Consider the following 111401-nt stretch of genomic DNA (forward strand, 5'->3'; position numbering starts at 1 on the left):
CGCCAGAAGCTCCGTGCGTCCATCCCGGAAGGCGTTGACCACCGCCGCCGGCTGGTTCTGGTCGGACAGAAGCACGGCCACCAGGACCGGGGCCTGCGCCGCCTTCTGGGCGACATACCCGATGCCTACCGACAGCAGCACGGTTGCGGCACAAGCGGCGAGGCCAACACCGCGCCAGAGAGGAAGGCTGTTCCACCAGGGCGCGCCTTGCTTGCGCTGCGTCGCGCGCGTGCCGGAAATCGGCCGCGTCGTCGGTTCGATGGCGCTCATAGCCCGCGCCGGCAATGAGGCCTCAATCCGCGACCATAGAGCCGGATCCGGACAGACGAAGGGCGCGGTCGCGTCGAGTTCGGCCACCCGCTCGCGCCATTCCTCCACCAGCGCGGCAAGGCGTTCATCGCCCGCAAGCCGCGCCTCGCAGTCCCGCGCCTCCTCGGGATCCAGAAGGCCCAGCACATATTCGCTGGCGAGACGCTCGCGCTCCTGCGGGCTCATGTCAGGCAGTCCTTGAGCGTGCGAAGGCTCCTGCGGATCCAGGCCTTGGCGGTGCCGAGCGGCACGCCGAGCCGGCCGGCCAGTTCGCCATGGGTCAGGCCCCGCAGATAGGCGAGAAGGATCGCCCGCCGCCTCATGGGCTCAAGTCGGTCAAGGCAGCGTTTCAAGGCGCTGGTTTCCGACAGCGCCACCAGAAGGCTCTCGGCGTCCGCCTCTTCCGAGGCGGGCTCAATGGCGTCGTAATCCTCCACCAGTTCGATGCGCCGCTCGCCCCTCAGCACGTTGAGCGCCGTGTTGCGCAACACGGTGAAAACCCAGGTGGAGGCCTTGCCGCGCGCCGGATCGAAGCTCCCGGCCTTTTCCCAGATGCGCAGGAATGTGTCGTGGACGACCTCGTCGGCAAGGTCGCGCCGGCGCAGCATGCGGAGCGCGACACCCGTCATCTTCGGCGCCAGATGCTCGTAAAGCCGGTGAAGGCTCGCCCGCTCGCCGCGCGCGCAGCCGCGCAACGCTTCGGCGAGTTCGTCTTCGACGCCGTCCGGGGCGATGCGCGTGAGGGTTGTCACCAGCGGGTTCCGCAAGGTTGCTCTGTTTGCGTTACGCCGGAGGAAGCGCCGCGGATGCAGCTGCGCGAATTTTTTCGCATCCCTCTGCGTCCGTGCCGGAGACCGGCGTGTAGCCGCTCTGTCTGCCGACCTCAGTTCGGCTTCAACGGAGTACGCCCCATGAACCGCACGATGATCGCCATCGCCGTCGCCGGACTGGCGATGACCACGACCGCCGCCAGCGCCCAGTCGGTCGCGGCCCTGCTTGATGGCAACAGCATCGCCATCGTGGATGTGAAGGCCGCCAAGGCGGGCGCGCCGATGAAGATCGCCGGGACGGGCAAGCTCGTCGGCATCGACGTGCGCCCGGCCGATGGCATGCTTTACGGCCTGTTCGACGACGGCACGCTCGTGACCATCAACCCCATGAGCGGCGCCACCAGCCCCAAGTCGAAGCTCGACACGATGCTGCCCGCCGGCACTGTGGCGACGGTCGACTTCAACCCGGTCGCCGACCGGCTGCGCGTCATTGGCAGCGACGGCACGAATCTTCGGGCCAATGTCGATGACGGCAAGGTGACCAAGGATGGCGCGCTGAAATACGCCGACGCTGACATGAACAAGGCAATGGCGCCCAAGGTCGTCGCCGGCGCCTATACCAACTCGGTGAAGGGCGCCAAGGAAACCGCGCTGTTCGATGTCGACGCGGCCGCCGGCACGCTGGTGAAGCAGGCGCCGCCCAATGATGGCCTGCTGAATTCCGTCGGCAAGCTGGGTGTCAGTGCCGGCTCCTATGCGTTCGACATCCCGGCCGGCAGCACGAGTGAGGGCTGGCTGATGGCCGACGGCACGCTCTACCGGGTCGATCTCGCCAGCGGCAAGGCGACAGTGGTCGGGATGATCGGCGGGGTGTCCGGCAAGGTGCACGACATCGCCATTCTGCCGGCCATGTGAGGCTCACACCGGACAGGGGGCCGCCGCGCGCGGGCTCCTCGCCCGAATGTCGCTTGCAGCAAAGCGGCTGTCGCATGCGTGAAAGTCTCGTCTCCCGTTCCGTCGAACAATTCCAGACGACAGCGGGGCTCACCCGCGAGGGAGAACAGACCGATGCTCGACAGCACGCAGACCCCGTTGAAAGCGCTCATCCGCCGCCGCAAACCCGGCTACAGCCTGGAAGCTCCGTTCTACACCAGCCCCGAAATCTTCGAGGCGGATATGGACGTGATCTTCGGCCGCCACTGGATCTTTGTCGGCGTCGAGCCGGACGTGCCGGAGCCGGGCGATGCCATGACGCTCGACATCGGCAAGACCGCCGTGGTCATCGTGCGCGACGACGACAATGAAGTCCGCGCCTTCCACAATGTCTGCCGCCACCGCGGCGCGCGCCTCGTTCTCGACTACAAGACCACGGTCGGCAATCTCGTCTGCCGCTATCACTCCTGGACCTACGGCCTCGATGGCAAGCTGCTCTTCGCCGAGCATATGGGCCAGGGCTTCGACATGGGCTGCCACAGCCTGAAGCCGATCCACTGCCGCTCGCTGGAAGGCCTGATCTTCATCTGCCTCTCCGAGGAGGCGCCGGCCGATTTCGATGTGATGGCCGCCAAGATGGCGCCCTATCTCGCCCCGCACGACCTGAAGAACGCCAAGGTCGCTTTCGAGAAGGACATCATCGAGCCAGGCAACTGGAAGCTCACCATGGAGAACAACCGCGAGTGCTACCACTGCTCCGGTAATCACCCCGAGCTGACCGTGCCGCTCTTCGCCTATGGCTTCGGCTTCGCGCCGGAGGAGCTCGATGAGCATGGCCGCAAGGAAGCCGAAGAGTACGCCAAGCTGGTCACCACCTCGCACCGCGAATGGGAGAGCTGCGGCTTCCCGTCAACCATGATGGAGCACCTCGACGACATGGTGACCGGCTTCCGCACCGAGCGTCTGCCGCTGGCGGGCGACGGCGAGAGCCACACCAACGACACCAAGGCCGCCTGCAAGAAGCTGCTCGGCAAGATCAACGATCCCAAGCACGGCGCGCTGCATTTCTGGACCCAGCCGAACTCCTGGCACCACTTCATGTCCGACCATGCCGTGGTGTTCTCCGTGCTGCCGCTCGACGCCGAGCGCTCACTGCTGCGCACCAAATGGCTTGTTCATAAGGACGCGGTCGAGGGTGTCGATTACGACATCGAGAATCTCACCGCCGTATGGGACGCCACCAATGACCAGGATTCGACGCTGGTCGGCTATTGCCAGGAAGGTGCCCGCAGCCCGGCCTATGAGCCCGGTCCGTACTCCCCGCACACCGAGATGCTCGTGGACAAGTTCTGCAACTGGTACATTGGCCGCATGGCCGAGCATGTCGGCCGCTGATGATGGACGCGCTGACACCCACGCCGTCGCCCGATCCGGCGGCGCTGCGCCTCGCCGGCAACCTGCCTGAGTGGAACCCGGAAGCGGACGATGTGCTCATCGTCCGCGAGATCCGCGACGAGACGGCGGATGTGAAGACCTTCGTGCTCGCGCCGAAGGAGCCCTGCATCTTCCGCTACGCGCCGGGCCAGTTCCTGACGCTCGACCTCTCGATCAATGGCGAGGCGATCAACCGCTGCTACACCATCGCCTCGGCGCCGACGCGCCCGCACACGCTCGCCATCACGGTGAAGCGCGTGCCGGGCGGGCCGGTGTCGAACTTCCTGCATGACCATGTGAAGGTGGGCGGCGAGCTGCGCGCCGTCGGGCCGATGGGCGATTTCTCCTGCTTCACGCAGGGCACGCCCTCGCCGACGCCGCGCTATCTGTTCCTGTCGGGCGGGTCCGGCATCACGCCGCTGATGTCGATGGCGCGCACCTTCCATGACCTTGGCGAACCGCGCGACCTCGTCTTCGTCCACGCGGCGCGCTCGCCCGATGACATCATCTTCCGCAGCGAGCTGGAGATGATGGCGCGCAACCAGCGCGGCAGCTTCCGTTTCGCGCCGGTCTGCGAGGCCGATGGGCCGTTCAATCCCTGGCACGGCCTGCGCGGCCGACTGAACCTCGGCCTGCTCAACCATATCGCGCCGGACTTCAAGGAGCGCGAAATCTTCGTCTGCGGCCCCTCGCCCTTCATGGCGGCGGTGCGGGAGATGCTGAAGGGCGCGGGATTCGACATGTCCCGCCACCATGAGGAAAGCTTCGACTTCGCCGAGCTGGCCAAGGCCGAACCCGATGTCGCGGCCGACGTCTCGATCGCCGAGGCGGTGGAAGCGGTGCAGGACGCGCTGGCGCCGCCAGTGGCGAGCTACACCATCGAGTTCGCCAAACAGAAGCGCACCATCGAGTGCCGCTCCGACATGTTCGTGCTTGATGCGGCGCGACGCGCGGGCGTGCGGCTGCCGTCCTCCTGCTCGAAGGGGCTGTGCGGCACCTGCAAGTCCAAGGTCGTCTCGGGCACTGTCGACATGAAGCATGGCGGCGGCATCCGCCAGCGCGAGATCGACGCCGGCATGGCGCTGCTCTGCTGCTCCAAGCCGACCAGCGATCTGGTGGTCGACCGCTGAAGTGTCAGGCGTCTCATCTGACGCGCTGAGGTCTCAGCGCGTCAGGCCGAAGGCCTCGCCAAGCGCGCCCTTCACCGTGTCATAGGTCGAGACGGCGCCATCCTTCACCGCGTCATAGGCGGCAGTGGTGCCCTTGACCGTGCGGTCGACGATCTCACCCGGACCCGGCAGTGGCGGCAAGCCAAGGATACCAGCCTCTTCCGGTTTGGGCGCCGGCTCGGCCGTGGGTGCCGCGACGAAGGGCGTTGCGGCGGGTCCCACCGGATAGGAGGTGCGCACGATCATCGGGTCGCGGGTCTCGCAGCCGGCCCCGCACTGGTCGAAGCGCTCGACACCCGCCGGAATTTCCGTCGCCGCCACCGACTTGGCCGGCTTGGCCGCCGCCGCATGCGCCTGCGGCGGCTTGTAGACCGCCTCCGGCTCGATCGCCCGCAGCAGCACGGGGATGTCCAGCCGATCGGTCTTGGCGAGGTTCGCGGCCGAGAGATCGTCGACGGGATCGGTTGTCACCACCTGCGCGGCATTCTTCGGCGCAACCGCCTCGCTGATCGCACGCTCATAGCCACGTCCATCGCCCACCAGATAGATGCTGACGGCGACGAGCACGGCAAATCCGGCCGGTAGCAGCACGCGGCCGGGCAACCAGGCCTGGAAGGCGGTGAGTGAAGACCAAGTGTGGCGCATGGGGATAGATCTCCCTGGTGAATCGCCCTCGCGGCGGATCGCCTTCATTTCGTCGGCGGGGCCGGACATTTTTGCGGCGGCATTCGTTCCCGGCCATGACCGTGCCGGGGTATTTCTGCGCGGTGCCTTGCTACAGTCACGCTCAGCAACCGGCGGCAACAGGACATGATCCGGTGATCGACCTCTCCGCCCTGACCCGCATCGGCTTCCTCACCTTGCCGAACCATTCGATGATCGCCTGCGCCAACGCGCTGGAGGCGTTGCGCATGGCGAATTACGTGGCCGAGAGCGACACCTATGCCTGGCGCATCGTGACGCTCGACGGAGCGCCGGCCGCCGCAAGCAACGGGTTGACGCTCTCGCCCACCGTGGCGCTGCACGAGGCCGGACCACTCGACCTGCTGCTGGTTTGCGGTGGCATTGATGTGCGTCATGCGGCGAGCCCCGCCGTGGCCGACACGCTGCGGCGCCTCGCCCGGCGCGGCGTGGCGCTCGGCGCGCTCTGCACCGGCAGCTTCGTGCTGGCGGAGGCGGGACTGCTCGATTTCTACCGCTGCGCCGTGCACTGGGAGAACCTCGCCGCCATTCGCGAGGAGTTCCCCGATGTCGGCTTCGTCGAGGACGCCTTCGTCATCGACCGCGACCGGTTGACCTGCACCGGTGGCATCGCACCTCTCGATATGATGCTGGCGCTGGTCGAGGCGCGGGGCGGGCGCGGTCTCGCGGATCGCGTCTCCGAGCAGTTCATCGTGCGGCGTGACGGCGCTCGCGCGGGCCGCAGCGAGGCGCGCCCGCGCCCGTCCCTGCCCGACCCGACGCTGGCCCGCGCCGTCCGGCTCATGCAGGGGGCGATCGAGCAGCCAAGCGACATCCGGCATATCGCCCAGCGACTCGATGTGTCGCCCCGCCATCTTGAGCGGCTGTTCAGCCGCCATCTCGGCACAAGCCCGGCGGCCTATTATCTCGGGCTGAGACTGGAGCGGGCGCGGGAATTGCTGCGCCTGTCGCCGCTGCCGGTGACCGATGTCGGCCTCGCCTGCGGCTTCCAGTCGGCGGCGCATTTCTCCACCGCCTATGCCCGCCGCTTCGGCCGCCCGCCGAGCGCGGAACGGCACGGCGAGAGGAAGACAAGCGCCGCCCCGGAGTAAGCGTTGCCGAGTAAGCGTTGCCTGTTATGGCGCGGCGCAGCATCTGGTATTACAAAGGAATTCGGGGAACTTCGCCCCGTCTCTGCCGAGGACGCGGTCTTGACCCGCGCTGCCCGCGATGAACATGCCCGTGAAGCCGACCGGCTATCGTCACCTCGCCGCCCGCTATTCCGACCTCGCCGCCGGCGTGCTGGCGCCTGAGCGCACCCCCGTGGCGGATGCGTGGCTCGGCCTCTCCATGACCTTCGTCGCCGGCGCCACCAATGCCGGTGGGTTGCTGGCGGTCGGGCAGTACACCTCGCACATGTCCGGCATCATCTCGGCGGCGGCGGATCATGCGGTGCTGGGCGCGACCGACCTTGTGCTGGCGGGCGGTGGGGCGCTGGCGGCTTTCCTGTTCGGCGCCGCGACGTCGGCCATCCTGGTCAATTGGGGTCGGCTGCATCACGCGGGGCGCGAATATGCGCTGCCACTGACGCTCGAAGCCTTGCTGCTGCTCGCTTTCGGCCTCCTCGGCAGCTACACGCGCCATTCCTCGCTGGCGCTCGGCGTCGAGGTGGCGGTGCTCTGCTTCATCATGGGGCTGCAGAACGCCACGGTGACCAAGCTGTCCGGCGCCAAGATCCGCACCACCCACATGACCGGCATCGTCACCGATATCGGCATCGAACTCGGCAAGCTCGTCTATTCCAACCACCGCCGGCGCGGCACGGAGCGCCCGCTGGTGCTGGCGGATCGCGAAAAGCTGAAACTTCTCAGCTACTTCCTCGGCTGCTTCTTCCTCGGCGGCATCGTCGGCGCGCTCGGCTTCAGCTATGCCGGCTTCATCTTCTCGGTGCCACTGGCGCTGCTGGTCTTCGCCCTGGCCGGCCCCTCCGCGCTGCGCATTGCCTTCCGCTAAGGGGACAGTCGCAACGCTACCGATGGCGTGGCGCAAATCTTCTGTTCGGCTGGGGCGAATGCGACGTATCGTTGATGATCGGGACCGGGAACCCGAGACTCTAGGAGCGCGCGCCCGCCATGATCGCCAATGCCGAGGCATTGCTGAAACCCTTGACCATCAAGGGCCTCACCATCCGCAACCGGGTGATGTCCACCTCGCACGCGCCGGGCTATGGCAAGGACGGCAAGCCGCAGGAGCGCTACCAGCTCTACCACATGGAAAAAGCCAAGGGCGGCATAGGCTTGACCATGTTCGGCGGCTCCTCTTCGGTCGCCATCGACAGCCCGGCGGCGCCCTGGGCGCAGATCTCCGTCGCCGATGACAGCGTCATCCCCTATTTCCAGCAATTCGCCGACCGGGTGCATGGCCACGGCGCCAAGCTGATGATCCAGCTCACCCATATGGGCCGGCGCACCAAGTGGGACACCGAGAACTGGTTCCCCACCATCTCCGCCTCGGCCCGCCGCGAGCCCGCCTCACGCACCGTGCCGCGGGCCATGGACAAGAACGATATTCGCCGTGTTATCAAGAGCTTCGCCGATGCGGCGCGGCGCTGCAAACAGGGCGGGCTGGACGGGTGCGAGATCTCCGCGGCGCATGGCCATCTGGTCGATCAGTTCTGGTCGCCCTCGATCAATGAGCGCACCGACGAATATGGCGGCAGCCTTGAGAACCGCATGCGCTTCGGCATCGAGGTGCTCTCAGCCATGCGCGAGGCGGTGGGCGATGATTACGTCATCGGCATGCGCATGTCGGGCGACGAGCTGATCGCCGACGGGCTGAGCCATGAGGACTGCGTCGCCATCGCCTCCGAATATGCCAGGCGCGGTCTCGTCGACTTCCTGAACATCGTCGGCGGGCAGGCGCGCGACCATATCGCCCACGCTATCTCCTTGCCGAATATGTCGTTTCCGGTCGCGCCCTTCCTCTATCTGCCGAGCGCGATCAAGCGCGAGGTGGAGGTGCCGATCTTCCACGCCCAGCGCGTGACCGACCTTGCGACCGGCGCCCGCGCCGTTGCGGAGGGGCATGTCGATATGATCGCCATGACGCGGGCGCATATCGCTGACCCCCATCTGGTGAAGAAGCTGATGGAAGGGCGGGACGACGACATCCGCCAATGCGTCGGCGCGGGCTATTGCATCGACCGCATCTATGTCGGCGGCGACGCGCTCTGCCTGCAGAATGCCGCCACGGGACGTGAGGCGACCATGCCTCATGTCATTGAAAAGGCTTCTGAATTCCGCAAGGTCGTGGTGGTTGGCGCAGGTCCCGGCGGGCTCGAGGCGGCCCGCGTCTGCGCCGAGCGCGGTCACTCGGTGGTGCTTTTCGAGAAGGAGAACGTGCCGGGCGGGCAGGTGAACATCGCCGCCAAGGCCGGCTGGCGCGAGGCGCTGTCGGGCATTCCGCGCTGGCTCTTTGCACAGGTGCAAAAGAAGGGCGTCGACATCCGGCTCGGCACCGAGGCCACCGAGGCGGCGATCCTGGCGGAGAACCCCGATGTCGTCATCATGGCCACGGGCGGCCTGCCCAATGCCGGCCACGCCAAGGGCCATGAGCATGTGGTCTCCACCTGGGACGTGCTGACCGGCAAGGTGGAGCCCACCGGCACGGTATTATTATACGACGAGATCGGCGGCCATAACGCCGCCTCCACGGCCGAGGCGCTGGCCAAGAAGGGCTGCCTGGTGGAGCTGGCGACGCATGATCTGCAGATCGCCCAGGAGGTCGGCACCACCAACCAACCCATTCATTTGCGTGAGCTTTACAAGCTCGGCGTGGTGATGACGCCGAATATGGAGCTGATCGAGGTCTACCCCGAAGGTAACCGGCTGATCGCCGCTTTGCGCAACACCATGACCGACGCGGAAGAAGAACGCGTCGTGGATCGGGTGGTCGTCGATTACGGCACGCTGCCGGTCGAGGGGCTGTTCCAGAGCCTGCGCAGCCGCTCGGTGAATGATGGCGAGACCGATCTAGACGCCCTCATCGCCGGCCGTCCGCAGCGTTGGACGGGGCAGGAAGGCTTCGCGCTCTACCGCGTGGGCGATGCCTGGACCGGGCGCAACATCCACGCCGCGCTCTATGATTCCTTGCGTCTGTGCAAAGATCTCTGACGAAGGACGCGCGGCATGATCCCCGCCGGGACCGCCTTTTCGCTGCTGATTCTGGCCCTCGCCGCCATTGCTGCGGGGCTGGTGGGGCGGCGCGTGCGGCTCTGGAAAAGCGGGTCTGAGGCGCGACTAGTCAGTGCAGTCGGGTGGACGATCAGTGCAGTCAGTGCAGTGAAGGTGATCGCCGGGCTGAAGGCTCTGCCCCGCCGCTACCTCGTCGATGTCCACCATGTCGTCGGCCGCGACCCCTATGCCGCGCGCATGCATGCGCTGGCCGCCGGCGGGCTGCTCGGCGGCTCGCTGCTCGCCCTTGCCGGCCTCATCCCGGCGCTCGGTGCCTCCCGCCTGTTCTGGGTCGTCGTCGCCCTCGCCTTCGCCGCCGCGCTGGCGGGCGGGTTCATGGTCGGGCGGCGCCGCCTGCCGAACAAGCCGGCACGGCTATCCGGCGGACGCTTCCAGCGCCTGCCGCTCTATCTCGCGGCCTATACGGGCGGCGGGCTCTTGGTGGCGCTCGCCGGCGTGCTCCCGCCGCTCGCCCCGCTCGGCTGGCTCGGATTCGTGTTTGCCACCGCCGGGGGAATTGGCCTCGTCCTGCAGATCGACCGGGGACCGATGCGCCATGCCTTTGCCGGCGCCGCCCATCTGGTGCTGCACCCCCGTCCCGGCCGCTTCGAGGGCGAGCGCGCCACCGCACTCGCCGCGCTCGATCTCGACGCGCCCCGGTTAGGTGCCGCCACCCCCGCCGATTTTCCGGTGAACCGGCTGATCGGCTTTGATGCCTGCATCCAGTGCGGGCGCTGCGAGACGGCGTGCCCGGCCTTCGCCGCCGGCCAGCCGCTTAACCCGAAGCGGCTCATTCAGGATCTCGCCACCGCCATCGAGCCGAACGCCAGCAACGCCGCCTATGCCGGCAGCCCTTATCCCAATGCGCGGCCTGTGGCGGGCGTCGGCGGGCCGGCACTGCCGCTGGTCGGCGCCGGGGCGATGATCCACCCGGATACGCTGTGGTCCTGCACCACCTGCCGCGCCTGCGTCGAGGAATGCCCGATGATGATCGAGCATGTCGATGCCATCGTGGATCTGCGCCGCTACCAGACGCTGGAGCTCGGCGCCCTCCCCCTCAAGGCCGCCCCGCCGCTGATGGAGCTGCGCTATGCCGATGAGACGGCGGGCCGCCCGCTCGCCGCGCGCACCGATTTCGCGGCCGGGCTGACCCTGCCGCTGATCGCCGCCCGCCCGGCGGAAAAGGGCCCGGCCGAGGTGCTGCTCTGGCTCGGCGAGGGCGCCTATGAGCTGCGCTATGGCCGCACGCTTCGCGCGCTGGTGACGCTGCTGCACAAGGCGGGCGTCGATTTCGCGGTGCTGGGCCCGGAGGAGCGCGATTGCGGCGACCTCGCGCGCCGGCTGGGGGACGAAGCCACCTTCCAGCGCCTCGCCCGCGCGAATATCGGCACGCTCGCGCGCTATGGCTTCACCCGCATCCTCACCGCCGACCCGCACGCGCTGCACGCGCTGCGCAACGAATACCGGGCCTTTGGCGGGGAATATGAGGTGGTGCACCACACCGCCTTCCTCGACGAGCTTGTGGCTGGCGGGCGGCTCACCGTGGGCGCGCTCACCGAGGCGCGCGTGACCTATCACGACCCCTGCTATCTCGGCCGCTACAATGGCGAGATCGACGCGCCGCGCCGGTTGCTCGACCGTCTCGGGCTCACGCGGCTGGAAATGGAACGTTCCGGCAAACGCTCCATGTGCTGCGGCGGCGGCGGCGGCGCGCCGGTCTCCGACATTGAGGGCGAACGCCGCATCCCGGATATTCGCATGGGTCAGGCGGCGGCGACGGGCGCGGCCATTGTCGCGGTGGCCTGCCCGCAATGCTCGGCCATGCTGGAAGGCGTGACCGGCGAGCGGCCGGACGTCGCTGACATTGCCGAGCTCGTGCTGCGGGCGGTCGAGGCCGCCCCTGTGAAGGCGCCCGACGCGACGGTGCGGGCCGCGCAGGTGCTCGCATGACGCGCCAGCGCCGCGACCCACGTGCGGAGCGCGCCGCCCATCGCCTGGGCGGTGCCGCCCGCCCGCGCTTCGACCTAGCCGCGACGCCCACGCTCTCCACCCGCCTGCACCGTGACCCGCGCGCGGAGACGAACCAGCAGCTCGTGCCGGGCACGCTGCGCCGCCGGCTCGACCGCACGCAGCGCGTCGCGAGTGTCATGCCGGCCGTGGCCGCTGCGCCGGTAGCCGTCGCCGAGGCGGCGCCGCGCCTGCGCCTCATTGCCGAGCCGGCTTTTCTCGTCGCCGTGGTGCCGGATGTGCCGGGCGGGCGGCTCACCCCGCATGACCGGCAGGTGATCGGCGCCGCGCGGCTGCTGGCGGATGACGGCGGCGGGGCGGTGATTGCTCTGGTGGAGGCACCCTCCGAGGAGTTCGGCGCCGCCGGCATCGACCGCGTGCTCGCTTTGCCCGTCGCGGGCTACGATCCCGAGGCGAAGGCCGAAGCGGTCGCCGCCGTGCTGGACGGGCTTTCGCTGCGCCATGCGCTGTTCCCCGACAGCGCGGATGGTGGCGATCTCGCCCGGCGCGTCGCCGCGCTCTCTGGCGCGGCGCTGTTCGCCGGGGCGGAGAGCCTGTCGACGAAAGCTGTGACCCGCGCCGCCCGCGCCCGCAAGGCCGAGCAGCGCCGGGCCCCGCCGCGGCTCATTGCGCTCGCCGCCGACGCGGTGGCGCCCCATGCCGGCACGCTGCATGAAGCAGCTACGCTCGATTTCACCTTTCCGCCGCGCGCCCCTAGCGCGGTGCTGGCGGCGGCGTTCATTCCCGCCGACCCGGCGACCGTGGCGCTGGCGGAGGCCGAATTCGTCGTCTCCGCCGGCAATGGCATCACCGATTTCGACGCCTTCCGCGCGCTGGTCACCGCGCTCCATGCCACGCCCGGCGCGAGCCGCATGGTGTGCGATGCCGGGCTGATGCCGCGCGCCGCGCAGGTCGGCGCCTCCGGCACGGTGCTGACGGCGAGCTGCTATTTCGCCCTCGGCATTGCCGGCGCGCCGCAGCACCTGCAGGGCATCACCGGCTGCGAGCATGTGGTGGCGGTGAACACCGATCTGCACGCCGCGATGATCGAGCGGGCCGGCCTCGCCATCGTCGCCGACGCGCAGCAGGTGATGCCGGCGCTGCTGCGGCTGCTCGCGGGAGAGGACGCATGAAGATCGTCGTCCTGCTCTCCGCCGGGCGCCACCGCGTCTCCGGCCAGCCCGCGCCGGTGCCGGTCGAATTGCAGGCGCTCCGCCTCGCGGTCGATCTTGGCGGCGAGGTGACAGCGCTTCATGCCGGGCCGGAGCTTGGCGCGCTCGCGGATGCGCTCGGCCATGGCGTCGGGCGGCTCGATCATCGGGTGATCGCGGACGGCGACGACCCGCTGCCGAGCCTTGTCGCGGCGCTCTCGGACAACCCGCCGGACCTCATTCTCGCCGGTCGCAGCGGCCAGGGCGGGGAGGATGCCGGGCTGCTGCCCTACGCGCTGGCCCGCGCGCTCGGCCGGCCGATCCTCGCCGATGCGGCGGGGCTGCAAGCGGGGCCGGAGGCGGGCACGCTCGCCGTCGAGCAGGCCTTGCCGCGCGGCGCCCGCCGGCGCGTGGTGCTGCGCCTGCCGGCTCTTCTCACCGTCCATCCCGCCGCGCCCGCGCCGCTACCCTTCGCCTTCGCCGCCCGCCGACGCGGGGTGATCGAGACGGCACCCGGTTTTCCCGCCCCGCAGGCGGTGGAAGTGGAGGAACGCCCCTATCGCCCCCGCCCGAAGCTGATCGCCAAGGCGGCGGCGGGCGCCTCCGCCGCCGAGCGGCTGAAGGCGGCGACGCAGGCGGCGGCCGGCGGCGGCAAGCTGCTCGTCGACCCCTCGCCCGAGGACGCCGCGCGGGAAATCCTCGCGCATCTCGCGAGCCTTGGCCTCAAGCGCAGCTGAAGCCTCCCCATAGATCGCCGCCTGTCACGCGGGCGACATGAGCCCGCGCCATCCGTGAGCGGCACGGGGGGCATGGGCGTGACGGATCGGTTGAGCGAAGGGACGGGAGAAAGCGCCGGGGCGTTCGCGCTGCCGGCCCGCTGGCGCCTGCCGCTGCTGGTGCTGTTCCTGCTCGCCTGCTTCGTGCCGGGCTTCTTCGCCCTGCCAGTGGTGGACCGCGACGAGGCGCGCTTCGCGCAGGCCTCGCGGCAAATGCTGGCGAGCGGCGACTATGTCGTGCCGCGCCTCGGCGCGGAGACGCGCTTCAAGAAGCCGATCGGCATTTACTGGCTGCAAAGCGCGGCGGCGCGCGCGCTCGGCTTTCACGGCGAGGCGCCGATCTGGGCGCTGCGCATCCCCTCCCTCATCGGCGCGCTGCTGGCGGCGCTCGGCACCTATGTGATCGGCCGGCGGCTGTTCGGCGAGGAGGCCGGGCTGATCGCGGCGGCGCTGCTCGGCGCCTCGCTGATCCTCAATGGCGAGGCGCGGCTCGCCAAGACCGACGCGATGCAGCTCGCCTGCGCGGTCGGGGTGCAGATGGTGCTGGCGCGGGCTTATCTGGCACGCCACCCGCTGGGGTTGGGCGAGATCCTGCTGTTCTGGGCGGCGCTGGGGCTTGCCGTCCTCATCAAGGGGCCGATCGTGCCGCTGCTGGCCGGCCTCACCGCGTGCGCGCTGGTGATCGCCGACCGGCGGGCGAACTGGCTGAGGCGCCTGCGCCCCGCGCTGGGCCTGCCCGTGACGGCGCTGATGGTGCTGCCCTGGCTGGTCGCGATCTATCTCCAGTCGGGCACCGACTTCTTCCACGAGGCAGTGGGCAATGACCTACTCGGCAAGGTGGCGACCGGCCAGGAATCCCACGGCGCCCCGCCCGGCGCGCATCTTGCCGCCTTCCTCGTCGCCTTCTGGCCCGGGGCGGCGCTGGCGATCCTCGCTCTGCCCTGGGTCTGGCGCCAGCGCGCCGAGCCGGCGGTACGCTTCTGCCTCGCCTGGGGGCTGCCCTTCTGGATCGTGTTCGAGCTGATCGCCACCAAGCTGCCGCACTACACGCTGCCGGCCTATCCCGCCATCGCGCTGCTGACCGGCGCGGCGCTGTGGGCGCGCCGCGACGCGCCCGCCCCGCTCTGGGGCCGGCTGCTCACCGCGAGTTCCGCCGTCGGCGGGATGGTCGGCGCGGTGGCGGTGCCGGCGCTGCTTTATGGGCTGGAGGGCCGTATCGACCCGCTGGTGCTGGCACTGGCGCTCGGGGTGTTCGCCATCGGCGCGCTGGCGCTGCTGCGGGCGCTCCGGCAAGGCCCACTGGCCGCGCTGCCGGTGCTGCTGGTACAGGCGGCGGCGAGCTATGGGCTGGCCTTCGGGCTGGTACTGCCGCAGCTCGACAGCGCCTTCATCAGCCCGCGCCTCGCCGCGGCGACCCATCTCGTGCCCTGCGCCGCCCCGCGACTGATGGTGGCGGGCTTTGGCGAGGCGAGCGTGCTGTTTCATCTCGGCGCCACGACGCAGATCGGCAGCGGCGCGCAGGCGGCGGATTTCCTGAAGGATACGCAAGGCTGCCGCGCGGTCTTCGTCGGGGCAAACCAGCAGGCCGCCTTCACCGCGCGGGCGGCGGCGCTCGGGCTGACGCCAGTGGCGCTGACCACGGTGGAGGGCCTCAACCTCGCCACCACGCGCCGGCTCGCGCTCACCCTTTATGCCACCGGCACCCCATGAGCGCGCTGATATGAGCCTTCTCGCCGCCGATCTCTCCGCTGGCCTTGCCACCGCCATCGCCAGCGTCGGCCGCATCGACCCGTGGCTGGTGGTGGGCTTCATCGGACAGGGGCTGTTCACGGCCCGCTTCCTCACCCAATGGATCGCCAGCGAGCGGGCGCGGCGCAGTATCGTGCCGGCGGCGTTCTGGCTGTTCTCGCTCGGCGGCGGGGTGACGCTGCTCGCCTATGCGCTCTACCGGCAAGACCCGGTGTTCATCGTCGGTCAGGCGGCCGGGTTGCTGATCTATGTCCGCAACCTCGTCTTCATCCGGCGCGAGCGGCGGCAGCGGGCGGCGGATGCGGCCTGACCCTGCGTCCCTCGCCGGCAATGCATCATCTTCACCTTTTCTTCACACCAGCTTCACGTTGCCGTGCTTTTCTAAAAATGTGACGTAGTTTTCTGTTCCCGGGGGCGGGTCAACATGAACAAGGCGGCGCCTAAAAGCCTGTGCGACTTATGCAAAGCGCACCCCATGGCCGCAAGCGCCGTGCTGACACTGTCGCTTTCTGCTGTTTTTTATCTTTTTCCAACAATCGACCGCAACTTTACCTATCTGTTCTACACGCCGGGCGAGGGCTTTGCCGCGGCGCGGATGCGCGGGTTGATCGACTTCCGCAACCTCGCCTCCAACCTTTCCGTCGCCCTGCCGGTGATGCTCGGGCTGTGCCTCGCCCTGAAGCTCATCTACCCGGCCAAGCCCTGCCTCGTCTCGCCGCGCTTTTCCTGCTTCTTCATCGCCCTGTTCCTGCTCGGCCCCGGCCTGTTGGTGAACGGTGTGCTGAAGACGCTGTGGGGCCGGCCGCGCCCGGTGAACACGGTGGATTTCGGCGGCCCTTACCCGTTTCAGGAAGCGTGGGTGATGGCCGAGCACGCCTTCTTCAACCGCTCCTTCAGCTCGGGCGAGGCGGCCACCGTCGCCTGCCTGCTGCCGCTCGCGCTGTTCGTGCCGCGCGAATGGCGCTGGCAGGTGACCGCGCTGGTGGCGGTGTTCGTTGCCGCCACCTCGCTGAACCGCATCGCCTTCGGCGCGCATTACCTCTCGGACGTGACGGTCTCCATCGCGCTGATGCTGACCATCGCCGCCGTGCTGCGCCATCTCATGTTCGTACGCCACGAGGCGCTGTGGCGCGACGAGGTGCTGGAAGCGCAGCTGACCAGCTTGGGCGAAGCCTGGGCCCGCCAACGGGCGGCGCATGCGGCGGCGCTCGGTGCCGGAATCGGGGCGATCCGCCAAAAGGCGGCGCTTCTCGCCGGCGCCGCCGCTGCCCGCCTGCGTCAGGCCGGGGCGCGGCTCACCGGCCCGCGGCTTCCCGCCGGCCAGCCCTCGACAGCCGGCTGATCCACGCCCGCCCGGCGGACCGGCGCTCTCTGTACTCTCGGGACATCGCTCAGGAGGCGGCGGATGCCGCCAGCCCGGCCTCATGCGCCAGCGGCGGCTCGCTCGCCGGCTCGGCCAGCCGCGACGGCGTAAGCCGCACCAAGGCCGCCCCGTCCTCGCTCACCGGCGGCAGCACGGTGCGCCGGCGCAGCCAGACCACGCCGAACAGATCATGCAGCCCGACCAGCGCCCGCCCGAGATTGGTGTATTTCGAGCGGCCGGCAAGGCGCGGGCGGTCATTCACCGGCACATAGGCCACCTTGTGGCCGTAACTCAGGAACAGCGCCGGCAGATAGCGGTGCATGGTGGCGAAATAGGGCAGCTCCAGAAAGGCGGCGCGGCGGAACGCCTTGATGCCGCAGCCCGTATCCGGGCACTCGTCCTTGAGGAGAGACCCGCGCAGCCCATTGGCGAAGCGCGAGGCGAAGCGGCGGGAGCCGGCGGCGCGGCGGTTCTGCCGGATGCCGCCGACCAGAGCGGGCGCACCGCCTTCGGCACTGCCGAGCCGGCGCAGCAAAGCGGGAATATCGGCCGGGTCGTTCTGCCCGTCGCCATCCAGCGTGACGATGACCGGGCAGGCGGCGGCGCGGATGCCGGAGCGCAGCGCCGCGCTCTGCCCGGCGCGGCGGCCATGGCAGAGAATGCGCAGGCGCGGCTCGCCCAGCGCGCGCAATTCCGCCAACGAGGCATCGTCGCTGGCGTCATCGACCACGATGATCTCGCCGAGCAGCGCCGCCGGCACCACCGTGCCCACCTCCGCCACCAGACGGGCTATGTTGCCGGCTTCATTATAGGCCGGAATCACCACCGAAACGCGCATGGCTCACCCTCTGTGCAGGTGAAGCCATCTGGCGCGCGCTCTGTGAAACCCGTGTGAAACCCGGAGCTTGTCGGCGCGAGCGCGCCGATTCAGCGCTGCGCGGTCTGCCAGTTCGGCGCGGTGTAGGTCGGCGCGTTGGAGGGGGCGAGCAGCGGACGGCCGAGAATATGGTCGGCCGCCTTCTCCGCCATCATGATGGTCGGCGCGTTGAGATTGGCGTTGGTGATGGAGGGCATGGTGGAGGAATCCACCACGCGCAGCCCCTCGACGCCGATCACCCGCATTTTCGGGTCGACCACCGCCATCGGGTCGGACGGCGCGCCCATCTTGGCTGAGCAGGAGGGGTGATAGGCGCTCTCCACATGCGCGCGCAGGAAGGCGTCGATCGCCTCGTCGCTGGTGACATCCGCCCCCGGCTGGATCTCGCGGCCGCGATAGGGCGCGAAGGCCGGCTGGTTGAAGATCTCGCGGGTGAGGCGCACGGCGGCGCGGAACTCCACGAGATCATCCGGGTGCGTGAGGTAGTTGAACTGCACGCGCGGCTTGTCGGCGGGATTAGCCGAGCGCAGGCGCACCCAGCCCCGGCTTTTCGAGCGCATCGGCCCGACATGGGCCTGATAGCCATGCTCGCTCGCCATGCCCTGCCCGTCATAGGTCACGGCCAGCGGCAGGAAATGATACTGGATGTCCGGCGAGGGGATGCCGGCGCGCGAGCGGATGAAGCCGCAGGCCTCGAAATGATTGGTGGCGCCGAGCCCCTTTCTGGTGAGCAGCCATTTCGCGCCGATGAGGCCCCGCGCGACGAGGCCCATCTGCGAGTAAAGGCTGACCGGCTGAGTGCAGGCCTGCTGGAAATAGATTTCCAGATGGTCCTGAAGGTTCTCGCCGACGCCGCGCCGATGGGAGATGACCTCAAGGCCATGGCTCTTCAGCTCATCGGCGTCGCCAATGCCGGAGAGTTTCAGCATTTGCGGCGACGCGATGGGGCCGGCGGAGAGGATGACCTCGCGCGCGGCGCGCAGCGTGTGGCTCTTTCCGCCGCGCGACCACTGCACGCCCACCGCCCGGCGCCCCTCGAACAGGATGCGCTCGACGCGGGCATGGGTTTCGACGCGCAGATTGGGGCGTTTCATAGCCGGCTTCAGATAGGCATTGGCGGCGGACCAGCGAACGCCGTCCTTAACCGTCATGTCCATCCGGCCGAAGCCTTCCTGCTGGTAGCCGTTCACGTCGTCGCTGGCCGGGTAGCCCGCCTGCTGCGCCGCCTCGATGAAGGCGCGGTACAGCGGGTTTTCCAGCGTGCCGTAGCGGGTGGCGAGCGGGCCGTCGCTGCCGCGATATTCGTCGCCGCCGTCGCGCCGGCCCTCGGCGCGGCGGAAATAGGGGAGCACGTCGGCATAGGACCAGCCGGCCGCGCCCTCGCTCGCCCAGCGGTCGAAATCCGCCGCCGCGCCGCGCATATAGACGAGGCCGTTGATCGAGGAGGAGCCGCCGAGCACCTTGCCGCGCGGGCAGTGCATGCGCCGCCCATCAAGGCCGGGCTCAGGCTCGCTCTCATACATCCAGTTGTACTTCGCCATGTTCATCGGAATGGACAAAGCGGTGGGCATCTGGATGAAGATCGAGCGGTCGGAGCCGCCGAATTCGAGCACGGCGACGCGGTTGGTGCCATCGGCGCTCAGCCGGTCGGCGAGCACGCAGCCGGCCGATCCGGCGCCGATGATGATGTAGTCGGCCATGTCCACGGGCGCGGCCATCAGTAGGGCGCCTCGACGCGGCCGAGATTGACGTAGACGCTCTTCAGCTGCGTGTAGTGCTCGATCGCCGCCTTGCCGTTCTCACGGCCCAAACCGGACTGCTTGGACCCGCCGAAGGGCAGCTCAATCGGCGTGATGTTGTAGGTGTTGATCCAGCAGGTGCCGGCCTCCAGCTGCGCGATGACGCGGTGGGCGCGGGCGAGGTCTTTGGTGAACACGCCGGCGGCGAGGCCGAAATCGGTGTCGTTGGCGCGGGCGATCACCTCCGCCTCGTCGGTGAAGGACAGCACCGCCATCACCGGGCCGAAGATTTCCTCGCGGACGATGCCCATGCCGTCGGCGCAGCCATCGAACACGGTGGGGGCGACGAAGGCGCCCTTGTCGAGCCCGCCCGTGGTGACGCGCGTGCCGCCGGTGAGGAGCTTGGCCCCCTCCGCCTTGCCGCGCTCGATATAGCCGAGCACTTTCTCCATGTGCTCGGGCGAGATGAGCGCGCCGACATGGGTCGCCGGGTCCAGCGGATCGCCGACCACCATTTTTTCCACGCGGGCGACGAGCTTGTCGAGGAAGACCGGGCGCACGCTCTCCTCGACGAAGACGCGGGTGCCGTTGGAGCAGACCTCGCCGGCCGAGTAGAAATTCGCCAGCAGCGCGGCCGAGACGGCGTCGTCGAGATCGGCATCGGCGAAGATGATGAGCGGGGATTTTCCGCCGAGTTCCAGCGTCACATATTTCAGCGTGCCGGCAGCATCGACCATCACCTTCTTGCCGGTGCCGACCTCGCCGGTGAGCGAGACCTTGGCGATAGCCGGGTGGCGGGTGAGCAGGCGACCGGTGTCGGCGAAGCCCTGCACAACGGAGAACACGCCCTCCGGCACGCCGGCTTCGACATAGATCTCCGCCAGCTTCAGCGCGGTGAGCGGGGTGAGCTCCGCCGGCTTGAAGATCATCGCGTTGCCGCAGGCGAGCGCGGGCGCCGATTTCCAGCAGGCGATCTGGACGGGGTAGTTCCACGCGCCGATGCCGGCGCAGATGCCGAGCGGCTCGCGGCGCGTATAGCCGAAAGCCGTGGGGCCGAGATCGACATGCTCGCCCGACAGGCCGGCGGCAAGGCCCGCGTAATACTCGATGCAGTCGGCGCCCGAGAGCACGTCGACGGCAATGGTTTCCTGGATCGGCTTGCCGGTGTCGAGCGTCTCCAGATGCGCGAGCTCGTCGTTGCGGGCGCGCAGCAGGTCGGCGGCGCGCTTGAGGATGCGCCCGCGCTCGGCCCCGGTCATCGCCGCCCAGCGCTTCTGCCCGGTGCGGGCAGCGGCGACGGCGGCCTCGACCTCCGCCTCGCCGGCGATCTCGATCTCGGCAAGCACCTCGCCCGTGGCGGGGTTGCGGGTCTCGAAAGTGGCGCCACCGGTCGGGTGGTAGCGCCCGGCAATGTGACTGGCGTGGCGGGGAAAGGGTGTGGTCATGGGAGCGGTTCCGATAGGGGGAGCGGCCGGCGTGGCGGCGGCGATCTGGGCATCGACGAAGGCGCTCGCGACCTGGCGGGCGCTCACCGAATCCGTCTCGCCGGCGGCGGAGAGGGAGGAGCGCAGCCACAGGCCGTCGATCACGGCGGCGATGGTGATGGCGAGGCGGTGGACCTCATGCGGGGCGACCAGCGCCCGCAGATCATGGCGCAGATTGGCGAGCATGCGCGCCTGATAGACCCGCTGCACCCGGCGCAGGCGCTCGGAATGCAGCACCTGGCCCCAGAAGGCGAGCCAGACGCTGGAGGTGCGCTGGTCGAATTCCTCGGGCGCGAGATTGGCGTCGATCAGCGCCTGAACGCGCGCCCGCGCCGAACGCGCCTCGCGCAGCCGCAGCGCCGTCGCTCGGTAGAGCCGAAGCGAGAGATGGCGGAGCGTGGCTTCTAAGAGGCCGTCCTTGTCGCCGAAATAATGCGCGACGAGGCCGGGCGAGACGCCGGCCCGGCGGGCGATCTGCGCCAGCGTCGAGGCGTTGAAGCCGATCTCGGCCAGCGAATCGATGGTGGCCTCGATCAGCTGGCGGCGGCGCACATCCTCCGGCTCGCGCCGCCGGTCGGAGGCCGGCCCGCCCGCCTCGCCGGCGGCAAGGTCCGCAGCGGCCTCGCGGGCAAGGTCGACAGACGCCGCGCGGGAACGCGCATTCGCTTTCGCCACCGACACCTCCCTGAGCACGTCCATTTATTGAATGGCTGTACAATACATATCTCACCTGCCGTGGCAAACCCTCCTCATCCCGCAACTGCGAGATCGCAACGCACGCGTCGCAAGACTTCAAATGCGATGACGAATTCCGTCAAAATGCCCGAAAACAGGCAGTTTTCGCAGCGTTCGGGGTAAAAATTGCGCGTGACAAAGCCGCAGGCCGGGTATTGAATAGTCATTCAAAAGAAGCCTTCCAGAGGCCGCGTGCCGGTACCCGGCGACGTTTTCCATCGCCGGCTCCGTGTGGGTCGCTTGTATTGAGGTACCGTCCGGGCAAGGGCGGCCGCCTTTCCGGCGCGTGCGCCGCGACCCCGACTTGTTGAATCCGGTCATGCGGGCCTTGGCGTCCCGCGGGCCCGGTTCCATGATCCAGGCATAACGCAGGCGAAAACGGGAACAGTAACGATGCGCAGCTTCCACCTTCTGGCCGCCGCCGCCCTCGGCCTCGCGCTCGGCGCGGCGCCGGGCTTCCACGCGGCTCAGGCCGCCGAACCCGCGGCGTGCAAGACCGTGCGGTTCGCCGATGTCGGCTGGACCGACATCACCGCCACCACCGCGCTCGCCTCCGACATTCTGGAAGCGCTCGGCTACACGCCGAAGACGCAGGTGCTCTCGGTGCCGGTGACCTACAAGTCGATGCAGACCAAGGACATCGACGTCTTCCTCGGCAACTGGATGCCGACCATGGAAGCCGACCTGAAGCCCTACCGCGACGACAAGACCGTCGAGGTGATCGGCGTGAATCTCGAGGGCGCCAAATACACCCTCGCCGTGCCGACCTATCTCTATGACGAGGGCCTGAAGTCCTTCGCCGACATCGCCAAGTTCAAGGACAAGCTCGGCGGCAAGATCTATGGCATCGAGCCGGGCAATGACGGCAACCGGCTGATCCTCGACATGATCAAGGACGACAAGTTCGGGCTCAAGGGCTTCGATCTCGTCGAATCCAGCGAGCAGGGCATGCTGGCGCAGGTCGAGCGCGCCTCCAAGCGCAAGGAAGCCGTCGTCTTCCTCGGCTGGGAGCCCCACCCGATGAACTCCAAGTACAAGATGAGCTACCTGTCGGGCGGTGACGACGTGTTCGGCCCGAACTATGGCGGCGCCACCATCTACACCAACACCCGTGCCGGCTATGTCACCGAGTGCCCGAATGTCGGCACCCTCATCAAGAACCTGAAGTTCTCGCTCGAGACCGAGAATGTGGTGATGGGCTACATCCTGCTCGACGGCATGGACCCGGCCAAGGCGGCGGAGAAGTATCTCAAGGCCAACCCGACCGTGTGGGAGCCCTGGCTCGCCGGCGTGACCACCATCGACGGCAAGCCCGCCGTGCCGGCGGTGAAGAAGAGCCTCGGTCTGTGAGACTGCGCCCGCCGGTTCTCGCCGGCGGCCGCATGCAGCGCTGACGATCCAAGGGCGGGGCCATTAGGGCTGCGAGCGCCCCGCCCTCCTCGTCGCGCGATCCGTCATCCCGGCCGCAGGCAAAGCCGGAGAGCCGGGATCGCCACCCGCTATTTCGCGATCCCGGGTCGGCCTTTGGCCGCCCGGGATGACGAAAAGGTCGTGAAGCGACCTGCTGCCAGACCGCCGAGCCATTTCCATCCCCTGCCGGGAGCGTGCGCATGTATGACTGGCTGACCGAGCACAAGATTCCGCTGGGCCTCTGGCTGCGGGATTTCGTGGACTTCCTGACCACGCATGGGCAGGGCTTCTTCGACTTCATCTCGCTGGTGCTGGGAGCGCTGATCGGCGGCTTCACCGCCGCGCTGCTCTTCGTGCCGCCGCTGCTGCTGATCGCGCTGTTCGGGCTGTGCGCCTGGCTGGTGCACCGCTCCGTCGGCCTCGTTGTGTTCATCGTCGGCGCGCTGCTGCTGGTCACCAATCTCGGCTACTGGACGGCGACGATGGAGACCCTCTCCCTCGTCATCTGCGCCACCTTCGTCTGCGTCGTGGTCGGCGTGCCGATCGGTATCGCCGCCGCCCACCGGCCCTGGCTCTACACCGCCATCCGCCCGGTGCTGGACCTGATGCAGACCATCCCGACCTTCGTGTATCTGATCCCGACGCTGGTTCTGTTCGGCCTCGGTGCGGTGCCCGGCCTGATCTCCACGGTGATCTTCTCCATCCCCGCGCCGATCCGACTCACGCATCTCGGCATCTCCTCGGTGCCGCCGGCGCTCTATGAGGCGGGCAAGGCGTTTGGCGCCACCAAGACCCAGCTGCTGTTCAAGGTGGAGCTGCCCTATGCGCTGCCGACCATCATGGCCGGCATCACCCAGTGCATCATGCTCAGCCTCTCCATGGTGGTGATCGCGGCGCTGGTCGGCGCGGACGGGCTCGGCAAGCCGGTGGTGCGGGCGCTGAACTCGGTGAACATCGCCATGGGTTTCGAGGCGGGGCTCGCCATCGTCGTGCTCGCCATCGTGCTCGACCGCGTGTGCAAGCGGCCCGAACGCCGCTCCCGGAAAGGGTGATCCATGGCTGCCGTTGAATTCCGCAACATCGACATCGTCTTCGGCTCCGAGCAGAAGCGCGCGCTGGGCCTGATCGACGAGGGCCGCACCCGCGAGGAAATCCTCAACCTCACCGGGGCCGTGCTGGGCGCGGCCGGCGTCAGCCTCTCCATCGAGCGCGGCGAGATCTGCGTGCTGATGGGGCTCTCGGGCTCGGGCAAGTCCACCATCCTGCGCGCCATCAACCGCCTCAACGAGGTGGCGCGCGGCGCCGTCATGGTCGAGCACAAGGGGGCGATGATCGACGTCGCCCGCTGCGACGAGGACACGCTGCGCGACATCCGCATGAACACCGTCTCCATGGTGTTCCAGCAATTCGGGCTGCTGCCCTGGCGCACGGTGCGCGACAATGTCGGCTTCGGGCTGGAGCTGCGCGGCACGCCCCCGGCCGAGCGCCGGCGCATCGTCGATGAAAAGCTCGCCATGGTCGGCCTCACCAACTGGGCTGAGAAATACACCAACGAGCTGTCCGGCGGCATGCAGCAGCGCGTCGGCCTCGCCCGCGCCTTCGCCACCGATGCCGACATCCTGCTGATGGACGAGCCCTTCTCCGCGCTCGACCCGCTGATCCGCGACAAGCTGCAGGACGAGCTGCTCGATCTGCAGCGGCGCATCCAGAAGACCATCGTCTTCGTCAGCCACGATCTCGACGAGGCGCTGAAACTCGGCAACAAGATCGCCATCATGGAAGGCGGGCGCATCGTGCAGGCCGGCACGGCGGAAGACATATTACTGCGCCCGGCAAACGCCTATGTCGCCGAATTCGTGAAGCACATGAACCCGCTCAACGTGCTGCGCGGCACGGCGGTGATGCGCCCGGCGGCCAGCCTGCCGCGCGAGGGCGACTCGGTGGTGCTCGACAAGGGCGGGCATGTGCGGCTGCGGGTGGATGGCGAGGGCCGGCCGCTCTCGCTCGATGTCGATGGCCGGGCCGGCCTGCTCGCCACCGCCGATGGCGAGGCGGGCGTGATCGACGACAAGCTGGCGCATGACGCGGACTGCATCGTCGCCCCGGTCGATCTCAAGCTGAAGGCGGCGATCGAACTCAAGCGCCACACCGAGCTGCCGATCCTGCTGGTCGACAATCTCGGCCGCCTCGCCGGCCTGTGCGACGACGACGAGATCTATCGCGGCCTGCTGCGCCGGCTGGATGGGTAGCACCACCCCCATCGTCATCCCGGAACGGCCGAGGGCCGTATCCGGGAGCGCGGGAAGGAAGGGCTATTCGGCGCACGATCCCGGCTCGCCGCTACGCGGCGTCCGGGATGACGGAGGGAGGCGTGGCGTCACGCCGCCGCCAGGCCCACCGCTTCCACCACGTCGTTCACCACCGCTTCCACCAGATCGCGGTCGTCGCCTTCGCCCATAACGCGGATCACCGGCTCGGTGCCCGACGGGCGGATGAGCAGGCGGCCATGGCTGTTGAGCTTCTCTTCGGCGGCGGCGATGGCCTTGATGACGCTGTCATCCTCCAGCGGCCGACCCTTCTTGTAGCGGACATTCTTGAGGATCTGCGGCAGCGGGTCGAAACGGTGGCAGACCTCCGACACCGGACGCTGCCGGCGCACCACCATGGCCAGCACCTGAAGCGCCGCCACGAGTCCGTCGCCCGTGGTCGAATAGTCGGACAGGATGATGTGGCCGGACTGCTCGCCGCCGACATTGAAGCCATGGGCGCGCATGTGCTCCAGCACATAGCGGTCGCCCACCGGGGTGCGCGCCAGCGTCAGGCCGAGGCCGGCGAGGTGGCGCTCAAGGCCGAGATTGGACATGACGGTCGCCACGATGCCGTCGCGCGACAGGCGGCCATCTTCCTTGAAGCTCTCGGCGACCACCGCCATGAGCTGGTCGCCATCCACCAGATGGCCCTTCTCGTCGACGATCAGCACCCGGTCGGCGTCGCCATCGAGCGCGATGCCGATATCGGCGCGGACCTCGCGCACCTTGGCGGCAAGCGCCTCGGGCGCGGTCGAGCCGACCTCTCGGTTGATGTTGAAGCCATCCGGCTTGTCGCCAATGGCGATCACTTCGCAGCCGAGCTCCCACAGGGCCTCCGGCGCCACGCGATAGGCCGCGCCATGGGCGCAGTCGACGACGACGCGGATGCCCTCGAAGGACTGGTTGCGCGGCAAGGTGCGCTTGGCGAACTCGATATAGCGGGCATGCACGCCTTCGAGCCGCTTCGCCCGCCCCATGGCGGCAGGCTGGGCGAGCCGCGCCGACATGTCGCCGGTGATCAGCTCCTCGATCTGGCTCTCAATGGCGTCGGAGAGCTTGTAGCCATCCGGCCCGAACAGCTTGATGCCGTTATCGTCGAACGGGTTGTGCGAGGCGGAGATCATCACGCCGAGATCGGCGCGCATGGAATGGGTGAGCATGGCCACCGCCGGCGTCGGCATCGGGCCGAGCAGCAGCACATCCATGCCGACCGAGGTGAAGCCGGCGACCAGCGCGTTCTCGATCATGTAGCCCGAGAGCCGCGTGTCCTTGCCAATGACCACGCGATGGCGGTGATCGCCACGATGGAAGATGAGCCCGGCGGCCATGCCGACGCGCAGCGCCAGCTCCGGGGTGATGATGCCGTTGGCGCGGCCGCGAATGCCGTCCGTGCCGAAGAATTTACGCGCCATGGTCTGCCTCGTGCGGCCGCCGCCCTCTGGGGCGCCTACGGCCGGTGATCCGCGAGCGGGCCGGTGACCGGCCCTCGCTCAGCCTTCCTTTAGCACCGAGGATAGCGCAACGGGTTTCACAAAGTGTGAGCGTATCTTTCGCAACTCAGCCGTGCTCGACCGCCGCAGCGGCCGCCGCCACCTCGCGCTCGGCGGCTTGCCCGCTGCGCACGCCGTTGAAGAAGGCGTTGAGCAGCACCGCCACCAGCGCCGCCAGCAGGATGCCGGATTCCAGCAGCGGGTGCAGGGCGTGCGGCAGGTTCTTGAAGAAATTCGGCGCCACCAGCGGGATCATGCCGAAGCCGACGGAAATCGCGACGATGTAGAGATTGAAGCGGTTGGTGCGGAAATCGACCTGCGCGAGGATGCGCGCTCCGGTCGCCGCCACCATGCCGAACATCACCAGCCCGGCGCCGCCGAGCACGACCACCGGCACGGCCTCGACGATCGCGGCCATTTTCGGCATCAGCCCGAGCGCCAGCATGATCAGCCCGCCGGTCGCCGTGACATAGCGCGAGCGCACGCCGGTGACCCCGACCAGCCCGACATTCTGCGAGAAAGAGGTGTAGGGGAAGGTGTTGAAGATGCCGCCGATCAGCGTGCCTGCGCCATCGGCCCGCAGCCCGGCGGTGAGCGCGGTGCGGTCCACCGGCCGGCCGGTCATCTCGGCCAGCGCCAGAAACATGCCGAGTGACTCGATCATCACCACGATCATGACGAGGCACATGGTCAGCACCGGCACGAGATGGAAGCTCGGCGCGCCGAAATGGAAGGGCAGCACGAGCCCGAACCAGGGCGCATCAACCACCTTCTCGAAATGCATCACGCCCATCACGCTGGCCAGCACGCAGCCGGCGACGATGCCGAGCAGCACCGCGACATTGGCAAGGAATCCCTTGCCCCATTTCGTCAACGCGAGAATGGCCAGCAGCACGAAGAGCGCGAGGCCCAGCCCTTCGAGCTGGGCATAATTCGGGTTGGGGAAGGCACCGGCCACCCCATCCACCACCTTGGTATGTGTCGGCACGCCGCCGCCGGCCCAGTTGATGCCGACCCGCATCAGCGAAATGCCGATAACGAGGATGATGGTGCCGGTGACGACGGGCGGAAACAGCGGCAGCAGGCGCGAGATGAACGGCGCCACCACCATGCCGAAGGCGCCGGCGGCGATGACCGCGCCGTAAATGCCGAGTAGGCCGATGTCGGGAGAGGCCGCCATGGAGAGCATCGGCCCGACGGCGGCGAAGGTGACGCCCATCATCACCGGCAGGCGAATGCCGAGCCCGGGCGCGCCGAGGCTCTGGATCAGCGTGGCGACGCCGCAGGCGAAGAGATCGGCGCTGATGAGGAAGGCGACGTCTTCCGGCGGCAGCTTGAGCGCGCGACCGATGATGAGCGGCACGGCGACCGCGCCGGCATACATCACCAGCACATGCTGGAGGCCGAGCGTGGCGAGGCGCGGCCAGGGCAGCCTCTCATCGACCGGGTGCGTCGCCTGCGTCATGTCGTGATCTCCGCTCGAATGCACCGGCGCGGCGGCGCCCGGTGACGTAGCGAAAATCATTCAATCCGCGTGCCAATAGCGGCGCGGAAAGCGCGGTGGTGACAGGCATCGCGCCAACGAGGCAGGATGCCCGCCGAAACGCGCCCCCATGCCCGTCAGGCGCGCAGGGACGCGCCCATGTCGCGGAAGTGACGGCGAATGCTGCGCTCGCGCCGCAGGCGGAAAAAGCCCAGCGGGCTCTCGCGCCATCCTGCCGGACGCAGCATCAGACCGAGATCGCCACGCGGCCGGGGCGACATGCTGAGAACGCCAAGGCCGTGGCTGTGCTTGAACTCGAAATGCGGGTAATCGCGCGCCAGTTCGGCGAAAAGGCGGTGCACGCCGAAGTCGCGGCCATATTCCGCCGTGTCATGGAACAGCACAACACCATCGGCGGCCATTTTCGGGCGCCAGGTCTCGAAGTCGTGGCGCACCGCCTCATAGGTGTGCAGCCCGTCAATATGCAGCAGGTCGATCGAACCGTCTTTGAAGCGGGGCAGCGCGTCGTCGAAGGTCATGCGCAGCAGCGAGGAGAAAGAGGAGAATTGCTGCTTGTTGATGGCGTCGACCTTCTCGAACACCTCGTCATTATAAGCGCCGGCGTGTTCGTCACCCCGCCAAGTATCGACCGCGAAGGCCTGCCCATTCAGCCCGATCTGCCGCATGGCAAGACAAAAGGCAAAGTAGGAATTACCGGCGTGCGTCCCCAGCTCGACAAGCAGACGCGGCCGGACTTGTGAAACAATCCACCACGCGAAAGGTATATGCTGCAGCCACGCAGGCGTTTCTACATGCATATTGACCGGCTTCATACGTAAAACCGGACTATTCATCCCCATGCGGTCGAGAGCAAGAGGCGGAACAAGTGCCGAAAGCAGGTTGCCGCTGTCCGGGGAGGAGACGCTTACTTTAGACATACTCAAAATTCCGGTCGAAGGTGGTATCTACATAAAGCAAATGCCCACGTGCAACAACAGGAATCCGGAGTCTATTTGGGGCCCGTCCGGCCCCGACGCAGAGGAATACATCACGAAATTTTCGGCCATGAAATGCCATAGACAGGGGCACGGTCGGGGGTGATGGCGTCCCTCAGGCGCGAGCGGATATGACGGGCCGGGCCACCAACGAAAAAGCCCCGGCACGAGGCCGGGGCTTTGACATCGACGGAAAGAGCGGCGCTCAGGCTCACGCCTGCGGCTGCGGCTCCATGCCCGCATCGGGGCGCGGCGGGCGGTTCTTACCGGCGGTGGGCACAACCGAGGCGCGGGTATTGGCCGGCTCGATCGTGGTGTCGCGCACCGGCGCATTGCCGTCCAGCAGGCCGATGATCTCGTCACCGGAGAGCGTCTCGTATTCCAGGAGGCCACGGGCCAGCATCTCAAGCTGGTCCTTGTTCTCGGTCAGGATACGGGTCGCCTCGGCATAGCCCTCGTCGACCAGGCGGCGCACTTCGCTGTCGATGGTCTGCGCCGTCGCCTCGGAGACGTTCTGCTGGCGCTGCATCGACATGCCGAGGAACACCTCGTCATTGTTCTCGCCATAGGCGACCTGGCCGAGCTTGTCCGAGAAGCCCCAGCGCGTGACCATCATGCGGGCAAGGCGGGTGGCCTGCTCGATGTCGGAGGCGGCGCCCGAGGTGACCTTGTCGTGGCCGAAGATCAGCTCTTCCGCCACGCGCCCGCCCATCATGATGGCGAGGCGCGAGGTCATCTGCTCATAGCTCATGGAGAGCTTGTCGCGCTCCGGCAGCTGCATGACCATGCCGAGGGCGCGGCCGCGCGGGATGATGGTCGCCTTGTGCACCGGGTCAGTCGCCGGCACCTTGAGCGCGACGATGGCATGGCCACCCTCGTGGTAGGCGGTCAGCGCCTTCTCGTCCTCGGTCATGACGAGCGAGCGGCGTTCCGCGCCCATCATCACCTTGTCCTTGGCGTCCTCGAAGTCGCTCATCGTGACCATGCGCTTGTTGCGGCGCGCGGCCATGAGGGCGGCTTCGTTGCAGAGATTGGCAAGGTCCGCGCCGGAGAAGCCGGGCGTGCCGCGGGCGATGACCTTGAGGTTCACGTCCGGCGCGACCGGGATCTTGCGGGCATGCACCTTCAGGATCTGCTCGCGGCCGACCACGTCCGGGTTCGGCACGATGACCTGACGGTCGAAGCGGCCGGGACGCAGCAGCGCCGGATCGAGCACGTCCGGGCGGTTGGTCGCGGCGATGAGGATGATACCCTCATTGGCCTCGAAGCCGTCCATCTCGACGAGGAGCTGGTTCAGCGTCTGTTCACGCTCGTCATTGCCGCCGCCGAGGCCGGCGCCGCGATGACGGCCGACCGCGTCGATTTCGTCGATGAAGATGATGCAGGGCGCATTCTTCTTCGCCTGCTCGAACATGTCGCGCACACGGCTGGCGCCGACGCCGACGAACATTTCGACGAAGTCGGAACCGGAGATGGTGAAGAACGGCACATTGGCTTCGCCGGCGATGGCGCGGGCCAGCAGCGTCTTACCCGTGCCGGGCGGGCCGACCAGCAGCACGCCGCGCGGGATGCGCCCGCCCAGACGCTGGAACTTCTGCGGGTCGCGCAGGAAGTCGACGATCTCGGTGAGGTCGCTCTTGGCCTCGTCGATGCCGGCGACGTCCTCGAAGGTCACCCGACCATGCGCTTCCGTCAGCAGCTTGGCGCGGCTCTTGCCGAAGCCCATGGCCTTGCCGCCCGCGCCCTGCATCTGGCGCGAGAGGAAGATCCACACGCCGATCAGCGCGATGAAGGGCAGCCAGGAGATCAGCAGGCTGACGAACCACGGCACGCTGTCCTGCAGCGGCTTGGCGGTGATCGACACGCCCTTGCCGTAGAGGCGCTGGATCAGCGAGGGGTCGTTGGGCGAATAGGTCTGGAAGGTGCGCCCGTCGGTGAAGGTGCCGGAAATCTCCGGGCCCTGGATCACCACGTCACGCACGCGGCCCTGATCGACCTCGTTCAGCAGCTGCGAGAAGCTGATGTCGTTCGCCGCCTGGCGCTGCGCCGGATTCTGGAACAGCGAGAAAAGCGCCAGAAGGAGCAGAACGATGATCACCCAGAGGGCGAAATTCCGTATATTGGCGTTCATCACGTTCCTTTCGGCGTCGGGTGCGACCCGGCGCGCGGGTTCCGCCGGCGCTGGCGGACCTCCCTTATCTCAGGGTAATTTAGGTTCCGCATTGATCCTTGCCAAGATGGGCCGGGGCTTGCGGGCGCCTGCGCCGGTGCAATTCCGCGTTAAAAGTGAATCGGCGGGCTCCGGCGGGCCGGCGCGCGCGTGATGGATACGCGCCTCAGCGAGACGCGGACCAGTGCGCCGGCGAGCGTACGGGCCCCGCGCGCGCCCTCCGGCAGAGCGAGCAGCCACGCCAGCAGCGCCTCAAGCTTCGCCAGTTCCAGCCCCCCCTCCCCGCGCGCCGCGATGGCACGGGCGAGCAGGCGCAGGGCGATTTCCTCCGGCACGTCGTGCAGGCCCGCGCGGTCGAAGGCGAAATCTTGCCCTGCGACACCGAGGCGCGCCATGGCGGCTTCGGCTGCCGCCTCCAGCGCGGCATCCGCCCGGCGCAGGCGCGCGGCGAGACGGTCGAGACGCGCGGCGTCCAGCCCCTCGGCGGCCAGCGCTGGCATCAGCGCCCGCAGCCGCGCGCGGGCAAAGCGCGGATTATGGTTGGACGGATCCTCGACAAAGGGCAGCCCAGCCTCCCGGCACAGCGCCACGAGCGCCGCCTTGGGACAGCCGAGCAGCGGGCGCAGCAGCACGAGTTCATCCAGCGCGCGCTCGCCCGCCATGCCGGCAAGGCCCGTGAGGCCGGACCCCCGCATCAGCCGGAACAGCACGGTCTCGGCCTGGTCGTCCAGCGTGTGGGCAGTCGCGATGGCGCGGGCGCCGATGGCGCGGGCATGGGCGGCAAGGCGCTCATAGCGCGCATGGCGCGCCGCCTCCTGCAGCCGCGCGCCCGGCAGGGGCGACGGGAGATCAAGCACCGCGTGGGTGAGGCCAAGCCCCACGGCGAGGCGGCCGACCTCGCGGGCCTCGTCCGCCGATTCGGGCCGCAGCCCGTGATCGACCGTGGCGACGGAGAGCCGTGTCGACGCGCCGCTCTCCTGCCGCCAGCGGGCGGCAAGCCACATCAGCGCGGTGGAATCCGGCCCGCCGGAGACGGCGAGCAGCACATGGGGGTGGACGGCAAAGCCGGCGCACAGGGCGCCGGCGTCGAGACCGGCGGGATCGGAGGCGGTGCCGGCCTCAGCAGCCGACACGCTTCTGCTCCTGCGCCACACCCTGCTTGATGGTGGTGGAGGCGCGCGGATATTTGTTGCCGACAGCGTTGAAGGTGGCGCAGGCGGCGTCCTTCTCGCCGATGGCCGCGAGCGACTGGCCGAGGCGCAGCAGCGCGTCCGGCGCCTTCACCGCGTTGGGGTAATCGGTCGAGACCTTCAGGAAATTCTGCGCCGCTTCCTTGTAGGTCTTGCGCTGATACTGCGTCTCGCCGAGCCAGTAATAGGCGTCGGGCGCGGCGCGGTCGTTCGGGTAGAGCTTGAGGAACTGCTCGAAGGTCTGGCTGGACTGGGCATAGTCCTGGCGCAGCATATAGCCATAGGCGAGGTCGAACAGATCCTTCGGGCTGCTGGTCGGGGGCTGCGTCGCCCCGACCGGCGCACCCCCGGCCGCCACCTGGCCGGAGAGCTGGCCGAGATCCATCGGCGTGCCGGCCCCGCCGGAGACAGCGCCGGACGGCGCGGTCGTGCCGAGCGGGCGCGGCGCGCCGGGGGCGCCGGCCTGGGCGTTCGGATCGAAAACGTCGGTGCGCCGGCCGGCGGAAGGGTCAGCGGCGGGCGCGCGCGGGACGGCGGCCCCAGCGGCCGGCGGCGGGGCGCCGCCCGGGCTGCGGAAGTCGATCTCGCTCTGCAGCGCCTTGATCTGCTGTTCGAGCTGCTGGTTGCGGTACTGCAGCTCCTCGATCTGGCCGGTCAGCGTGCGCAGCTGGTTCTCGATGCGGTCGACGCGCGTGGACACATTGCCCGGATCGTCCGCCGGCAAGGCGTCAGGCTGCGGCTGGGTGCCCTGGCGCACCTGGCCCGGCGGCTTGAACAGGTTGCCGAAGAAATTGTTGTCGGCCTGGGCATGGGCGTCGCGCAGCGCGACCGGCCCGATCAGCGCGGCGGCAAGGGCGAAAAGGGCGAGGCAACGCGGAAGGCGGACCATCATGGCGGAAACGACGACTCGGGTGACAGGCGGGGGATGCGCCCGCCGGTACGGCCGGGCACGGCGCTAGATACGGGGCGGATCGCGTCCAAAGTGTGACTCCGAGCCTGCCCGATGCCGCGCTCGGCGGCAAGATCGGCGCGAAATCCCGCGCGCGAACCGGCGGATCGCGGCGCTCGCCCTCCAAAAGCACGAAGGCCCGGCTGTTGCCAGCCGGGCCTTGTTGTCGGCGATGACGTGTCGGTCAGGAACCGGCGCCGTTGAGCACGGTGACGGCGCGCCGGTTCTGCGACCAGCAGGAGATATCGTTGCAGACCGCGACCGGGCGCTCCTTGCCGTAGGAGATGGTGCGCATCCGGCTGGCGGCGACGCCGCGGCCCACCAGATAGTTGCGCACGCTCTCGGCGCGGCGGGCGCCCAGGGCGATGTTGTACTCGCGGGTGCCGCGCTCGTCGGCGTGACCTTCAATGGTGAAGGTGTACTTGGCGTAGTGGTTGAGCCACTGCGCCTGCTTGTCGAGGGTGGCCTGAGCCTGCGGTGTCAGGTCGGTCTGGTCGCTCTCGAAGAAGACGCGGTCGCCGACGGAGACGATGAACTCCTGCGGGCTGCCGGGAGGCGCCGAACCCAGCGCCTGGCCGGCGCCGTCCATGGGATTCTTGGCGCAGGCGGCGGCAAGCATCGCCATGCCGAAAATAAGGGCGATGCGCGCTCCGCCCAGCTTGCGCAACATACCGATCATAACCGCGGACTCCTGAATATCCCGTGCCGGGCGCTGCCCGACCTATTCGCTGGCGTTAATGAATGGGTCCGTCATGCTTTACGGAACCTTGACGGAATGCACCGAATTGCCGCCCGGTGCATCAACCTTCTCTTATGGTTAACCGTTCCCTACCGCATCACGAGCGAAGAGGCGACCATGCCGGGTCCGAAGCATAGCTCGGCGTCGGGATGCGCTGCTCATTATAGCCGGTGATGTCGACCGTATAGAGCTGCGGACCCGCCGCCCCGCCCGGATCGCGGAAGAACATGATGACGCGGCCATTCGGCGCGAAGGTAGGGCCCTCATTGTGATAGCCCTCAGTGAGGATGCGCTCGCCCTGCCCGTCCGGCCGCATCAGGCCGATGGCGAAGCGCCCGCCGGCCTGCTTGGTGAAGGCGATGACGTCGCCGCGCGGCGACCACACCGGCGTCGAATAGCGCCCGTCGCCGAAGGAGATGCGGCGCTGGTTCGAGCCATCCGGGTTCATCACATAGATCTGCGAGCCGCCGCCACGGTCGCTCTCGAAGCAGATCTGCGTGCCGTCGGGCGAGTAGCAGGGCGCGGTGTCGATGGCCGGCGTGTCGGTGAGGCGCGTCGTCGCCTTGGAGCGCAGGTCCATCACGAAGATGTTCGAATTGGCGCCCTGCTGGAGCGAGAGGATCACCCGCTGCCCATCGGGGGCGAAGCGCGGCGAGAAGCTCATATTCGGGAAGTTGCCGACGACTTCGCGCTGGCCGGTCTCGATGTTGAGCAGATAGACGCGCGGCTCGCCGCGGCCATAGCTCATATAGGTGATTTCCTGGCTGGTCGGCGAGAAGCGCGGCGTCAGCACAAGGTCGTCGCCGCGCGTGAGATAGGTCACGTTGGCGCCGTCCTGGTCCATGATGGCGAGGCGCTTTACGCGCTTTTCCTTCGGCCCGCTCTCGTCGACGAAGACGATGCGCGTGTCGAAATAGCCCTTCTCACCGGTCAGGCGCTCATAGATCGCGTCGGCGATGATGTGGGCGACGCGGCGCCAGTTTTCCGGCTGGGTGAAATATTGCTGGCCGATGAGCTGCTGGCCGGCGAACACGTCCCACAGGCGGAACTCGGCCTTCACCCGCCCGTCGGGCTGGCGGGTCATGCGGCCGGTGACCAGCGCCTGGGCGTTGATGACGCGCCAGTCCTGGAAGCGCGGGGACGCGTCCGGGTTGGTGATCTTCTCGACGAAGGCGGCCGGGTCGAGCGGGGCGAACAGGCCAGAGCGGCGCAGATCAGCCGAGATGATCTGGGTGACGCCCTTGCCGGCCTCGACATCCTGCGGGCTGCCGCCACCGACGAAATCGGTGATGGCGATGGGCAGAGGCTGCACGGTGCCCTGCGTCACGTCGAGCTTCAGCACGGCTTGCGCCGGCCGCGATAGAAGGCCAACGCCCGCGAGCGCGCCGGCGCCCGTAATCAGGCCGCGCCGGCCAAGGGTGGGGCCCGCAAAACCCGGGCGGATAATCTGGGTCATGATGAATATCTCGACGAATCAAAGGGCATGGTCGCGATTCAGCCCCGCACCATCTCGCGTGGATCGAAGGTGACTTCGATGTCCTTCCACGCCTCGTACTTGGCCGGATTGAGCATGTTGAACGGCTGACCGCGGAAAATGGCGCGGATGGCGCTGTCGCGCGCGGTCATGAAGAACGGGCTGGAGCCGGAGGTGACCACCATGGGCGGGCCCGACAGCGTGCCGTCCTGGTTGAGCCGGATGCGGATCGTCACGATCAGCTCCTCCGGGTTGGCCGCGCCGGCCGGCGGGTTCCACAGCTGCATCAGCCGGGCGCGCAGGGCGTCGATCTCGGTCTGCGACAGCGTTGCCGCCGTGCCGACCGAGGCGCCGAGCGCGGCGGTGTTGTTGATCGTGTCGCCGATCGAAGCCTGACGGGTGGCCGTGCGCTTGTCGAGCAGCGCGGCGATCTCGTTCGGCTTGAATTCCTGCTGGTCCTTCGGCGGCTGCTGCACCACCTTCGGGGGAATGTCCTTCGGCTTCTTCGGCGGCGCCGGGGCGGGCTTGGCCTGCGCCTGCTGGTCAGGCTTGGGCTCGTCCTTCGGCGCTTCCGGGGGCTTGGCGGCCAGCGATTCCGCGTCCTTGGGCGGGGCGGGCTGGGGCGTCGCCTGCGCGGCGGCCGGGGGCTTGGGCTCGGGCTTGGCTTCCGCCGGCGGGGGCGGCGGCGGCGCGACCGGCTCGTTGGCGGCCTTCACCTCGGGCTTCTTGTCATCGACCTTAGCGTCGAGCTGCTCGGCGGGCTTGGGAGTGGGCGCCACCTTCTCGACCACGGGCTTGGGCTTCTCGGCCTTCGGCGCGTCCTTCTTGCCCGCCATCATCTGGCTCAGCTCGGCATCGGAGACGATGTCGATCGGCATGGATTCCTGCATCGCGTCCAGCGGACGGGCGGACGAGAAGGAAACCAGCATGAAGCCGATGATGCCGACGTGAAGTGCCGCCGAGGAGACGAGGCCCGCGCGCATGACCGATCAGCCCCCCTGCTCGACTTCGGAGACGAGGGCAACGCGCTTGAAGCCGGCGCCGGAGAGCCGGCCCATGACCTGCATCACCGTGCCATAATCGACCGACTTGTCGCCGCGCACGAAGATGCGCTCGTCATAGCCGGCCTTGGCGATGGCCATGAGCTTGGGCACGAGTTCGCTCACCTGGATCTCGGTCTCCTGCAGGTAGACCTGGCCCTTGTTGTTGATCGAGATCACCAGTGGCTGATGGTCCTGCGACACCGCCTGCGCCTGCGTCTGCGGCAGGTCCAGCGGCACGCCGACGGTCAGCATCGGCGCGGCGACCATGAAGATGATGAGCAGCACGAGCATCACGTCGACCATGGGGGTGACGTTGATGTCGGACATGACGGCTCCGCCGCCCCGGCGGCGCGAACGCCGCGAGGTCCAGCCGCCGCTGCCTCCCGAGGACATGCCCATGCGCGTCAGCCCCGCTCGTCGATCTGGCGTGACAGGATGGCGGAGAACTCGTCCGCGAAGCCCTCAAGCCGCAGGGCCTGCCGGTTCACCTGCGCGACGAACTTGTTATAGAAAATGGTCGCGGGAATGGCGGCGAAGAGGCCGATTGCTGTCGCAAGAAGGGCTTCCGCGATACCGGGCGCCACAACAGCGAGGCTGGTGTTCTTCGAAGCCGCGATCGACTGGAAGCTGGTCATGATGCCGATGACCGTGCCGAGCAGGCCGATGAAGGGGCCGGCCGAGCCGACCGTGGCAAGCCAGAGCAGCCGGTTCTCGAGACGCTCCACCTCGCGGGCGATGGTCACGTCCATCACCTTGTCGAGCCGCTGGGTGAGCCCGGTGAAGGAGCGCGCGCCGCCCTCATAGGAGCGCTTCCACTCGCGCATCGCCGCCACGAAGATCGCCGCCATGGCGTGGTTCGGGCGCGAGGACAGCGAGCGGTAGAGCTCCTCGAGGCTCTGGCCGGACCAGAAGGTCGCCTCGAAGCGGTCCATCTGGCTCTTCATGCGCTGGAACAGGATGGTCTTGTCGATGATGATCGCCCAGACCCAGACCGAGGCGATGACCAGTCCGACCATGATGATCTTCACCACGATACCGGCCTGCATGAACAGGCCGATCATCGAGAGATCCTGACCGAGGCCGGCGCCATCGGGCGCCACGGCGGTGCCGGGCAGCACGGGGGCCGCCTGCCCCTGCACCTGCGCGGTGGGGGCGGCGTTGACCGGGGCCGTCTGCGCCTGGCCATAGGCGAATGACGCCGATGCCGCCATGAACAGCATCACCGCAACCAAAAGCTTCTTCAGCGTCATCAGGCCAATCCTGCCTCAATCGTAAAAGTCGCGATGCCGCCCGCATCGGCTGCCGGGCAGCAGCGAATGCCGTCAATGGCTGTGAAGGGACCCGTGCGCCATGAAGCGAGCGAGTCTGTCCAAACTTGGGCGACCGACGTCGGACCGCTCCCGCAGCCAACGGTTACATCAGCGCATTAAGGTTAATGCCCGGTTAGCGTTGCCGCATCGCAACAGCCGCGTGACCCGAAAGTGACACCGAGCCACCCCCGAAGGCATAGAATCAGGCGTGCTCAGGCTTCCGGGGCCTCGCCCAGAGCGGCCTTCATGGCGGCGCGCAGCGCATCCGGGATGCGGCGGGCGCGCCCCTGCGCCACGAAGGCGACCTTCACCTTGCCCTCGACCAGCAGCTCGGTGCCGCGCATCACCTTTTGCTGAAGGGTGATGGAGGCACCGGCCACCTCGACCGGGCTGGTGTGAATCTCCAGCACGTCGTCAATGCGCGCGGGGCGGACGAATTGCAGCTCCATGGAGCGCACGACGAAGGCGAAGCCCGGCGCCTCTTCCAGCGCGGCGCCGAACAGCGCGCCCTGCACCACGCCGATGAGGCGCAGATGGTCCGAACGCGCCCGCTCCATGAACTTCAGGTAGTTGGCGTGATAGACGATGCCGGAAAAATCCGTGTCCTCGTAATAGACCCGCACGGGCAGCACATGGCCGCCCGGCACCAGCCGCCCGGCGAGGTGCAGGAAGGGATCGGCCTTGAGGACGTCGGGGGAGAAGGGGTCGGGTCGCTGGTTCATGGCGCCCTCATAAACGAGACCGCGCCCCTTGTGAACAAAGGGCGCAGTCCATCACGTCGTCAGGCTTCGCCGGGGGGCGTCGGAAGCCCGCCGCCGTGAGATCAGTTGGCGCCGTCCGTGGGCGGCGTCGGGGCGGGACGGTTGCGGCGGTCGGCCATGAACTGGTCGAACTCCGCCTTGTCCTTGGCCTGGCGCAGGCGATCAAGGAAGCCCTTGAACTCCTTCTGCTCCTCCTCGAGACGGCGCAGCGTGTCCTCGCGATACTCGTCGAAGGCGCTGTTGCCCGAGGAGGAGAAGCCGCGGCGACCACCGAAGGCGTTGCGGAAGGCTTCGATGCCCTCGCCGTTCCAGCGGCCGAAGCCGCGCCTGCTGCCACAAAACATCCGTCCACTCCCTATGGTGAAGGCCAGGATCGCCAAACCCAGCGGCCACCAGGCCATGAAGCCTAGGACCGTGAGCGCGATCCAGGCCGGCTTGCCGTAACTGTCGAGCTTGTATGCGAGCTCCATGGCGTCCGTTCCTGGGTTAATGTTAATCACATTTACATAGGTAGGGGCCAGCAGGCCGCTTGTCAAGGATCGCCCCGCGCGATCACGCATCCGCTATCGGGAGAAACTCACGCGCCCGGCGCGCCTACGCCCTTGAGATAGACGAGGAAGCCGGCTTCCAGCAGGTCTTCGGGCGACATGGGCAGCTTGCGGCGGCTGGCATCCGGCCGGCCGAACAGCGAAGCGACGCCATGCGCCAGCGCCCAGGTATGCAGCGCCACCATCAGCGCTGGCGGGCGGCCGGGAGCCGGCATGGACGCCACCAGCACGTCCGCCGCCTCGCGCAGCACGCCGAAGGCGCGCTGGCTCGCCTGCGCCAGAGTGGGATGGGCGTCGGCCGGCAACCCGGATTCGAACATGGCGACGTAGTCGGACGGGTTTTCGCGGGCAAAGGCGAGATAGGCCCGGCCCATCCGCTCATAGGCTTCCTGCGGCGTCGGCGTGCCGCCATTCCAGCCTGCCTCCAGCGCGCCGGCGAAACGCTCGAAACCGGCGGCGGCGACAGCGGCCAGCAATTCGTCACGGTCGCGGAAATGTCGGTAGGGCGCGGCCGGCGAGACGCCCGCGCGCCGCGCCGCCTCGGCGAAAGTGGCGCCGGCAATGCCCTTCTCGGCGATAAGATCCAACGCGGCCTTGATCAGGGCTTCCCGCAGGTTGCCGTGATGATAGCCGCGGGTCTCGCCGTTCTTGGACCAGCTCATGTCGTGGACCCGCTCATGTGAAAGGGGCTTACATCACGCGCCGGGGCGCGTCGAGCCGTCTTTCCCCCTTCCCCATGGGGACGAGGGCTAGTCACCCTCGTCGAACAGCGGGATCTGATTGGCCGCCGTCGGCACCTGCAGGCCGAGATGGCGGAAGGCGTGGGCGGTGAGCACGCGCCCGCGCGGGGTGCGCTGGATGAAACCCTGCTGCACCAGATAGGGCTCGATGATCTCCTCGATCGCGTCACGCGGCTCGGAGAGCGCCGCGGCGATGGTTTCCACGCCCACCGGACCGCCACCATAATTGAGCGCGATCACCGAGAGATAGCGCCGGTCCATCTGGTCGAGCCCGACGCCATCGACCTCTAGCGCGCCGAGCGCCCGGTCAGCGGCTTCGCGGTCGATGATCTCCTTGCCGGCGACCAGCGTGAAGTCGCGCACCCGGCGCAAGAGACGCCCGGCGATGCGCGGCGTGCCGCGGGCGCGCCGGGCGATTTCGCGCGCGCCATCCTTGGAGATCGGGATGCCCAGCACCCGCGCGCCGCGCGTCACCACCAGTTCCAGCTCGTCCACCGTGTAGAAGTTCAGGCGGATCGGAATGCCGAAGCGGTCGCGCAGCGGCGTGGTGAGCAGACCCGACCGGGTGGTGGCGCCGACCAGGGTGAATTTCGACAGCTGGATCTTCACCGAGCGCGCCGCCGGGCCCTCGCCGATGATGAGGTCGAGCTCGTAATCCTCCATCGCCGGGTAGAGGATTTCCTCCACCGCGGGGTTGAGGCGGTGGATCTCGTCGATGAACAGCACATCGCGTTCTTCGAGATTGGTCAGCAGCGCGGCAAGGTCGCCCGCCTTGGCGATGACCGGGCCGGAGGTCGAACGGAAGCCGACGCCGAGCTCGCGCGCCACGATCTGCGCCAGCGTGGTCTTGCCGAGGCCGGGCGGGCCGACGAACAGCACATGGTCCAGCGCCTCGCCGCGCGCCTTGGCGGCGCGAATAAACACGTCGAGATTGGCGCGGGCCTGCTCCTGGCCGACGAATTCCGCGAGGTTCTGCGGGCGCAGCGAGGCCTCGGTGAGGTCTTCCTCGCGCTTGTCGGGGGTGATGAGGCGCTTGGTGGTCATGCCGCCTCTCCCTCGCGCGCAGGAAACACCCCACCGGCGATCAGCAGGCTGGTGACGATGAGATTGGCCAGCGCCATGACGCCGGCGAGGATCAGCGCCCGTTGCTCGACAATGGCGCGGTACTCGCCGAAATCCATGGACAGCACGATGACGGCGAGCGGCAGCAGGGCGACCAGCGTCACCGTGCCGAGCACGAACAGAAAGGCGCGCGGGCGGAAGGCGAGCGCAAAGGCCAGGATGCCGGCCGCGATCTCACCGGGGACCACGGCAATCGCCGCGTAATTGGCCGACATTGCGCTGTGCAGCAGCCGCTCGACCATGAGCACCACCAACGTCGCCCCGCCATAGGCGAAGATCAGCGCGGGAATGCGCGCCTGCCAGGTCCAGGACGGCGCGCTCGCCTTGCGTCCGGCCCCGGCGCGGGAGAAGCGCAGCATCATCGCGCGAGTTCCTTGAGGCCGAGGCGGATGAGGCGCGCCGTATCGGCCCCCTCCCCCGCCTCGCGCAGCGCCGCCGCCACCGCCACGCTGGCCTGAAGCTGGGCGTAGCCGAGATTGACCAGCGCCGAGACCGCATCGGCCACCGGCGCGGGCGCATTGCGGTCCTCAAGCTGCGCGGCGAGCCCGGCGACCATCGGATCGACGGTCGAGAAGCCCGGCGCCTTGTCCTTCAGCTCGGCGACGATGCGGGCGGCCACCTTCGGGCCGACGCCATTGGCGCGGGACACCATCGCTTTGTCGCCCACAGCCACCGCATTGGCGAGTTCGGAGGGAGAGAGCGTGGAGAGCACGTTGAGCGCCACCTTGGCGCCGACGCCCTGCACGTTCTGCAGCAGCAGGAACCACGCCTTCTCCGCCTGCGAGACGAAACCGTAGAGGCGGATCATGTCCTCGCGCACGAAGGTCTCGATGAACAGCGTCGCCGCCTCGCCGGCCGCAGGCAAAGCCTGCTGGGTGCGGCCGGAGCAATGGACGAGATAGCCAACGCCCTGCACGTCGAGGATCACATGGTCCTCGCCATAGGAATCGACGATGCCCTTAAGTTTGCCGATCACGGGGTAACGTCCTTCATCGCGCCGCGACCCGGGCGCCGAGCTGCGCGGCGGTGCGGGCCTTCAGCGCCGCCATCCCCCTATGCTGGGCGTGGGTGACGGCGACCGCAAGCGCATCCGCCGCGTCGTCGGTCTCGAAATCGGCCTGCGGCAGCAGCACCTTCATCATCATGCGAATCTGCGCCTTGTCGGCGCGGCCCGCGCCGACCACGGTCTTCTTCACCAGAAGCGCGGCATATTCGGCGACCGGCACGCCCGCGAGGGCCGGCGTGACCATGACCACGCCGCGCGCCTGGCCGAGCTTCAGCGTCGAGGCCGGGTTCATGTTGACGAAGGTTTCCTCCACCGCCGCCTCGTCGGGCGCGAAGGCGCGCAGCACATTCGCGAGCTCCGTGTGGAGATAGGCGAGGCGGTTCGCCAGTTCCCCCTCCTCGGGCGGCATCACCGTGCCGCAGGCGACGAAGACAAGGCGCGTGCCGACAGCCTCGATCACCCCCCAGCCGGTGCGGCGAAGGCCGGGATCAAGGCCGAGGATGCGAATCGGAGCGGGCGCCATGCCCTAGGCGTAGTCGAACAAAGGACGAACGCCTAGTGCCGAGGCCGGCGGCACGCCCTATGCGGGGCCACCGCCGGCCGGCATGGTGAACCGCCGGTTAACGCGCGGCCCGGCGACGCAGGGCGAACGCCCCGCTTGCTAGTGCGACGCCGATGCCGGTGGCGATGACGCCGATGATCGCCGCCATGTCCGGGTGCTCGTCGAGCACGGGGATGGCGATGAGCGCGGCGAGTGCCGGCACAAGCCCGGTGAACGCCGCCGCGCGCGAGGAGCCGAGCTTCTCGATCGCCGTGCCGAAACCGATCAGCGCGACGACGCCGGCGAGGAATCCCTGCATGACCAGCTGGATCAGCACCTCCCGCCCATAGCCCGCCTGCACCGCGTCGATCACGCCCGGCAGGCCGACGGGGGTGAGGATCACCGTCGACCACAGGCCGACGAGGCCCACCGTCTCCGTCACCTTCATGCCGGTATGGCGGAAGGCCAGCGTGTAGCAGGCCCACATGCCGGCGCCGGTGAGCAGCAGCAGGTGGCCACGCCAGGCGCCATCCTCCGGGTAGAGCAGCCCGCGCCCGCCGAGAGTCACGACGCCGAGCGCGATGCAGATGAAACCGATCAGCCGCGCCGTGCTCAGCCTTTCATGCAGCACCAGCACCGAGATGACAGCCACGATCAGCGGCATGGTGCCCGGCAGCAGCGGGCCGACATCGGCCGCCGGCACGAAACGCATGGCGGTGGCGACGACCAGGAAGAAGAGGCCGCCCGCGCCGAGAAAGCACAGGAGGAAGGGCAGCGCGTTGCGCTTCGGCCAGAGGCCGACCCGCAGCCAGGCGGGAGCCAGCACCACCGCCGCCACGACAAAGCGCAGCCAGCCGACGGTCGCCGGCGGCAGATGGCCATGCACCGCATGGCGGGTGGAGACGATCCAGCCGCCCCAGATGGTGATGGCGAGCAGCGCGCCGCCATAGCCCAGCAGCCGATCGCGAAAATCAGCGTCGGCCGCACGACCGGGTGCGGCGGACGCGAGAGACTTGTCCATGATGATGTTCCGGGCCATCCAAGCGGGGACGGCGCTCTGAGGGTTGCCGCGCGGCGGCGTGTCGAGGCCGAATGTGGGGCGCGCGGCGGGCGGGCGCAAATCAGTTTTGTCGATCCGCAGCTTCGTGAAAACTCATGGATCGCGGCCGCCCGGTGGCATTGACCCACATGGGGGCGGCTTATAGGTCTGGACCGTCGCGCCATCGGGCGCTCGCGGTGCCCCTCCCATGACGTTCGACGTGGTCCTCGTCTGGGCCGTTCTCACCGCCCTGATCGCCGGTGTCACCCGCGGCTTTTCCGGCTTTGGCGGCGCGCTGATCTTCGTGCCGCTGGTCAGCGCCGCCTATGGGCCGCGCATCGCCGCGCCGACGCTGCTGGTGATCGACACCGCGCTCACCTTGCCCTTTCTGGTGCAGGCTTTCCGCGCCTGCATGTGGCGGCAGGTCGCCCCGCTGGCGGCCGGCGCGGTGCTCACCGTGCCTGTTGGCGTCGCCATTCTCGGCTGGATCGACCCGCTGGTGCTGCGCTGGTTCTTCGCCGCGCTATCGCTCGCCATGCTGGCGCTGCTGGTCTCCGGCTGGCGCCACAGCGGCGGCCATGGCCTGCCGACCACCTTCGGCGTCGGCCTGCTGGCGGGCGTGCTCGGCGGGGCGGCGCAGATGTCCGGCCCGCCGGTAGTGGCCTATTGGCTCGGCAGCGGCCAGCCCTCGGCCATGGTGCGGGCAAACCTGTTCGGCTTCTTCGCGCTGGCGACGCTCTCCTCCGGCACCGCCTATGCGGTGAGCGGCATGATCACGCAGGAGGTCGGGCTGCTGTCGCTGATCCTCGGCCCGGCCTATGCGGTGGGGCTGTTTACCGGCAACCGCGCCTTCCGGGGCGCCAGCGACGACCATTTCCGCCGCATCGCTTATGGGATCATCGGCCTCGCCGCACTCGCCAGCCTGCCGATCTTCGACGGGCTGCTGGGGCGGTAGGGCGCGGGTCGCGCCGGCTGCCTTTCTCGCAACGTCATGGCCGGGCTTGACCCGGCCATCCACGCCTTCTTCCGCCACCAAAGACATGGATCCCCGGATCAAGTCCGGGGATGACGTGTCTTAAATCAGCGATCAGTCGCCCATCTTGGCCATGAAGGCGTCGGACAGCTCGAAATTGGCGTAGACGTTCTGCACGTCGTCATTGTCGTTCAGCGTGTCGACGAGACGCACCAGCTTCTCGGCCACCTCGTCATCCACCGCCACCGTGTTCTGCGGGCGCCAGACCAGGCCGGACTTGCGGGGCTCGCCGAACTTGGCTTCGAGCGCGCGGGCGACCTCGTGCAGGTTCTCGATCGAGGTGGTCACTTCATGGCCGTTCTCGTCGGAGGACACGTCGTCGGCGCCGGCGTCGATGGCGGCTTCCAGCATGGCATCGGCCGAGGCCTTGGCGGCATCGAACTCGACCACGCCGATGCGGTCGAACATGAAGGACACCGCGCCGGTCTCGGCCAGCGAGCCGCCGGACTTGGTGAAAGTGGAGCGCACTTCCGAGGCGGTGCGGTTGCGGTTGTCGGTCAGCGCCTCGACGATGACGGCGACACCGCCGGGGCCGTAGCCCTCATAGCGGATCTCGTCATAGTTCTCCGCGTCGCCGCCCTGCGCCTTCTTGATGGCGCGGTCGATATTGTCCTTGGGCATGTTCTCGGCGCGGGCCGCGAGGATGGCAGCGCGCAGGCGCGGGTTCATCGCCGGGTCCGGCAGGCCGAGCTTGGCGGCCACGGTGATTTCACGCGCCAGCTTGGAGAACAGCTTGGAGCGCACCGCGTCCTGCTTGCCCTTGCGGTGCATGATGTTCTTGAACTGCGAATGCCCGGCCATGGCCGCCTCCACGTCGCGCCGGCGGAAGGCACCGCAGGCGTCTCAACACTGACAGATTGGGTGCGCGGCTTATAGGCGAGAGGGCGGGCGCGCGTAAAGGCGCAGCGCACAACGGCGCTGGACTCTCGATGGCTACCAGAAATCCGGCACGGCAGGCGCCAGCGCCCCGCCGATGCGCACAGGAGCCACCGCCACCGCGCGCCCCGCGCCATCCGTCTCCACCGCCAGGCCCGAGAGCGTGCCCGGCCCCTGCGCCGGCTCGAAGCGCGAGGAACCGATCTTGCGGGTGAAGCGGCGCAGCGGTTCTTCCTTGTCCATGCCGATCACCCCGTCATAGCAGCCGCACATGCCGACATCGGTCATATAGGCGGTGCCGCCGGGCAGGATGCGGTGATCGGCGGTCGGCACATGGGTATGCGTGCCGATGACGAGGCTCGCCCGGCCGTCGCACCAATGGCCGAAGGCCTGCTTCTCGCTGGTGGTCTCGGCGTGGAAGTCGATGATGACCGCATCCGAGACAAGGCCGAGCGGGCCGGCATCGAGCTCGCGGTCGATGGCGGCGAAGGGATCGTCCATCGGGTCCATAAAGGCGCGGCCCATCATGTTGACGACCAGCACCCGCGCCCCGTTCTGCGCCTCGATCAGCGCGGCGCCGCGTCCGGGCGTGCCGGGCGGGTAGTTGGCCGGGCGAATGAGGCGGGGCGCGCGCTCGATGAACACCAGCGCCTCGCGCTGGTCGAAGGCATGGTTGCCGAGGGTGACGGCATCGGCGCCGGCCTCGAGGAACTCGTCATAGATCGCCTCGGTGATGCCGAAGCCGCCGGCGGCGTTCTCGCCGTTGACCACCACGAAATCCAGCGCCCAATCGCGCCGCAGTCCGGGCAAATGATCGAGCACCATTTGCCGGCCGACCCGCCCGACCACGTCACCGAGAAACAGAATGCGCACTAATCAGTCCTCCGCTACCACGCGGATGATGCCGGCATCGGTGGCAACGGCGTCAAGCCGTTCGTCATGCGGCTCGTCGGGAACATCGGGGAGCTGCTGCACGGCGAAGGCGTAGCCGATGGCCTCGATGCGCTTGGCGCGCCGCAGCAGAGCAAGCGTGCGATCATAGAAGCCGGCGCCATAGCCGAGGCGATGGCCGCGCGCATCGAAGCCGGCGAGCGGCACGATCAGCACATCGGGCGCCACGGCGGGCGCGCTCTCGGGCGGCGCGGGAATGCGCATCCGGCCGGGGCCGGCGGTGGCGACGAGTTCGACACCCGGCTCCCACAGCCGGAAGATCAGCGGCTTGCCCGGCGCGAGCACCACCGGCAGCGCGATCTGGGCGCCGGCCGCGCGCAGGCGGCGGATCAGCGGCTCGGTGGCGATTTCCTGGCCGATGGGGGAGAAGACCGAGACGATTTCGCCCGCCACCTCGCCCAGCCATGCCATGGCGTGATCGGCAGCAGCCTCGGCCGCCGCGGCCCGCGTCGGCGCGTCGAGCGCGGCACGGCGGGCGAGCGCAATGGCGCGCAGGCTGGCCTTGTCGGGGGATGCGTCGGGGGAATGTGGCATGATGAGATGAGTGCGGAGCCACAATGGCCGTTGGAGGATCGATCCCGGGAACCTACAACGTAGGTGGGCGCCGTGTGTCCGGACCCACGGGTCCGGTCAGGGACAGCTCCCTTTGAGATCGATAAGGCCCCGGGGAATATGTTCTCCTGACGAACCTCGCAGCCCCGCATGACAAATCTAGGACTCGGCGCGGCGGATTGCCAGTGGCGATGGACGGATGGCGAACAGGTTTTCGCGAGCGCCCTGCGTCATCCCGGCCAACGCGACGCGTTGAGCCGGGATTGCGGACCCTGCCGGCGACGCTCCCGGCACGGCCTCTTCGGCCGTCCGGGACGACGGGCACGGCTCACCCCACGGTCAGCATGATCTTGCCGATATGGGCGCTGCTCTCCATCCGCGCATGCGCCTTGCTCGCTTCTTCGAGCGGGAAGGTCTGGTCCATCACCGGCTTCACCTTGCCGGCCTCGATCAGCGGCCAGACCTTCTGCGCGAGCGACGCGGCAATCGCCGCCTTCTCGGCCTTCGGGCGCGAGCGCAGGGTCGAGCCCATATGCGAGAGTCGCTTCAGCATCAGGCGCATATAGTCGATCTGCACCTTGGAGCCTTCCATGAAGGCGATCTGCACGATGCGCCCCTGCGGCGAGGCGGCCTCGTAATTGCGGGCGATGTAGGAGCCGCCCACCATGTCGAGGAGGACATGGGCGCCCTTGCCGCCGCTCTTTTCCTTCACAACGGCGACGAAGTCCTCGGTCTTGTAGTCGATGGCGACATCGGCGCCGAGCTGGCGGCAGACCTCGCACTTCTCGGCGCTGCCGGCGGTGGTGAACACCGTCGCGCCGAACGCCTTGGCGAGCTGGATCGCCGTCGTGCCGATGCCGGACGTGCCGCCATGAACAAGGAAATTCTCGCCCGCCTTGAGCCCGGCGAGGTCGAACACATTGGTCCAGACAGTGAAGAAGGTCTCCGGCAGCGCCGCCGCTTCTACCATGGAAAGCCCGGCCGGCACGGGGAGCGCGGAAGCCTCATCCGCCACGCAATACTGCGCATAGCCCCCGCCCGAGACCAGCGCGCACACCTTGTCGCCCAAGGCGAAGCGGCTGACGCCCTCGCCCAGCGCGACCACCTCGCCGGAAATCTCCAGCCCCGGAATATCCGGCGCGCCGGGCGGCGGCGGGTAGAGCCCCTTGCGCTGCATCACGTCGGGGCGGTTGACGCCGGCGGCGGCCACCTTGACGAGGATCTCGCCCTTGCCGGGCGCGGGCACCGGCCGCTGCTCGGGAACCAGGGCCTCGGGGCCACCGGGGGTCGGCAGGCCGATGGCGGTCATGGTGGCGGGCAGATCGGTCACGGTGCATCCCTCGCGTGGTCGATGATGGAAGGCTACCTAGGTCAACCCGCCCGCACTGGCAACCGGCGCCCGCCTCTCCTAAGTTCCCGGCAGAGCAGAAGGAGACCCGCCATGGCCATCGAGGACGACGTTTTCGGCGCCGCGCCGAAGAAGAAGCCGGCCGCGCATGAGATCGGCAGCGACCTGTCGATGCTCTCGGAGACCGAGATCGAGGAGCGGGTCGCCCTGCTGGAAGCCGAGATCGAGCGGCTGAAAGCCGCGCTCGCGGGCAAGCGCGCCTCGCGCGTCGCGGCCGAGAATTTCTTCAAGCGGTGAAGCACTGGATAGGGCCGGCGGACCGGTTTTTAACTCTCCATTAAGCTTTCCGATCTATTACTGTGCATGGTCCATTTTGACCGTGAGTGGCCCCTGTCCACTCTGTTTGACGCATCCCTGTCTAGACTTTAGAGCCGCCTCTGGGCGGCTCTTTTTTCGCCCGGTTTTTCGCCAATCCTGCGCCATCATCGGCTGCCATTCCCCGTCTCACGCGTTATCGTGCTGAGGGTCGGATGGCCATCAGGCGCGGCGCGGCAGGGCAGCAGGCAGATCGGACGTCATGGATAAAGCGGATAGCAGGGACGATCAGCCGATCCAGCTCGCTGAGCGGCGCATCGCCTCCCCCGCCTTCGCCGCCCTGTTTCGCGAGGGAATGCGGCTCGTCGAGGAGGCGGCCGCCTATCTCGATGGGGAAGGTCGCAAGGCCAGCCGCGATCTGACGCGCGGGGCGCTTGCCGCCTATGCCCAGCAGAGCATGCGCCTCTCCACCCGGCTGATGCAGCTCGCCTCCTGGCTGCTGCTCCAGCGCGCGGTCGCCGAGGGCGAGATTTCCGTCGAGACGGCCCTGCGCGAGCGGCTGAAGATTGACCTCAGGGGCACGCCGGCCGACGCGGCGCAGGAGGCGCTGCTGCCCGACGAGATGATCGCGCTGATCGGCCGCAGCTACGATCTCCAGCGCCAGATCGCCCAGTTCGATGCCGCCATACGCGGCGGGGAGAACGCCCAGCCCAACGCCGTCGCCTCCCATCTCGGCCTGCTGCGCTCCGCCTTCGAGCGGCATTGAGCCGGCGCGCCGGCGATTCGCCCGCGATTCCCGACAGGCCCCGGATCAGTGTCGCGCCCGTGCCGCTTGTCCGGGACGACGGGCGGCGATCCGCCCCCTTGAGCACTCGCCTTTTCAGCGCGCGATAAATCGCCGCGACTGACCGCGCCGTGTCCCATGCGATATCGCGAAAAACCCCGCCGCGAACCGGTCGCGGCGGGGTTTTTCGTGATGCGCGCTTCCCCGAAAGGAAGCCGGCGCCCCAAGAGCCGATCAGGCCTTGAGGAAGCCCGCGAACTTCTTCTGGAACTTCGACACGCGGCCGGCGCGGTCAAGAAGCTGGCCCGTGCCGCCGGTCCAGGCGGGGTGGGACTTCGCGTCGATGTCGAGCTGGAGGACGTCGCCCTCCTTGCCCCAGGTCGTGCGCGTCGTGTACTCGGTGCCGTCCGTCATCACCACCTTCACGAAGTGGTAGTCGGGATGGATGTTGCTCTTCATGGGGTGCATCCTCGCCGCCGCACGGCCGGCCCCTTTCGGGAGCCACGCGGCGATCTCATTAAACGATCCTGCCGGAAATCCGAGCGGCTCTATAACCGAGACATGACTGTGACACAAGCCGCCCCTCGACACCCCGTGGAAACGGCCCCGACGCCAAGCCCCGCCCTCGCCGTGCCGGCTCCCTCCCCGACCGCCGCGCGCCCGCGCCTCAAGCCTCTGGCGGCGCTGTGGCCGCACATCCTGCGCTATCGCGGGCGGGCCACCGCCGCCCTGCTGGCGCTGATCGTCGCGGCGCTGGCGACCCTTGTCGTGCCCATCGCCGTGCGGCGCATGATCGATTTCGGATTCGACGTGCAGCATGCCGGCTTCATCGACCGCTATTTCGCGGTGATGATCGGCGTGGTCGCCGTGCTCGCGGTGGCGTCATCGGCGCGCTACTACCTTGTGATGACGCTCGGCGAACGCATCGTCGCCGATCTGCGCTCCCAGGTCTTCGCCCATTTGCTGACGCTGGACGGGCGGTTCTACGACCAGGCGAAGTCGGGTGAGCTGATCTCGCGCCTCACGGCCGATACCACCCAGATCAAGTCGGCCGTGGGCGCCTCCGCCTCGGTCGCGCTGCGCAACATCGTGCTGTTCATCGGCGCGGCGGTGATGATGGTGGTGACCAGCCCCTGGCTGTCGGCAGCGCTGCTGATCGCCATTCCCGTCATCGTCGCGGTGCTGATCGGCGCCGGGCGCGGCGTGCGCAAGCGCTCGCGCGGCGCGCAGGACACGCTGGCGGAGGCCTCCGCCTTCGCCGCCGAGGCCATCGGCGCGGTGCGCGCGCTGCAGGCCAACACCGCCGAACCGGCCGCCGACGCCCGATTCGCCGGGGAGGTCGAGCACGCCTTCAATGCCGCCGCGCAGGCGGTGAAGGCCCGCGCCTGGCTCACCGGCTTCGGCATCTTTCTCGTCTTCGCCAGCGTCGTCGGCATCCTCTGGGCCGGCGCCAATGCGGTGCTGGCGGGAACGATGAGCGCGGGTACGCTCGGCCAGTTCGTGCTCTACGCCGTGCTGGCGGCGAGCGGGCTCGGCCAGCTCGGTGAGGTGTGGGGAGAAATTTCGCAGGCCGCCGGCGCCACCGAGCGCATCGCCGAGCTGCTGGAGGAGCGCCCGGCGGTGGCGCCGCCCGCCAGCCCCCGCGCGCTGCCCCAGCCGCCGCGCGGCGAGGTCGCCTTCCAGAATGTGCGCTTCGCCTATCCCGGCCGGCCCGACCTCACGGCGCTGGACGGGGTGAGCTTCGCGGTGAAGCCCGGCGAGCGCGTCGCCATTGTCGGCCCCTCAGGGGCCGGCAAGAGCACGCTGTTCCAGCTCCTGCTGCGCTTCTACGATCCGACCGCCGGTTCAGTGAGCGTCGATGGCGTGGACATCGCCGCCGCCGATCCGAGCGAGGTGCGCGAGCGGCTGGCGCTGGTGCCGCAGGATGTCGCCATCTTCGCCGCCTCGATCCGCGAGAACATCCGCCTTGGCAGCCCGCAGGCCAGCGATGCCGAGGTGGAGGAAGCCGGGCGTCTTGCCCGGGCCGACGAATTCGTCGCCCGCCTGCCGGAAGGCTGGGACACGCCGGTGGGCGAGCGCGGGGTCACGCTCTCGGGCGGCCAGCGCCAGCGCCTCGCCATCGCCCGCGCCATCCTGCGCCGCGCGCCGATCCTGTTGCTGGACGAAGCGACCTCGGCGCTCGACGCGGAAAGCGAGACGCTGGTGCAGCAGGCGCTCGACCGCTCCATGCAGGGCCGCACCACGCTGGTCATCGCCCACCGCCTCGCCACCGTGCTCTCCGCCGACCGCATCCTCGTCATGGAGCATGGCCGCGTAGTAGAGGAAGGCACCCATGCCAGCCTCGTCGCGCAGGGCGGCCTCTACGCCCGTCTGGCGGCGCTGCAGTTCGGCGAGGGATAGGACGGATCAATATGAGCAATCTCACTGACGAGGAACAAATCGAAATAAACGCTTCTAAAGAGGTGCTCAATGCTGCACTTCTTCACGATGAAGAATTAATTATTATTCTCAGATCCCATCTTTATATCGAGAACGAACTAAACAAAATAATATACCTATTCATGGGGCACTTGAACATTTTAGACATCATAAACTTGAACTACAGCAAGAAGATTGATTTAGCAATAAGATTTGGCCTGAATAAAGATTACAGAAAGCGCCTCATTACTCTCGGAAGGCTGCGAAATAAATTTGCCCACAACATAAAAGCATCCCTCGAAGAAAAAGATGCAATTGATTTTATCAAATCAATCGGCCAAGATAAGAGCGATATGATAAATTCATATCATGTTGCGAAGAAAAATAGCGGCAACGAATCAAATTTTGACGACGAACCACCAAGTCAGAAAATCATAATGTGCATTCTTCATACGTGGGCACCTGTAGCAGTTGCGGCTATAAAGGCACAAAGGGACATGTCAGAAACTAGATACTAGCCGACATCACCCAACCGCCCGCTGCATCCTCAGCGTCGGGCGGCCGGAGGTGGGGTTCACGCCCCGGCCGACAATCGCGAAGCCGGCTTTCTCGTAGAAGCGCACGGCCCGCTCATTCTCCTCGTTCACGTCGAGGGTGAGCGGAATACGGGTCTGCGCCGCCGCCGCATCGAGCAGCCGGCGGGCAATGCCGGCGCCCCAATGGTCGGGATGGACGACGAGCTGGTCGACATAGCCGGTCTTCGGCTGGATGGTGACGAAGCCGAGCGTCTTCTCGGGCCCGCCGTCCAGAGCCGGCACCGTGGCGACCCAGATCACCGTGCCTTCGTCCACCAGCGCGCCGATGCGGTGGCAGAGCCAGCCGCGCCGGGCCTCGAAGTCGATCTCCGGCAGCGTCTCCTGCCACGCCTCGACCCAGAGATCGGCCATGGCCGGCATCCGCCCCCATGTGAAAATCACCAGATCGGGGGCGGCGGCGGTCATCGCTCGGTGAGCTTCAGCTCGATGCGACGGTTGCGGTCGCGGGCCTCGTCGGTGCCGGAGCCGTCGATCGGCTGGTACTCGCCGAAACCGGCGGCGACGAGGTGGCGGGGCTCGATGCCCTTGCTCACGAGATACTGCACCACGGCGATGGCACGCGCCGCCGACAGCTCCCAGTTGGAGGGGTATTGCGGCGTCTGGATCGGCCGGTCGTCGGTATGGCCGTCGACCCGCAGCACCCAGGCGATGTCCGGCGGAATCTCGCGCTCCAGCTCCAGCACCGCCTTGGCGATGTTGTCGAGCGCGGGGACGCCGTCCGGCCGCAGATAGGCCGAGGCGCGGTCGAACAGGATTTCCGACTGGAAGACGAAGCGGTCGCCGACCACGCGGATGCCCGGCCGGGTGCCGAGAATGGCGTTCAGCCGCCCGAAGAACTCCGAGCGGTAGCGCGTCAGTTCCTGCACACGCTGGGCCAGCGCGACATTGAGCCGGCGGCCGAGATCGGCGAGGCGCGACTGGCTCTCCTTGTCCTTCTGCTCGGAGATGGAGAGCGCATCTTCCAGCGCGGCGATCTGCCGGCGCAGCGCGGCGATCTGCTGGTTGAGGATGGCGATCTGCGCCGCCGCCTGGGCGGTAGCGTCCTGCTCGCTGCCGAGCTGGCGGGCGAGCGCGGCGGCACGGTCCTGCGCCTGCGCGATCTCCTCGGGCGTGGCGACGGCGGTGGCCGCCTCGCGCAGCACGTCGCGCTCCTGCTCGATCTGGGCAAGGCTGGCGCGCAGCGCACCGATCTGGCTCTCGCTGTCGGCGTCATTGGCGCGCTCCAGCGCCAGAAGGTTCGTCAGTTCGCGGATCTGCGCCTGCAGCCGCGACATGGCGTCGTCCTTCGAGCCGAGTTCCTGCGTCAGCACGAACTGCGCGAGCACGAAGACGGTGAGCAGGAAGACGAAGACCAGCAGCAGCGTCGACAGCGCGTCGACGAAGCCGGGCCAGTAGTCGATCGTACGGTCGCCGCGGCGGGAACGTCCCAGTGCCATCACGCACGCTCGCGATCAGTGGCGAGGCGCTCGAGCAGCTTCTTGATTTCCTTCTGCTGCTCGGCCTGCGCCTCCACCCAGTCGCGCACCATCTGCTGCTCGGAGCGCATGTGCTGGACGAGACCCTGCAGGCTCTCGGCCAGATGCGCCATGGCGGTGGTCACGCGCTGCGAGCCGGCCTCCGTCATAGTTCGGTCGAGCCGCGAGATCGCCTCGGTGAGCTGGGCGAGATCGGGCGGCGGCAGCAGGGTCGCCGGCGCGGGCAGCGGGGCAGCAGCGATCGGGGCGGCGGGCACATAGGTCGGCGGCACCGGCACGGGCCGAGGGCGCCCACCCTCCTGGCCGAGATCCTCGACCGTGGTGGACAGCCAGTCCTCCAGGTCGGTGTAGAAGCGGTTCTGCGCCTGCCCGGCCTGAAGATCGAGGAAGCCGAGCACCAGCGAGCCGGCAAGGCCGAACAGCGAAGAGGAGAAGGCGATGCCCATGCCGCCCAGCGGGGCGGCAAGGCCGGTCTTCATGGTCTCCAGCACCGAGCTCGATTCCGGCCCGACATTGAGCGAGCCGATGACGCGGCTGATCGAGCCGACCGTCTCCAGAAGACCCCAGAAGGTGCCGAGCAGGCCGAGGAAGACGAGGAGACCCGTGAGGTAGCGCAGCAGGTCGCGCGCCTCGTCGAGCCGCGTGCCGATGGATTCGAGGATGCCCCGCATGGTCGATTGCGAGATCGACATGCGCCCGACCCGGTCGCCGAGCAGCGACGCCATGGGCGCGAGCAGCCGCGGCGAGCGGCGCACTTCAAGGCCGGGATCGACCAGGCGGAAGCCGTTTACCCACTCCACTTCCGGCAGCAGCCGGACGACCTGGCGGAAGGCAAAGACCGTGCCGATGAACAGCACGCCGAAGATCACGCCGTTGAGGCCGGGATTGTTGAGGAAGGCCTGCCAGATCTGCTCATGCAGGATGGAGGCGAGCGCAAGGCACAGGAGGACGAAGACGAACATCCGCACCAGAAAGATGCGGGGCGAAGAGATCTTGTGAAAGGGGTCCGTCGCGTCCATGCCGGGGGCCGTCTCCTGAAGGGGGGTGGAGCGCGCCCGCGTGCCACCCCGACGGCCCGGACTATGCCACAGACCGCCGGAAATGGAATGCGCAGCTTTCCCGTAAAGTTACGGGTTTCCGGCGGGTGTCAGGCCTTGCGCAGGAGGGCCAGCAAATCGCGCCGGATGGTCTCGTTGCCAACGATGATGTCGCCCTTGGCGAGCATCTTGTCGGCATCGTCGAGGTCGCTCACATAGCCGCCCGCCTCGCGCACGATGACGATGCCCGCCGCCATGTCCCACGGGCTGAGGCCCCGCTCCCAGAAGCCATCGAAACGGCCAGCGGCGACCCAGGCAAGATCGAGCGCCGCCGCCCCGGTGCGGCGCAGGCCGGAGACGCGCGGCGCAATCGCGGCATACTCACGGCCGAACTGGGCGAAGTCGCCCCGGCCCATATGCGGCAGGCCGCAGGAGATGACCGATTCCGCCAGGCTGCGGCGCGCCGCGACACGGATGCGGCGCTCATTCATGAAGGCGCCGGCGCCCTTCTCGGCGATGAACATCTCGTCGGTGACGGGATTGTAGATGACGCCCGCCACCGGAACGCCGTCGCGGGCCAGCCCGACCGAGATGGCGAAGAGCGGGATGCCGTGCAGGAAATTGGTGGTGCCGTCGAGCGGGTCGATGATCCAGCGGTGGCTCTCGTCGGAGCCGTCAATGTCGCCGCTCTCCTCGAGGATGAAGCCGAAATTCGGCCGGGCCTTGGAGAGCTCCTCCTGCAGGATGCGCTCGGCCTTGCGGTCGGCGTTGGAGACGAAATCCGCCGGGCCCTTGAGCGAAACCTGAAGGTTCTCCACTTCGCCGAAGTCACGCACCAGCGAGCGTCCCGCCTTGCGGACAGCCTGGATCATGACGGTCATGAGGGGCGAACGGATCATGGCGGGCTCTTTCGGGCTGGGCGGCGGGATGAACCCGCACCTCTGCCCGCGCCCGCGCGTGCCGTCAAGTCGCGCGCAGGGCGTGCCAGGGTCGCGCCGTATGCAGGCAGCCGCTCCGGCTCAGCCCATGCCCACGCCGCCGGACGGGCTCGGCCCCAGTTCGCGGGCGAGCTGTTCCAGCCGTTCGGCGGCGGTAAGGATGGTGCCGGCGAGCTGCGCTTCGGCCTCGCCGAGCCGACGGGAAGCCGCCTCGCGCGCCACACGCTCGGCCGCCGCGTCCTTCTCCACCTCGCGCAGGCGCCGGCGCGCCTCGCTCAGTTCGTCCGCCAGCGTGATCGCCGCCATGACGCTCAGCCGTTGGTCGCCGATCTCGCCAAAGGCTTCGCGCAACTGGTCGATGCGCTGGTCGACCTCGACGCCGAGGCGCGTGAGATGGTCTTCCTGGCCGTCGTCGCAGGCCATGCGGTAGGCGCGCCCGCCGATGGTGACGGTGACGTGGGCCATGGGAGACCTTTCAGCGCTGCTGCGCGGCCAGCACCGCGCGAATGGTTTCCATCGCGCTGCCGAGCCGGCGCGACACCTCGTCATTGGCGCCTTCGAGCTGCACGGCACGGGCCTGCGCGCCATCGAGCGCGTCGGCGAGGCGTGAGCGGTCGGCGCCGAGAATGTGGAGCTGCTGGGCCAGCGCGGCTTCCTGGCGCTCGACCTCGAGCCGACGCTGGATCGCCGCCTCCAGAGCATCGACGGCGCCGTCGAAGCGGCGCAGGGCGGCCTCGAGAGGCCCGGAAGGGGCGGCCGGCGGGTTCATCGACATCGGGGCTCCGCGCGCAGGTGTGAAGCCGAAGGGCTCCAGCCCGAATTCGCATGTGATTCCGGCACCATTGAGCCTGTGGGGCGGGAGGGCGTCAACCGCCAGCGGGCGCACAGGCTCCCGCGCGGCCTTTGACACGGGACGGGGCGGTGCTATCACTCGCGCGCCCGATCCCGCATTGCGGCAGGCTCCGCCGGTCCCTCGTGGCCGCCCGTGAGGCCCGTCGAAACGCCTCGCCCGTTAGAGACAACGCGTTCCCCTCGGAGACATAGGTCCACATGTCGAACCGCGAAAAGCACGACCGCATGGCCAACGCCATCCGGGCCCTTTCGATGGATGCCGTCCAAGCCGCCAATTCCGGCCATCCCGGCATGCCCATGGGCATGGCCGACGTCGCCACCGTCCTGTTCGGCAAGGTGCTGAAGTTCGATCCGACCGACCCGCACTGGCCGGACCGCGACCGCTTCATCCTCTCGGCCGGCCACGGCTCGATGCTCATCTATTCGCTGCTGTATCTCACCGGCTACGAAGGGATGACGATCGACGACATCAAGAACTTCCGTCAGCTCGGCTCGCGCACGCCCGGTCACCCGGAATATGGCCACACGGTCGGCATCGAGACGACCACCGGCCCGCTCGGCCAGGGCATCGCCACCTCGGTCGGCTTCGCGCTCGCCGAGCGCATGCTCGCGGCTCAGTTCGGCTCCGATCTCGTCGACCACTATACCTATGTGATCGCCGGCGACGGCTGCCTGATGGAAGGCATCTCGGAAGAAGCCATCGAGATCGCCGGCCGGCAGAAGCTGAACAAGCTGATCGTGCTGTGGGACGATAACCACATCACCATTGACGGCCCGACCTCGCTCTCGGTCGCGACCGACCAGCTGGCCCGCTTCGAGGCCTCGGGCTGGGAAGCCACCCGCGTCGACGGCCACGATCCGGACGCCATCTTCGCCGCCATCGAGCGCGCCAAGGCCAGCGACAAGCCCTCGCTGATCGCCTGCCGCACCACGATCGGCTTCGGCGCCCCGAACAAGCAGGGCACCAACGGCGTGCACGGCGCCCCGCTCGGCGCCGCCGAAATCGCCGCCACCCGCGAGGCGCTCGGCTGGAACTACGACCCCTTCGTCATCCCGAGCGACGTGCTCGACGCCTGGCGCCTTGCCGGCCTGCGCTCGCGTCAGGCGCACAAGGCGTGGAACGAGCGCCTGGGCGCGGCCGACCTGGAAAAGCGGGGCGAGTTCGAGCGCCGCATCCGTGGCGAGCTGCCCTCCAAGCTCGGCGAGGCGGTCGCCGGCGTGATCGCCAAGGCGCGGGCCGACGGCAGCGCGGTCGCGACCCGCAAGTCGTCCGAGATCACGCTCGAGGCGCTCACCGCGGCGCTGCCGGAAATGGTGGGTGGCTCGGCCGACCTCACCCATTCCAACAACACCAAGACCAAGGCCACCTCGGTCTATGTCGAGCCGCCGAAATATGACGGCCGTTATGTGAACTGGGGCATCCGCGAGCACGGCATGGCGGCGGCGATGAACGGCATCGCCCTGCATGGCGGCTTCATCCCCTATGGCGGCACCTTCCTGGTGTTCTCCGACTATTGCCGCCCCTCGATCCGTATGGCCGCGCTGATGGGCGTGCGCGTCGTCTATGTCTTCACGCATGATTCGATCGGCGTGGGCGAGGACGGCCCGACCCACCAGCCGGTCGAGCAGATCGCCGCGCTGCGCGCCATCCCGAACCTCCTCGTCTTCCGTCCCTGCGACACGGTGGAGACGGCCGAGGCGTGGAAGCTGGCGCTGGAGCACAAGACCGGCCCGACGGTGCTGGCGCTGACCCGCCAGAACCTGCCGCTGCTGCGCACCGATGCCGGCAATGAGCGCTGCCTCACCGCGCGCGGCGCCTACGAGCTGGTCGCGGCGTCGGACGACGCCAAGGTCTCGCTCTTCGCCTCGGGCTCGGAAGTCTCGATGGCGGTCGCGGCGCGCGAGCAGCTGGAAGCCCAGGGCATCCCGACCCGCGTGGTCTCGGTTCCCTCCTTCGAGCTGTTCCTTAACCAGCCGGAGGAGAGCCGCCGGCAGGTGATCGGCAAGGCGCCGGTGAAGATCGCCATCGAAGCGGCCATCCGTCAGGGCTGGGACGCCATCGTCGGCTCCGACGCGGCCTTCGTCGGCATGCACGGCTTCGGCGCCTCGGGCCCGGCGCCGGAGGTCTACGCCCATTTCGGCATCACCGTGGAAGGCGTCGTCGCCACCGCGCTGAGCCGTCTGAAGGGCTGATCCGCCTGCCGCGAGGCAAGCTATGCGGCTGGCGCATGAAAACTGCGCCAGCCCCGCGTTCAGGTGGCAGCGGCGAAATGCGCGGCTGGTGTCGTAACGGCGACCGCGCTAAGACCCTTGCGCGCGGTTGGTTCGACATGAAGAAGCTCACCTGGGGATAGACGCATGACGCTCAAGGTTGCCATCAACGGTTTCGGACGCATTGGCCGGAACGTTCTTCGCGCCATCATTGAATCCGGCCGCACGGACATCGAGGTGGTCGCCATCAACGATCTCGGCCCAGTCGAGACCAATGCCCACCTCTTCCGCTTCGACAGCGTCCACGGGAAGTTTCCCGGCACCGTGACCGTCGACGGCGACACCATCAATGTGGGCCGCGGCCCGATCAAGGTCACCGCCGTCCGCAACCCGGCGGAGTTGCCGCACACCGCGCTCGGCGTGGACATCGCGCTTGAGTGCACCGGCATCTTCACCGCCCGCGACAAGGCCGCCGCCCATCTCGAGGCCGGCGCCAAGCGGGTCGTGGTCTCCGCCCCGTCCGACGGCGCCGACCTGACCGTCGTGTTCGGCGTGAACCACGACAAGCTGACCAAGGATCACCTGGTCATTTCCAACGCTTCCTGCACCACCAACTGCCTCGCGCCGGTGGCCAAGGTGCTGAACGACGCCGTCGGCATCGACCACGGCTTCATGACGACGATCCATTCCTACACGGGCGACCAGCCGACGCTGGACACCATGCACAAGGATCTCTACCGCGCCCGCGCCGCGGCGCTGTCGATGATCCCGACCACGACCGGTGCCGCCAAGGCGGTGGGCCTCGTGCTCCCCGAGCTCGCCGGCAAGCTGGACGGCACCTCGATCCGCGTGCCGACCCCGAACGTCTCCGTCGTCGACTTCAAGTTCGTCGCCAAGAAGAAGGTGACCAAGGAAGAGATCAACGAGGCGATCAAGGCCGCCGCGACCTCCGGGCCGCTGAAGGGCGTGCTGGGCTTCACCGACCAGCCCAACGTCTCCTCGGACTTCAACCACGACCCCCACTCCTCGATCTTCCACCTCGACCAGACCAAGGTCCTGGAAGGCAATTTCGTCCGGGTGCTGTCCTGGTACGACAATGAGTGGGGCTTCTCCAACCGCATGTCGGACACGGCGGTTGCCCTCGGCAAGCTGATCTGAGCCGCCCGGCCGGGCCCTCCCCAGGAGGCCCGGCCGCTTCGTTTCCAGATCAACCCAACCGAGGGAGAACCCCAATGAGCAAGGCTTCCGCCTTCCGTACGCTCGACGACGCCGACGTCGCGGGCAAGCGCGTGCTCGTTCGCGTGGACCTCAACGTGCCGGTCGATGCCGGCCGGGTCACCGACGACACCCGCATCCAGGCCGTGCTGTCGACCATCCGCGAGATCGCGGACAAGGGCGGCAAGGTCATCCTGCTGGCCCATTTCGGCCGTCCCAAGGGCGAGGACCCGGCGCTGACGCTGGCGCCCATCGCCGGCGAGGTCGTCTCCCGCCTCGGCAAGCCCGTCGCCTTCGCCCCGGCCACCATCGGCCCGGTCGCCGAAGAGGCCGTTGGCAAGCTTCAGCCGGGCGATGTGCTGCTGCTGGAGAACACCCGCTTCGACAAGCGGGAAGAGAAGAACGACCCGGAGTTCGTCGCCGCGCTCGCCGCGCTGGGCGATCTCTATGTCAACGACGCCTTCGCCACTGCCCACCGCGCCCACGCCTCCACCGAGGGCCTCGCCCACAGACTGCCGGCCTTTGCCGGACGCTGCATGCAGGTGGAGATCGAGGCGCTGGCCAAGGCGCTGGAAGCCCCCGAGCGCCCGGTCATGGCGGTGGTCGGCGGCGCCAAGGTGTCCTCCAAGCTCGAACTGCTCGGCAACCTCGTCGCCAAGGTCGACATGCTCGTCATCGGTGGTGGCATGGCCAACACCTTCCTCGCCGCCCAGGGCAAGGATGTCGGCAAGTCGCTCTGCGAGCATGACCTCGCCCCAACGGCGCTGGAGATCCTCGACAAGGCCAAGGCGGCCGGCTGCGAGGTGATCCTGCCGGTAGACGCTCTGGCCGCCACCGAGTTCAAGGCGCACGCGGCCCATCGCGTCGCCTCGGTCGACGACATCAAGGCCGACGAGATGATGCTCGACGCCGGCCCGGCCTCCGCCGCGAACGTCGTCGCCAAGCTCAAGGCGGCCAAGACTGTCGTGTGGAACGGCCCCTTCGGCGCCTTCGAGCTGCCGCCCTTCGACACCGCAACGGTCGCGGTGGCGCAGGCGGCGGCCGATCTGACGGACGCGGGCAAGCTGCTGTCGGTCGCCGGCGGCGGCGACACCGTGGCCGCCCTGAACCATGCCGGGGTGGCGCAGCGTTTCACCTATGTATCCACCGCCGGTGGCGCCTTCCTCGAATGGCTCGAGGGTAAGGCGCTGCCGGGTGTCGAGGCGCTACGGCGCTAAAGCCTTCATCCGGCCCGTCGAGAAGCTCGGGATACCGAGACAGGAACGGGCCGGGTGCTATAACTCGGATCGACCCGGATTTTCCCGATGAGGGCCGGGTTCATCTGTTTCGCGCGGGAGAGAGAGATGACGGCTAGCCTCGAAGAGGTCGCGTATAAACTGGCAGCAGGTGGCAAGGGGATCCTCGCCGCCGACGAAAGCTCGAGCACCATCAAGAAGCGTTTCGACGCGATCGGGGTCGAATCGACCTTCGAGAACCGTCGCGACTATCGCGAGATGCTGTTCCGCTCCGACGAGGCGATGACGAAGTATATTTCCGGCGTCATCCTGTTCGACGAGACGATCCGGCAGAAGGCGAAGGACGGCACGCCGCTGACCGAGCTGATCGCGAAGGCAGGCTCCATTCCCGGCATCAAGGTCGATGCCGGCGCGCGGCCCCAGCCCGGTTGCCCCGGCGAGACCATCACCGAGGGCCTCGACGGCCTCGGCGAGCGCTTCAAGGAATATTACGACCTCGGCGCCCGCTTCGCGAAGTGGCGCGCGGTGATTGATATCGGGCCGCACATCCCGAGCTACACCTCGATCCTCGCCAACGCCCAGGCCCTCGCCCGCTATGCGGCGCTGGCCCAGGCCGCCGGCATCGTGCCGATCGTCGAGCCGGAAGTCCTCATGGACGGCGACCACGACATCGACCGCTGCTACGAGGTCACCGAGTGGGTGCTGAAGGAAGTCTTCCAGCAGCTCTTCTACGGCCGCGTGAAGCTCGAAGGCACCGTGCTGAAGCCGAACATGGTCATCGCCGGCAAGAAGTCGGGCAAGCAGGCCTCGGTCGAGGAAGTGGCGGAAAAGACCGTGCGCTGCCTCAAGAACTGCGTGCCGACCGCCATTCCGAGCGTCGCCTTCCTGTCGGGTGGCCAGTCGGATGAGGAGGCCACCGCCCATCTCGACGCGATGATCCGCGGCGGCGGGCTGCCGTGGAACCTCACCTTCTCCTATGGCCGCGCCCTGCAGGCCGCGCCGCAGAAGGCGTGGTCGGGCAAGCCCGAAAACATCGCCGCCGGCCAGGCCGCCTTTACCCACCGCGCGAAGATGAACTATCTCGCCGCGCTCGGTCAGTGGACGCCCGAGATCGAGCAGAAGAAGGCGGCCTGAGCCGTCATCATCCCAGCGATCTGAAACGAGAACGCCGCCCTTTCGGGCGGCGTTTTTGTTTGTGGGAGTTGCGATGAGGGGCCGGCGGCACCGGCCCCGCCGGGGCTCAGCGGCGGAAGCCGCCGAACCCGCCGCCCATGCCACCCCGGAATCCACCGCCAAAGTCCCCGCCGCCACGGAAGCCGCCGTAATCGCCGCCGCCAAAGGAGCGGCCATAATCGGCACCGGCATTCTGGAAGCCACCAGCGCGGGCGATGCTGTCGACGCGGTCATTGCCGAACTGCTGGAAGCTGCGCTGCTGGTTCAGCCGGTCGATCTGCGACGCGTCGCTGTCCGACTGCCAGCCACCCGCCGTGTGGTTCTGCCAGCCGCTCGACGGGTCATATTGATGGATGCTGCCATCGTGGTCGGTGTAGATGTTGCCATTGTTCCAGGCCACCGCATTGCCGGTCTTGGTGTTGCCGGCGATGCCGCGGCTGTCGGCGCTGACCTGCCCGTTATTCACCGACACCCCGCTCTCCGAGGCGTGGCCGAAGCCGGTGGTCGGGTTGTAGGCGGCGGACTGCCGGCCAGCGGCGAAATTGCCGCTGTCGACATTGCCAACCACGCCGGCCCGCGCCGCGCCCTCCGCGCCCGTATTGGGGTTGAAGAACGAGCCCTCACGGCCGGCCGCATAGTTGCCCGTCCACGGGTTGAAGGCGGCGCCCGAGCGGCCCTGGAAGGCGGTGCCATTGGCCGTCACGCCATTGACCGCGTTGGCGACGCCCTGCGTGCCGGTCCACGGGTTATAACCATAGGCATGGGTGATGGTGGCGTTGGCGCCCCACTGGCCATAGATGTTGGTCTGGTTGATGTTCACGCCCGCCCAGGGCCCACCCCACGGACCAGGGCCCCAATAGGGCCCCCAGGCCGGCCCCCACGCGCCCCACGGATAGCCCGCCGCGAAGCCGAAGGCGAAGCCGCTCGTCCAGGCGAAGGCGGCGTTGTAGCCATAAGTCGTCGGGCAGCCATACCAGAAGCTGCCGACATAGCCGATGCAGTCATAGCCGGTGCCATAGACCACCGTGTTGTCGGGCGAGAGCACCACGCCGAGATAGCCCGGCGTATAGCCGACCGTCACCACATCGGGGGTCGCGGCATAGACCTTCACATAGGTCACATAATGCAGCGGCGAGGAGGGCGGGATGGTGTAGATCGCCGCCGGCACCGTCGCGGTCACGAACCACGGGCCCTCCGGCGCACCAGCGACGAACCAGGCCGCCTTGAACAGCGCGTAATAGCGCGTCGGGTCGACCATGATGACCGGGGTGCGGGTGTTCTCCGCATAGGACAGGCGCGTGCCCTTGATCGGCACGAAGCGCGGGGCCCCGCCGTCATACTGCACGGTGAGCTGGGTGTTGCGCGCGATGGTCGCGGTCTGCGGAATGGTGGAGGCGATGGCCGCTTCCTTCGCCTGCGGCGTGCCGGGCACGGCGACCAGCGCGTTCGCCGCCGGGTCGGTCGGGGCGATCTTCTTGAAGTCCGCCGGCAGGCTGGCGCCGGGCACGAAGCTCCACGGGCCGTTCAGGCCGGCGGCGCGGAACCAGCGGCCGGAGATCAGGATGTAGTACTGGTTGCTCGTCGGATCGAGAATGATGGCGTGGTCGGCATTGCCGACGCGCAGCAGCGCCGTGCCGTTCACCGGCACCATCTGCGGCGCACCGTCGGTGATGACGAGCTCGGCCGGCTGGGTGGAGACGACGATGGCCGGCGGCACCTTCGGCGGCTGGCCACTCGCCGGCAGCAGCGACTGTGCCGCCTCGGCATAATTCGCCATGCTGCCCGCCGCCTGCACCGACGCGTCGGGCCGGGTGTCGAGCGCCCACGGCCCGGTAATGGCCCTGGCCGCGTACCAGGCGCCGGCCGCCTGCAGGTGATAGCCGCCGCTGGCGTCGACGAGGATCAGCGGATGGGTGTTGATCACCCGCTGGAAGCCGGCCGCGCCATCAACGGGGCGCAGCACCGGATCGCCGGCCACCAGCACGAGAATGGTCGGCTTGTCGGCGAAGAGCACGCGCGGCGGCGTGTTCTCGACCGGCTGCGTCATGTCCTTGGTGATTTCCTTGGACGCGGCGTAGCTGGTGAGAAGGTGGTCGAGCGCGACGGTCATGCCTTCGGGCGGTAGGTGCGACTGCAGCGCGCTCATCAGCGTCACGTCCTGCGACGGGTCGGTCGGCACATCCACCTTGGTGACGGCGATGTTGTTGAGCTGGGCAAGGCGCGCCGGCTTGTCGATCGTCACATGCGCGGTGAAATGAGCGATGCCATAGGTCGGCGTGCCGGTCTTCGGCCCGATGGCGACGGCGGCGCGGCCCGTCAGCGTGTTGCCGTCGAACTGCTCGACCAAAGGCTGGTAGAGCTGGATCATCTGGTCGCCGAGATCGAAGCTGCGCGGCCAGGCCAGCGTCGCGGGCACAGCGGAATCCTGTGCGGTGGCGGCCGGCGGCGCGGTGGGCTGGCCCGCCGGCTGCTGGGCAAGAGCCGGCACGACGCCGAGCGTGCTTGCGGCGAGCAGAAGGGCGATGCGGGCGTGACGGATGGGCATGTTTCCCCCATTTTTGCTGGGTACGGCCGAAGCGATCCGGCGGAGCGCACCGGAAATCTGTACCACCGCGGACGTGACCGGGTGAAGCAGCCCGGCGTGCACAGACGCGCGAGCTGCCCGCACGGCGAAGAATGGGTTAAGCCAGCGGCGCGCGCATCGGCGTTTTTTCGCATGGGGAGCGCTTTCGAGGCGCTTTTCGTCGCCGCCGCGATTCCGTTGCGGCGCGAAGGGCTCTAGACAGGCGACGGCTGCCGCGCTTTCGCCGCCATCCTGCAACATGGCTGATCTCATGGCCCGACCTGTCCAAGAACCTGCCCGTACCCTTCCCCGCCTCTATGTGCTCGTCGCCGCGCCCGGCGGCGCCGCCGGAGGGGAAGAAGCCGCCACGGCCCTGCGCTCCGCCGGCGAGACGCTGGACATCGCCGCCGTGCTTCTGCGCCCCGAGGCCGGCGCGGATGACAAGCCGTCCAATCGGCTGCGCCCGCTGGTCGCCGCCAGCCACGCCATCGGCGCGGCCTGCCTGATCGAGGCGAACACGGCGCTCGCCCTCGCGCTGGAGGCCGATGGCGCCCATCTCGACGGCCCGGTTGCGCTCAAGGGCGCGCTCGCGGCGCTGCGCCCGAACGGCATCGCCGGCGCCGGTGGCCTGCGCACCAAGCACGACGCCATGACGGCGGCCGAAGCCGGCGCGGATTACGTGATGTTCGGCGAACCGGACGCGCAGGGACGCCGTCCGCCCTTCGAGACGACGCTCGAGCGTACCGACTGGTGGGTACAGCTCTTCGAACCGCCCTGCGTCGCCTATGCCGGCGCGCTGGACGAGGTGCTGGCGCTCGCCATCGCCGGCGCCGACTTTATCGCCATCGAGCACACGCTGCTGGCGGAGCGCGCCGCGCTTGCCGAGGCGCTGGCCGGAGCGTCCGCCTGATGCGCTGGCCCGCCCCCCTGCTGAGGCCTGCGCTGCACGGCGTCGCGCTGGTGACCGTGCTGGCGACGCCGCTTGCCGCGTGGGCGCAGGACGGGTCGCCGGCCCCGGACGGCCCGATCAGCCTGCCGGTGATCACTCCCGCGCCGAGCGATGCCCCGCCGGGCGTGGACGCGGTGCCGCCGGGCAGCAAGACGCCTGCCAAGGCCGCGCCCGCGATCAAGCTCACCAAGCCGAAGCCGGCCCAGACGAAGACCCCGCCCAAGCCCGATCCGGCCTATGCCGCCTTCCAGCGCGGGCGCTACCGCACCGCGCTCGACCTCGCGGTGCAGCGCGCCACCAAGCAGGGCGACACGGCGGCCATGGTGCTGGCCGGCGAAATTCTCTCGCAGGGCTATGGCGTGCCGCAGGACAAGGAAGCGGCGCAGAAATGGTTCGAGGCGGCCGCCGCAAAGGGCAATGCCGACGCACTGTTCACTCTCGGCTCGATGAAGCTCATCTCCGGCGCGCCAGACCAGAAGGATGACGGCGTCGCCCTGCTGCGTCAGGCGGCGGCCAAGGGCAATGCGGCGGCGGCCTATAATCTCGGGCTGATCTATCTCCAGGGCGCGGTCGCCCCGCGCGAACCGGCGGAAGCGGCCGAATGGTTCAAGCGCGCCGCCGAGGCCGACCAGCCGGACGCCGTCTACGCCCTCGCCACCCTCTATCGCGACGGCAATGGCGTGCCGAAGGATCCGCGGGAGACCGCGCGCCTGCTGGCCCGCGGCGATGACCTCGGCAGCACCGTCGCCACCACTGAACTTGCCATCATGCTGTTCAACGGCACCGGGGTGCAGAAGGACGAGGCTCACGCGGCCGAGCTGTTCCGCAAGGCCGCGCTCGCCGGCAACCCGATCGCGCAGAACCGCTATGCGCGCATCCTCTCGGCCGGACGCGGCGTGCCGCAGGACAAGATCGCGGCGGCGGCCTGGCACCTCACCGCCAAGGCGCAGAAGCTCGACGACCCCATGCTCGACAAGCTGGTGGAGAGCCTGACGCCGCAGGAGCGGGCCGAGGTCGATGCGCGGCTGAAGGCCTGGCAGGCGACCGGCACCCAGCCCACGGGCATGGCGGGTTCATCGGTGCCCGCCGGTCTCACACCGGCACGCCCGGTGCCGGGATCTCCCGCGCCGTGAGCCCCGCCCGGCTTTCCCGTGCGGCCATCGACGCTTCCGCGACTTTGCCGCAAATGCTTCACGATTTCGGCGGATGGTCCCCCGCCCGGTCCTCCCGCCCGGACGAGCCCGCGCGCGGCTCCCTCCGATTGACCGGAGTGCGCGTGCCCGCACGCCTTGCCCCCGCCGCCCGGCGCCGCTACTCATCGTGGCGCGTCGCCGCGAGGGAGCCGGTGGCGGGCGGACTCCCATACGGACTTCGTCGCGGTCTTCGACACGGCTGACGCCATAAGCAGAGGTACCCGTTTGGCCTTCCACCGTCGGTTCCCGCGGCCCCTGCCCGCCCTTGCGCGGGCGCTCGGGCCGCTGGCATTCGCCCTTGTCGCGCTCGTTCTGGCGAGCGCGCTCCCGAGCTCGGGCGCGATGGCGCTCGAGGCGGTGGCGATACGTCTCGACGCGCTGGTGGTCGACCTCGCCCCCGCTGTGGAGCGCCATACCAGCGACACTGACCGCATCCAGGTCTCGACCGTCCCCGGTTCGGACGGCATCGTCCGCCGCATCGAGGTGCGCTCGGTCGCACCGGGGCCGGACGGCAGCAAATGGGCGGTGTTCGCCCTCGCCAACAACACCGACGAGCAGGTCGACCGGCTGATCGTGGCGCCGCATTACCGGATGGTCGGCTCGGGCGTATTCTGGCCGGATCTCGGCAATCGCCGCATCCTCAACGTCACCGCGAGCCAGGGCTTCCGGCCCGAGCGGCAGAGCGCGCCGGACGCGGACGTCTACCTCATCACGCTCGACCCCGGCACGACGGTCACGCTGGTGGCCGAGCTTGCCGATTCCGGCCTGCCGCAGCTCTATCTGTGGGAGCCGGAGGCCTATAAGGACAAGGTCAACTCCTTCACCCTCTATAACGGCATCGTCATCGGCATTGCCGGCCTGCTGGCGCTGTTCCTCACCATCCTGTTCGTGGTGAAAGGCAGCGCGATGTTCCCGGCCGCCGCGGCCCTCGCTTGGGCGGTGCTGGGCTATATCGGCCTCGATTTCGGCTTCTGGTCGAAAGTGTTCGGCATCTCGCCGCTGGCGCAGCAATTCTGGCGCGCGGCGGGCGAGGCGATGCTGGCGGCGACGCTGGTCGTCTTCCTCTTCGCCTATCTCAACCTCAACCGCTGGCATGTGCGCTACGCCCACATCACCGCCGGCTGGCTCGTCTTCCTGGCCGCCCTTGTCGGCCTTGCCCTGCTCGACCCCTCCGCTGCCGCCGGCATCGCCCGGCCATCGCTGCTCGTCGTGTCCCTGATGGGCTTTGCGGTGGTGCTGTGGCTGGCGTTGCACCGCTATGACCGCGCGGTGCTGATCATCCCCACCCTGTTCCTGCTGGTCGTGTGGGTGCTCACCGCCGGCATGGCAGTGTCCGGCCATATCGGCAACGACCTCGTGGCCCCGGCGCTGCTCGGCGGGCTTGTTCTCATCGTCATGCTGATCGGCTTCACGGTCATGCAGCACGCCTTCGCCGGCATCGGCTCGGTTGCCGGCAGCGCGCAGGAGCTGGAGCGCCGGGCGCTGGCTGTTGCGGGCTCCGGCGATATCGTCTGGGACTGGGACGTCGACACCGACCGCATCCATGTCAGCCCGGAAGCCGAGCACATGCTCGGCCTCAAGCACGGCGCGCTGGAGACCGAGGCCGCCGGCTGGCTCGACATCATCCACCCCGCCGACCGCGACCGCTTCCGCGCCACGCTGGACGGCCTGCTCGACCAGCGGCGCGGGCGCATCGACCAGGATTTCCGCCTGCGGGCGCAGGACGGCCATTACATGTGGTTCAACCTGCGCGCCCGCCCGGTGGTGGGCACGGATGGCGAGGTGGTGCGCTGCATCGGCACGCTCTCCGACGTCACCGACAGCCGCACCGCCGAGGAACGGATGCTCCATGACGCGGTGCATGACAACCTGACCGGCCTGCCCAACCGCGAGCTGTTCCTCGACCGCCTCGCCTCCGCCAACGGCTTCGTGCGCGCCGACGACACGCTGAAGCCGACGATCATGCTGATCGACCTCGACCGCTTCAAGCAGGTCAATGCCAGCCTCGGCATGCCGGCGGGCGACTCGATCCTGCTCACCGTCGCGCGCCGGCTGATGCGCCTCACCAAGCAGCAGGATACGCTGGCGCGGCTCGGGAGCGACCATTTCGCGCTGATCCTGCTCTCGGAGAAGGACCCCGAGCGCATCACCGCCTTCGCCGACACGCTGCGTCGCACGCTGCGCGCACCCATCACCTTCGGCGACCGCGAGATCTTCATTACCGCCTCCATCGGCCTGCTGCTGGCCGACGGGCAGAAGCGCGCGCCGAACGAGATGCTGAAGGACGCGGAACTGGCGATGTATTTCGCCAAGCGCGTCGGCGGCGACCGCATCGAGGTGTTCCGCCCGAGCATGCGCACGCACAAGCTCGACCGGCTGACCATGGAAGCCGATCTGCGTCAGGCGCTGGAGCGCGGCGAGATCAACATCGTCTATCAGCCAGTGGTCGACCTCGCGACGCGCTCCATCGCCGGCTTCGAGGCCGTGGCGCGCTGGCTGCACCCGACCCTCGGCACGCTCGGCCCGGACGATTTCTTCTCCATCGCCGAGGATACCGGCCTCATCGTCGACATCGACCTGTTCCTGCTCGACAGCGCCGCCCGCCAGCTCGGCGGCTGGCAGCGGGGCATGCGCGGCGAGCCGATTTTCGTCTCGGTCAACATCTCCTCCCGGCAGATGCTGCGGCACGACCTGTTGCAGGACATCAAGGCCATCCTCGCCCGCAACGTCGTCGCCCCCGGCACGCTGAAGCTGGAACTGGCCGAGTCGCTGGTGATGGAGAACCCGGAATATGCCGCGCAGATCCTGATGCGGATGCGCGAGCTCGGCGCGGGCCTCTCGCTCGACGATTTCGGCACCGGCTACTCGTCGCTGGCCTATCTCCAGCGCTTCCCCTTCGACACGATCAATGTCGACCGCACCTTCATGAAGGCGCTGGGGCGCAACGGCAACAAGGCGCAGCGGCCGGTGATCCTGCGCACCATCATCAACATGGCGCATGATCTCGGCATGGATATCGTCGCCGAGGGCATCGAGAGCGAGCAGGCCGCCGCCGCCCTCGCCAAGCTCGGCTGCCGCTATGGCCAGGGCAAGCTGTTCGGCGAGCCGCTGACCGCCGAGGAGGCCCGCAAGCGCCTTCAGCCGGAGGCCGCCCCCGCCTCGCTCGGCGGCCGACTGCTGGCGCGCGGCAAGGGCAAGGACGTCGCCAAGGATGGCGACACGACGACGGGCCAGCCGGCCACGGCCCCGGTGCGGGCGGCTCCTGCTGGCGCAGCCGCGCCCCGTCCCGCGCGTCCGGCGCCCCCGCCGAACGGCACGCCGCGCCCCGCCGCCAATGGCGCCCCGGCCCGGCCGGCGCCCGCCACGCCGCCGACCGTCGCCGTGCCGCGCGCGGCGCAGGGCAATGGCGCGCCGGGCGACGCTGGACGTGCGCCAGTTGCACCCGCCGGCGCCCCCCAGGAGGGGCCAGCGAGCGTTCCTGCGACGGTGAAGGCCCCGCCTTCGAGCTGACGCGGCGGGCGCGGGGCATGGACGTCCGCGCCGGAATGCCCATTGTGATCGAATTGGAAAAAAGCCCGCGCCGTCAGGCGTGGCCGGCTTCCGAGGACAGCATGCCCGGATCAATGCCGATCTTGCGCAGCGCCAGCTCATATTTGGCGCCGGCATCGGCGTCGAACACCAGCGAACTGTCGGCCGGGCAGTGCAGCCAACCATTCTGCTGGATCTCGTTCTCCAGCTGGCCCGGCGCCCAGCCGGCATAGCCGAGCGCCAGCACCGCGTTGGCGGGCCCGCCGCCGGCTGCGATCGCCTTGAGAATATCGAGCGTCGCGGTAAGGCAGATGCCGTCATCGATCGGCAGCGTCGAATCCTGGATGAAGAAATCCGCGCTGTGCAGCACGAAGCCGCGCCCGGTCTCCACCGGCCCGCCCTTGAGCACCCGCACCCCGCCGGCGCTGCGCGGCAAATGGATGCGCTCATCCTGCGGGATGACGTCGAGCTGCACGAGCAGATCGGTGAATTTGATGTTGCTGGCGGGCTGATTGACGATGATGCCCATCGCCCCCTCGGGCGAGTGTGCGCACAGATAGATCACGGCGCGCGCGAAACGCTCGTCGCGCATGCCCGGCATGGCGACCAGCATCTGCCCTTCGAGAAAGGTTCCGCTCGAACCGCCGCCGGAACCTCCACGGCCTTCCCGTCCGATCCACATGAGGGAAAGCGTAAACCTCGCCGGGGCATTTTCAAGCCCCGCCGGGCGTGGCCACCCGCCGCGCCAGGGCCCTCACACGAAAGTGCGGCGCGTCCGCTTTCCATGCGCCGGCCGGCAGGGTATCGCCTCAATCATGCTTGTCCGTCGCGCCCTCCTCCTCGCAGCCCTCGCCACCGCTGGCCTTGCGGCGCCCGCGCGCGCGGAGCTCGCCTCGACCTGGTCGGCGCCCTCCGGCACGGCGGTGCGGCTGGTCGCGGCCTCCGAGGGAGGCGCGCTCATCGGCGGCGTGCAGATCCGCCTGACGCCCGGCTGGAAGACCTATTGGCGCTATCCGGGCGACGCCGGCGTGCCGCCGCGCTTCGACTGGTCGGGATCGAGCAATGTCGGCGCGGTCGAGGTGCTCTGGCCGGCGCCCGTGCGCTTCGACGAGGGGGGAAGCCTCTCCATCGGCTACAAGAGCGACGTCACCCTGCCCTTCAAGATCACCCCGCGCGAGGCCGACAAGCCGGTGGAACTGCGGCTCGCGCTTGATTTCGCGGTCTGCGAGAAGATCTGCCAGCCCGCCACCGCCAATGTGACGCTCGACGTGCCCGCTGGCGGCGCCGGAGCGCCCTCGCCGACCCTCACCGCCGCCCTTGCCGCCGTACCCCATACAGCCGCCCTGGGGGCCGGTGCCGCGCCGGCCATTGAGAGCGCGACGCTGGAAGGCAGTGGCGAGCAGCGCCGCATCCGAATCCTCGCCCGCGTCGGCGATGCCGGCACGGCCGATCTGTTCGTCGAGGGACCGGACGACAATTGGGCCCTGCCGCTCCCCGAGCGCAGCGCCGGGCCGGACGGGCGCGCGGTGTTCACGCTGCCGGTCGATGGCGTGCCCTCGGGCAGCGACATCGCGGCGACGCCGCTGCGCTTCACCCTGACCGACCGCGCCGGCGCGGTCGAGGTGACGGCCCCGCTTTCCGCCCCCTGATACGGCTTCCCGCGACGCGGGAAATGGCTATTCTACCATCGCCCGGCCGACCGGCGGCCCGTGCCCGCGACGGCGCGGCCTGCCGGCTGGCCTGAACGATCCCGCGCATATCCGTCTTCGCGCACGAAAGGAAACACCCATGACGATCAAGGTCGGCGATCAGCTGCCTAGCGCCACCTTCCGCATCGCCACCGCCGACGGGCCGGTGCCGACCTCCACCGAGGAGTTCTTCAAGAACAAGAAGGTCGTGCTCTTCGCGGTGCCCGGCGCCTTCACGCCCACCTGCCACAAGAACCACCTGCCGAGCTTCATCGCCCGCGTGGACGATTTCCTCGCCAAGGGCGTCAGCACCATCGCGGTGACCGCCGTGAACGACCCCTTCGTCATGGAGGCCTGGCAGAAGGCTTCCGGCGCCAGCGACAAGATCGTGTTCCTGTCGGACGGCAATGGCGAGTTCGCCAAGGCGCTCGGCCTCGAGCTCGACGCCTCCGGCGCGGGCCTCGGCCTGCGCTCCAAGCGCTACTCCATGCTGGTGGATGACGGCGAGGTGCTCATCCTCAATGTCGAGCCGGTGCCGAGCAAGGCCGACACGACCAACGCCGACGTGCTGCTCACGCAGTTCTGATCGCGCCGCCGCTGATACCATCCCGGCCGCGTGCCGGGATGGGTGCGGCGCAGCATCACGCTTACGCGATGATGTCGGGGCAGATCTGGTCCTCGACGAAGCTGATGCGATCCTTCAGCACCAGCTTGCGCTTCTTGAACCGGGCCAATTGAAGCTGATCGCTGCCAGGCATCTGCTGCAGCGTCGCAATAGCCGCATCGAGATCGCGATGCTCCTGCTTCAGGCGCTCGAGGAGAGCCCTCAGCTCGGTTTCCTCATCCGCCGTTATCTGTGTCAAACGCTCGACCCGCGACCCGACTCGCTCCGGTTTGTCGAAGCTTGGCACCAAGTATTGCCGCCAAGGCCGCCCCCTGCAACATCCCCGAACGGCGGACTGGCCATGCTGCGGCGCAGCGCATCGTTTCGTCGACAGCTCGCGGCTTACGTGACACACTCATGACGCTCGTTTCCGAATGACAGGGAGATGCCCATGTCTTTGCAAGCGCATGTCGCGGAACTGGAAAGGCGTCATCAGGCGCTGGAGAAGGAACTGCGTGAGGAGATGACCCGCCCGTCGTCCAATGATGTACGGGTGGCCGATCTGAAACGGCGGAAGCTTCATCTGAAAGATGAAATCTCGCGGCTCAAGGGCGCGACGCTGCATTAAGGCCAAGCCCGTACCGGTGGCTTCATTCTGATCGAGATGAAGGACCGCCTTCTGCCGGACGCGAGCAGATAACGCCGCGAAGGTCGAGCAACTTTCGGCGAGAATGCTCCGGGGCCAGTGCTCGCGACCCGAGCGAGTGCGGCCCGTATGGACGGCAGCCAGGCCCACCGGGCACCCGCCCGTGAACAACGCGAAAGAACTCCGCCGCCGGCCTGACAAGGGCCGGCGGTTCGCGTTTCAGCCTCCCCATGGGGACATGACGCAGGGTCGACCAAGGTCGTACGCATTTGAGCGTTCTTGAATCCCCGCCTGCTACCCGTGAAATTGAGGGCAACAGAAGAAAAATCGCCCCTGCTGGGAGAACGCCACCATGAGCGCCGCTGCACCTGCGCCTGCGACCGACCCCGTGCGCCCTCCTTCGGGCGGCTACGCCGCCCTCCACGCCCGCTCCATCGCCGATCCGCGAGGCTTCTGGGGTGAGGCCGCCGAGGCCATCGACTGGATGGAGCCGCCGCGCCGCGTGTTCGATCCCGAAGCCGGGGTCTATGGGCGCTGGTTCGCCGGCGGCGTCACCAATGTGTGCCACAACGCGGTCGACCGGCACGTCGCGGCCGGGCGGGGGGCGCAGGCGGCGATCCTCTATGACAGCCCGGTGAGCGGCACCAAGCGCGCCATCACCTATGCCGACTTGCAGACCGAGGTGGCGACACTGGCCGGCGTGCTGCGCGCCATGGGCGTGGAGGCCGGCGACCGCGTCGTCATCTACATGCCGATGATCCCGGAAGCCGTGTTCGCCATGCTGGCCTGCGCGCGCATCGGGGCGGTGCACTCCGTCGTGTTCGGCGGCTTCGCGGCGGCGGAGCTGGCGAGCCGCATCGACGATGCGCAGCCGAAGATCGTGCTCTCCGCCTCCTGCGGCATCGAGCCGAGCCGCATCGTCCATTACAAGCCGCTGCTCGACCTCGCCCTCACCATCGCCACCCACAAGCCAGCGGCCTGCCTGATCTTCCAGCGCCCGCAGGTCGAGGCGAGCCTTGTGCCGGGCCGCGATCAGGACTGGGCGACGCGCCGCGCCGAGGCTCTCGCCAGCGGCGTCAGCGCCGCCTGCGCGCCGGTGGCGGCGACCGATCCGCTCTACATTCTCTACACCTCCGGCACGACCGGAAAGCCCAAGGGCGTGGTGCGCGACACCGGCGGCTACATGGTGGCGCTGCGCTGGTCGATGGACGGGCTCTATGGCGTGGCGCCGGGCGAGGTGTTCTGGTCGGCCTCCGACATCGGTTGGGTGGTCGGCCATTCCTACATCGTCTACGCCCCGCTGCTCACCGGCTGCACGACGGTGCTCTATGAGGGGAAGCCGGTCGGCACGCCCGATGCCGGCGCGTTCTGGCGGGTAATTGAAGAGTACAAGGTCGCCGCGCTGTTCACCGCGCCGACCGCGCTGCGCGCGATCAAGAAGGAAGACCCCGAGGGTCTTCTGATGAAGGACTATGACCGCTCCTCGCTGCGCACCCTGTTCCTCGCTGGTGAGCGGGCGGACCCGGACACGGTGGAATGGGCCAAGGCGAAGCTCGGCGTGCCCGTGGTCGATCACTGGTGGCAGACCGAGACCGGTTGGGCCATCGCCGGCAACCCGGTCGGCATCGAGCCGCTGGAGGTGAAGGTCGGCTCGACCGGCGTGCCGATGCCCGGCTATCAGGTCGATATTCTCGACGAGGGCGGCCATCCCGTCGCCGCCAACCGGATGGGCTCCATCGCCATCAAGCTGCCGCTGCCGCCCGGCTGCCTGCCCACGCTCTGGCGGCAGGATGAGCGGTTCCGCGAGAGCTACCTCATCGACTATCCCGGCTACTACAAGACGGCGGATGCCGGCTTCTGCGACGATGACGGCCAGCTCTTCATCATGGGGCGCACGGACGACATCATCAATGTCGCCGGCCATCGCCTTTCCACCGGCGGCATGGAAGAGGTGCTCGCCGCGCACCCGGATGTCGCCGAATGCGCGGTGATCGGCATTCATGACGAGCTGAAGGGCGAGGTGCCCTGCGGCTTCCTGGTGCTGAAATCGGGCGTCACCCGCTCGCCGGCGCAGATCGAGACGGAGATCGTCGCGCTGGTGCGCGAACGGATCGGCCCGGTCGCCGCCTTCCGGCTGGCGATCACGGTGAACCGCCTGCCCAAGACGCGCTCCGGCAAGATCCTGCGCGGCACGATGAAGAAGATCGCCGACGCGCAGAGCTGGAACATGCCGGCGACCATCGACGATCCGGCGACGCTGGACGAGATCGCCGCCGTGCTCAGCGCGCGCGGCCTCGCCAAGGTGAGCGCGGCGTAGGGGACGGCGCGCTCAGGCGCGAGCGACCCAGCCGCGGAAGGTGAAGCCGGCATAGAACAGGGCGACATCGCGGAAACCGGCGTCGCGCAGCAGCGCCTCGTCTTCGGTAGGCGAGAGAACCGGCAGGCGATCGCCGATGGTGGCGCCCGCCCGTTCCGCCTGCGCCCGCGGAACGCCGGAGGACGCTGCAAAGGCGGCGTAGCGGGCGAACCAGAGCGCCCGCTCCGCGTCATCGCCGGGAATGCTGTGATGGGCGGTCACGAAGGGGGCGCCCGGCTTCAGCCGCTCATGCACCGCGCGTAGCGTCGCAGCCCGCTCGGCCGGCTGGATGAAATGAAGCGTGAGCAGGCAGGCGGCCCCGTCGAACGGGCCGGCCGGCGCGGTATCAATATAGCCTTCATGCAGGCGGACGCGCCGGGCGTGCACACCCAACGTCGCCTCGGCGAGACGGAGCATCTCGGCCGAAGGATCGACCCCATCGAAATGCCAGCCCGGTTGGGCATCGGCGAACGCCTTCAGCTCCAGCCCGCCGCCGGCCCCGAGCACCAGAATGTGGGCGTCCGGCGGCGCGCGCTCGGCAAGCAGCAGCATCGCCATCCGCTGAAGATCGAGAAAGCCGGGCACAAGACGGCGCGGGCCTTCGGCATAGCGCGCCACCGCAGCAGGATCATCGAAAACACTCATTGGAACCTCACGGGGCCGAGATGGCAATGATGCCGTCGCGACAAATGAAAAGGGGCGCCCGAGCGCCCCTGATCGTCATGAGACACGAAGGAGGCGACGCCTCACTCCTCCTCGGCCGCGCTCTTGCGCGAACCGCCGAGCTTGGCGAACACCGTCTCGAGGTCGATCGGCTCCTCGCGCGGCTTGCGCGACGAGGTGTAGGGCTCGTCGTGAGCGCCGGCGCCGGTGGTGATCTCGGCCGGCAGCAGCGTGGTGCTGTCCTCGACCTGCGCGCCGGCGGGGCGATCCTTGGAGGAACGCTGCACCTCGATGTCGAGGTCGATCTGCGAGCACAGGCCGAGCGTGACCGGGTCCATCGGCGTCAGGTTCTGCGCATTCCAGTGGGTGCGCTCCTTGATCGCCTCGATCGTGGTCTTGGTCGTGCCCACGAGGCGCATGATCTGCGCGTCCTTGAGCTCGGCGTGATTGCGCAGCAGCCAGAGGATCGCGTTCGGGCGATCCTGGCGCTTCGACACCGGGGTGTAGCGCGGGCCGCGGCGACGCTTGGGCTCCGGCAGGCGAACCTTGGATTCCTGAAGCTTCAGCCGATAGTTCGGGTTCTTCTCGGCCTTCTCGATTTCCTCGCGGCCGAGCTGCCCGGTGTTCACCGGGTCGAGACCCTTGATGCCCTGCGCGACCTCGCCGTCGGCGATGCCCTTCACTTCCAGCACATGCAGCTTACAGAAGTCCGCGATCTGATCGAAGGTCAGCGCGGTGTTCTCCACCAGCCACACGGCCGTGGCCTTCGGCATGAGGGGGGCGTTCGCCATGGGACGCGTCTCCATCCAATTGGTTCATTCGGTCGCGCAGACTCTCTCACGCGCTCCGCCCACCCCTCGGGGGCGCAGCCTCGGACCGTCTGACGATGACCGGGATGGCGGGAATATAGGCCGGCGCGCGCCATCCTGCAAATGATTGCGTGGACCGTGTGAGACCATCCGCGCGCGGTCGACGGCAACGCGCCTCAAAACTCTTCATAAGCATTTGATAATAAAAATGATTTCACCTTTGACGATGTGCGCGCGACCTTGCCGCTGCGGTATCCCCGCCCTAATCTCCCGCCCGGAACGACGCGAAACGCGGCATGGCAGGGGAGGACAGGATGAGGCGTTGGTTTCTCGCGGCACTGGCGGCGGCAACGCTGGGCGCGCTGAGCCCGGCACAGGCGCAGGATGCCGCGCAGCGGCCCGGCCAGCCGGATGTCGCCCGCATCAGCGGCGGCACCTATGAGGTCGACGCCAACCACACGCAGGTGATCTGGTCGGTCGATCATCTCGGCTTCACCCCGCTCAGCGGCATGTTCGGACGGATGAGCGGCACGCTGCTGCTCGACCCCAAGGCGCCCGACATGGCCAGGCTCGCCATCACCATCCCGATGGAGGGATTGGTCGTCACCTCGCCGCGCTTTGCCGAGCACCTCGCCTCCGCCGAGTTCTTCGACGCGGCGAAATTCCCCACCGCGACGTTCACATCCACGCGCGTGACGGTGCGTGGCACGCAGGCCACGATCGAGGGCGATCTGACCCTGCACGGCGTCACGCGGCCCGTGACGCTCGAGGCCCGCTTCATCGGCGCGGGCTATAACCCCCAGCACAAGGCGGAGAATGTCGGCTTCACCGCCACGGCAAACGTGAAGCGCAGCGATTTCGGGCTGGGCGAGGCGGTGCCCATGGTGTCGGACGAGGTGACGCTCACCATCGTCGGCGCGTTCAAGAAGCGGCCCTCTTAAGCCGGCGCCGGGCCGGCCGCGCGCTTGACAGGGCGGGCGGCGGCACCCATGACGGAAGGCGTATTTCCACCGCGCCTCCCCTTGGACGCGCCCCGCTGGACGACGCGATGCCCGCCGCCGAGAAACCTCATCTGCGCGTTCTGCTCTGCGCCCCGCGCGGCTTCTGCGCCGGCGTGGTGCGCGCCATCGACGCGGTGGAGCGCGCGCTCGCCCTCTATGGCCCGCCGGTCTATGTCCGGCACGAGATCGTCCATAACAAATATGTGGTCGAGGGACTGAAGGCGAAAGGCGCGGTCTTCGTCGAGGAGCTGCATGAGGTGCCCACCGGGACGGCGGCGCCGGTGATCTTCTCGGCCCATGGCGTGGCCAAATCCGTTCCGGAGGATGCGGCGCGGCGCAATTTCTTCGCCATCGACGCCACCTGCCCGCTGGTGACCAAGGTTCACCGCGAGGCGACCGTGCATCACAAGAAAGGGCGCGAGGTCGTGCTGATCGGCCATGCCGGCCACCCGGAAGTGATCGGCACCATGGGCCAGCTGCCCGAGGGCGCGGTGTCGCTGGTCGAGACCGCCGAGCAGGCGCGCATCTTCACCCCGCGCGACCCGGAAAACCTCGCCTTCACCACCCAGACCACCCTCTCCATCGACGATACGGCGGAGATCGTCGCGATCCTGCGCGAGCGTTTCCCCGCGATGGTGGCGCCGCACAAGGAAGACATCTGCTACGCCACCACTAACCGGCAGGAGGCGGTCAAGCGCGTCGCCCCGCAGGTGGACGCGATGATCGTGGTCGGTGCGCCGAACTCGTCCAACTCGCAGCGCCTGCGCGAGGCCGCCGAGCGCGAGGGCTGCCGCATCGCCGATCTCGTGCAGCGCGCCAGCGAGATCGACTGGACCCGCTTCACCGGCATCGCCTCGCTCGGCATCACCGCCGGGGCCTCGGCGCCGGAGATTCTGGTTGAGGAAATCATCGACGCCTTCGCCGAGCGCTATCAGGTCGCGGTCGAGACCGTGTACACGGTGAATGAGGACGTGTTCTTCCCGCTGCCCCGGCAGCTTCGCCCCGACGCCGCCGAATAGGCTCTTCCACACCCCGACAGGCACCGATGGCCGTCTATACCGATGTGACCCCGGAAGAGCTCGAAGCCTTCCTCGCGACCTATGAGCTCGGCCGTCTGCGCGCCTTCAAGGGCATCGCGGAAGGGGTGGAGAACTCGAACTATCTGCTCCAGACCGAGGCCGGCAGTTTCATCCTCACCCTCTATGAGAAGCGGGTGAACCCGGCGGACCTGCCCTTCTTCATCGGGCTGATGGAGCATCTGGCGAGCCGGGGCATCGACTGCCCGCAGCCGGTGCGCAACCGCGCGGGCGTCGCGCTCGGCACGCTCGCCGGCCGCCCGGCGCTCATCGCCACCTTTCTCATGGGCACCTCGGTGCGCCGGCCGACCGCCGCCAATTGCGCCGCGCTCGGCACCGCGCTCGCCGGCCTGCACAAGGCGGGGGCGGATTTCACTGCCTTTTCCCGCGTCAACGCGCTCTCGGTCGCCGGCTGGCGCCCGCTCTATGACGCGGCGGGCGAGCGCGCGGATACCGTGGCGGCGGGCCTGCGCGCGCTGATCGCCGACGAACTCGCCTTGCTGGAAGGCGCCTGGCCCACCGGCCTGCCGGCGGGCGTCATCCATGCCGACCTGTTCCCGGACAATGTGTTCTTCACCGATGGCCGGCTGTCGGGGCTGATCGACTTCTATTTCGCCTGCAACGACCTGCTCGCCTACGACCTTGCCATCTGCCTCAATGCCTGGTGCTTCGAGCCCGACGGCGCCTACAACCTGACCAAGGGCCGGGCGATGATCGCCGCCTATCAGGCCGAGCGGGCGCTGAGCGAGGCCGAGATCGCCGCGCTGCCGGTGCTGGCGCGCGGGGCGGCGCTGCGCTTCCTGCTGACGCGCCTCGTCGACTGGCTCAACGTGCCGCCCGGCGCGCTGGTGCGCCCGCACGACCCGCTGGAATATCTGCGCAAGCTGCGCTTCCACCGCTCCGTCGAGAGCCCGCGCGATTACGGCGTGATGGGGCCTGCGGCGTGAAGACGGCGCCCGGCACCGCCCGCATCTTCGGCGACGACGCCAAGCCGCCCCAGGAACCGCCGAAAGGCATCGTTGCGATCTGGACCGACGGCGCGTGCTCCGGCAATCCCGGCCCCGGCGGCTGGGGGGCGATCCTGCGCTATGCGGGGACGGAGAAAGAGCTTTGCGGCGGCGATTCCCCGACCACCAACAACCGCATGGAGCTGATGGCGGCGATTTCGTCGTTGGAAGCGTTGAAGCGCCCCTGCACGGTCGATTTGCACACCGACAGCGAATATCTGCGCAACGGCGTCACCAAATGGATGGCCGGCTGGAAGCGCAATGGCTGGCGCACGGCGGACAAGAAGCCGGTGAAGAATGTCGACCTGTGGGAGCGCCTCGAACTCGCCATCGCCCGCCACGAGATCCGCTGGCACTGGGTGAAGGGCCATGCGGGCGACCCGATGAATGAGCGCGCGGACGAGCTGGCCCGCGCCGGCATGGCGCCCTTCAAGGCCGGGCGGGGCATGGGATAAGCGGGGCGCCGGGGCGGAAAACGCCGCCGGTAGACCGGCCCTCGATTGACAAGGCCCCCTCCCCTCCGCTATCAGCCGGGCCTCGAATTTAGGTGAAGCTGGCGGATCGGGGCGCGGCCATAGGCGCCGTCTCATGCGCAGGCGTATCGATCCGAAGGTTAAGTGTCATGAAGATCCGCAACTCGCTCAAGTCGCTGCTCGGCCGTCACCGCGACAACCGTCTGGTGCGCCGCAAGGGCCGCGTCTACATCATCAACAAGACCCAGAAGCGCTTCAAGGCCCGCCAGGGCTGAGAGCCGGCGCCGGTTTCCGGCGCCTCTTCTACGGTTTGAACGCGGCCCTTGTGGCCGCGTTCACGTTTTCTCGGGGTGCGCTCGCGCGCGTTGACGAGGGCGCCATCGCTCCTACACTGGAGCCATGCGCGCCCTTTCTGTTGTCTCGCCCCTTGCCGTCGCCCTCGCCGCCTCGCTGATCGGCCTTCCCGCCGCGGCCGAGACGACCGGCCGCGTGCCGCTTCTCCTCATCCAGTCGCCCGCCGCACCGGCCCCGGACGCTCATGCTGCGCCGGGCAAGGATGGGCCGGGCAAACCGAATGCCGGCACGGATCTGCCGGGCAAGGGCCCGCCCGTTCAGGTCGAGATTCCCAAGGCCAAGGAAGCGCCGGCCGAGGGCGAAGGGCGCAGCACCACCTCCCCGGTCGAGAGCGCCACGGCTGAGCCCGACCGCGCCAAGCGGCTCGACGCCCTGTTCGCGGCGCTGAAGGCGGCGCCGGACGAGGAATCCGCCAAGCAGATCGCCGCCCGCATCGACATCGCGCTCACGCCCTCGGGCAGCGACACGGCGGATCTCTTGATGAACCGGGCGGCCCAGGCCACCGAGGCGAAGGATTATGACCTCGCCATCCAGCTGCTCGACGGCGTGCTTGCCGTGGCGCCCGACCATCTGGAAGCCTGGAACAAGCGGGCGACCGTGTTCTATCTCAAGCAGGACTTCTCCGACGCGCTGCTCGATCTGCGGCAGGTCGTGGCGCGCGAGCCGCGCCATTACGGCGCCTGGGCTGGCATCGCCATCATCTGCAAGGAGATCGGCGACGAGAAACACGCGCTCGAGGCCGCCCGTCAGGCGCTCGCCGCCTATCCTCACCTCGACGAGGTCGGCGAGATGGAGGAGGAACTGTCCCTCACCGTCGAGGGCCGGCCGATCTGACGGGCGCTGAGCCGGGTCTTATCAGGCCCGGTCGTAATCGACGAAGCTGAAGGCGAATTCGTCCTTCTCGCCCTGTAGCGGGCCCTCGCGATAAGTCTCGTGCCAGTCGGCGGGCTCGAAGGGCGGGAAATGCACGTCGCCTTCGGGCTGGCCATGGACCTGCGTCAGCCGCAGCCGCTGCGCCAGCGGCAGGGCCTGCGCGTAGATCTGCGCGCCGCCCACCACCGCCATCTCGTCAACGCCGAGCCGTGCCGCCTCCGCCGCGCCCGCCGCCAGCGCCGCCTCCAGCGACGGCACGACTATGACGCCGTCCGGCGCGGCAAAGCCCGCGTCGCGGGTGATGACCACGCTGGTGCGCCCCGGCAGCGGCCGGCCGATGGACTGGAAGGTGCGCCGCCCCATTAGGATCGGCTTGCCCCAGGTGATCGCGCGAAAGCGCTTGAGATCGCCGGAAATGTGCCAGGGCAGGTCCTCGCCGCGCCCGATCACGCCATTCTCGGCGACCGCGACGACGAGGGTGAGCAAGGGCCCGCCGGGCGCGCTCACGCCGCCCGGCCCGTGAGCTGCGCCAGCGCCGCGTCGGCGGCCGCGAGGCCGGTCAGATGCGCGCCATGGGCGGTGGAATAGGCGTGGGCGGAGACCGCCTCACCGGCGAAGAAGACGCGATCGGCTAGCGATTGCCGCAGCCGCGCGCGCATAGGGGCGAGGCTCGGCAGTGCGCAGCTATAGGCGCCGCCGATCAGCGGGTCCGCCACCCAGTCCGTGGTGGCGACACCCGTCACATGGCGGCGAATATCGGCGCCAAAGGCGTCCGTAAGCGCGGCGAGGGCGAAGTCCTCCATCGCCTTCGGCCCGGCGGCGACGAGCCGGGCGGCATTGTCGCCGGCCAGCTGGCCGATCGCCATCGGCGCACCGAACGGATTGAGGGTGAAGTTGATCGGGTGCCGGGCGGGATCGCGCAAATCGAGCGTGTCGATATAGGTGGTCGGCGGCAGGCCGAACACGTCGCGGTCGAAATGAACGGCCACCTTCTCCGCCGCGCCCAGCGGCAGCGCCGCGAAGGCTTCCGCTAGGTCCACCGGCAGATGCGGGGCGAAGGCGAGGCCGCCGCGCGCGATCACCGGGGTCGGCACGGCGATGATGACGGCCCGCGCCGTGAGCCGGCCGCGTGGCGTGTCGAGCGCGACACCGGCGCCGGACCAGTCGACGGTCGCGACCGGGCAGTTGGTGAGGATCGGCAGCGCCGGCGCGGCGCGGCGCGCGACCGCCTGGACGAGGTCGCCATAGCCGCTGGCGACGGGGTAGTTTTCCACCGTGTCGGAATAGGCGGCGTAGTCGAGGGTGGAGACCCGCTCCGCCTCGGTGGCGGTCATCAGGTTGAGCCAGTGGCGGGTCAGCCGCAGCCAAGGCGTGGCGGTGTCGATCACCGCGCTCGCGGCGATGTCGCGGCCCTCGTCGCCGGCCTGGTGAACGGCGGTGAACATGCCGTCAATGGCCTGCCAGATGGACACACGCTCCACCTCATCGGCCCAACGCTCCCCCAGATGCGTCGCCCGCGCCTGCCGGTTGGTGCGGACCATATAGGGGATGCCGAGTTCGTCGGCGGCCTGGCGCAGCGGGTTGACCGAGGCCGAATGCAGCCAGTGGCAGCCGCGGTCCCAGGCGACGCCGAAGGTCGAGCTATCGGTAAAGGCCCGTCCGCCGGTGCGCGGCGCCGCCTCGACCACCAGCACATCGACGCCGGCCTGATGAAGCCGGGCCCCCGCCGCGAGACCGGCAGCGCCGGCCCCGACGACGATCACCTCATGATGGCCGCTCACGGAAAGCTACTTCTTGCGGAAGGCATCGAGGCGCACGACCTGCGCGCCCTTCGTCTCGCCATCGGCCTCCGCCTCCGTCGCCGCAGCGGCGGGTTTGGCGGCCTCTGCCTTGCCGGCGTTAGGCTTGGGGGCATCCTTGGGAGCTTCCGCCTTGGCTGCATCCGATTTGGCGGGCTTCGCGGCCGAAACGGGCTTGCCGGCGGACTCGGCCGGTTTGGCCGCCACCGGGCGCACAGGCTCCGCCTTGACAGCCTCGACCTTGGCGGGGCGCGGCGGCTTTGCCTCGCCCGCGGAGGGCGCGCGCGTCGACGGCACCGAGGTGGGACGCGGGACACCAATCGGTGTCGGCGCGGCCGCCGGAGCCGGTGCGGCCTCGACCTCCTCGTCCTCCTCCGCCGCGCCCGAGGGCTCGAACTGAAGGCCGAACTTCACCGAAGGGTCGAAGAAGCCCTTGAGGCTGTCGAACGGCACATGCAGCCGCTCGGGTATGCCGTTGAAGGACAGCCCGACCTCGAAATAGGCCTCGGTGACGATCAGATCCCAGAACTGATGCTGGAGAACGATCGTCATCTCCTCGGGATAGCGTTCCTTGAGGCGCGGCGAGAGGCGCACGCCCAGGTTCGTCGTGTCGAAGGAGATGTACAGGTGATGGTCGCCAGGCAGACCGTCGCGCGCGACGTCCACGAGGACGCGGCGCACCACGGCGCGCAGCGCGTCCTGAACCAACAAATCATAGCGAATAAGATCGACGCTCATGCCGGCAATGAACCCGATTCCAGCCTCGACCGCCAGCCGGTCCTTGAAAGGAAGTGGAGGCTTCTGTTGCCAGGTGCCTCCGAACCCCGCCTTACAGTGCTACCCGCAAGGACTTATTTCCCAGAGATCAAACCGCTTACGCGGCCTGAGCAACCGGAGCATAGTTGTCGTTGGCAACTATAAGTTTGGTCCGATGACGGCGGTACCATGCCGAGCGAAAGAAAACCCTTTACGCCCTCGTCGATCCTGTTTCGCCCCCGCCGGAACCCACCAGCGTGGGATGGGCTCGGGTGGAGGCGCCGGGTACTGCCCCCGGGTCCGATGGGTTTATTACGATGTCCGTTTATCGCCATAGCCGGCTTGCACCGGCGGAGGGGAATATAGGCGTTCGGGCGTCCGGTTGGAAGGGGGGCGGGCTTGCGTCATCCCGCCCCTTGTGCCGGACGGCGTTTTCACGCCTCCGTCTGGTCGCCATATTGCAGGCGCTCGATCGGCTGGTTGCCGCCCTGCGTGCCCACGAGCTTCTCGTCCAGCTCGGCGATGCGGGTGCGGATCACCTCCATCAGCACCTCGCGCATCAGCTCATAGTCGAGCCGCACGTCGGAATGGGCGCTTCGCAGCGCCTGACCGGCACGCAGCACCAGGGCCGGATTCATGTGCGAGCCTTCCACCACGAGGTCGATCGGGTGGGTGGCGTCCTTCTCCAGCAGGTTAAGATGCATGGCGAGGCGGTGATGCTCCATGGCGAGCGCCGTGGTGCTGTCGGTCCGCTCGATGTTGGTGCCGGCGAGCGTCGCCGCCTTGTCGTCCGTGGTCGCGTTGCTGGACATGGGTTGTTCCTCCCTCGCTGAATGGTGCGCGCGGGGACAAGCCGGGGAGGTCGATGAGGTTCCCTCGACTACCGGCGCGACGCCAGCGGCTGGCACGCGGTTTTGCTGTGAGCCAAGCGCCGGCAACGGTGCGTAGGGTGGACGAATGCGCTATATATAGTGGGTCGAGGCACCACCAGCAGCGATGACGAGAGAGACCATGCGGCAATATCACGAGCTTCTGGAACGCGTGCTGCGCGAGGGCGTCCGCAAGGATGACCGCACCGGCACCGGCACGGTCTCGGTCTTCGGCCATCAGATGCGCTTCGATCTCGGTGAGGGCTTTCCGCTCGTCACCACCAAGAAGCTGCACCTGCGCTCGATCATCCACGAGCTGCTGTGGTTCCTCGCTGGCGACACCAACATCGCCTATCTCAAGGAAAACGGCGTTTCGATCTGGGATGAGTGGGCCGACGACAAGGGCGATCTTGGCCCGGTCTATGGCCATCAGTGGCGCTCCTGGCCGGACGGCAAGGGCGGGGTGATCGACCAGATCGCGCAGGTCGTCGCCGATATCCGCCGCAACCCCGATTCACGCCGCCTGATCGTCTCGGCCTGGAACCCGGCGGATGTGCCGCAAATGGCGCTGCCGCCCTGCCACCTGCTGTTCCAGTTCTATGTCGCCGAGGGACGGCTCTCCTGCCAGCTTTACCAGCGCTCGGCCGACATCTTCCTCGGCGTGCCCTTCAACATCGCCTCCTATGCGCTACTGACCCATATGGTGGCGCAGGTGACGGGGCTGAAGCCGGGCGATTTCGTCCATACGCTCGGCGACGCGCACATCTACATGAACCATATGGAGCAGGTGCACGAGCAGCTCTCGCGCAGCCCGCGCGCCCTGCCGAGCTTGAGACTCAACCCGGCGGTGGACGACCTGTTCGCCTTCCGCTTCGCGGATATCGCCATCGAGAATTACGACCCGCACCCCGCCATCAAGGCGCCGGTGGCGGTCTGAGGCCGCCATGAGCCTGTCCATCCGCCCGGCCACACCGGCCGATGCCGCGTTGATCCTCGCTTTCGTCCGCGAACTCGCCGATTACGAGAAGCTGCTGCACGAGGTTGAGGCGGGCCTTGCCGATATCGAGCGCGACCTGTTCGGACCGAACCCCCGCGTGTTCTGCGACATCGCGGAATGGGACGGCGCGCCGGCCGGCTTCGCCCTGTGGTTCTACAATTACTCGACCTTCCGCGGCCGCCACGGGCTCTATGTGGAAGACCTGTATGTCCGGCCGGCCTATCGCGGGCGCGGCATCACGCGGGCGCTGATGCGCCACCTCGCGCGGCGTTGCGTCGAGGAGGGTCTCGGGCGCTTCGAGTGGTGGGTGCTCAACTGGAACGAACCCGCCATCCGCTTCTACCGGTCCATCGGCGCAGCGCCGATGGACGAATGGACGGTGCAGCGCGTCACCGGCGACGCGCTGAAGGCTCTGGCGGAAGGCTGAGCCGCGCCGGACACCGATCCCTGCCGAGAGCCGGGACAGCACGGGGCCGGACGATCCCGGAGCGACCTTGCGGCCGTCCGGGATGACATCACGCTGCGAGATCAGAGCGGCTCGCCGTCGGGGCCACCAGGGCCGCCCGGCCCTCCAGGAGGCATCGGGTGGAAGCCGGGACCGCCCCAATCGGGACCACCACGGTCCGGGCCACCGCGTCCGGGGCCGCCATGCGGGCCGTGATGACGGTCCCAGCGCGCCATGCGCGGCCCCTCGACCTGCTTGAACAGGATGGCGAAGCGACGCTGCTGCTGATCGTCGAGCGTCTTGAACAGCGGATCGGCGGCATCCACCACCTTCTTCAGGCCCTCGCCACGCTCCAGCATGCCATCGGCGCGCTCACGCAGCCGCACGATGACGTCCGGCCGATCGCCGGGGCCCTTCTGTTCGGCGCGCTCCTCGCGGTGTTCCAGCCGCCGGTCGATGCGCTGCTGGGAATAGTCGCGCAGCGCCGCTTCCAGCGCCGGCCAGAGCTTGTCCTGCTCGGGGGTGAGCTTCAGCCCGGCCTTGAGCGCGGCGATATGGGCGTCGCTCATCGCGCCGGCATTTTCCGCCATCTGCTGCGGGGTCAGTCGGGGACCGTCGCCCTTGAAGTTCGGCGCGGCCACACCGAAGGCGGCACTGGCAAGCAGGGCGGCGGCGGTCGCGGCAATGATTGTGCGTTTCATCGGCCTCATCTCCTTCTTCGATGAGACCGATGTTGCGCGCCGCATCCCGAAATCTCAAATGAAACTTCGGTAATGCGGCGCGTTAATCTTTAGACACGCAAATGAACAGGCATTCATCTGCATGAATGTCAGATTAACCCGGCGAGATCATCTTCTCCGGGCGGACAACAGCATCAAACTCTTCATTGGTGACGTAGCCACCACCGACAGCCTCATCGCGCAGCGTGGTGCCGTTCTTGTGCGCGGTCTTGGCGATCTTGGCGGCGTTGTCGTAGCCGATCTTCGGCGCCAGCGCCGTCACCAGCATCAGCGAGCGCTCCAGCGCCGCCTTGATGTTGTCCTCGCGGGCCTCGATGCCGACGACGCAATTGTCGGTAAAGCTGACCGCCGCATCCGCCAGCAGGCGCGCCGACTGGAGGAAGTTATAAGCCATCACGGGGTTGTAGACGTTCAGCTCGAAATGGCCCTGGCTGCCGGCGAAGCTAAGCGCGGCGTTGTTGCCGAACACCTGCACGCACACCTGCGTCAGCGCCTCGCACTGGGTCGGGTTCACCTTGCCCGGCATGATCGAGGAGCCCGGCTCGTTCTCCGGCAAAGCGAGCTCGCCAAGGCCCGAGCGCGGGCCGGAGCCGAGCAGGCGGATGTCGTTGGCGATCTTGAACAGCGACACCGCCACCGTGTTGATCGCGCCATGGGTGAACACCATCGCGTCATGCGCGGCGAGCGCCTCGAACTTGTTCGGCGCGGTGGTGAAGGGCAGGCCGGTGATGGCGGCGATGCGTTCGGCTACCTTCTCGGCAAAGCCGATGGGAGCGTTCAGCCCGGTGCCGACGGCGGTGCCGCCCTGGGCGAGTTCCATCAGCGCCGGCAACGTCTGCTCGATGCGCGCAATGCCGTTCGTCACCTGCTGGGTATAGCCGGAGAATTCCTGGCCGAGCGTGAGCGGGGTCGCGTCCTGCGTGTGGGTGCGGCCGATCTTGATGATGTGCTCCCACGCCTTGGACTTGGCGGCGAGCGCGTCGCGCAGATGGGTGAGCGCGGGAAGGAGCGTCTTAACGACCTCCACCGACGCCGCGACATGCATGGCGGTCGGGTAGGTATCGTTCGACGACTGGCTCATATTGACGTGGTCATTCGGGTGAACCGGCTTCTTCGAGCCCTTCTCCCCGCCGAGAATCTCGATCGCGCGGTTCGAGATCACCTCATTGGCGTTCATGTTGGTCTGCGTGCCCGAGCCGGTCTGCCAGACCGAAAGCGGGAAATGCGCGTCGAGCTTGCCGTCGATCACCTCCTGCGCGGCGGCGATGATGGCATCCGCCAGCTTGGGGTCGAGATGGCCGAGGTCGCGGTTGGTTTCCGCCGCCGCCCGCTTGATGACGCCGAGCGCGTGGACGATGGGCAGCGGCTGCTTTTCCCAGCCGATCTTGAAATTGCCGAGCGAGCGCTGCGCCTGCGCGCCCCAATATTTGTCGCTCGCCACCTCGATGGGCCCGAACGTATCGGTCTCGATGCGGGTGCTGCTCATCTTGAAAACCTCATCAGGTCGGCTGGCTGATAATGTGGCGCCTGCGCCACTTGGACGCGCAGCACTTACCATGCGGACGAAACCGGCGGAATGCGACCTCGGGCGGACATTGCACCAAGGCGATGTGCCCCCGGTCACCGAGCCCCGCGTCTCCTTGGACCGCGGGCAAGCTCAGCGCACCGCCTCTATCAGGCGGCGGAACCAGGGGTGCTGGGAGACCGACCAATGGGTCATCTGGTGCATCTGACTGTCCGCCTCGCCGGCAGAATAGGCTCGCACGCAGCCTGAAAACGTCGAGAGCCCTTCGCGGGCCGCCCCGCACGCGCCGCGACCGACCCAACTTTCATAGGCGTAACGGTCGGCGGTCACCTCCGGCTCGGGTAAACTGGCCAGATAGGACGCGGTCGCCCACCAGAAATTATACCAGACCCAGCCACCGCTCGCCGGGAACATGCCCGCAAGCGCGATGCCGTCGCGCTCCATCAGCATCAGCCAGCGCTCCCAGTGCTCGAACGTGCCGCGGGTGAGTGCCCGCTCGACCCGGCTGCGCACCCGGATGTTCCGGCTGATGCCCTTCGAGTGGAGATAGGCGACCCGCCCGTCCGGGTGCGCGCAGGCCAGCGTCCAGAGGTGATGCAGCGCCCAGTATTCATAACGATTTTCGTCGTGGACGATGATGGTGGCGGGCGCCTCGCACAGACCGGCCGCGAAGTCGGCTACTCCCGCGGTGTTGTGTGGGTCGGTGATGACGATGCTGAGCGCGGCCCGATCGAGAAGTCCGAAGCGCCGCAGATCGGCGATCTGGCCGGCCATCACCGCGCGCCAATTGGACCCTGGGTGCACATAGAAGCCGTAGACCAGGTAGATCGGCCCTCGGGAACCCGCTGCAATCCCTACCGGCATGGACCATGTCCTAACGGAACATACTACCGGTAGCGATTACCTGTGACACACGCAAGACGGGAACGCTCCGGCGCGCACGTCCCGCGTCCGGCAAGGGAACTGCACGCCGAATTTATGACGAACACACGATCACGAACGCGTGATGAACGTAAAAGCCTGGCATACCAGTCCTCAGGCGCCAAGCGACAGCGATTGCGGCCCGAACCTGACGAAATAGATCACTTCTTACGTGTATTTTCGCACTATCCCGCGCTTTTGCGGCTTTTGAATACGCTCCGACGCCGCAAAACCTGTTAAAAAGCTCAGGGAGTGCACAAAGATCACCTTTCCTGATGCAATGTTTGGTGATCGGATTCTGAATTACGGCATTGACGGCCATCAAAGACGACGCCACATCATTGTGCGGAGCGGAGTACCAATGTCGGACATCGTGAATCTTCACCGCCATCGAAAGCGGATTGCGCGCGAAGAGGCGGAACAAAAAGCCGCCGCCCGACGTTTGGAGTTCGGCCGCACAAAGGCCCAGCGTGCAACGGAAGCGGCCTCAGAGCGAAGGAAAGAAATGTCGCTGGACGGGCACAAGCGAGTTCGAGAGGGCGAGACATGAAGAGTCCCGTGGTCAAGCGATCCATTGTTATCGCAGGACACAAGACAAGCGTAAGTCTGGAAGATCAGTTCTGGGATGCGCTGAAGGAAATAGCGGCAAGCCGTCGCACGACGCTGTCGGAAATTGTGGCCTCGATCGATTCGGGTCGCAATCAGGGCAACCTGTCGTCGGCGATCCGGCTCTATGTGCTGGCCTATTACCGCAACCCGACATCGGGGCGCGAACAGGTCGAGCACGCGAGTAATGGTTCACATATGCGCTCTACCGTTGCGTAAGCGCGTCTTGTTACCCATATGCCACCCTGCGAAGGCGCGTTGTAAGCGGGTGCCACGTCACCTATAACCGCCGTCGTCGTGCCTCCCGTCGGGAGGATACGCAACCCCTCTGCACGGTGGCGTCTGGTGGTTCTGCGTTTGCGAGCCCCATACCTGTCGGGCGCGCAAACGGAGTGGCCGCGGAATGTCGTGGAAGAACCAGAGCGGTGGACCATGGGGTGGTGGTCCGCGTGGTCCCTGGGGTACCGGCCCACAATCGTCAGGGCCCAACTCTCCTGATCTCGAAGATCTGATCCGTCGGGGCCAGGAAAAGCTCCGCACCGCTCTTCCGGGAGGCGTCGGCAGCGGCAAGGGTATTCTTGCCGTTGTCGTGATCGCGCTGGTCGCGTGGCTGCTTTCCGGCTTCTACCGCGTCGAGCCCGACGAGCAGGGCGTCGTCCTGCGCTTCGGCAAGTTCGTCGGCACGACCAATCCCGGCCTGAACTACCATCTGCCCTACCCGATCGAGACCGTGCTGACCCCGCAGGTCACGCGCGTCAACCGCATCGACATCGGCATCCGCACCGGGGACGATCCCCGCCGCGGCGCCGCCATGCGCGACGTGTCGGAAGAGAGCCTGATGCTCACCGGCGACGAGAACATCGTCGACGTCGACTTCGCCGTGTTCTGGATGGTGAAGCCCGCCGCGGCCGGCTCGGCCGAGGATATCGGCGCCGCCAACTTCCTGTTCAACGTCCAGAACCCGGAAGGCACCATCAAGGCCGTGGCGGAAAGCGCCATGCGCGAGGTGGTCGGCCGCACCAACATCCAGCCCATCCTCACCGGCGCCCGCCAGAACATCGAGACGGCGGTGCACGACCTGATGCAGAAGACGCTCGACAGCTACCGCTCCGGCGTCCTCATCACCCAGGTCCAGTTGCAGAAGGTCGACCCGCCCTCGCAGGTCATCGACGCCTTCCGCGACGTGCAGGCCGCCCGCGCCGACGCCGAGCGTCTGCAGAACGAGGCGCAGGCCTATGCCAACCGTGTCGTCCCGGAAGCGCGCGGTGAATCCGCTCGCATCACCCAGGGCGCGCAGGGTTACAAGGAGCGCGCGATCATCGAGGCGCGCGGTCAGGCCTCCCGCTTCCTGAGCGTGCTCACCGCCTATCAGAAGGCCCCCGACGTCACCCGCGAGCGCCTCTATCTCGAGACCATGGAGCGCGTGTTCGACGGCATGGACAAGGTCATCATCGACCAGTCCACCGCCGGCAGCCAGGGCGTGGTGCCCTATCTGCCGCTGGGCGCCCTCGACGCCCGTCGCGCCCCCACGACCGCCGGCCAGGGAGCGGCCCAATGAAGAACAGCCTTGGTATCGTTCTCGCCGTTCTCGTCGCGGTAGGCGCCATCATCCTCTACTCGGCCCTGTTCAGCGTCTACCAGACGCAGCAGGCGCTCGTGCTGCGCTTTGGCGAGCCCGTGCGCGTGATCGAGCAGCCCGGCCTCAACGCCAAGATCCCGCTGGTCGACAGCGTGATCTTCATCGACAAGCGCATCCTCGATCTCGAAAACCCCTCGCAGGAAGTCATCGCGGCGGACCAGAAGCGTCTGGTCGTGGATGCCTTCGCGCGCTACCGCATCGTCAACCCGCTGCGCTTCTACCAGTCGGTCGGCAATGTGGAGGGCGCCAATTCCCGCCTCGCCACCATCCTCAACTCGGCGCTGCGCCGCGTGCTGGGTGAATCCACCTTCACCCAGGTGGTGCGTGACGAGCGCGAGACCCTGATGGCGCGCATTCGCGATCAGGTGAACCGCGAGGCCGGCAATTTCGGCATCAGCGTGCTCGATGTCCGCATCCGCCGCGCCGATCTGCCGGAAGCCAACAGCCAGGCGGTGTTCCAGCGGATGCAGACCGAGCGTCAGCGCGAGGCCTCCGAAATCCGCGCCCAGGGTGCGGAAGCCGGCCAGACCATCCGCGCCCGCGCCGATCGCGACTCCACCATCATCGTGGCTGAGGCCAATGCGACGGCCGACCAGCTGCGCGGTGAAGGCGATGCCCAGCGCAACGACATCTTTGCGCAGGCCTATAACCAGGACCGCGGCTTCTTCGAGTTCTACCGCTCGATGCAGGCCTATGAGGCGTCGCTGAAGAAGGGTGAGACGCGGATGCTGCTCTCGCCGACCTCGGAGTTCTTCCGCTTCTTCAACGCGCCGAACCCGGCGGGTAGCCCGGTGCCGAGCACGCCGCCGACGGTGGCTCCGGCTACGGGCGCCGCCCCGGCAGCGCCCGCCAACTGATCCGGCGGAGCAATGTCGGATCTCATCGTCGCCCTGGCATTGGTCCTCGTCATTGAAGGGCTGATGCTGGCGGCGGCTCCCGGCGCTGTCCGCCGGGCCATGGAGTCGATCGGGCAACTGCCCGATCCGCCTCTGCGCCTCACCGGCCTCATCGGCGCCGTCATCGGCGTCGTGGTGGTCTGGATCATCCGCGGCTGAGGCCGCGTCGCGATTTCGCAAGGGGCGCCCCACCGGGCGCCCCTTTTGCGTTGGGTGTCGCGCTGCGACGCCTCGGCTGTGCCGCTCGCGCGCTTTTGGCTTGCATCGGCTTGGCGCCGGGCTAGCGTCAGCCCCTCGGTTAGTAAGAGCGGGGACGGCGACGCCTCCCCCTGCGGCGAAGGAGGCAGCATGACCAACGGGTTTGATGCGGCGGCGGGTACGCCCCGGCGAGATCGCTCCGGCTCGCGGCGCGCCCGCCCCTTGCGTCGCCAGCTGGCCGCGCTGCTGCTCGCCTGCCTCGTCGGCGGCACGCTCGGCCTTGCCGGGCACCCGGCCGGCGCGGCGGCCGTCAAGGGCCCCGACTCGGTCGCCGACACCGCCGCCAATGTGATGGACGCGGTGGTCAACATCTCCACCTCGCAGACCGTGGCGCCCTCGCGCAGCGTGCCGACGCCGGAGCTGCCGCCCGGCTCGCCTTTCGAGGAGTTCTTCGAGGAATTCTTCAAGCGCCGCCAGCAGCAGGGCGACGACAACGCGCCGCGCCGCGTCTCCTCGCTCGGCTCGGGCTTCGTGATCGACGCGAGCGGCTTCATCGTCACCAACAACCACGTCATCGCCGATGCCGATGAGATCTACGCCAATTTCGCCGACGGCTCGAAGCTGAAGGCCGAGCTGGTCGGGCGCGACACCAAAATCGACCTCGCTTTGCTCAAGGTGACGCCGGAAGAGGGCAAGCCACTGAAGGCGGTGAAGTTCGGCAATTCCGACGTGCTGCGCGTCGGCGACTGGGTGATGGCCATCGGCAACCCCTTCGGCCTTGGCGGCACGCTCACCGTCGGCGTGATCTCGGCCCGCAACCGCGACATCAATAGCGGGCCCTATGACAATTTCCTGCAGACCGATGCCGCCATCAATCGCGGCAATTCCGGCGGACCGCTGTTCAACATGGACGGCGATGTGATCGGCATCAACACCGCCATCATCTCGCCCTCGGGCGGCTCCATCGGCATCGGCTTCGCCGTGCCCTCCAACACCGCCATCCCGATCATCGCCCAGCTCAAGGAGTTCGGCGAGGCGCGGCGCGGCTGGATCGGCGTGCGCATCCAGCAGGTAACGCCGGAAATCGCCGAGAGTCTCGGTCTCGGCCGGGCGCGCGGCGCGCTGGTCGGCGCCGTCACCGAGGATGGGCCGGCCGCCAAGGGCGGCATCAAGGCGGGCGACGTGATCGTCTCCTTCGACGGCAAGGAGGTGAAGGACACCCGCTCCCTGCCGATCATCGTCGCCGATACGCCGGTCGACAAGGAAGTCGAGGTGGTGGTGATCCGCAAGGGTGCCGAGCAGAAGCTGAAGCTCGCAGTCGGCCGCCTCAACGAGGCCGAAACCGCCGCCGCGACGCCGGACGCGCCCCCCGCCAAGCCGGAGGCGCCGAAGGTCGCGACGCAGAAGCTGCTCGGCCTCGAACTCGCCGAGCTGACGCCCGAGCTGCGCACCCGCTTCAAGATCAAGGACGAGCTCAAGGGCGTGGTGGTCATATCGGTGGAGGCCGGCTCGGTCGCCGCCGAACGGGGCATCGCGCCGGGCAACCTCATCGTCGAGGTCAACCAGGAGGCGACCGCGACGCCCAAGGACATCGAGAACCGGCTGGCCACACTAAAGAAGGATGGGCGCCGCTCGGCCCTGCTCATGATCACCGACCCCGAGGGTCAGGTGCGCTTCACCGCCCTGCCGGTGGACTGAGCGCGGCCGCCAAGCACCCGCGAAACGCAAAGGGCCCGCCATTGGCGGGCCCTTGTTCATGCGATGTCTCGTCCAGCGAAGCGCGGTCAGTCAGGGAAAGCGCGGTCAGGGCTTCTTCGGCGGCGCCGGAGGGGTGGCTCGGCCATCGCCGGGCGCCGGAGCGGCGGAGCGCTGCGGCTCGGTGAGCTGCACCGTCCAGCTCTTCTGCTCCTGCGTATCCACCTCGAAAAAGCCGGTGCGGTCATAGCCGCGCGCCAGGCAATCGGCGATGCCGCGAATGGTGAACTCCTTTTCGCGGGTGCACATATAGGCCTTGCCGGACCATTCGCCGCCGAGGTCATAGTCGATCGCGTAGACATAGTAGTAGCGCGCGACCAGATCGCCGCGCAGCAGCGTCTCGCAGCTATTGGCGCCGATGTTCCACCAGCCTTCGGTCGCCCAGCTATTGCCGTCCTTGTAGCCGAGCGCGATGCCGACTCGGCTGGAGGAGCGGTTGCACAGTCGGAAATCGGCAGCAGCCGGCGACGGCGCCAGCGTTGCGGCCAGCACCGGCAGCACGCCCGCCGCCAACAGCACGCGCGCCCGCGCCCGCCGGAAGCGGGAGGGGTTCGGCTTAGCTGTCGATGAAAACGGCGCGGAAATCATTGACGTTGGTGCAGGTGGGGCCCGGCGTCAGAAGATCGCCCAGAGGCTCGAAGAACCCCGTGGAATCGTTATTGGCGAGAAAGGCGGCAGGATCGAGACCAGCGGCGCGGGCGCGCGCCAGCGTGTCCGGCACGACATAGGCGCCGGCGGGATCGGTGGCATCGCCGCCGCCGCCGTCGGTGCCATCCGTATCGCCGGCCACCGCATAGATACCGGGCGTGCCTTCCAGTGCCACGGCGAGCGCCAGCGCGAATTCCTGGTTCGGGCCGCCCCGGCCCTGGCCGCGCATGGTGACGGTGAGTTCGCCACCCGAGAGCAGCACGGCCCGCTTGCCGGCGGCCTTCAGCTCGCGCGCCTTGGCCGCCTGCGCGGCGGCGACCTCGCGGGCCTCGCCCTCCAGATTGTCACCGAGCAGGATCGGCTCCAGCCCCGCCTCGCGCACCAGGCGCTCGGTGGCGATGAAGGAATCCACCGGGCGGGCGATGAGATGGTACGCGGCATTGGCGAAGGCCGCGTCGCCGGGCTTGGGCGATTCGTTCGCCGCATCCTGCAGCGCCGCCGCGATCGAGGCCGGCGGTTCGATCTTGTAGCGCGCCAGCACGGCGCGGGCGTCCGCCAGCGTCGAGGGATCGGGCACGGTGGGGCCGGAGCCGATCACCGCCGGATCGTCGCCCGGCACGTCGGAAATGGCGAGGGTCACCACGCGCGCGGGCTGCGACAGCGCCGCGAGACGACCGCCCTTGATGCGCGAGAGATGCTTACGCACCGTGTTGATCTCGGTGATATTGGCGCCCGAGCGCAGCAAGGCGCGAGTGAGCGAGCGCTTGTCGTCGAGATCGACGCCATGGGCCGGGGCAATCCAGTTCGCCGAGGCGCCGCCCGAGAGCAGCACCAGCACCAGATCGTCCGCGGTCGCGGAGGCGGCGAGGTCGATCGCCTTCTGCGCGCCGGCAAGACCCGCCGCGTCCGGCACCGGATGGCCGGCCTCGACCATCTCCAGACGCCGGGTGGGGCGGCCATAGCCATGGCGGGCGACGCCGATGCCGGCGAGGCGCGCGGGATCGAGCCCCGCATCGAGATAATGCTGTTCGGCGACTTCCAGCATCGAGCCGGCGGCCTTGCCGGCGGCGAGCAGGATCAGGCGGCCCTTGGCCGGGGCCGGCGGCAGCACGGGGGGCAGGCAGGTCGAGGGATGGGCCGCCGCCACCGCAGCGGTAAACAGCTTGTCCAGAAAGGCACGCGCCGACGTGTCGCTCATCTCGAATCCCTACCCCGCCCGATCGGGCCACTGCCGGCGGTTGGTCCGCCATGATGCCTTAGCGCGCGCCGGCTCGAATCCCCCGCTCCCGCGCGACGCGAAACGGGCGTATTCCTATGGCACTCAGAATGCCACGTCACTATCCTCTACGCACTTAGTCGCATCGCACAGGCAAATATGCGCCGCCTCCCGACGCACGACCCCGCCCAGCCCCTCGACGAGCCGCTCGATCCGCGTCTCTCGCCCGATGCCGGGGAGATAACGAGGCCGGACGACGTCCCGCCCGTCGAGCGCCTTGCCGGCGATCCGGCCACCGGGCTGATCCTACTGTGCGACCATGCCTCCAACGCCCTGCCGCCCGCCTATGGCTCGCTCGGCCTGCCGGCGGAGCAGCTCGCCCGCCATATCGGCTACGACATCGGCGCCGCCGGTGTGACACGCCGGCTCGCCCAACGCCTCGGCTGCCCGGCGGTGCTCTCCTGTTTCTCCCGCCTCTTGATCGACCCAAATCGCGGCGAGGACGACCCGACGCTGGTGATGCGCATTTCGGACGGCGCCATCATCCCCGGCAACCGCCATGCCGACGCAGCGGAGATCGAGCGGCGCATCGCCCGTTTCCACCGCCCCTATCACGAAGCCATCGGCGCGGAGATCGACGCGGCGCTGGCGGCGGGCGTCATTCCCGCCATCCTCTCCATGCACAGCTTCACCCCTGTCTGGCGCGGCCTCGCCCGGCCCTGGCACGCCGCCGTGCTGTGGGATGCCGACCCGCGTTTCACCCGCGAACTGATCGACGCGCTGGAAGCGCCGGGCGACCTCATCGTGGGTGACAACGAGCCCTATGACGGCGCGCTGAAAGGCGACTGCCTCTACCGCCATGCGACACGGCGGGGTCTCGCCAGCACGCTGCTGGAAATCCGGCAGGATCTCATCGCCGATGAGGACGGGCAGGAGGAATGGGCCGAGCGGCTCGCCGGCCTGCTCCCGGCGATCCTTCAAGGAGAGGCGCTGCACCGCATCGAGTGGCATGGCTCGCGCACCGGCCCGGTCGCGCCTATCTATCCGCCAGACACGCTCGCCTGAGCGCACCGCACGGACCCGATCACCGGGAGGCCCACATGACCGACACCCCCACCGCCCCCGCCGCGCTCGACGCGGCCACTCGTACCGAGCTGGAGGCCGCCGCCTTCCGCCGGCTAGTGGCGCATCTGCAAGCCCGCACCGACGTGCAGAACATCGACCTGATGAATCTCGCCGGCTTCTGCCGCAACTGCCTGGGCAACTGGTATCTCGACGCGGCCCAGCAGCGCGGCCTGCCCCTCACCAAGGAGGAGAGCCGCGTCGCCGTCTACGGCATGCCCTATGAGGAATGGAAGGCGCGCCACCAGAGCGAGGCGACCCCGGAGCAGAAGGCCGCGTTCAAGGGACCGGGCCAGCACTGAGCGGATCATCCACAGGCCGCCGGTGGATAGCGGGTGCAGCCGGAGCCTGCGCGCGTTGGTGACGGCCCGCCGCCTTGACGGCGCCCCATCCTTGGGTTTCCTGTCCGGCCCAGCTTTCACCCACACGCCGCCGGACCTTGCTGCCCGCGGTCGGCCCGTTCCCCCGGAGACGCTATGTCCGACATTCCCAACGACCAGCCGCTGTCCGATGCCGCCGCCGGCTTCGCCAAGGAGCAGCTCAAATCCTTCATCGAGCGCATCGAGCGCCTCGAGGAAGAGAAGAAGACCATTGCCGAGGACATCAAGGACGTCTTCGCCGAAGCCAAGGGCACCGGCTTCGACGTCAAGGCGCTGCGCGAGATCCTGAAGATCCGCAAGCAGGATGCCGACCAGCGGGCCGAGCATGAGGCGATCGTCGACCTCTACATGCAGGCGCTGGGCATGCTGAGCTGACCGGGCTCAATCGCTCGACATGAAAAAGCCGGCCGGGTCATCCCCGGCCGGCTTTTTAGTATGTGACGACGAATGTCTCTCAGAGCGGCTTCTTGAGGGGCGTGGCGCCGGAGACCATCGCCACCACCGGCACGGCGACCACGGCGGCGCCGGCAGTGAAGTGGCTGGTCGGCAGGCTGGCCGCACCCTGCGTGAAGCCGCCCGCCACCACCTGGCGCGGCGGGGCGACGAAGGCCGCGAAGCGCCGCAGTTCCGGCGTGCGCAGCACGGCGTTGCGCGAGACGGTCGGGCTGCTGAACAGGCGGCGGATTTCCGCCTGCATCTCCGCATTATGCGCGGCCGTGCCCGGCTTCGGCGCGGCGGCAGCGGGCGCCGCAGCGGCGGAAGCGGTCGGCGGTGTGGCAGCGGCACGCGGCGCCGGGGCGCGACCGGGCTGGAGGCGCTCGCTCGGGAAGATCATGTCGCCGGCGGCGGACGCATAGGCGAGCGGCGGGGCGGCGCCCTGCGAACCGACGATGATTTCGGGAAGGCCGACCGTCGCGCCCGGCGTCGTGCCGCGTGCGACCTCGCCCGGCCGGGCCGGCGGCAGCGGCGCGAAGGTGCCGGCGCTGGCGACGACGACAGGCTGAACCCCGGTAGCGTCAGCCGGCGGCTGATGGCGCGGCGTCGGCAGCGGCACGGCAGCGGCAAGCGCGGCCAGAGCCGAGGAGCCCGACGCAGCCGGAGAGCCCGTCGCGGCGGCGGGCGTCGCGGCCGGCGCGGATGCGACCACGGTACGGCCAAGCGGGTGCGGCGCCGGCAGCGGCACGGCGACGGGCGCGGCCGCCGCGACGACGGCCGGAGCAGCCATAGCGGGCGCACTGGCGGGCACGGGGGCTTCCTCGGCATCGTCGGCCGCCGCTACAGCGACCGGCGCCGGAGCGCGCGCCGCAGGAGCCTGACGGGTCGGGGCGGCCGGGGCCGTATCCGCCTCCTCCTCGTCATCCTTGCCGAACAGCGCCGCGAAAATGTTCTTGCCGCCCGCGCCGGTCCGCTTGGGATCATTGCCACCGGACAGGCCGGCAAAGGCCGCCCCGGCGCCGCCGGGCTCGGAGCCGCGCGCCTCGACTTCAGCCAGTGCGAGCGCGTAGCCCGGCATCGGCTTGCCATCGGCGGGAATATGGACGGTCTTCCCATCGGGGAAGACGCGGGCGAGCTCGGGCCGGGTCATGCGCGGCCAGTGGCGGATGCCGCCAGTGTCCATATGGACGAAGGGCGAGCCGGAGGTGGGGTAGAAGCCAACGCCGCCGCGCTCCAGCCGCAGGCCGGCCTCGCGAATCTTCGCCAGCGGCACGCCGGGAATGTAGAAGTCCATCGCCTTGCCCTGCATGTGCAGGCTGGTCTTGGCGACGCCGCGCGAGCGCTGGCGGAGCATGGAATTGGTCTCGGGCGAGCGATAGCCGCCGATCACCTGGATCGGCTGGGTCGCGCCGGTCTCGCGGTAGACTTCCCACACGATGTCGAACAGGCGCGGGTCCATATTGGTGGACTCCTTGCGCCGCCAGTCCTGCAGGAGAACGTTGAGCTGCTTCAGCGCCGCCGGGTCATAGCGCCCATTGCGCTTAAAGGTGACCGTGGCGCTCTCGCCGGAATGGACGTGGTGCAGGGTGATGGTGCGCGTGTCGCCATTGGCCACCGCGTTCTGCAGCATGTCGGCACTGCCGAGAGTGACGAGCGCCGCGAGGGCGGCCGTCTTGATGGCGCGCGCTGCGGCAGAGGACTTGCCGGCGCGTTTGCTGCGAAGAACCGATGTGATGCGCACGTACCCGTACCCGAAACCCGAAAGGAACGTTTCCTGAGACGACACGGTCGGTAGCGACCGGGCCGGACATGGTGAACATAGTCTTGTCGGGTTTGGTTAAGGGGCCGTTACGCCCCAAGCCATACCTTGCGGAAGCATGGCTAGGGGGAGACTGTGGCAAAAGAGTGCCAACCTAAAAAATTCGTAATGTTGTACCGTTTTGAACTGCATTCTTGGTTAACAGTGTCTGAAACAACACGTTAAACCACGCAATACTTCCGCTACGGCAGCAACAAAACCCGCGCCGTCACCGTGGCGCCACCACTCCGCCACGATCCGCCACGCGCGTGCCGTTGAGCCCAAGCATCGCCTTGGTGGCGTCGTTGATTCCGTAGATGTCCTCGCGCGACACCAGCTGCCCCTCGGCATCCACATAGGTGGTGAAATAGACGATATGGACCGGGAAGCGCTGCTTCAGGTTCAGGTACTTCTCGTCGCCGCCAATGAGCGAGTTGATTCGCTGCTGGCTCCAGCCATCGCCGGGCAGCCCGACGCTGAACAGCACCTCGGCGAATTTCAACGGCTCGAACACGCGCACGCAGCCATGGCTGAAGGCGCGCCGGTCACGGGCAAACAGCGCGCGGCTCGGCGTGTCGTGCAGATAGACCGAGTGCTTGTTGGGGAACATGAACTTCATGCGACCCAGCGCGTTGCGCTCGCCCGGCGCCTGCCGGAACGCATAGCCCTGCGAGCCCCGGCTCCAGTCCACCGTGCCGGGGTCGATGATGCGCCCGTTGCGCACCACGTCGATGCCTTGGCGGTCGAGCGCATAGGGGTCGGCCTGCAGCTTGGGCAGCATCTCGTTCTTGATGATGCCCGGCGGCACGTTCCAGGACGGGTTGAACACCGCGTACTGCATCTGCTCGGACATCAGCGGCGTCTGGTTCTCGGGCTTGCCGACGACCACGCGCGTCTCATGGATGGTCTGCTCGTTGACGACGATGCGGACCATGTATTCGGGAATGTTGACGATCACATAGGTCGGCGCGACCTGATGCGGCAGCCAGCGCCACCGCTCCATGTTGGCGATGATGTCGTCAAGGCTGTCGCCCGCGCCCTCATTCAGCACGGCGAGCGTGCCGCGCCCGACAATGCCATCGGGATTGGCGCCGGAAAGCCGCTGGAAGTCGCGCACCGCCTCCATGAGATAGGCGTCGTAGACAAAATCATCCGGCGCCCCGCCAATGCCCAACCGGGCACGCAGCAGCGGCACGCGCGGGTCGCGGTCACCGGGGCGGATCGAGGGGCCGGCCGGGATCGGCGCGTGAACGACGCCCGCCCCTTCCGCCAGACGACGGCCGAGCTGAGCCTTCAGCAGGCGATACTCGTCATAGTGCGGGGCGAAGGACGCATAGGCCTTGCCCGCATTCTCCGCCGCCGAGACGGTGGCGAGCACATCGAGCGGGTCCGGCACGGACGGGCTCGGATCGACGTCCTTGGAGATGCGCTTGGGGTCGAAACGCCCGCTCTGCACATGACGGGCATAGACCAGCGTGGTGGCGGCGAGGCGCAGCTCGTAATCGGCCAGCGCCGCCTCGTCCGGGTGAGCCGGCAGCGGCGGCACGGTGTAGTCGGCGGGGTTCAGCCCTTCCGCCGCCGCGCCGGTGAAGGCGCCGAGCGCGGCGAGGCCGAGCGGGGTCACCATGCCCTGCGCGACGAAGATGGGCTGAAAGTTGCGGGCGGCATAAAACGCGGCGAGCGCCTGCTGCTCGGCCGGGCGCTGGGCGTAGCGCGACAGCCGGTCGGAGATGAGCGCGGTAAGCCGCTCGGACACGCCGGCATCCGGCCGGGGCGCCTGCGGCGCACTGACCGTCGCCGGGGTGGAGGTGCCCGTGGCCGGGGCGGCCGGGGTCGCGGCCGCCGGCGTGACGGGGGCGGGCGTCGCCGTACCGGTGCCGGTCTCCGGCGCGCCATTTCCGACGGAAGGCGCCGGGGTCACCGGATTGGCCGGGGCCGCGCTGGCGGGTGCCGGATTGGCCGGCGCCTCGGTCTTCGGACGGGTGTCGTTGATATCGAAGGGCGCGGGGTCATGGCCCAGCGCGGCCAGCAGCGCGGCGCCCTGCCCGGCGCTGGTCATGCCGGCGCGGCCAGGATCGAAGGCGGCAACCGGCTGGCCGGTGCCATTGCCGGCGCGCTCGGTGGCGATGGCCGCACCGGAATTCTCCTGCGCCCACGCGGCGAGCGGCATCAGCAGCACGCCAGCCATCAGCAGCGCGAGCGCCGTGCCCGCCAGATGCCGCGCGCGGCCCGCCCCGAAACTCACGCCGATAGTCACGCCACGCCCGGCCATCGCTCTCTCCACTCGTCCCATCCACTCTCGCGACGGGAACGCACTCATCCGCGCTTGGGTCGCACGGCTTCAACTCACGAACGCGCAATTCATGCCTTCCGGCCGCCGGCGTCGCCCGGAAGCCACACCCTCGCGGCCACGCTGTCGCCAGGCAAACCCTTGCCCGCACTGTTGCCGCCGGCCGGTAAAGGTCGTGTTAAGCATGATGCCACCTTACCCGCGCTTTTTCATGTCGGCGGGCGGGAAGGCGCGGGAGCTTAGAGGAGGGCGCGGCACCATGCCCTGACGATGCCCGCGCCTTCGCGCTTGCCGGCGGGGCGGCGATTCCTATAATCCGCGCCTTCTTTTTCGGGGGAACCGGACCAGCATGAGCGACCAGACGGCAGGCGACGCGCGCCCGATCGCCATCATCATGGGCAGCCAGTCCGACTGGGAGACCATGCGCCACGCCGCAGAGACGCTGGAAGCGCTCGGCATCGGCCATGACTGCCTCATCGTCTCGGCCCACCGCACCCCGGACCGCATGTTCAGCTTCGCCAAGGGCGCCCGCGCCGCTGGCTATAAGGCGATCATCGCCGGGGCCGGCGGGGCGGCGCATCTGCCGGGCATGGTGGCGGCGCTGACCAGCCTGCCGGTGTTCGGCGTGCCGGTCGAATCAAAGGCGCTCTCCGGCCTCGACAGCCTCTATTCCATCGTGCAGATGCCCGCCGGCATCCCGGTCGGCACGCTCGCCATCGGCAAGGCCGGGGCGACCAATGCCGGCCTCCTTGCCGCCGCCGTGCTCGCCATCACCGACACCGCGCTCGCCGAGCGCCTCGACGCGTGGCGCGCCGCCCGCACCGCCGCCGTCACGGAGCGCCCCGTCTGATGTCCCGCACCCTCAAGCCCGGTGACACCATCGGCATTCTCGGCGGTGGCCAGCTCGCCCGCATGATCGCCCTCGCCGCCGCCCCGCTGGGGCTGAAGGCGCACATCTTCGCTCCCGAGGATGGCAGCCCGGCCTTCCAGGTCGCCGATGCGGTGACGCAGGCGGCCTATGACGACTTCGCCGCGCTCGAAGCCTTCGCTGGGGCGGTCGATGTCGTCACCTATGAATTCGAGAACGTGCCGGTGGAGACCGCCGCCTTCCTCGCCAGCCATGTGCCCGTGCATCCCGGCGCCCGCGCGCTCGGCATCACGCAGGACCGGCTGGAGGAGAAGACCTTCGTCTCCCGCTTGGGCATCGAGACCGCGCCCTTCGCCGAGGTGAATGACGAGGCCCAGCTCGAGGCCGCGCTGGCCGAGATCGGCCGGCCCGCCGTGCTGAAGACCCGCCGCTTCGGCTATGACGGCAAGGGGCAGGTCATCATCCGTGCGGGCGATGACGCCGCCGCCGCCTTCGCCGCCATCGGCCGCCATGCGGCGATCCTGGAAGGCTTCGTGCCCTTCGAGCGCGAGGTCTCCGTCGTCGCCGCCCGCACCGAGGATGGCCGCTTCGCCGCCTTCGAGGTGACGGAGAACGAGCACCGCCACCACATCCTTCACCGCTCCACCGTGCCGGCGGATGTCTCGCCGGCGGTCGTCGCCGTCTCCGCCGAGATCGCCCGCCGCATCGGCGAGGCGCTCGGCTATGTCGGCGTCTTCGCGGTGGAGATGTTCCTCGTCGTGGTTGAGGGCACGCAGGGCGTCATCGTCAACGAGATCGCCCCGCGCGTGCACAATTCCGGCCACTGGACGCTGGACGGCTGCGAGACCAGCCAGTTCGAGCAGCATGTGCGCGCCATTGCCGGCTGGCCCCTCGGCGCCACCGACCGGCGCGGCCGGGTCGAGATGACCAACCTCATCGGCGACGAGGCCGACACGTGGCTGGCCGTGCTCGAAGAGCCCGGCGCGCATCTGCACCTCTATGGCAAGGCGGAAGCCCGCCCCGGCCGGAAGATGGGCCACGTTACCCGCATCTTCGCCGAGGACTGACGCCGCATTGCGGCACGGGCACGGGAATGGACTGCTCACGCCATCGTGCGGTGCGCCGTTGAAATTGCGCCCCGCGTGAGGGCGTATAGGCGGGCAGACCCTCCTGCCATGGACCGCCCGCTTCATGCCCTTCCTGCGCGAACCCTCCGGCAAGCTGAGCCCTGAGAAGATCGGCGCGCTGCTCGTCGTGCTGCTGCCGCTGGTGCTGCTGGCCGTGCGCGCGCTCTCCGGCGGCTTCGCGCCCCCTGCACCCTTTGGCGCCCCACCCGGCCTGGGTGGAGGCGGATTGGGTGGAGGCGGACTGGGCGGCGGCGGACTGGGCGGCGGCGCGCTGCCCGGCGAACCGGCGCTTGGCGCCCGGCCGCTCATCGAGGTCATCCGCTTCATCGGCGACTGGACCATCCGCCTGCTGCTGGTCACACTCGCCGTCACTCCGGCCCGGCGGCTGTTCAACTGGCCGAAGCTGCTCGCCGCACGCCGCACGCTCGGCCTCGGCGCGGCGCTGCTGCTCACCATTCATTTCGCGGTCTATCTGGTCGATCTCGGCGATCTCGGCATGGCGGCGCGGGAAATCGTGCTGCGCATCTATCTCACCATCGGCTTCATCGCCCTCCTCGCCTTCGCCGCCATGGCGTCCACCTCGTGGGACGGCGCGGTGCGTCGGCTCGGTGGCGAGCGCTGGAAGCACCTGCACGCGCTGATTTACCCGGCCACCGCGCTCGGCATCCTGCATTTCTTCATGCAGCAGAAGCTCGACGTGACCGAGCCGACGCTGATGGCGGGCCTGTTCGTCTGGCTCATGGGCTGGCGGCTGATGCAGCGCTACGGGCGCGGCACGGGGCTCTTGAACCTCGTCGCCCTCGCGGTCGTGGCGGGGGTGCTGACGGCGCTGCTGGAAGCCGGCTGGTATCTCGCCGCCACCGGCATCGACCCTGCCCGCGTGCTCGCCGCCAATCTCGCCTTTTCCTATTCCATCCGCCCGGCCTGGTGGGTGTTCGGCGCCGGCCTCGCGGTTGCGCTCGCCAGCGAGGTGGCGCTGCGCCTGCGCCCGCTGCCGGTCCGCCGTGCCTCGCGCCCGGCCCGTGCCTGAGGACATGGCCGCCTGGCGACCCCACCGGGTGATTCGACAAGCCGCGCCGGTCGCCCGGTAGGAGACTGGCGCTGAGATCAAGGGAGACGCCCATGTCCGAGACCCGCCCGCCGCTGCCGCCCTTCACGCATGAGAGCGCCGTCCAGAAGGTGCGCGGTGCCGAGGATGGCTGGAATTCCTGCAATCCCGAACGCGTCAGCCTCGCCTACACGCCGGACAGCCAATGGCGGAACCGCGCGGAATTCGCCACCGGCCGCGCCGAAATCGTCGCCTTTCTCACCCGCAAATGGGCGCGGGAACTGGATTACCGCCTCATCAAGGAGCTCTGGGCCTTCACCGGCAACCGCATCGCCGTGCGCTTCGCCTATGAGTGGCACGACGATTCCGGCAACTGGTTCCGCTCCTATGGCAATGAGAACTGGGAATTCGCCGAGAGCGGCCTGATGCAGCGGCGATTCGCCTGCATCAACGACCTGCCGATCGCCACCGGCGACCGCAAATTCCACTGGGACCGTTCCGGCCCACGCCCGGCCGATCATCCCGGATTGAGCGACCTCTGCCTCTGACCGATCAGGCGCCACCGCCAAAGCGGGCGCGCAGCAATTCCTGCGCCTCGGCCTTCGGGAGCGCGGTCCAGCCCTCCAGCTGATGGCGGAACCAGGTGTCCTGCCGCTTGGCATAGCGGCGCGTATCGAGAATGCCGCCCGCGATCGCCGCCTCAAGGTCGATCTCGCCCGCGAGATGGCGCGCGAACCACGGCACGCCATGCGCCTTGAGGATGGTGCGGTCCTCGGGCAGGCCGCGCGCCAGCAGGGCCCGCGCCTCCTCCAGCGCCCCCGCCCCCATCATCAGGTGGAAGCGGCGGGCAATGGCGTCGCGCAGCGCCGTGCGGTCGGTGGCGAGAAAGAGCTTCAGCGCATCATTCCCGGGCAGCACCGGCTCGCTCGCCCGCTCCGCCTGCCACTGCGCCAGCGGGCGGCCGGTCGCCTCGAACACCTCCAGCGCCCGCATCAGCCGCTGCGTGTCGGAGGGGCGCAGCCGTGCCGCCGTCTGCGGGTCCACCGCCATGAGCCTCGCGTGGAGTTCCGGCGCCGGCAGGTCGAGCCCCCGCACCCGCGCCCGCACCTCGGGGGGGATCGACGGCATTGGCGCCAACCCCTGCGTCAGCGCCTTGAAATAGAGCCCGGTGCCGCCGATCACGATGGGCAATTGCCCGGTCGTTTCTGCCTCGATGATCGCCGCGCGGGCATCCTCCAGCCAGTGGGCCACGGAATAGTCGGCGGCCCCGTCCACATGGCCGTAGAGACGGTGCGGCGCGCGCGCCTCCTCCTCCACGCTCGGGCGGGCGGTGAGCACGCGCAGGTCGCGATAGACCTGCATCGAATCGGCATTGATCACCACGCCGCCGATCCGTTCGGCGAGGTCCAGCGCCAGCGCCGACTTGCCGCTCGCGGTCGGCCCTGCAATAAGCACCGCGCGCGGGCGCTCCGCCTTTGTCGTCACGCCCGTCTCCCCGTTGGCGCACTCAGCCGTGCCGCCCTCGCTTTTTGCCCGTTGCCGCCCCGGCGGCAAGTCCCGCGTTGTTTCCTCCGTTCCAGCCGCGTGTTGCCGCCATGTCCGAGATCGCTCCCCTCCTCGCCGTGCTGATCGCCAACCCCGCCGCCCCGGCGGTGGACGCGGACGCCCTCAGGAGCGCCCGCGCAGCGGTACCGGACGCGGGCGAGGCGCGGGTGCTCAATCCCGGCATCGCCGCCGAATTCGCGGTCGGGCCTGATGCCGACATCGTCGCCCTGCGCGCCGCGCTGGACGGCCGACCGCTCGATGTGGCGCTGGTGCCGGCCGCCGGGCGGCGCAAGAAGCTGTTCCTCGCCGATATGGACTCCACCATGATCGGCCAGGAATGCATCGACGAGCTGGCCGATTATGCCGGCATGAAGGCCCATGTGGCCGAGATCACCGAGCGCGCCATGCGCGGCGAGATCGCCTTCGAGCCCGCTTTGCGCGAGCGCGTGGCGCTGCTCAAGGGCCTGCCGCTCGCCGTGGTGGATGAGGTGATTGCCGAGCGCATCCGCCTCACCCCCGGCGGCACGGAGCTCGTGCGCACCATGAAGGCGAATGGCGCGCACACGCTCCTGGTATCCGGCGGCTTCACCCTGTTCACGCAGCGCGTCGCGGCGATGATCGGCTTCCACGCCGACCGCGCCAATGTGCTGGTGACCGACGGCGACGCCTTTGCCGGCCTTGTCGAGGAGCCGATCCTCGGGCGGGAAGCCAAGCTCGCCGCGCTGGTCGAAATGCGCGAGACGCTGGGCCTTGAGCCCGCTGACACCATGGCGGTGGGCGATGGCGCCAATGATCTCGCCATGATCGGGGAAGCCGGCTTCGGCGTCGCCTATCACGCCAAGCCCGCCGTGGCGGCGGCCGCGCGGTTCAGCATCAACCATGGCGACCTCACCGCCCTGCTCTATCTGCAGGGCTATGCGGCGGACGAGTTCGTCACCGCCTGAGGCGTCACGGCGCCAGCGGTGGCGCCATGATCGGGCTGCGCAGCGGATCCGTGGGAATATCGACGGGCGGTGCCAGCGGCGGCGCGGCGCTGCCGGGCTGCGGGTATTGCGGCAGGTTGAGCGGCGCCGGGCGCGGCGCGGCGGGACGCGGCGAGGGCGCGGGCGCCGCCGCGCGCGGGGCCGGCTGGGGCGCTGGTTGCGGCGCGGCCTGCGGCGTTATCTGAGGCGTAGCGGGCGCGGCTTGCGGCGCGGGGGCTTGAGCCGGCGGCTGGGTCGACTGGCCGCCATCGGTCAGCGGCGTGCGGCCATATTCCGCCTCCAGCCGCTTGGTCTCGCGCTCCAGCGCCCGCATGTTGATCGCGGCGACCAGCGCGGTGATGTCGAAGCGCCGCTCGGGGGCGCTCAGCGGCCCGCGCCACTGCACGCCGGCGCCGGGCGGGGCGCCGGATGCGGTGGGGCTCGTGCCGGACATGTCGTCCATCTCCAGCGTCGTCTCGAAGGACAGCGCGGGAATGTCGAAGGCGCCGGTCAGCGCGAAACGCTGGTCGCCCAGCGCCGCGCGGGCGGTGGAGGAGCGCGCGACCCCGTTCACCACGCTCAGCGCGCTCTCGATGCGCGGCAGCTTGAGCGCCCCGCGCGACAGCCCCTCATTGAGCAGCTGTACGATGCGCGCCTGTTCGGGCGGCAGGCCGCGCTCGGTGGCGAGCATGACATATTGCAGCGCGCGCGGGTCGTTGAAGGGGATTTCCAACCCCTCCAGCACCAGGCTGCCCTGCCCCTGCAGGCTGGCGGCGATGCCGCGCGGCGAGCGCCCGGCGCCGGTGAGGTCGAGCGCGAGCGTGACCCCCGCGCTGGCACCCGGCCGCTCGACGCCGGCGGCGCGCAGCAGCGGCCCGCTTTCCGCATCGGTCACGGCGAGATGGCCATCGACCGCGAGATTGTCGCCGCGCCGGCGCAGATCGAACCGCGCGGCGAGCCGCCCGCCGGCCAGCGCGCCGGAAAGCTCCTCCACCGCGACCACGCCCTCACCCACGCGGGCGTTCAGCTTGGCAAGGTCCAGCACCAGCCCGGCCGGCAGGTCGAGCTGGCGCAGGCTGAGCTTCACCGAGGCGGTGAGCGGGCCGAGCGCCGGCGGGCCGAAGCGCCCATCCGGCCAGCCGCTCACGGGCGGTCCGGGCGGCAGCGCCACCGTCCCCGTGCCGAGCGCCAGCGCCGCCGGAAGGCTCCAGCGGTCGAGCGCCAGTTCCAGCGTCAGCGGCACGGTCTCGCCGGGGATATAAGCGGCGCGCCCGTCAATGCGCTCGCCGCCAATGGTGCCGGTCAGCGCCTCCAGCCGCCAGACCGGGCCCTCGCGCCCGAGCGTGGCGGTGAGCTCCGCCGGCACGCGGGCGACGCCGCCATTGGTCAGCGCCGGGAACAGCCGGGCAAGGTCCGCCCCGCGCAGCGTCACGGCAAGGTCCGGCGCCACGCGGCCATCGGATTCGATCGCCACCTGCCCGAGCGCCTCCAGCGTGCCACCGGCAAAGGCGAGGCGCGCCTCGGTGCGGGTGCCGACGGACACCGTCGCCTGCGCCGCGCCGAGGCCGGGGCGCAGGGCGGGAACGCCGAGCTTGGTGAGCACCGCGCTGCCATCCGCCGCTGTCAGCGCCGCCTCGATCTGCAAGGGCTGCGCCGTGCCGAAGCGGGCCGAGCCCTCCCCGCTGAGCACGCCGAGCCGGCCGCGCGCTTCAAGCGCGAGGCGCCCCTTGTCGGAAGTGAGCGTGGTGGTGAGATCCAGCGGGGCAAGGCTCGGTCCAAGCGCGGCGACCAGCGCCTCGCCCTGCGGCAGGCCGAGCGCGCGGGTCAGCGCCGGCAGTCCGTCGACCCGCGTGCCGGTGAGCCGCGCCTCGAAGCGCCCATCGCTCTCCGCCGCCGCGGTGAGCCGCCCGGAGCCGGTGAGGTCCAGCCCGCCAAAATTGCGGATGGCGAGCCGCTCGATACCCAGCCCGCCGCCATCGGCCTTGAGGATGACGTCGGCACCGGCCGCGCCGACCCCGGCGAGGCGCACATCCGTGCCGGAAAAGCTCAGCCCGACATCGAAGCGCTGGCCGCCAAAACCGATCATCCGGCGCAGCGGCGGCAGCAGCGCGTCGAGATCGACGCCCTTGGTGGCCAGCACCGCGTCCACCTTGCCGCGTCGGCCCTCGGCCGGGAAGGCATAGGCGGCGGTGCCGGTAAGGCCGAGCTGATCGCCCAGCGTGAAGGTCAGCCGGTCAAGCGCCACCCGGTCCGCGCCGACCGCGATGGCCGCCTTGAGCGAGACCGCACCGCCGGG

At 68.6% G+C, this 111401-nt stretch carries 107 protein-coding genes and 2 other RNA genes (2 of these 109 only partly in view); 53 read left to right on the forward strand and 56 right to left on the reverse strand.

Annotated features, from left to right (window positions below; all coding sequences use genetic code 11):
* Both AncyloWKF20_RS12680 and AncyloWKF20_RS12685 read right to left on the reverse strand, forming a co-directional pair.
* Positions 1-495: the 5' portion of an anti-sigma factor gene (locus AncyloWKF20_RS12680; RefSeq protein WP_279314408.1), read on the reverse strand. Its footprint begins 255 nt before the window's first position; only the first 495 of its 750 coding nucleotides appear in the window; the start codon lies at positions 493-495; its stop codon lies beyond the left edge, outside the window.
* Complete coding sequence (locus AncyloWKF20_RS12685) at positions 492-1061, reverse strand: sigma-70 family RNA polymerase sigma factor (RefSeq protein WP_279314409.1); 570 nt, start codon at positions 1059-1061, stop codon at positions 492-494. Before AncyloWKF20_RS12685 ends, AncyloWKF20_RS12680 begins: the two co-directional genes overlap by 4 nt.
* A 159-nt stretch (positions 1062-1220) precedes the next feature.
* Between AncyloWKF20_RS12685 and AncyloWKF20_RS12690 the strand changes: the two genes are divergently transcribed.
* The 3 genes from AncyloWKF20_RS12690 (at position 1221) to AncyloWKF20_RS12700 (ending at position 4576) form a co-directional block, all read left to right on the forward strand.
* Positions 1221-1994 carry a DUF4394 domain-containing protein gene (locus AncyloWKF20_RS12690; RefSeq protein ID WP_279314410.1) on the forward strand — a complete coding sequence of 258 codons (774 nt, stop codon included), beginning with the start codon at positions 1221-1223 and terminating at the stop codon, positions 1992-1994.
* 153 nt (positions 1995-2147) lie between these two features.
* Entirely contained in the window at positions 2148-3407 is a 1260-nt protein-coding gene (locus AncyloWKF20_RS12695; RefSeq protein ID WP_279314411.1) for an aromatic ring-hydroxylating dioxygenase subunit alpha, read from the forward strand.
* Between the two features lie 2 nt (positions 3408-3409).
* Positions 3410-4576: a hybrid-cluster NAD(P)-dependent oxidoreductase gene (locus AncyloWKF20_RS12700; protein ID WP_279317962.1), complete on the forward strand. Its 1167-nt coding sequence runs from the start codon at positions 3410-3412 to the stop codon at positions 4574-4576.
* 33 nt (positions 4577-4609) lie between these two features.
* On the opposite strand, the gene AncyloWKF20_RS12705 is transcribed toward AncyloWKF20_RS12700, so the two are convergent.
* Positions 4610-5260 carry a hypothetical protein gene (locus tag AncyloWKF20_RS12705; protein ID WP_279314412.1) on the reverse strand — a complete coding sequence of 217 codons (651 nt, stop codon included), beginning with the start codon at positions 5258-5260 and terminating at the stop codon, positions 4610-4612.
* A 173-nt stretch (positions 5261-5433) separates the two neighbouring features.
* Here AncyloWKF20_RS12705 and AncyloWKF20_RS12710 point away from each other — a divergent pair, with 173 nt between their 5' ends.
* The 9 genes from AncyloWKF20_RS12710 to AncyloWKF20_RS12750 all read left to right on the forward strand — a co-directional run bounded on the left by AncyloWKF20_RS12710 (position 5434) and on the right by AncyloWKF20_RS12750 (position 16553).
* Complete coding sequence (locus AncyloWKF20_RS12710; RefSeq protein WP_279314413.1) at positions 5434-6408, forward strand: GlxA family transcriptional regulator; 975 nt, start codon at positions 5434-5436, stop codon at positions 6406-6408.
* Between the two features lie 118 nt (positions 6409-6526).
* Positions 6527-7309, forward strand: a complete 783-nt coding sequence (locus AncyloWKF20_RS12715; RefSeq protein WP_279314414.1) for a YoaK family protein — start codon at positions 6527-6529, stop codon at positions 7307-7309.
* A 119-nt stretch (positions 7310-7428) separates the two neighbouring features.
* Positions 7429-9468 carry an NADH:flavin oxidoreductase gene (locus AncyloWKF20_RS12720; RefSeq protein WP_279314415.1) on the forward strand — a complete coding sequence of 680 codons (2040 nt, stop codon included), beginning with the start codon at positions 7429-7431 and terminating at the stop codon, positions 9466-9468.
* A 15-nt stretch (positions 9469-9483) separates the two neighbouring features.
* Positions 9484-11478 (forward strand): DUF3483 domain-containing protein, encoded by a 1995-nt coding sequence (locus tag AncyloWKF20_RS12725; RefSeq protein WP_279314416.1) that lies wholly within the window; start codon positions 9484-9486, stop codon positions 11476-11478.
* Positions 11475-12668, forward strand: coding sequence for an electron transfer flavoprotein subunit alpha/FixB family protein (locus AncyloWKF20_RS12730; protein ID WP_279314417.1), 1194 nt, complete (start codon positions 11475-11477; stop codon positions 12666-12668). Before AncyloWKF20_RS12725 ends, AncyloWKF20_RS12730 begins: the two co-directional genes overlap by 4 nt.
* Positions 12665-13423, forward strand: a complete 759-nt coding sequence (locus tag AncyloWKF20_RS12735) for an electron transfer flavoprotein subunit beta (protein ID WP_279314418.1) — start codon at positions 12665-12667, stop codon at positions 13421-13423. Before AncyloWKF20_RS12730 ends, AncyloWKF20_RS12735 begins: the two co-directional genes overlap by 4 nt.
* Positions 13424-13477: 54 nt before the next feature.
* Positions 13478-15172, forward strand: coding sequence for a glycosyltransferase family 39 protein (locus tag AncyloWKF20_RS12740; protein ID WP_279314419.1), 1695 nt, complete (start codon positions 13478-13480; stop codon positions 15170-15172).
* A gap of 10 nt (positions 15173-15182) precedes the next feature.
* Positions 15183-15521 (forward strand): lipid-A-disaccharide synthase N-terminal domain-containing protein, encoded by a 339-nt coding sequence (locus AncyloWKF20_RS12745; RefSeq protein WP_279314420.1) that lies wholly within the window; start codon positions 15183-15185, stop codon positions 15519-15521.
* Positions 15522-15686: 165 nt separating this feature from the next.
* Positions 15687-16553, forward strand: a complete 867-nt coding sequence (locus AncyloWKF20_RS12750; protein ID WP_279314421.1) for a phosphatase PAP2 family protein — start codon at positions 15687-15689, stop codon at positions 16551-16553.
* Positions 16554-16602: 49 nt separating this feature from the next.
* Here the strand turns inward: AncyloWKF20_RS12750 and AncyloWKF20_RS12755 are convergent, their stop codons facing one another.
* From AncyloWKF20_RS12755 to betB, 3 genes are all read right to left on the reverse strand, one after another.
* Positions 16603-17412, reverse strand: a complete 810-nt coding sequence (locus tag AncyloWKF20_RS12755; protein ID WP_279314422.1) for a glycosyltransferase family 2 protein — start codon at positions 17410-17412, stop codon at positions 16603-16605.
* Positions 17413-17501: 89 nt separating this feature from the next.
* Complete coding sequence (gene betA, locus AncyloWKF20_RS12760) at positions 17502-19169, reverse strand: choline dehydrogenase (RefSeq protein WP_279314423.1); 1668 nt, start codon at positions 19167-19169, stop codon at positions 17502-17504.
* A complete protein-coding gene (gene betB, locus AncyloWKF20_RS12765; RefSeq protein ID WP_279317963.1) occupies positions 19169-21226 on the reverse strand; it encodes a betaine-aldehyde dehydrogenase in 2058 nt (685 codons plus the stop codon). The genes betA and betB overlap by 1 nt, the downstream gene beginning before the upstream one ends.
* Positions 21227-21802: 576 nt before the next feature.
* Between betB and AncyloWKF20_RS12770 the strand changes: the two genes are divergently transcribed.
* The 3 genes from AncyloWKF20_RS12770 to choV all read left to right on the forward strand — a co-directional run bounded on the left by AncyloWKF20_RS12770 (position 21803) and on the right by choV (position 25068).
* A complete protein-coding gene (locus AncyloWKF20_RS12770) occupies positions 21803-22759 on the forward strand; it encodes a choline ABC transporter substrate-binding protein (RefSeq protein WP_279314424.1) in 957 nt (318 codons plus the stop codon).
* A gap of 260 nt (positions 22760-23019) precedes the next feature.
* Positions 23020-23871 carry a choline ABC transporter permease subunit gene (choW, locus tag AncyloWKF20_RS12775; protein WP_279314425.1) on the forward strand — a complete coding sequence of 284 codons (852 nt, stop codon included), beginning with the start codon at positions 23020-23022 and terminating at the stop codon, positions 23869-23871.
* A 3-nt stretch (positions 23872-23874) separates the two neighbouring features.
* Positions 23875-25068, forward strand: coding sequence for a choline ABC transporter ATP-binding protein (gene choV, locus AncyloWKF20_RS12780; protein ID WP_279314426.1), 1194 nt, complete (start codon positions 23875-23877; stop codon positions 25066-25068).
* 128 nt (positions 25069-25196) lie between these two features.
* On the opposite strand, the gene glmM is transcribed toward choV, so the two are convergent.
* The 19 genes from glmM to AncyloWKF20_RS12875 all read right to left on the reverse strand — a co-directional run bounded on the left by glmM (position 25197) and on the right by AncyloWKF20_RS12875 (position 43710).
* The gene (gene glmM, locus AncyloWKF20_RS12785; RefSeq protein WP_279314427.1) at positions 25197-26540 is read right to left on the reverse strand and encodes a phosphoglucosamine mutase; all 1344 of its coding nucleotides are present in this window, start codon (positions 26538-26540) and stop codon (positions 25197-25199) included.
* Positions 26541-26685: 145 nt separating this feature from the next.
* Positions 26686-28083, reverse strand: coding sequence for a nucleobase:cation symporter-2 family protein (locus AncyloWKF20_RS12790; RefSeq protein ID WP_279314428.1), 1398 nt, complete (start codon positions 28081-28083; stop codon positions 26686-26688).
* Positions 28084-28238: 155 nt separating this feature from the next.
* Complete coding sequence (locus AncyloWKF20_RS12795; protein ID WP_279314429.1) at positions 28239-29039, reverse strand: class I SAM-dependent methyltransferase; 801 nt, start codon at positions 29037-29039, stop codon at positions 28239-28241.
* A gap of 268 nt (positions 29040-29307) precedes the next feature.
* Positions 29308-31227: an ATP-dependent zinc metalloprotease FtsH gene (ftsH, locus tag AncyloWKF20_RS12800; protein WP_279314430.1), complete on the reverse strand. Its 1920-nt coding sequence runs from the start codon at positions 31225-31227 to the stop codon at positions 29308-29310.
* A 149-nt stretch (positions 31228-31376) separates the two neighbouring features.
* Positions 31377-32399 (reverse strand): tRNA lysidine(34) synthetase TilS, encoded by a 1023-nt coding sequence (tilS, locus tag AncyloWKF20_RS12805; RefSeq protein WP_279314431.1) that lies wholly within the window; start codon positions 32397-32399, stop codon positions 31377-31379.
* Positions 32386-33348, reverse strand: coding sequence for a tol-pal system protein YbgF (ybgF, locus tag AncyloWKF20_RS12810; protein WP_279314432.1), 963 nt, complete (start codon positions 33346-33348; stop codon positions 32386-32388). Before ybgF ends, tilS begins: the two co-directional genes overlap by 14 nt.
* 241 nt (positions 33349-33589) lie before the next feature.
* Positions 33590-34084, reverse strand: a complete 495-nt coding sequence (gene pal / locus AncyloWKF20_RS12815) for a peptidoglycan-associated lipoprotein Pal (RefSeq protein ID WP_279314433.1) — start codon at positions 34082-34084, stop codon at positions 33590-33592.
* A gap of 157 nt (positions 34085-34241) precedes the next feature.
* Positions 34242-35600, reverse strand: a complete 1359-nt coding sequence (tolB, locus tag AncyloWKF20_RS12820; protein ID WP_279314434.1) for a Tol-Pal system beta propeller repeat protein TolB — start codon at positions 35598-35600, stop codon at positions 34242-34244.
* 38 nt (positions 35601-35638) lie between these two features.
* The gene (locus AncyloWKF20_RS12825) at positions 35639-36601 is read right to left on the reverse strand and encodes a cell envelope biogenesis protein TolA (protein WP_267585051.1); all 963 of its coding nucleotides are present in this window, start codon (positions 36599-36601) and stop codon (positions 35639-35641) included.
* A gap of 6 nt (positions 36602-36607) precedes the next feature.
* Positions 36608-37060 (reverse strand): protein TolR, encoded by a 453-nt coding sequence (gene tolR / locus AncyloWKF20_RS12830; protein ID WP_279314435.1) that lies wholly within the window; start codon positions 37058-37060, stop codon positions 36608-36610.
* A 5-nt stretch (positions 37061-37065) separates the two neighbouring features.
* Positions 37066-37722: a protein TolQ gene (tolQ, locus tag AncyloWKF20_RS12835; protein ID WP_279317964.1), complete on the reverse strand. Its 657-nt coding sequence runs from the start codon at positions 37720-37722 to the stop codon at positions 37066-37068.
* A 461-nt stretch (positions 37723-38183) separates the two neighbouring features.
* Entirely contained in the window at positions 38184-38693 is a 510-nt protein-coding gene (gene ybgC, locus AncyloWKF20_RS12840) for a tol-pal system-associated acyl-CoA thioesterase (protein WP_279314436.1), read from the reverse strand.
* 101 nt (positions 38694-38794) lie between these two features.
* A complete protein-coding gene (locus tag AncyloWKF20_RS12845) occupies positions 38795-39202 on the reverse strand; it encodes a DUF2852 domain-containing protein (RefSeq protein ID WP_279314437.1) in 408 nt (135 codons plus the stop codon).
* Between the two features lie 107 nt (positions 39203-39309).
* Positions 39310-39942, reverse strand: coding sequence for a TetR/AcrR family transcriptional regulator (locus tag AncyloWKF20_RS12850; protein WP_279314438.1), 633 nt, complete (start codon positions 39940-39942; stop codon positions 39310-39312).
* An 87-nt stretch (positions 39943-40029) separates the two neighbouring features.
* Positions 40030-41064 (reverse strand): Holliday junction branch migration DNA helicase RuvB, encoded by a 1035-nt coding sequence (ruvB, locus tag AncyloWKF20_RS12855; RefSeq protein ID WP_279314439.1) that lies wholly within the window; start codon positions 41062-41064, stop codon positions 40030-40032.
* Positions 41061-41504 (reverse strand): hypothetical protein, encoded by a 444-nt coding sequence (locus tag AncyloWKF20_RS12860; protein WP_279314440.1) that lies wholly within the window; start codon positions 41502-41504, stop codon positions 41061-41063. Before AncyloWKF20_RS12860 ends, ruvB begins: the two co-directional genes overlap by 4 nt.
* Positions 41501-42118 (reverse strand): Holliday junction branch migration protein RuvA, encoded by a 618-nt coding sequence (ruvA, locus tag AncyloWKF20_RS12865; protein WP_279314441.1) that lies wholly within the window; start codon positions 42116-42118, stop codon positions 41501-41503. Before ruvA ends, AncyloWKF20_RS12860 begins: the two co-directional genes overlap by 4 nt.
* A gap of 13 nt (positions 42119-42131) precedes the next feature.
* Positions 42132-42671: a crossover junction endodeoxyribonuclease RuvC gene (ruvC, locus tag AncyloWKF20_RS12870; protein ID WP_279314442.1), complete on the reverse strand. Its 540-nt coding sequence runs from the start codon at positions 42669-42671 to the stop codon at positions 42132-42134.
* A gap of 97 nt (positions 42672-42768) precedes the next feature.
* On the reverse strand, positions 42769-43710 hold the full coding sequence (locus tag AncyloWKF20_RS12875) for a DMT family transporter (protein ID WP_279314443.1): 942 nt from the start codon (positions 43708-43710) through the stop codon (positions 42769-42771).
* A gap of 226 nt (positions 43711-43936) precedes the next feature.
* On the opposite strand from AncyloWKF20_RS12875, the gene AncyloWKF20_RS12880 reads away from it, so the two are divergent.
* Positions 43937-44683, forward strand: coding sequence for a sulfite exporter TauE/SafE family protein (locus AncyloWKF20_RS12880; RefSeq protein ID WP_279314444.1), 747 nt, complete (start codon positions 43937-43939; stop codon positions 44681-44683).
* Positions 44684-44815: 132 nt separating this feature from the next.
* On the opposite strand, the gene AncyloWKF20_RS12885 is transcribed toward AncyloWKF20_RS12880, so the two are convergent.
* The 5 genes from AncyloWKF20_RS12885 to AncyloWKF20_RS12905 all read right to left on the reverse strand — a co-directional run bounded on the left by AncyloWKF20_RS12885 (position 44816) and on the right by AncyloWKF20_RS12905 (position 48470).
* Entirely contained in the window at positions 44816-45562 is a 747-nt protein-coding gene (locus AncyloWKF20_RS12885; protein WP_279314445.1) for a YebC/PmpR family DNA-binding transcriptional regulator, read from the reverse strand.
* A 132-nt stretch (positions 45563-45694) separates the two neighbouring features.
* Positions 45695-46510 (reverse strand): TIGR00282 family metallophosphoesterase, encoded by an 816-nt coding sequence (locus tag AncyloWKF20_RS12890; protein WP_279314446.1) that lies wholly within the window; start codon positions 46508-46510, stop codon positions 45695-45697.
* Between the two features lie 3 nt (positions 46511-46513).
* The gene (locus AncyloWKF20_RS12895; protein ID WP_279314447.1) at positions 46514-47122 is read right to left on the reverse strand and encodes a 5-formyltetrahydrofolate cyclo-ligase; all 609 of its coding nucleotides are present in this window, start codon (positions 47120-47122) and stop codon (positions 46514-46516) included.
* A gap of 11 nt (positions 47123-47133) precedes the next feature.
* Positions 47134-47290, reverse strand: a non-coding RNA gene (ssrS, locus tag AncyloWKF20_RS12900) — 6S RNA.
* Between the two features lie 178 nt (positions 47291-47468).
* On the reverse strand, positions 47469-48470 hold the full coding sequence (locus AncyloWKF20_RS12905; RefSeq protein ID WP_279314448.1) for an NAD(P)H-quinone oxidoreductase: 1002 nt from the start codon (positions 48468-48470) through the stop codon (positions 47469-47471).
* A 111-nt stretch (positions 48471-48581) separates the two neighbouring features.
* On the opposite strand from AncyloWKF20_RS12905, the gene AncyloWKF20_RS12910 reads away from it, so the two are divergent.
* Entirely contained in the window at positions 48582-48785 is a 204-nt protein-coding gene (locus AncyloWKF20_RS12910; protein ID WP_279314449.1) for a DUF1192 domain-containing protein, read from the forward strand.
* Between the two features lie 280 nt (positions 48786-49065).
* Positions 49066-49569 (forward strand): DUF1465 family protein, encoded by a 504-nt coding sequence (locus AncyloWKF20_RS12915; protein WP_279314450.1) that lies wholly within the window; start codon positions 49066-49068, stop codon positions 49567-49569.
* Between the two features lie 252 nt (positions 49570-49821).
* Here AncyloWKF20_RS12915 and rpmE read toward each other — a convergent pair whose 3' ends face one another.
* Positions 49822-50046, reverse strand: coding sequence for a 50S ribosomal protein L31 (gene rpmE, locus AncyloWKF20_RS12920; RefSeq protein ID WP_213757152.1), 225 nt, complete (start codon positions 50044-50046; stop codon positions 49822-49824).
* A 102-nt stretch (positions 50047-50148) separates the two neighbouring features.
* Between rpmE and AncyloWKF20_RS12925 the strand changes: the two genes are divergently transcribed.
* Complete coding sequence (locus tag AncyloWKF20_RS12925) at positions 50149-51987, forward strand: ABC transporter transmembrane domain-containing protein (RefSeq protein ID WP_279314451.1); 1839 nt, start codon at positions 50149-50151, stop codon at positions 51985-51987.
* Between the two features lie 11 nt (positions 51988-51998).
* Positions 51999-52523 carry a hypothetical protein gene (locus AncyloWKF20_RS12930; protein ID WP_279314452.1) on the forward strand — a complete coding sequence of 175 codons (525 nt, stop codon included), beginning with the start codon at positions 51999-52001 and terminating at the stop codon, positions 52521-52523.
* 6 nt (positions 52524-52529) lie between these two features.
* Here the strand turns inward: AncyloWKF20_RS12930 and AncyloWKF20_RS12935 are convergent, their stop codons facing one another.
* The 6 genes from AncyloWKF20_RS12935 to AncyloWKF20_RS12960 all read right to left on the reverse strand — a co-directional run bounded on the left by AncyloWKF20_RS12935 (position 52530) and on the right by AncyloWKF20_RS12960 (position 56820).
* Positions 52530-52952 (reverse strand): GNAT family N-acetyltransferase, encoded by a 423-nt coding sequence (locus AncyloWKF20_RS12935; RefSeq protein ID WP_279314453.1) that lies wholly within the window; start codon positions 52950-52952, stop codon positions 52530-52532.
* A gap of 50 nt (positions 52953-53002) precedes the next feature.
* The gene (locus AncyloWKF20_RS12940) at positions 53003-54037 is read right to left on the reverse strand and encodes a peptidoglycan -binding protein (RefSeq protein WP_279314454.1); all 1035 of its coding nucleotides are present in this window, start codon (positions 54035-54037) and stop codon (positions 53003-53005) included.
* A complete protein-coding gene (locus AncyloWKF20_RS12945) occupies positions 54037-55095 on the reverse strand; it encodes a flagellar motor protein MotA (RefSeq protein WP_279314455.1) in 1059 nt (352 codons plus the stop codon). Before AncyloWKF20_RS12945 ends, AncyloWKF20_RS12940 begins: the two co-directional genes overlap by 1 nt.
* A 128-nt stretch (positions 55096-55223) precedes the next feature.
* Positions 55224-56012, reverse strand: a complete 789-nt coding sequence (locus AncyloWKF20_RS12950) for an inositol monophosphatase family protein (RefSeq protein WP_279314456.1) — start codon at positions 56010-56012, stop codon at positions 55224-55226.
* Between the two features lie 120 nt (positions 56013-56132).
* Entirely contained in the window at positions 56133-56516 is a 384-nt protein-coding gene (locus AncyloWKF20_RS12955; RefSeq protein WP_267585027.1) for a cell division protein ZapA, read from the reverse strand.
* A gap of 10 nt (positions 56517-56526) precedes the next feature.
* A complete protein-coding gene (locus tag AncyloWKF20_RS12960) occupies positions 56527-56820 on the reverse strand; it encodes a DUF4164 domain-containing protein (protein ID WP_267585643.1) in 294 nt (97 codons plus the stop codon).
* Between the two features lie 281 nt (positions 56821-57101).
* Here AncyloWKF20_RS12960 and tkt point away from each other — a divergent pair, with 281 nt between their 5' ends.
* From tkt to AncyloWKF20_RS12980, 4 genes are all read left to right on the forward strand, one after another.
* Positions 57102-59096, forward strand: a complete 1995-nt coding sequence (tkt, locus tag AncyloWKF20_RS12965) for a transketolase (RefSeq protein ID WP_279314457.1) — start codon at positions 57102-57104, stop codon at positions 59094-59096.
* A 165-nt stretch (positions 59097-59261) separates the two neighbouring features.
* Positions 59262-60272, forward strand: coding sequence for a type I glyceraldehyde-3-phosphate dehydrogenase (gene gap / locus AncyloWKF20_RS12970; protein WP_279314458.1), 1011 nt, complete (start codon positions 59262-59264; stop codon positions 60270-60272).
* A 74-nt stretch (positions 60273-60346) separates the two neighbouring features.
* On the forward strand, positions 60347-61546 hold the full coding sequence (locus tag AncyloWKF20_RS12975) for a phosphoglycerate kinase (protein WP_279314459.1): 1200 nt from the start codon (positions 60347-60349) through the stop codon (positions 61544-61546).
* Positions 61547-61672: 126 nt separating this feature from the next.
* Positions 61673-62698, forward strand: a complete 1026-nt coding sequence (locus AncyloWKF20_RS12980; protein WP_279314460.1) for a class I fructose-bisphosphate aldolase — start codon at positions 61673-61675, stop codon at positions 62696-62698.
* A 106-nt stretch (positions 62699-62804) separates the two neighbouring features.
* Here AncyloWKF20_RS12980 and AncyloWKF20_RS12985 read toward each other — a convergent pair whose 3' ends face one another.
* Complete coding sequence (locus AncyloWKF20_RS12985) at positions 62805-65282, reverse strand: carbohydrate-binding family V/XII (protein WP_279314461.1); 2478 nt, start codon at positions 65280-65282, stop codon at positions 62805-62807.
* Between the two features lie 289 nt (positions 65283-65571).
* Between AncyloWKF20_RS12985 and AncyloWKF20_RS12990 the strand changes: the two genes are divergently transcribed.
* The 3 genes from AncyloWKF20_RS12990 (at position 65572) to AncyloWKF20_RS13000 (ending at position 70952) form a co-directional block, all read left to right on the forward strand.
* Positions 65572-66210: a thiamine phosphate synthase gene (locus AncyloWKF20_RS12990; protein ID WP_279314462.1), complete on the forward strand. Its 639-nt coding sequence runs from the start codon at positions 65572-65574 to the stop codon at positions 66208-66210.
* Complete coding sequence (locus tag AncyloWKF20_RS12995) at positions 66210-67382, forward strand: sel1 repeat family protein (protein ID WP_279314463.1); 1173 nt, start codon at positions 66210-66212, stop codon at positions 67380-67382. The genes AncyloWKF20_RS12990 and AncyloWKF20_RS12995 overlap by 1 nt, the downstream gene beginning before the upstream one ends.
* Before the next feature lie 402 nt (positions 67383-67784).
* The gene (locus AncyloWKF20_RS13000) at positions 67785-70952 is read left to right on the forward strand and encodes an EAL domain-containing protein (protein WP_279317965.1); all 3168 of its coding nucleotides are present in this window, start codon (positions 67785-67787) and stop codon (positions 70950-70952) included.
* 73 nt (positions 70953-71025) lie between these two features.
* Here AncyloWKF20_RS13000 and AncyloWKF20_RS13005 read toward each other — a convergent pair whose 3' ends face one another.
* Positions 71026-71652 (reverse strand): YqgE/AlgH family protein, encoded by a 627-nt coding sequence (locus AncyloWKF20_RS13005; RefSeq protein WP_279314464.1) that lies wholly within the window; start codon positions 71650-71652, stop codon positions 71026-71028.
* A gap of 133 nt (positions 71653-71785) precedes the next feature.
* Here AncyloWKF20_RS13005 and AncyloWKF20_RS13010 point away from each other — a divergent pair, with 133 nt between their 5' ends.
* Positions 71786-72619: a protein-disulfide reductase DsbD domain-containing protein gene (locus tag AncyloWKF20_RS13010; protein WP_279314465.1), complete on the forward strand. Its 834-nt coding sequence runs from the start codon at positions 71786-71788 to the stop codon at positions 72617-72619.
* A gap of 139 nt (positions 72620-72758) precedes the next feature.
* Positions 72759-73244, forward strand: a complete 486-nt coding sequence (locus AncyloWKF20_RS13015; protein ID WP_267585017.1) for a peroxiredoxin — start codon at positions 72759-72761, stop codon at positions 73242-73244.
* 61 nt (positions 73245-73305) lie between these two features.
* Here AncyloWKF20_RS13015 and AncyloWKF20_RS13020 read toward each other — a convergent pair whose 3' ends face one another.
* Positions 73306-73512: a DUF465 domain-containing protein gene (locus AncyloWKF20_RS13020; RefSeq protein WP_267585640.1), complete on the reverse strand. Its 207-nt coding sequence runs from the start codon at positions 73510-73512 to the stop codon at positions 73306-73308.
* A gap of 201 nt (positions 73513-73713) precedes the next feature.
* Here AncyloWKF20_RS13020 and AncyloWKF20_RS13025 point away from each other — a divergent pair, with 201 nt between their 5' ends.
* Both AncyloWKF20_RS13025 and AncyloWKF20_RS13030 read left to right on the forward strand, forming a co-directional pair.
* Positions 73714-73890 carry a DUF465 domain-containing protein gene (locus tag AncyloWKF20_RS13025; RefSeq protein ID WP_267585016.1) on the forward strand — a complete coding sequence of 59 codons (177 nt, stop codon included), beginning with the start codon at positions 73714-73716 and terminating at the stop codon, positions 73888-73890.
* Positions 73891-74260: 370 nt separating this feature from the next.
* Positions 74261-76225, forward strand: coding sequence for a propionyl-CoA synthetase (locus tag AncyloWKF20_RS13030; protein ID WP_279314466.1), 1965 nt, complete (start codon positions 74261-74263; stop codon positions 76223-76225).
* 12 nt (positions 76226-76237) lie between these two features.
* On the opposite strand, the gene AncyloWKF20_RS13035 is transcribed toward AncyloWKF20_RS13030, so the two are convergent.
* Together AncyloWKF20_RS13035 and AncyloWKF20_RS13040 are read right to left on the reverse strand one after the other, a co-directional pair.
* Entirely contained in the window at positions 76238-76909 is a 672-nt protein-coding gene (locus AncyloWKF20_RS13035; protein ID WP_279314467.1) for a class I SAM-dependent methyltransferase, read from the reverse strand.
* Between the two features lie 101 nt (positions 76910-77010).
* Positions 77011-77718 carry a cell cycle transcriptional regulator TrcR gene (locus AncyloWKF20_RS13040; RefSeq protein WP_279314468.1) on the reverse strand — a complete coding sequence of 236 codons (708 nt, stop codon included), beginning with the start codon at positions 77716-77718 and terminating at the stop codon, positions 77011-77013.
* Positions 77719-78050: 332 nt separating this feature from the next.
* Here AncyloWKF20_RS13040 and AncyloWKF20_RS13045 point away from each other — a divergent pair, with 332 nt between their 5' ends.
* The 6 genes from AncyloWKF20_RS13045 to AncyloWKF20_RS13070 all read left to right on the forward strand — a co-directional run bounded on the left by AncyloWKF20_RS13045 (position 78051) and on the right by AncyloWKF20_RS13070 (position 82481).
* Positions 78051-78677: a YceI family protein gene (locus tag AncyloWKF20_RS13045; protein ID WP_279314469.1), complete on the forward strand. Its 627-nt coding sequence runs from the start codon at positions 78051-78053 to the stop codon at positions 78675-78677.
* A gap of 107 nt (positions 78678-78784) precedes the next feature.
* Positions 78785-79756: a 4-hydroxy-3-methylbut-2-enyl diphosphate reductase gene (gene ispH / locus AncyloWKF20_RS13050; protein ID WP_279314470.1), complete on the forward strand. Its 972-nt coding sequence runs from the start codon at positions 78785-78787 to the stop codon at positions 79754-79756.
* Positions 79757-79782: 26 nt separating this feature from the next.
* Positions 79783-80760: a homoserine kinase gene (locus AncyloWKF20_RS13055; protein ID WP_279314471.1), complete on the forward strand. Its 978-nt coding sequence runs from the start codon at positions 79783-79785 to the stop codon at positions 80758-80760.
* Between the two features lie 23 nt (positions 80761-80783).
* The gene (gene rnhA, locus AncyloWKF20_RS13060) at positions 80784-81275 is read left to right on the forward strand and encodes a ribonuclease HI (protein WP_279317966.1); all 492 of its coding nucleotides are present in this window, start codon (positions 80784-80786) and stop codon (positions 81273-81275) included.
* Between the two features lie 167 nt (positions 81276-81442).
* Positions 81443-81568 (forward strand): type B 50S ribosomal protein L36, encoded by a 126-nt coding sequence (gene ykgO, locus AncyloWKF20_RS13065; RefSeq protein WP_013167868.1) that lies wholly within the window; start codon positions 81443-81445, stop codon positions 81566-81568.
* 124 nt (positions 81569-81692) lie between these two features.
* Positions 81693-82481 carry a tetratricopeptide repeat protein gene (locus AncyloWKF20_RS13070; protein WP_279314472.1) on the forward strand — a complete coding sequence of 263 codons (789 nt, stop codon included), beginning with the start codon at positions 81693-81695 and terminating at the stop codon, positions 82479-82481.
* A gap of 21 nt (positions 82482-82502) precedes the next feature.
* On the opposite strand, the gene AncyloWKF20_RS13075 is transcribed toward AncyloWKF20_RS13070, so the two are convergent.
* The 5 genes from AncyloWKF20_RS13075 to AncyloWKF20_RS13095 all read right to left on the reverse strand — a co-directional run bounded on the left by AncyloWKF20_RS13075 (position 82503) and on the right by AncyloWKF20_RS13095 (position 85887).
* Positions 82503-83027, reverse strand: a complete 525-nt coding sequence (locus AncyloWKF20_RS13075) for a dihydrofolate reductase (protein WP_279314473.1) — start codon at positions 83025-83027, stop codon at positions 82503-82505.
* Positions 83024-84301 (reverse strand): NAD(P)/FAD-dependent oxidoreductase, encoded by a 1278-nt coding sequence (locus AncyloWKF20_RS13080; RefSeq protein WP_279314474.1) that lies wholly within the window; start codon positions 84299-84301, stop codon positions 83024-83026. The genes AncyloWKF20_RS13075 and AncyloWKF20_RS13080 overlap by 4 nt, the downstream gene beginning before the upstream one ends.
* A gap of 6 nt (positions 84302-84307) precedes the next feature.
* Positions 84308-85057 carry a ClpXP protease specificity-enhancing factor SspB gene (locus AncyloWKF20_RS13085; RefSeq protein ID WP_279314476.1) on the reverse strand — a complete coding sequence of 250 codons (750 nt, stop codon included), beginning with the start codon at positions 85055-85057 and terminating at the stop codon, positions 84308-84310.
* 52 nt (positions 85058-85109) lie between these two features.
* Positions 85110-85467: a transfer-messenger RNA gene (gene ssrA, locus AncyloWKF20_RS13090) on the reverse strand.
* Positions 85468-85509: 42 nt separating this feature from the next.
* The gene (locus AncyloWKF20_RS13095) at positions 85510-85887 is read right to left on the reverse strand and encodes a hypothetical protein (protein ID WP_279314477.1); all 378 of its coding nucleotides are present in this window, start codon (positions 85885-85887) and stop codon (positions 85510-85512) included.
* A 199-nt stretch (positions 85888-86086) separates the two neighbouring features.
* Between AncyloWKF20_RS13095 and AncyloWKF20_RS13100 the strand changes: the two genes are divergently transcribed.
* Both AncyloWKF20_RS13100 and AncyloWKF20_RS13105 read left to right on the forward strand, forming a co-directional pair.
* Positions 86087-86881 (forward strand): thymidylate synthase, encoded by a 795-nt coding sequence (locus AncyloWKF20_RS13100; protein ID WP_279314478.1) that lies wholly within the window; start codon positions 86087-86089, stop codon positions 86879-86881.
* A gap of 7 nt (positions 86882-86888) precedes the next feature.
* Positions 86889-87368 (forward strand): GNAT family N-acetyltransferase, encoded by a 480-nt coding sequence (locus AncyloWKF20_RS13105; protein ID WP_279314479.1) that lies wholly within the window; start codon positions 86889-86891, stop codon positions 87366-87368.
* Between the two features lie 101 nt (positions 87369-87469).
* On the opposite strand, the gene AncyloWKF20_RS13110 is transcribed toward AncyloWKF20_RS13105, so the two are convergent.
* From AncyloWKF20_RS13110 to AncyloWKF20_RS13120, 3 genes are all read right to left on the reverse strand, one after another.
* A complete protein-coding gene (locus AncyloWKF20_RS13110; protein WP_279314480.1) occupies positions 87470-88087 on the reverse strand; it encodes a Spy/CpxP family protein refolding chaperone in 618 nt (205 codons plus the stop codon).
* Between the two features lie 133 nt (positions 88088-88220).
* Complete coding sequence (gene fumC / locus AncyloWKF20_RS13115) at positions 88221-89612, reverse strand: class II fumarate hydratase (protein ID WP_279314481.1); 1392 nt, start codon at positions 89610-89612, stop codon at positions 88221-88223.
* Positions 89613-89783: 171 nt separating this feature from the next.
* On the reverse strand, positions 89784-90515 hold the full coding sequence (locus AncyloWKF20_RS13120) for a hypothetical protein (RefSeq protein WP_279314482.1): 732 nt from the start codon (positions 90513-90515) through the stop codon (positions 89784-89786).
* A gap of 418 nt (positions 90516-90933) precedes the next feature.
* Between AncyloWKF20_RS13120 and AncyloWKF20_RS13125 the strand changes: the two genes are divergently transcribed.
* From AncyloWKF20_RS13125 to AncyloWKF20_RS13150, 6 genes are all read left to right on the forward strand, one after another.
* Positions 90934-91122, forward strand: coding sequence for a DUF4169 family protein (locus AncyloWKF20_RS13125; RefSeq protein WP_279314483.1), 189 nt, complete (start codon positions 90934-90936; stop codon positions 91120-91122).
* Positions 91119-91397 carry a ribbon-helix-helix domain-containing protein gene (locus AncyloWKF20_RS13130; RefSeq protein ID WP_279314484.1) on the forward strand — a complete coding sequence of 93 codons (279 nt, stop codon included), beginning with the start codon at positions 91119-91121 and terminating at the stop codon, positions 91395-91397. The genes AncyloWKF20_RS13125 and AncyloWKF20_RS13130 overlap by 4 nt, the downstream gene beginning before the upstream one ends.
* A 184-nt stretch (positions 91398-91581) precedes the next feature.
* Entirely contained in the window at positions 91582-92736 is a 1155-nt protein-coding gene (gene hflK / locus AncyloWKF20_RS13135; RefSeq protein ID WP_279314485.1) for an FtsH protease activity modulator HflK, read from the forward strand.
* A complete protein-coding gene (locus AncyloWKF20_RS13140; protein WP_279314486.1) occupies positions 92733-93674 on the forward strand; it encodes a protease modulator HflC in 942 nt (313 codons plus the stop codon). Before hflK ends, AncyloWKF20_RS13140 begins: the two co-directional genes overlap by 4 nt.
* Before the next feature lie 12 nt (positions 93675-93686).
* Complete coding sequence (locus AncyloWKF20_RS13145; RefSeq protein WP_267584996.1) at positions 93687-93872, forward strand: DUF2065 domain-containing protein; 186 nt, start codon at positions 93687-93689, stop codon at positions 93870-93872.
* Positions 93873-94061: 189 nt separating this feature from the next.
* Positions 94062-95609 (forward strand): Do family serine endopeptidase, encoded by a 1548-nt coding sequence (locus AncyloWKF20_RS13150; RefSeq protein WP_279314487.1) that lies wholly within the window; start codon positions 94062-94064, stop codon positions 95607-95609.
* Between the two features lie 105 nt (positions 95610-95714).
* Here AncyloWKF20_RS13150 and AncyloWKF20_RS13155 read toward each other — a convergent pair whose 3' ends face one another.
* On the reverse strand, positions 95715-96254 hold the full coding sequence (locus tag AncyloWKF20_RS13155) for a DUF1036 domain-containing protein (protein WP_279314488.1): 540 nt from the start codon (positions 96252-96254) through the stop codon (positions 95715-95717).
* Positions 96223-97512 carry a glycerate kinase gene (locus AncyloWKF20_RS13160; RefSeq protein ID WP_279314489.1) on the reverse strand — a complete coding sequence of 430 codons (1290 nt, stop codon included), beginning with the start codon at positions 97510-97512 and terminating at the stop codon, positions 96223-96225. Before AncyloWKF20_RS13160 ends, AncyloWKF20_RS13155 begins: the two co-directional genes overlap by 32 nt.
* Before the next feature lie 177 nt (positions 97513-97689).
* Between AncyloWKF20_RS13160 and AncyloWKF20_RS13165 the strand changes: the two genes are divergently transcribed.
* The 3 genes from AncyloWKF20_RS13165 (at position 97690) to AncyloWKF20_RS13175 (ending at position 99407) form a co-directional block, all read left to right on the forward strand.
* Complete coding sequence (locus tag AncyloWKF20_RS13165) at positions 97690-98595, forward strand: N-formylglutamate amidohydrolase (protein WP_279314490.1); 906 nt, start codon at positions 97690-97692, stop codon at positions 98593-98595.
* 35 nt (positions 98596-98630) lie between these two features.
* Positions 98631-98954: a DUF1244 domain-containing protein gene (locus AncyloWKF20_RS13170; protein WP_279314491.1), complete on the forward strand. Its 324-nt coding sequence runs from the start codon at positions 98631-98633 to the stop codon at positions 98952-98954.
* A 174-nt stretch (positions 98955-99128) separates the two neighbouring features.
* On the forward strand, positions 99129-99407 hold the full coding sequence (locus AncyloWKF20_RS13175) for a DUF2312 domain-containing protein (protein WP_213757108.1): 279 nt from the start codon (positions 99129-99131) through the stop codon (positions 99405-99407).
* 79 nt (positions 99408-99486) lie between these two features.
* On the opposite strand, the gene AncyloWKF20_RS13180 is transcribed toward AncyloWKF20_RS13175, so the two are convergent.
* Positions 99487-101145 (reverse strand): DUF882 domain-containing protein, encoded by a 1659-nt coding sequence (locus AncyloWKF20_RS13180; RefSeq protein WP_279317967.1) that lies wholly within the window; start codon positions 101143-101145, stop codon positions 99487-99489.
* Between the two features lie 349 nt (positions 101146-101494).
* Positions 101495-103537 carry a L,D-transpeptidase family protein gene (locus AncyloWKF20_RS13185; protein ID WP_279314492.1) on the reverse strand — a complete coding sequence of 681 codons (2043 nt, stop codon included), beginning with the start codon at positions 103535-103537 and terminating at the stop codon, positions 101495-101497.
* A 367-nt stretch (positions 103538-103904) separates the two neighbouring features.
* Here AncyloWKF20_RS13185 and purE point away from each other — a divergent pair, with 367 nt between their 5' ends.
* From purE to AncyloWKF20_RS13205, 4 genes are all read left to right on the forward strand, one after another.
* The gene (gene purE, locus AncyloWKF20_RS13190) at positions 103905-104405 is read left to right on the forward strand and encodes a 5-(carboxyamino)imidazole ribonucleotide mutase (protein ID WP_267584990.1); all 501 of its coding nucleotides are present in this window, start codon (positions 103905-103907) and stop codon (positions 104403-104405) included.
* Positions 104405-105490 (forward strand): 5-(carboxyamino)imidazole ribonucleotide synthase, encoded by a 1086-nt coding sequence (locus AncyloWKF20_RS13195; RefSeq protein ID WP_279314493.1) that lies wholly within the window; start codon positions 104405-104407, stop codon positions 105488-105490. Before purE ends, AncyloWKF20_RS13195 begins: the two co-directional genes overlap by 1 nt.
* A gap of 124 nt (positions 105491-105614) precedes the next feature.
* On the forward strand, positions 105615-106580 hold the full coding sequence (locus AncyloWKF20_RS13200; RefSeq protein ID WP_279314494.1) for a ferric reductase-like transmembrane domain-containing protein: 966 nt from the start codon (positions 105615-105617) through the stop codon (positions 106578-106580).
* Positions 106581-106672: 92 nt separating this feature from the next.
* Complete coding sequence (locus tag AncyloWKF20_RS13205; RefSeq protein ID WP_279314495.1) at positions 106673-107146, forward strand: nuclear transport factor 2 family protein; 474 nt, start codon at positions 106673-106675, stop codon at positions 107144-107146.
* 4 nt (positions 107147-107150) lie between these two features.
* On the opposite strand, the gene miaA is transcribed toward AncyloWKF20_RS13205, so the two are convergent.
* Entirely contained in the window at positions 107151-108083 is a 933-nt protein-coding gene (gene miaA / locus AncyloWKF20_RS13210; protein WP_279314496.1) for a tRNA (adenosine(37)-N6)-dimethylallyltransferase MiaA, read from the reverse strand.
* Positions 108084-108193: 110 nt separating this feature from the next.
* Between miaA and serB the strand changes: the two genes are divergently transcribed.
* Entirely contained in the window at positions 108194-109087 is an 894-nt protein-coding gene (gene serB / locus AncyloWKF20_RS13215; protein ID WP_279314497.1) for a phosphoserine phosphatase SerB, read from the forward strand.
* Between the two features lie 4 nt (positions 109088-109091).
* Here the strand turns inward: serB and AncyloWKF20_RS13220 are convergent, their stop codons facing one another.
* Positions 109092-111401, reverse strand: partial view of an AsmA family protein gene (locus tag AncyloWKF20_RS13220; RefSeq protein ID WP_279314498.1) — the 3' portion only. It continues 1398 nt past the right edge of the window; only the last 2310 of its 3708 coding nucleotides appear in the window; its start codon lies beyond the right edge, outside the window — the gene reads right to left on this strand; the stop codon is at positions 109092-109094.

It is taken from the genome of Ancylobacter sp. WKF20 (assembly GCF_029760895.1).
GTDB lineage: Bacteria > Pseudomonadota > Alphaproteobacteria > Rhizobiales > Xanthobacteraceae > Ancylobacter.

Bases quoted from the DNA above. Each gene is read 5' to 3' on its own strand.
- AncyloWKF20_RS12690 (WP_279314410.1), top strand. From the start codon at position 1,221: ATGAACCGCACGATGATCGCCATCGCCGTCGCCGGACTGGCGATGACC.
- AncyloWKF20_RS12695 (WP_279314411.1), top strand. From the start codon at position 2,148: ATGCTCGACAGCACGCAGACCCCGTTGAAAGCGCTCATCCGCCGCCGC.
- AncyloWKF20_RS12700 (WP_279317962.1), top strand. From the start codon at position 3,410: ATGGACGCGCTGACACCCACGCCGTCGCCCGATCCGGCGGCGCTGCGC.
- AncyloWKF20_RS12705 (WP_279314412.1), bottom strand. From the start codon at position 5,260: ATGCGCCACACTTGGTCTTCACTCACCGCCTTCCAGGCCTGGTTGCCC.
- AncyloWKF20_RS12715 (WP_279314414.1), top strand. From the start codon at position 6,527: ATGAACATGCCCGTGAAGCCGACCGGCTATCGTCACCTCGCCGCCCGC.
- AncyloWKF20_RS12720 (WP_279314415.1), top strand. From the start codon at position 7,429: ATGATCGCCAATGCCGAGGCATTGCTGAAACCCTTGACCATCAAGGGC.
- AncyloWKF20_RS12725 (WP_279314416.1), top strand. From the start codon at position 9,484: ATGATCCCCGCCGGGACCGCCTTTTCGCTGCTGATTCTGGCCCTCGCC.
- AncyloWKF20_RS12730 (WP_279314417.1), top strand. From the start codon at position 11,475: ATGACGCGCCAGCGCCGCGACCCACGTGCGGAGCGCGCCGCCCATCGC.
- AncyloWKF20_RS12735 (WP_279314418.1), top strand. From the start codon at position 12,665: ATGAAGATCGTCGTCCTGCTCTCCGCCGGGCGCCACCGCGTCTCCGGC.
- AncyloWKF20_RS12745 (WP_279314420.1), top strand. From the start codon at position 15,183: ATGAGCCTTCTCGCCGCCGATCTCTCCGCTGGCCTTGCCACCGCCATC.
- AncyloWKF20_RS12750 (WP_279314421.1), top strand. From the start codon at position 15,687: ATGGCCGCAAGCGCCGTGCTGACACTGTCGCTTTCTGCTGTTTTTTAT.
- AncyloWKF20_RS12755 (WP_279314422.1), bottom strand. From the start codon at position 17,412: ATGCGCGTTTCGGTGGTGATTCCGGCCTATAATGAAGCCGGCAACATA.
- betA (WP_279314423.1), bottom strand. From the start codon at position 19,169: ATGGCCGCGCCCGTGGACATGGCCGACTACATCATCATCGGCGCCGGA.
- AncyloWKF20_RS12770 (WP_279314424.1), top strand. From the start codon at position 21,803: ATGCGCAGCTTCCACCTTCTGGCCGCCGCCGCCCTCGGCCTCGCGCTC.
- choW (WP_279314425.1), top strand. From the start codon at position 23,020: ATGTATGACTGGCTGACCGAGCACAAGATTCCGCTGGGCCTCTGGCTG.
- choV (WP_279314426.1), top strand. From the start codon at position 23,875: ATGGCTGCCGTTGAATTCCGCAACATCGACATCGTCTTCGGCTCCGAG.
- glmM (WP_279314427.1), bottom strand. From the start codon at position 26,540: ATGGCGCGTAAATTCTTCGGCACGGACGGCATTCGCGGCCGCGCCAAC.
- AncyloWKF20_RS12790 (WP_279314428.1), bottom strand. From the start codon at position 28,083: ATGACGCAGGCGACGCACCCGGTCGATGAGAGGCTGCCCTGGCCGCGC.
- AncyloWKF20_RS12795 (WP_279314429.1), bottom strand. From the start codon at position 29,039: ATGTCTAAAGTAAGCGTCTCCTCCCCGGACAGCGGCAACCTGCTTTCG.
- ftsH (WP_279314430.1), bottom strand. From the start codon at position 31,227: ATGAACGCCAATATACGGAATTTCGCCCTCTGGGTGATCATCGTTCTG.
- ybgF (WP_279314432.1), bottom strand. From the start codon at position 33,348: ATGATGGTCCGCCTTCCGCGTTGCCTCGCCCTTTTCGCCCTTGCCGCC.
- pal (WP_279314433.1), bottom strand. From the start codon at position 34,084: ATGATCGGTATGTTGCGCAAGCTGGGCGGAGCGCGCATCGCCCTTATT.
- tolB (WP_279314434.1), bottom strand. From the start codon at position 35,600: ATGACCCAGATTATCCGCCCGGGTTTTGCGGGCCCCACCCTTGGCCGG.
- AncyloWKF20_RS12825 (WP_267585051.1), bottom strand. From the start codon at position 36,601: ATGCGCGCGGGCCTCGTCTCCTCGGCGGCACTTCACGTCGGCATCATC.
- tolR (WP_279314435.1), bottom strand. From the start codon at position 37,060: ATGGGCATGTCCTCGGGAGGCAGCGGCGGCTGGACCTCGCGGCGTTCG.
- tolQ (WP_279317964.1), bottom strand. From the start codon at position 37,722: ATGATCGGCCTGTTCATGCAGGCCGGTATCGTGGTGAAGATCATCATG.
- ybgC (WP_279314436.1), bottom strand. From the start codon at position 38,693: ATGAACCAGCGACCCGACCCCTTCTCCCCCGACGTCCTCAAGGCCGAT.
- AncyloWKF20_RS12845 (WP_279314437.1), bottom strand. From the start codon at position 39,202: ATGGAGCTCGCATACAAGCTCGACAGTTACGGCAAGCCGGCCTGGATC.
- AncyloWKF20_RS12850 (WP_279314438.1), bottom strand. From the start codon at position 39,942: ATGAGCTGGTCCAAGAACGGCGAGACCCGCGGCTATCATCACGGCAAC.
- ruvB (WP_279314439.1), bottom strand. From the start codon at position 41,064: ATGACCACCAAGCGCCTCATCACCCCCGACAAGCGCGAGGAAGACCTC.
- AncyloWKF20_RS12860 (WP_279314440.1), bottom strand. From the start codon at position 41,504: ATGATGCTGCGCTTCTCCCGCGCCGGGGCCGGACGCAAGGCGAGCGCG.
- ruvC (WP_279314442.1), bottom strand. From the start codon at position 42,671: ATGGCGCCCGCTCCGATTCGCATCCTCGGCCTTGATCCCGGCCTTCGC.
- AncyloWKF20_RS12875 (WP_279314443.1), bottom strand. From the start codon at position 43,710: ATGGACAAGTCTCTCGCGTCCGCCGCACCCGGTCGTGCGGCCGACGCT.
- AncyloWKF20_RS12880 (WP_279314444.1), top strand. From the start codon at position 43,937: ATGACGTTCGACGTGGTCCTCGTCTGGGCCGTTCTCACCGCCCTGATC.
- AncyloWKF20_RS12885 (WP_279314445.1), bottom strand. From the start codon at position 45,562: ATGGCCGGGCATTCGCAGTTCAAGAACATCATGCACCGCAAGGGCAAG.
- AncyloWKF20_RS12895 (WP_279314447.1), bottom strand. From the start codon at position 47,122: ATGCCACATTCCCCCGACGCATCCCCCGACAAGGCCAGCCTGCGCGCC.
- AncyloWKF20_RS12910 (WP_279314449.1), top strand. From the start codon at position 48,582: ATGGCCATCGAGGACGACGTTTTCGGCGCCGCGCCGAAGAAGAAGCCG.
- AncyloWKF20_RS12915 (WP_279314450.1), top strand. From the start codon at position 49,066: ATGGATAAAGCGGATAGCAGGGACGATCAGCCGATCCAGCTCGCTGAG.
- rpmE (WP_213757152.1), bottom strand. From the start codon at position 50,046: ATGAAGAGCAACATCCATCCCGACTACCACTTCGTGAAGGTGGTGATG.
- AncyloWKF20_RS12925 (WP_279314451.1), top strand. From the start codon at position 50,149: ATGACTGTGACACAAGCCGCCCCTCGACACCCCGTGGAAACGGCCCCG.
- AncyloWKF20_RS12930 (WP_279314452.1), top strand. From the start codon at position 51,999: ATGAGCAATCTCACTGACGAGGAACAAATCGAAATAAACGCTTCTAAA.
- AncyloWKF20_RS12935 (WP_279314453.1), bottom strand. From the start codon at position 52,952: ATGGCCGATCTCTGGGTCGAGGCGTGGCAGGAGACGCTGCCGGAGATC.
- AncyloWKF20_RS12940 (WP_279314454.1), bottom strand. From the start codon at position 54,037: ATGGCACTGGGACGTTCCCGCCGCGGCGACCGTACGATCGACTACTGG.
- AncyloWKF20_RS12945 (WP_279314455.1), bottom strand. From the start codon at position 55,095: ATGGACGCGACGGACCCCTTTCACAAGATCTCTTCGCCCCGCATCTTT.
- AncyloWKF20_RS12950 (WP_279314456.1), bottom strand. From the start codon at position 56,012: ATGATCCGTTCGCCCCTCATGACCGTCATGATCCAGGCTGTCCGCAAG.
- AncyloWKF20_RS12955 (WP_267585027.1), bottom strand. From the start codon at position 56,516: ATGGCCCACGTCACCGTCACCATCGGCGGGCGCGCCTACCGCATGGCC.
- AncyloWKF20_RS12960 (WP_267585643.1), bottom strand. From the start codon at position 56,820: ATGAACCCGCCGGCCGCCCCTTCCGGGCCTCTCGAGGCCGCCCTGCGC.
- tkt (WP_279314457.1), top strand. From the start codon at position 57,102: ATGTCGAACCGCGAAAAGCACGACCGCATGGCCAACGCCATCCGGGCC.
- gap (WP_279314458.1), top strand. From the start codon at position 59,262: ATGACGCTCAAGGTTGCCATCAACGGTTTCGGACGCATTGGCCGGAAC.
- AncyloWKF20_RS12975 (WP_279314459.1), top strand. From the start codon at position 60,347: ATGAGCAAGGCTTCCGCCTTCCGTACGCTCGACGACGCCGACGTCGCG.
- AncyloWKF20_RS12980 (WP_279314460.1), top strand. From the start codon at position 61,673: ATGACGGCTAGCCTCGAAGAGGTCGCGTATAAACTGGCAGCAGGTGGC.
- AncyloWKF20_RS12985 (WP_279314461.1), bottom strand. From the start codon at position 65,282: ATGCCCATCCGTCACGCCCGCATCGCCCTTCTGCTCGCCGCAAGCACG.
- AncyloWKF20_RS12990 (WP_279314462.1), top strand. From the start codon at position 65,572: ATGGCCCGACCTGTCCAAGAACCTGCCCGTACCCTTCCCCGCCTCTAT.
- AncyloWKF20_RS12995 (WP_279314463.1), top strand. From the start codon at position 66,210: ATGCGCTGGCCCGCCCCCCTGCTGAGGCCTGCGCTGCACGGCGTCGCG.
- AncyloWKF20_RS13000 (WP_279317965.1), top strand. From the start codon at position 67,785: ATGGCGCTCGAGGCGGTGGCGATACGTCTCGACGCGCTGGTGGTCGAC.
- AncyloWKF20_RS13005 (WP_279314464.1), bottom strand. From the start codon at position 71,652: ATGTGGATCGGACGGGAAGGCCGTGGAGGTTCCGGCGGCGGTTCGAGC.
- AncyloWKF20_RS13010 (WP_279314465.1), top strand. From the start codon at position 71,786: ATGCTTGTCCGTCGCGCCCTCCTCCTCGCAGCCCTCGCCACCGCTGGC.
- AncyloWKF20_RS13015 (WP_267585017.1), top strand. From the start codon at position 72,759: ATGACGATCAAGGTCGGCGATCAGCTGCCTAGCGCCACCTTCCGCATC.
- AncyloWKF20_RS13025 (WP_267585016.1), top strand. From the start codon at position 73,714: ATGTCTTTGCAAGCGCATGTCGCGGAACTGGAAAGGCGTCATCAGGCG.
- AncyloWKF20_RS13030 (WP_279314466.1), top strand. From the start codon at position 74,261: ATGAGCGCCGCTGCACCTGCGCCTGCGACCGACCCCGTGCGCCCTCCT.
- AncyloWKF20_RS13035 (WP_279314467.1), bottom strand. From the start codon at position 76,909: ATGAGTGTTTTCGATGATCCTGCTGCGGTGGCGCGCTATGCCGAAGGC.
- AncyloWKF20_RS13040 (WP_279314468.1), bottom strand. From the start codon at position 77,718: ATGGCGAACGCCCCCCTCATGCCGAAGGCCACGGCCGTGTGGCTGGTG.
- AncyloWKF20_RS13045 (WP_279314469.1), top strand. From the start codon at position 78,051: ATGAGGCGTTGGTTTCTCGCGGCACTGGCGGCGGCAACGCTGGGCGCG.
- ispH (WP_279314470.1), top strand. From the start codon at position 78,785: ATGCCCGCCGCCGAGAAACCTCATCTGCGCGTTCTGCTCTGCGCCCCG.
- AncyloWKF20_RS13055 (WP_279314471.1), top strand. From the start codon at position 79,783: ATGGCCGTCTATACCGATGTGACCCCGGAAGAGCTCGAAGCCTTCCTC.
- ykgO (WP_013167868.1), top strand. From the start codon at position 81,443: ATGAAGATCCGCAACTCGCTCAAGTCGCTGCTCGGCCGTCACCGCGAC.
- AncyloWKF20_RS13070 (WP_279314472.1), top strand. From the start codon at position 81,693: ATGCGCGCCCTTTCTGTTGTCTCGCCCCTTGCCGTCGCCCTCGCCGCC.
- AncyloWKF20_RS13085 (WP_279314476.1), bottom strand. From the start codon at position 85,057: ATGAGCGTCGATCTTATTCGCTATGATTTGTTGGTTCAGGACGCGCTG.
- AncyloWKF20_RS13095 (WP_279314477.1), bottom strand. From the start codon at position 85,887: ATGTCCAGCAACGCGACCACGGACGACAAGGCGGCGACGCTCGCCGGC.
- AncyloWKF20_RS13100 (WP_279314478.1), top strand. From the start codon at position 86,087: ATGCGGCAATATCACGAGCTTCTGGAACGCGTGCTGCGCGAGGGCGTC.
- AncyloWKF20_RS13105 (WP_279314479.1), top strand. From the start codon at position 86,889: ATGAGCCTGTCCATCCGCCCGGCCACACCGGCCGATGCCGCGTTGATC.
- AncyloWKF20_RS13110 (WP_279314480.1), bottom strand. From the start codon at position 88,087: ATGAAACGCACAATCATTGCCGCGACCGCCGCCGCCCTGCTTGCCAGT.
- fumC (WP_279314481.1), bottom strand. From the start codon at position 89,612: ATGAGCAGCACCCGCATCGAGACCGATACGTTCGGGCCCATCGAGGTG.
- AncyloWKF20_RS13120 (WP_279314482.1), bottom strand. From the start codon at position 90,515: ATGCCGGTAGGGATTGCAGCGGGTTCCCGAGGGCCGATCTACCTGGTC.
- AncyloWKF20_RS13125 (WP_279314483.1), top strand. From the start codon at position 90,934: ATGTCGGACATCGTGAATCTTCACCGCCATCGAAAGCGGATTGCGCGC.
- AncyloWKF20_RS13130 (WP_279314484.1), top strand. From the start codon at position 91,119: ATGAAGAGTCCCGTGGTCAAGCGATCCATTGTTATCGCAGGACACAAG.
- hflK (WP_279314485.1), top strand. From the start codon at position 91,582: ATGTCGTGGAAGAACCAGAGCGGTGGACCATGGGGTGGTGGTCCGCGT.
- AncyloWKF20_RS13140 (WP_279314486.1), top strand. From the start codon at position 92,733: ATGAAGAACAGCCTTGGTATCGTTCTCGCCGTTCTCGTCGCGGTAGGC.
- AncyloWKF20_RS13145 (WP_267584996.1), top strand. From the start codon at position 93,687: ATGTCGGATCTCATCGTCGCCCTGGCATTGGTCCTCGTCATTGAAGGG.
- AncyloWKF20_RS13150 (WP_279314487.1), top strand. From the start codon at position 94,062: ATGACCAACGGGTTTGATGCGGCGGCGGGTACGCCCCGGCGAGATCGC.
- AncyloWKF20_RS13155 (WP_279314488.1), bottom strand. From the start codon at position 96,254: ATGATTTCCGCGCCGTTTTCATCGACAGCTAAGCCGAACCCCTCCCGC.
- AncyloWKF20_RS13160 (WP_279314489.1), bottom strand. From the start codon at position 97,512: ATGAGCGACACGTCGGCGCGTGCCTTTCTGGACAAGCTGTTTACCGCT.
- AncyloWKF20_RS13165 (WP_279314490.1), top strand. From the start codon at position 97,690: ATGCGCCGCCTCCCGACGCACGACCCCGCCCAGCCCCTCGACGAGCCG.
- AncyloWKF20_RS13170 (WP_279314491.1), top strand. From the start codon at position 98,631: ATGACCGACACCCCCACCGCCCCCGCCGCGCTCGACGCGGCCACTCGT.
- AncyloWKF20_RS13175 (WP_213757108.1), top strand. From the start codon at position 99,129: ATGTCCGACATTCCCAACGACCAGCCGCTGTCCGATGCCGCCGCCGGC.
- AncyloWKF20_RS13185 (WP_279314492.1), bottom strand. From the start codon at position 103,537: ATGGCCGGGCGTGGCGTGACTATCGGCGTGAGTTTCGGGGCGGGCCGC.
- purE (WP_267584990.1), top strand. From the start codon at position 103,905: ATGAGCGACCAGACGGCAGGCGACGCGCGCCCGATCGCCATCATCATG.
- AncyloWKF20_RS13195 (WP_279314493.1), top strand. From the start codon at position 104,405: ATGTCCCGCACCCTCAAGCCCGGTGACACCATCGGCATTCTCGGCGGT.
- AncyloWKF20_RS13200 (WP_279314494.1), top strand. From the start codon at position 105,615: ATGCCCTTCCTGCGCGAACCCTCCGGCAAGCTGAGCCCTGAGAAGATC.
- AncyloWKF20_RS13205 (WP_279314495.1), top strand. From the start codon at position 106,673: ATGTCCGAGACCCGCCCGCCGCTGCCGCCCTTCACGCATGAGAGCGCC.
- serB (WP_279314497.1), top strand. From the start codon at position 108,194: ATGTCCGAGATCGCTCCCCTCCTCGCCGTGCTGATCGCCAACCCCGCC.